Here is a 112,989-nt window from a genome sequence, read left to right on the forward strand (position 1 = left end):
GTACGACGGCGGCGCCCGCCCGCGCGGTGACCTCGCCTATGCGCCCGTGGACCTGCGGTAATCAGGCGATCCGTTTCCGCCCTGCGGCGCGCGAGGCCGTAGGCTTTTGCCCATGGAGCAGAATCGCTTGGGCAACTGCGGGCTGAAGGTGCCGCATCTTTCGCTGGGCACCATGACCTGGGGCGAGACCACGGATGAAGAGCACGCCGCCATCATGCTGCGGGCGTACTTGGAGGCCGGCGGGACCCTGCTGGATACTGCTGCCGCCTACGCCGACGGCGCGAGCGAAGCGATTATCGGCGCTTTCCTGGGCGAACTGGTCCCGCGACAGGAAGTGACAATTGTCTCGAAGGCGGGCATCGTCCGCCGCGATGGCGCCCGGCAACTTGACGCCTCGCGCGGGGCGATGCTGCGTAGCCTCGACGCGAGCCTCGCGCGGCTGGGCACCGAGTACCTGGATCTGTGGCTGGTGGACTGCTGGGACGACGGTGCCCCGCTGGAGGAAACGCTATCCGCGCTGGAGTTCGCGGTGGGATCCGGGCGTGCCCGCTACGTGGGCGTGTCGAATTACTCCGGCTGGCAGCTGGCGCGGGCCATCTCGATCAGCGCCGTGCCGCTGGTGGCCGTCCAGGCCGAGTATTCGCTGCTCAAGCGCACCGCAGAACGCGAGGTCATTCCCGCGGCCTGCGCGCTGGGGGCGGGCGTGATGGCGTGGTCCCCGCTGGGCCGCGGCGTGCTCACCGGGAAATACCGCGGCGGCATCCCGGCGGATTCGCGCGGCGGCTCCGAGGCCGGGGCCGCCTACGTCGAGCCCTACCTGTCCGGGCGTTCGGCGCGGATCACGGAGGCGCTGGCAACGGCCGCGCGCGGGCTGGATATTCCTGCTTTGGAGCTGGCCCTGGGCTGGGCGCTGGACCAGCCGGGCATCGCCACTGCGGTGGTCGGGCCGCGGACGCCGGCACAGCTGCACCAGATCCTTGCGGCGGCGCCGAAGAGGATTCCCGCCGAAATTGCCTCCGCCCTGGACGACATTTCGGCGACGCCGGCCTAGTTCCCTGCCGGCCGCCGGCTACTTCTCCTCGATCTCCAGGTCATCGTCGAACGGGTCCGCGACGTCGTCGTAATCGTCTTCCTGCTCGTCGCGTTCCTCGTCATCGTCCTCGGTCTCGTCGTAAATCACCAGGGGTGTAACTTCGCCGTAGGAGTCGTAGAGTGCATCCTCATAGGCTTCGAAGGTTTCCATAATGGAGGAAAAGGCCGCTTCCACGGCCGGATCGTTATCTCCGCGCCGGCTGGACGCGGCGGCAAGGTGTTCTTCGAGGGCGGCGGTGAATGACTGGAGCGCGACACGCGGATCAATGGCCATGTAGTAGACGTTAGCCGTTGGGGGAAGAATAAGTGAAGAGATCGGAGGGCAATGAGGGAACAATTCGGAACCGGAACGAGCCAGCGCGAGCGTGACCATGCCCGCGACTACGAGTACCTCGTGCTGACCCTGGCCAAGGGCGAATCGGTGAAGGAAGCGCGCCGTGCTTTGGCCGAGCACGCCGAGTACGGCAAGTGGGACCTGGTCCGCACCCGGCTGTACATCGGCGGCGGCCGCAAGTACTGGCTGCGCCGCAGGGTCCTGCGCGTGGAAGCCACCGTCTAGGCGCCGGCAGTCCGGCACCCCGGGCGGATTCAGTCTTCGAGCGGGCCGAGCCAGGCGTTGGCCACGGTACTGTGCGCCGACTCATCGTCCGAGGGGTGGTAGAGGCCTGCCAGGACGTCGCGGTAGAGCCGCTCGAGTTCGCCGCCGCGGAAATAGCCTGCGCCGCCGGAGACACGTACCGCCTGCTCGACGACCTGCTTTGCCGTTTCCGTGGTGCGGACCTTCAGCCCTGCGAGTTTGGCGAACCACTGGCCCCCGTGGTCGATCCGGCTGTCCACGTCCGCGGCCAGCGCATCAACCTGCGGGTAGACCCCGTCCATGGCCATCGCGGCCTCGGCCACGCGGCGGCGGATATCCGGATCCTGCGCGTAGCTGCGCCCGCTCTTGAGTGATTGCCGCCGCTGGCTGTTCTCCACGGCGAGGTCCACCGCACGCCGCCCGATGCCGGCGTAGACGGAGGAGAGCAGGATTTCGAAACAGGCGAAGATGCCGAAGACGAGCAGGTCAGGGTTGGGGCCGACCGGCAGCTTGCGGAACACCCGCTCCGGCCGCGCCACGACTCCTTCCAGGAGCGTCGTATTGGACTGGCTGGCACGCATGCCCAGCGTGTTCCAGTCTTCCTTGATGCTGTACCCGGGAGCCTGGCGGTCCACGAAGGCCCAGACCAGCTGCGGTTCCGTGCCGGTGTCGTCGCGCCCGAACACGCCCAGCCGGGTCCAGGCAGGCGAGAGGCTCGTGAAGACTTTCGCCCCCGTGAAGGAGTAGCTGCCGTCGGCCAGCGGCTGGGCCACGGTCCGGGAATCGAAGAGGACGTGGTCGTTCCCGGCCTCCGAGACGCCGAACCCGAAGACCTCGCCCCGGCCCGCCTCCTGGAGCACGAAGGCCATGCTCTCGTCGCCGCGCTCCGCGAGTACGCGGGCCACCCCGGTCCAGACCAGATGCATGTTGACGGCCAGCGCCGTCGCAGGGGCCGCCGACGCCAGCCGGGTTTGTGCCCGGGTTGCCTGGAGCAAGCTCCAGCCCAGGCCGCCCTCCGCCTCCGGCACCAGCATCTTCAGGTAGCCGGCGCCGGCGAGTTCTGCCAGGTCGTCGTCGAAGAAACTGTTGGCCTCGTCGTAGCCGGCGGCACGGCCGCGGATCCGCTCCAGCAGTTCGTCGGGCAGCAGTTCTTCCGCTGTCTTCGGCACAGATGCTCCTCCCCTAGTACGACCTGAGCAGGCGCCCTAGCACCCGTGTCCCGAACTTCAGCGATTCGACCGGCACGCGCTCGTCGACGCCGTGGAACATCCCGGTGAAGTCCAGTTCGTCGGGCAGGCGCAGCGGCGCGAAGCCGTAGCCGGTAATACCCAGCCGGGCCAGGGACTTGTTGTCGGTTCCCCCGGAAAGCGTGTAAGGCAGCACGACGGCGTCGGGGTCTTCCGCGGTCAGCGAGTCAACCATGGCATCCACCAGGCTGCCCGAGAAGGGGACCTCGAGTGCGCGATCCTGGTGGACGTAGCTGATGTCGACGCCCTCGCCCGCCAGCTCCCGGATCTTCGCGAGCACGAGTTCGTCCTGTCCCGGTAGCGTCCGTGCGTCGATCCGTGCCTCGGCCAGGCCCGGAATCACATTCTCCTTGTAGCCGGCCTTCAGCACGGTCGGGTTGGAGGTGTTCTGCAGCGTCGCGCCGACGAACCGGGCTACCGTGCCCAGTTCCTTGAGCAGGATGTCCGGGTTGTCCGGGTCGAACTCGACGCCGGTCAGCTCGGTCACGCCGTCCAGGAAACGGCGCGTGGTATCGGTCAGCTCGATCGGCCACTGGTGGGCGCCGATCCGGCTGACGGCCTGGGCCAGCGTCGTCACTGCGTTGTCCGTGTTCAGCTGCGACCCGTGCCCGGCCCGTCCCATGACGGCCAGCCGCAACCAGGCGATGCCCTTTTCCGCGGTCTGCAGCATGTAGGCGCGTTTGCCGCCGATCGTGGCGGAGAAGCCGCCGACCTCGGAGATGGCTTCCGTGGCGCCGTCGAAAAGTTCGGGCCGGTTGTCCACCGCCCAGCGCGCCCCGTACTTGCCGCCGGCCTCCTCATCCGCGAAGAAGGCGAACACCAGATCGCGCTTGGGCCGGACGCCGGTCCTGGCCATGTCCCGGGCGACCGCCAGGATCATCGCGTCCATGTCCTTCATGTCCACCGCGCCGCGGCCCCAGATCAGGCCATCGCGCTCCTCGCCGCTGAACGGGTCGACCTGCCAGTCCTCCTTCTGGGCGGGCACCACGTCCAGGTGGCCGTGGACGACGAGGGCGCCCGCGGATGGGTCCTCCCCGGTCATCCGGGCGACCAGTGAAGCGCGTCCGGGGGCCGACTCGAAAATCTCCGCCTGCAGGCCGGCTTCCTCCAGCAGCCCGGCGGTGTATTCGGCGGCGGCCCGCTCCCCCGGGCCTTCATTGCCCCCGTAGTTGGACGTGTCGAAGCGGATGAGTTCGCTGCAGATCCGGGCGACCTCATCCTCGGGCGAAATTGCGGGCATGGCAGGCTCCTAGCAGTCGTCTGGTGCCTCCAGCCTACCGATGACCTGCGCGGACGGGGAGGCAATCGGCTCCGGCAGGCGGGCCCGGCCGGCGCCGATTAAGTACTTCCGGAAAAACGTGTTAGAGTTTTTCTCGCTGCTTCGAAGGAACCGGTTCGGTCCGGGCCTGAGAACACCACCTGCGCGGGTGGCGGAATGGCAGACGCGCTAGCTTGAGGTGCTAGTCCTCTTATTGAGGGTGGGGGTTCAAGTCCCCCTCCGCGCACAAGGAAGAGACCCCGGAGAACCAGTTGGTTCTCCGGGGTCTTTTGCATTCCAGGTTTTCCCGGACGCAGCAGCCCCCGGAATTGGTGATTGTGGATACACGGCCCCGGGCCTACCCTGAGCGGCATCCGAATCGTCCAGGTAAGGAACCGTCATGGCCGGCTTTATCCAGATCATTGAATTCCAGACCTCGCGGATAGAGGAGATCGAACAGCTCGGGAGGCCTTCCCGGACCGGCGGCACTCCTGCGACCTTCCGCCGGATCCTTGCGACGGCGGATCGCGACCGTCCCGGGACGTACCTGCACATTGTCGAATTCGACTCCTACGAGTCCGCGATGGAGAATTCGCGCCGCCCGGAGACCACCGAGTTCGCAGCCCGGTTTGCCGAACTCTGCGACGGGACCCCGGTCTTCCGCAATCTCGACCTGAAGTGGGAAGAGAAAGACTGACACTGGGGAAGGCTAGACTTCGAACCGGCGCAGTGCCACTCCCCAAGTCGAGAGGAAGCCGGTTCCGATGCTCGGTGCCCACCATGCCGCCAGCGGAGCCGCCGCCTGGATTGCCCTGACCACACAGTTCGAAGTCTCGCTGGGGTCCGTCATCAGCGCGGACTGGGCGCAGCAGCCCGTCCTGCTGGGCGCCGGACTGCTGGACGTCGGCCCAGCCGGAGTGATCAGCGGTGCCCTCGTGACGGCCGGCGCGGCCCTGGTCCCCGACGCCGACCATCACCGCGCCACCATCGCCCATTCGCTGCCTCCGGTCTCCAACTTTGTGTGCTCCGCCGTCGGCGACCTGGCCGGAGGCCACCGGCGCGGCACCCACTCCATCCTCGGGGTGGCCGTGTTCGTCGCTTTGGCCTGGCTGGCCGGGCTCCCGAGCATCGAGACGCAGCGCTTCGGAACGGTCTATCCCGCGGCGGGGCTGCTCTGCATTCTGCTGGTCGCCTTCGCCGCCAAAGCCCTCAAGTTCATTCCGGACCGGTTGCGGAAGACACCCTGGGCGGTAGGCATCGCCGTCGCGGCCTTCATCACTGCCTTCGCGCCCGAACACCAGAACTGGTTCCCGCTCGCGATGGCGATCGGCGTCGTCGTCCACCTCCTCGGTGACATGGTCACCACGGACGGCATCAACCTCTGGTGGCCGCTGCGGATCCGTCCGCCGAAGGCCCTGCGCAAGGTTCCCGGCCTGCGGCGGATCTGGCGGCCCAACGGTAGCTTCGCGCTGCCCCTGCTCGGCAACGCAGGGTCCTGGCGGGAGTGGCTCCTCCTGGTACCGGTCAGCGCCTACGTCGTGCTTGTACTCATCGGGGCGGCCACGGAACTGAGCCACGCCGGCATGTCGACGTTCGTTGCGGCGCGCTGAGGCCTGGCCCGGAGCGCGCAGGCGGCCGCCCGCTGCCGCGGGAGGGCGCGGGAGGCCGCCTACTCCTTTGGCGCAGGCTGCGGATGAATGATCAACACCGGGCAGCGGGCGTGGGCTGAAACCGAGGCACTGACGGAACCGAGCAGCATCCCCGCAAAACCGCCGTGTCCGCGGCTGCCGACGATCAGCATTTCGGCGCCGGCGCCCGCCTTCGCCAGGACGCTGGCCGCATGCCCTTGCCGCACCGTGCGGCGCAGGCCTGCGGGCGGGTCGCTGCCGAAGGCCTCGCGCACGGCCTGGTCCAGGAGTTCGCTGGTGTCTTCCTCAGGCGTCCAATCCAGCGGCGTGAAGGTGCCAAGCGCCATATGGTATTGCCACACGGACAACGCCTCGATGGTGCAGCCGAGCGATTCCGCCAGCCGCCCGGCGTAGCGAAGGGCGGCGATCGACAGCGGCGAGCCGTCAACTCCGACGACGATCAGTCCGCGCGCCGGTCCGTTCGCGGATTCCCCCGCGGTCGAGGCCTCGCCCGTCTCTGCCATGGCACTAGTCTCGCCGCACCCGCGGCATGCCGACAAGAGTGATTGGCGGCATGGCGGCCGGAATGACGTTTCGGTGGCGAGCGGGCAGGGCGGCTGTGAAGATGAAAATATGGCCCTAGCACTCAAAGCCCCCACGGCGTTGCGCCGCGTGGTGTCCTGGATGGAAATCAACTGGAGCAAGGCGCGCATCCTGTTGGCGGTCAAGGCGGCAATCGCCGTCGCCATCGCCTGGTTTGTTGCCCCCCACATGCCGGGCGTGGCCGACGAATACCCCTACTACGCGCCGTTGGGCGCGCTGGTCAGCATGTATCCGACCCTCATGGGCTCGGTCAAGGCGGGCCTGCAGACCCTGGCGGGGCTGCTGGTCGGCGTGCTGCTGGCGGGCGCCGTGGTCGTTTTCGTCCAGCCGAACCTGGTCACTATTCCGCTGGTGGTCGGGATCGCGGTGCTGCTCTCCGGGATCGGAGCCCTAGGGTACGGCAGGGACTACGTGCCGATGGCCGCACTTTTCGTACTGATCATCGGCGGACAGGATGCCGAGGACTACTCCATCGGCTACGCGGTGCAGATGGGCGTCGGCGTCGGTTGCGGCCTGCTGGTGAACGCCTTCATCTGGCCCCCGTTGAATTTCAGCGCCGCGGTACTGCAGCTATCGCGGTTCCGCACCATGCTCGCCGCGCACCTGGAGGGGCTCGCCGCGGCGCTCACCGAGGAATGGCCGCCGGAACCGGAAGCCTGGACCCGCTACAACTCCGACATCTCCACGACCGGCTATGAAGTGCGGCAGGCCGTCTACCATGCCGATGAAAGCCGGAAGGGCAACCCGCGCGCCCGCCGCCACAAGCGGGACCTGGGCACCGACTACCAGAACCTGCGCGCGCTGGAGACCGTGGCATTCCATGTCAAGGACATCACGGACGTGCTGGCCGGCGCCGGAGGGCTGAAGCCGCTGTCCGGCGAGCTGCCGGACGGCCTGTTCGAGCCCTTGTCCGAAACGCTATGCTCCGCGGCGGATATCCTCCATGCCTGGGAATCCGGCGAGGACGATTTGCCGCAGCGCCTGCAGGCGGCCGAAGACCAGCTTGGCGGACTGCTGCAGGCGGTCGATGCCCGGACCGATGCCGGTGCCGCGGCCCTGAGCCCCGCCGCCAGCGTCGCGACCTCCGTGCGGCGGATCATTGAAACCGTCAGGATGGCGACGCACACGGACAAGGACGAGGACGAGGACGAGGACGGCGGGGCCGCCTGACCGGCGCCGCGGGAGGCCGGACCCTATGCCTCCTCTTCCTGGCGGACGTACTGCTCCAGCAGGCGGCTCGCGTGCCGGCCCGAGCCGCCTTCCTCCCCAATCGCCTCCTGCATGGCGTCGGCCTTGTCCCTGCCCGCCGGGAACGGCGGCAGCAGCGGCACCTCCGGATCGGTCGCGAACTCCAGCAGGAAGGGACGCTCCGCGGCCAGCGCCTTCTCCCAGGCAAGGCCGACCTGCTCGGGATCATCGACGCGCATCCCCTCCAGGCCGAGCAGGCGGGCATAACCGGCATAGTCGAATTCCGGGATCGCCTGGCTGGCGTCGAATCGCGGCTCGCCCTCCATTTCGCGCTGTTCCCATGTCACTTCAGCCAGCTCGCGGTTGTTGAGGACGCAGATGACGAATCGGGGGTCGGCCCACTGCGGCCAGAGCCGGGCCACGGTGATCAGTTCGGCCAACCCGGCCATCTGCAATGCGCCGTCGCCGGACACGGCGATCACCGGGGCCTCGGGGCGGTCAAGCTTCGCGGCGATACCATACGGAATGGAACACCCCATGCTCGCCAGCGTGCCGGAGAGGTGGGCCTGGACTCCCCTCGGCAGCACGAGCTGCCGGGCGTACCAGTAGACGCAGCTGCCCACATCGACAGCCAGCCGCGCGTCTTCCGGGACCCGCCCGCTGAGCTCGTGCAGCACCCGCTCGGGATTGACCGGGCTGGCCGGCGTCATGGCCCGGCGTTCGGACAGCCCGCGCCAGTCCTCCACCCACCGCCGGACATCGTCCTGCCACGCCGCATCCGGAGTACCGGACAGCAGGGGCAGCAGGGCCTGAAGGGTAGGAGCCGCATCGCCGGCGAGGCCCGCCTCCACCGGATAGCGGATGCCGATGGCAGCCGGGTTGGCATCGATCTGCACCGCCCGCGCCGCCCCGGGAGGCGGATAGAACTCCGTCCAGGGGTCCTTGGATCCGATAATGAGGAGCGTGTCGCAGTTGCCCAGGAGGTTGCCGCTCGCGCCGGTTCCCAGATGTCCCATCGTGCCGGCGGCATAGGGCAGCCGCTCGTCGACGAAAGGCTTGCCCAGCAGGCTCGTAGTGATGCCCGCGCCGAGCCGTTCCGCCACCGCTTCGACCTGCTGCATGGCGCCGCGCGCGCCCTGGCCAACGAGCAGCGCCACCCTGCGCCCTGCGTTGAGCACGTCTGCGGCCGCCTGCAGGTCGGCGGCCTGGGGAAGGGCTGTCGATGGCCGCCATTCGGGCGACGTGACCAGGATCCCGTGTTCGTGCTCCAGCTCGGGGGCGGGCAGTTTCTGCACGTCGTGGGGAACAATAACGACGGCGGGGCCACGGTGCGTCAGCGCGGCCTTGAAGGCGCGGTCCATGGCCATGGGAAGGGCCTCGGCGGAGTCCACCTGCTGCCGGTAGCAGGCGACGTCGCGCATCAGCAGAGCCAGGTCGATCTCCTGCATGTAGCCGGAACCGAGGACACTGCGGGACTGCTGGCCCACGAGCGCGACCACGGGCGCACTGTCCAGCTTGGCATCGTAGAGTCCGTTGAGCAGATGGATGGCGCCCGGCCCCTGGGTCGAGGTCACGACGCCCACGGTGCCCGTGTATTTCGCATGTCCGGCGGCCATGAAGGCGGCGTTCTCCTCGTGCCGGGCCTGGACGAAGTCCACCGTGCCGGCGCGGCGCAGCGCGCCCATGAACGTGTTGATGCCGTCGCCGCTGTACCCGAAGACGCGGGGCACGCCCCAGGCCTCGAGCCGTTCGACCATGACGTCGGCTGCGGTGCGCTGGGGCATGCCGGCCGTTCCTCTCGATTAGTAGGAAATGAACTCGACCAGGTCGCCTACCCGGTCCTCAGGGTAGTTGCGGGCGATGTCGGCCTGGCTGAGGATTCCGACCAGCTCGTGTCCGTCGATCACCGGAAGCCGCCGCACCTGGTGGGACTGCATGGTCTTGATGGCTTCCTCAATGCTGTCGTCCGCACCGATAGTGACCGGCTTGCCCTCCGCCAGCTCGCCCGCTTTCGCCGTCCGGGGATCGCCGCCGCGGGCCAGGCATTTCGTGACGATGTCGCGGTCCGTCACCATTCCCTTGAGCCGGTTGTCCTCGCCGCAGACGGGCAGCGAGCCGACATCCAGCTCGAGCATCTTGCGCGCCGCCGCCTCCAGGGTCTCGTTTTCACCAATGCATTCGGCATTGCCGGTCATGATTTCCCGTGCTGTCAGCATCCTTCTCGCTCCTGCAGATGGAATTTATAAGGGTACTTACTTGTTTAGCACTGTCCGTTCCGCTGTTGAAGAGCCCCGGCCGATCAGAATGACCGCCGTGCGGGAGCGGGCAGCCGCGGCGGCGCCAGGCCGCCGGTCACCGGGTGAGCCAGGCCGTGGTGTCGGGCGGCAGTTCTCCTGCCCGGAGAGGACCGCTGCTGATGCGGCAGGTGCCGGCCGGCAGTGGGACGTGGCTGCTGCCGAAGTTGCTGATGCAGTGCCAGCCTCCCGGCCGGACGAAGTGCAGGACGTCGTCCGCGGAACCGTCGGCCCAGGTCAGCTCCTCGAAGCCCTGCAGCTCGCGGCGGAGCCGAAGGGCGGCCCGATAGAACTCGAGGGTCGAGTCGGCCTGGCCGTCCTGGACTTCCACGGCGGCATCGGCAAACCAGGCGGGCTGCGGCAGATGCGCCCCGTTCGATCCGAAACCGAAGGACGGCCCGCCGGACGTCCACGGCAGCGGTACCCGGCAGCCGTCCCGTCCTTTGAGCTTCCGCCCGGTCCGTTGCCAGATCGGATCCTGCAGGGCTCCGGCGGGCAGGTCGGCGACCTCGAACAGGCCCAGCTCCTCGCCCTGGTAGAGGTAGGTCGATCCGGGCAGGGCCAGGATCAAAAGGGTGGCCGCGCGCGCCCTCCGGAGTCCCGCCTCGTAGTCCACCTCGGGACCGGCGCCGCCGCCCATCAGCCAGTGTCCGAGGTCGTGCCCCGGGGGCAGGCCGTAGCGGCTGGGGTGGCGGACTACGTCGTGGTTCGAAAGCACCCAGGTGGACGATGCCCCCGATGCGGCGGCCTGGTCGAGGTTGTTGGTGATGATCTCGCGGAAGGCACGCGGGTCGAAGTCGGCGCGGAGCAGGTCGAAGTTGAAGGCCTGGCCCAGGCCTTCGGGGCTGGCGTAGGCCGGCCGCCGCTCGGCGGGCACCCAGGCCTCCGCGACCGCGCTCCTCGGCGGGTCGTATTCGTCGAAGACCTTGCGCCACTGTGCGTAGATTTCATGGACCTCGTCGCGGTCGAAGAGCGGATCCTTGCCGTCAACGGGCGTCAGTTCGTCGGCGACGGTCGGCTTGCTGCGCAGCGGCTCCGACATGTCCTTGGCGAGGGCATGGGCCACGTCCACGCGGAAGCCGTCCACTCCCCTGTCCGACCAGAACCTCAGCGTCGTTTCAAAGTCCTTGCGGACTTCGGGGTGCTCCCAGTTCCAGTCCGGCTGTTCCTTAGCGAACAGGTGCAGGTACCACTGCCCCGGTTCCCCGGACCGCTCGGTGATCCTGGTCCAGGCGCTGCCCCCGAAATGGGAGACCCAGTCGGAGGGTGGCCTGGAGCCGTCCGGGCCCAGGCCGTCGCGGAAGATGTAGCGGTCCCGGGCAGGCGATCCGGGGCCTGCGGCGAGGGCCTCGCGGAACCATGGATGCTCGTCGGACGAATGGTTCGGCACGATGTCGACAATGATCTTGATGTCCGCAGCGTGGAGGGCTTGGGTCATGCGGTCGAAGTCGTCGAGCGTTCCAAGCCTCGGGTCCACATCCCGGTAGTCGGCTACGTCGTAGCCGCCGTCCGCGAGCGGCGAAGGGTAGAAGGGACTGAGCCACACCGCATCGATTCCGAGTGCGGCAAGGTAGGGAACCTTCGCCGTGACCCCGCGCAGGTCGCCGAGGCCGTCTCCGTTGGCGTCCGCGAAGCTGCGCGGGTAGATCTGGTAGACGCTCGCCTGCCGCCACCAGTTGGGATCGCCGGAGCGCAGTGCCATGCCTGTGCTGTTTCGTGCCGTGCCTGTGCTGTCCGTCATTTTGTGGTTAGTCCTTTCCTGCCGAAGCCACGGTGGTCATGACTTGCGGAAGCTTATGGGTTTCCTCGCCGCGGGACAGTAGCCGCATCCAGCGGAAACCGTAGCCCGGCAGCTCAAGCTGCACCGCGCCGTCGTCGTTAAGTTCGAGATGGTCCTGGCCCAGAAGGTCCACCAGGCGGGCATCCGGTCCGGCGTCCTTGAGCAGCAGCGGAACCTTGGCTTTGGCCGGGCCGAAGTTGTGCACCGCGATCACGCTGGAGCCCTCCCAAGTGCAGCGATGGGCGAGAACCTCCCTGCGGGGCTGGTCCAGGACCGAGAAGCTGCCCCAAGCGAGTTCGGGGCACTCGCGGTAGCGGCGGGCGAGCTTCGTGGTGAAGTTCAGCAGCGAACCTGGGTCCTGCTTGGCATCTGCGACGTTGACATGCCGGGGACCGAAATTACCTCGGACGACGGCGCTGGCCAGGTCCTCCGGAGGGGCGGAGGAGAATCCGCCGTTCGGGCCCGAGGTCCACTGCATGGGGGTCCGCACGGACATCCGGCCGTCGGCCGACAGATCCTCCCCCATGCCGACCTCCTCGCCGTAGTAGAGCGCCGGGGTTCCGGGAAGCGAGAACAACAGGGAATACACCATCCGGATCCGGTCCGGGTCGCCCTGCAGCATCGGGGGCAGGCGGCGCTTGAGGCCGCGGCCGTAGACCTGCATGCTCTTCTTCGGACCGAAGGCCGCGAAGACCTCCTCGCGCTCGGACTCCGAAAGCTGGTCCAGCGTCAGCTCGTCGTGGTTGCGGACGAAGGTAGCCCACTGGGCCTCCGGCGGGATGGCCGGCCGGTTCTTCAAGGCGGTCGCCAGCGGCCCGGCGTCCGCGCGGGCCAGCGATAGATACATCTGCTGCATCGCCACGAAGTCGAAGATCAGGGTTAGTTCCGCGCTGTCCCCGTCCCCGAACAGGCTGACCTGGTCCTTGTAGGGCAGGTTGACCTCGCCGAGCAGTACGGACTGGCCGTTCCGGCGGTTCATGAAGCGGCGCAGCGAACGCAGGAAGCCGTGCGGATCGGTGAAGGCTGCAGAGCTCTCGAGGTCGTCCTTCATCCCGACGGTGACCAGTTGCGGCACGGCGTCCACCCGGAACCCGTCGAGGCCGAGCTGGAGCCAGAATCCGATGATCTTGGCGATCTCGTCGCGGACTCTCGGGTTCGCGATGTTCAGGTCCGGCTGGTGCTTGTAGAAGCGGTGCAGGTACCAGTGCCCGGTCTGCTCGTCCTTGGTCCAGACGCCCTTCTCCTCCTGGGTGAAGACGACCAGGTCCGAGGTGTCCGGCGGCTCGTCCTCGCGCCAGACGTAGTAGTCGCGGAAATCATTGTCCGTGCTGGCCCGGGCGGCCTGGAACCACGGGTGCTGGTCCGAGGTATGGTTCACCACCAGATCGGCGATGACACGCAACCCGCGGCTCTTGGCGGTGCGGATCAGCTCCACCAGGTCTCCGGCGCTGCCCAGCCGGTGGTCGACGCCGTAGAAGTCCATGATGTCGTAGCCATCGTCACGGTCCGGCGTCGGGTAGAACGGCATCAGCCACAGGCAGGTCACGCCCAGCTCGACCAGGTAGTCCACGCGCTCGGCGAGGCCCGCGATGTCACCGGTGCCGTCGCCGTCGGAGTCGAAGAACGTCTCGATGTCCACGCAGTAGATCAGCGCGTTCTTCCACCAGAGATCGGACGTGTCGGCAATACGCATGGACCGTTGCTCCTTGGACTCCGGCTGCCGCGCAACCGGTTCGGGGATCGGACTCGTGCTCGTGCCGGGCGGCCCCACGCAGCCGCGGCCGCCCGTGCCCTCTGTCTAGCATCGCCGCTCGACCACTGTCGAGGGAGGTTGAAGAATCCGTGCGGAAATCAGTGCACAGTGAACGCCCGCTTACTAAAATGGGTATCTTCACCTCAGGAGGTGCCTCATGAAAGACCCACTGCCCACGGGCGAACTTCGGCACGTACTGCTGCCACAGACGCTGGGCCGCCACCATACGCCGAACACCGAGTTCATTGTGCTCTCGGTCGAGGTCTGGAGCAGCGGGCTCGTGGTCAACCTCCAGCTGACGTCGCCCGGGGATGGCCCGGTCGCGGACCCCGAGATCTTCGTCGAAGACCATCTGGGCACCAACTACGCGCCCGGGGGAACGGTGACCATGGGATCGAGGCAGCTGCACGTCTTCACGCCTGCCGTTCCGGTGGGAGCGCGCAGCCTGACGATCAAGTCCAAAGAGGCAGACGGCGCCCGCCAGGTGGTGGTGTTCGCCGTCCCGGCCCAAGGTGTGCGCGGCCGGCGGCTCAACGCCGCCCCGCACCGGGTCGCCGTGCCTCCATCGATCCCGTTCCATCGGGAGGCCGGCTGACCCGGTGCCGCCGGGCGTCCTAGGAATGGCCGAGTTCCTCCTCCGGGTCGCCCACCGTCTCGACGCTTCCGGCCGCGCGGCCGCCGCTCCATTCGGAGCCGGGGCGGTCGTCCATGGACGGGTCCGGGCCTACCCGCCGGTCGGTCGGGGCCTGCCCGGAACGGGCGGCTGCATCGGCGGCGCCGGACTGCACCCGCGCCGCGCCTGATTGCGCAGGTGCCGCGCGCACGGCGTCTGCGGGGGCGACGCTCCCGGCCGAGCGGCGGCCGCTCGGGCCGGCGGCCGGGCCGGTCCTGGCGCGCCAGATCCTCCCGACCGCGCCTGCCAGCTGGTCATACGAGCCGCGGCCGGCCCTGGACCCGAGAATGAAGCCGGTGGCGAGGCCGGCGCCGAACAGCAGTTTCTTCATCATGGCGCCGCTACTCCTCGTGGCCCTGGTCCGCGCTCATCTGGTCTTCGGCCGGCGGTGTCTCCCCCGGAGGAACGCCGCCGCCCGGTTCCAGTCCCGTCACGTTCCCCTCGGCCGGGTCGGGGTTGGCCGACGCCGCCCCTTCCTGCGGGGTCAGGGCCGCCTCCTGGGGAGGCTGGGCATTGGGCACGGTACCGCGTTCGTCGTCCTTGCTGTTCATGGTGTTCCTTCCTTGTTCGGTTAGACCAGGTCCCGGGGCACCGCACGCTGCCAGTTCTGCGAGTAGACCCGCGGATCGCCGCGGACGGCGTCGAGCTCGTAAGCGTCCAGCTGGGCGCTGATGTGGAAGTCCGACGGCGTGGAGGTCAGGACCGTGCGGGTGACGACTTCGACTTTCCAATCGTCGCGCTCGAACCTGCGCACCGTCCGCGTCTCGCCGCGGACCGAGTTGACCTCGTTCCAGCGGAAGCTGTACCACTCACTGGTCGCGCGCCGAATCACCGTGTCCGTTTCGTCGATGCGGAAGGAGCCCTGGTCGTTGACCACTTCCAGGGTCGAGACGTTGGTCGCCAGGTCCCGGGACACCCGCCAATGATGCTCGCCCGGCTCCAGCACCGTGGTCTCCAGTTCCGGGGCCGCGGCGGGCTCGTCGAATTCCCTAAGCCGTGCATCCGATTCGCGGGGTTCGCGCACGGGCAGGGCCAGCGAGCCGGCGCCCGCGCTGAACGTGACCATGGCAGCGTCCGGGGCCGGCCAGGCGAGCGGCCAGTACGAGGTCGATACCGAGAGCCGGAGCCGGTGGCCCGCCGGGATGCTCTGCGCAATGCCGTTCAGCGGGACCGTGACCCGGTATCGTTCCCCCGGAACCAGCGGCTGCGGATCTTCGCTGCCGTCCCGGTGCGTGAGGTTCAGCAATCCGTAGGTGAATCGGGTTGCCTCACCGTTAGGGGCGACGTCGGACAGGCGCACCGCGAGCTGGGCGACCGGCTTATCCGCGGAAACCTCGAACGAGGCCGACGGCAGCCCGAAGATTTCCATCGTCCGGGTCAGCGGTTCCGTCTCGTAGACCAATGCCCCGCCGTCTTCCTCGCGCTGGTCGAAAGGCAGGTCCGGGGTCGCCGCGTACGAGGCCCACTTGCCGGCGAACATGCCGACACTGAGCGGAGACTGCAGGGTAACGTCGCTCCCGTCCCCGTCCGGGGCGTCCCCCTCCTCGATGCCGTGGCGGCTCAAGGCGAAACGCCGCGGCTCGACGTTGGCCGACGGCCAGGAGTCCTCGGCAACCCACCGCCCGGGACGATCCTCATACGAGGGCTCGGGCGATACGCTGTCCTGCATCCAGGCACGGAGCATCGGCTCGTCCATCAGGCCGGTGTCCTTGCCCTTGAGCCAGTGGTCCCACCAGCGGACGACTTCCTGGAGGAAGCCGATCGCGGGGCCCGGGACGCCGAGGTGCGGGTATTTGTGCCCCCACGGGCCGATGAGCCCCTTCCGCGGCACCTCGAGATGTTCGAGGAGGCGGAAAATGGCGTTGGTGTAGCCGTCGGCCCAGCCGCCGACGGCCATGACCGGGCATTGGATCGAACTGTAGTCCTCGCACACGGATGCGGGCTTCCAGTAATCGTCCCGGCGCTGGTGCTCCAGCCAGGTCTCGAGCCACAGGCCGCTGCCTTCCAACCGCTCGTGCCAGAGTTCGCGCCAGCGCTCGCCGACGATCGCCGGATCCGGCGGCAGGCTGTTGAACGCGAACATGACGGTGGCCTCGGAGAGGTTGTCCGCGAGCAGGCAGCCGCCCATGTAGTGCATGTTGTCCACATACAGATCCTCGGTGGCGGAGGCGCTGATGATGGCCTTGAGCGCCGGTGGCCGGCGTGCCGCGACCTGGAGGCTGTTGAAGCCGCCCCACGAGATGCCCATCATGCCGACATTCCCGTCGCACCAAGGCTGTTCCGCCAGCCAGGCGATGACGTCCTCGGCGTCCTCGTGCTCCTGCGGCCGGTACTCGTCGACGATCACCCCGTCCGAGTCGCCGCTGCCGCGCATGTCGACGCGGATACAGCCGTAGCCGTGTCCGGCGAGGTAGGGATGGTTGAGCGCATCCCGCCCGCGGGTGCTGTCGCGCTTGCGGTACGGCAGGTACTCCAGGACCGCCGGTACCGGCAGCTGCTCGGCGTCCACCGGAAGCCATAGCCTGGCAGCCAGGCGGGCCCCGTCGCGCATGGGGATGTACAGGTTCTCAATTGTGCGGACTTCGTGTGGAAGCTCGGTTACTGTCTTCACGCGGCTCCTTTCTGCGGTTCCACCGGCGCGAACTCGAAGGGAAGTTCTTTGAGGATGCTGTTGTAGCGCTCCACCAGCTGGCGGCGGTCGTCGGCTCCGATATACAGCTTGCCCAGGATGTAGCGGTAGCTGTCCTGGTTCGGTAGTTCGGAGAGGCGTTCGCCGCCCTTGACCTGGAGGGTCACCGTCGTCTCCGGGTACTTGCGCCGGATGGCGTCGCGTTCGGCGTCGGTGGGGACGCGGGTGACGATCGCGTCTTCGTCGTGGAAGATCATGCATTGGGAAGCGACGTCGAAGTTCCCCTCGCGGTGCGGCATGCGCGGTTCCTGGCCGAGGGCGATCCGGATGGCGACTTCGTGGTTGGAGACGCCGTCGACCTTCGCAAAGAGGTCGCTGTGCGACTGCGAGATGCGGGTGTTGACCTCGATCAGCCAGAGCTTGTCCTCCGCCTCGTCCCACATGAACTCGGCGTTGAAGCAGCCGTTGTCGAAGCCGACGTGGCGGACGTAGCGCTCGGTGATGTCGATCATCCGCTGCTGCACGCTCTCCGGCACGCTGTTGGCCGGGTAGTCCAGGCGCTCGAAGCTGGTGCCGGCCTCATCCTTATGCATGTCGAAGACGCCGTGGGCGTTGAATGTGCCGCGGAACATGGTGCCTTCGGGAGCGGCCTGCGTCCCCGAGACGAACTGTTCGGCGAGGCAGGTGTTGCCGTCGGCATCGCCGATCTTCGCGGGAAGGTCAACGAGCGAGAGGACCTCGTTGAAGGCGTCTCCGACCTGGCCGATCTCGGCCCTGATCTTCGTGATCGCCTCGCGGAATCCGGCCTCGTCCTCGACGGCGAAGCCAAGATTGGAGGAATGCGCCTTCACGGGTTTCACCCAGAACGGGTACTGGATGCCGATCTTGTCCAGGGCCTCGTCGTCGAACGGATCGAAGGCCGCGAACTGCGGGACGCATTCCGGAACGGAAGCCTGCTGTTCCAGCCGGCTCCAGTACTTGTGTTCGCATTTGAGCAGGCTTTCCAGCGAAGGGGCGGGCAGTCCGAACTCGGCCGAAAGTACGGGGCCGATGATGCTCGCCGGGAAATCCCAGTGCGTGATGATCGCGTCCACCGAACCGTCGAACTCGCGCAGTTCCCTGCGTGCCTGTTCCAGCAGCCCGTGGAAGTCGATCTCGGCCGTGTCGACCAGGATCGAATAGTCCAGCAGGTTGTGGAACGCGTAGTGATCGGCACCGCGGACAGTCTCCAATTCACCTCGCTGGACCTCGGTCAGACCCAGGACAAATACGTTCTTGGCTGTCATAGTGCCGTCCTCTCTCCGGCAGGCGGGCTGCCGGGGATTTCATAGTTCTCCCCCAACGTGTGTGCCGCCCGATGCCGCGGGGATCTCCGGGCACCGGATCGGCCGGGCCTAATGGCGGTGCCCGGCCAGCAGCCGTATCACCTCCTCGTCGCTTGTCTGGTCGAAAATCTCGTAGGCCTGTCCCACGGCCACGAAGTCCTTCGGGACCCACGGGCAGACGACGTCGTCGGCCTGCCGCCGCAACAGCTCGCAGGTATGGCCGAGCCCCACGGGGACGGCGACGACGATGCGCTCCGGATCCAGTTCCCGCAGGACGGCCACGGCGGCCCGCATGGTCGCCCCGGTCGCGAGGCCGTCGTCGACCACGATGACCGTGCGTCCGGCGAGGGCGGGTGGCTCCCGCCCGGACCGGTACAGCCGCTCCCGGCGTTCGAGTTCCGCGCGCTCCCGCCCGGCAACGTCGTCGAACGCCGCCCTGCGGCCGAAGTCCGCGAGATAGCGGGACAGGACGTCCTCGTTGCGGACCGTCACCTGGTGGCCGGCGACGGACGCCATGGCGCCCATGGCCACCTCTGCATGCCCGGGGACGCCGATCTTGCGCACCAGGACCACATCCATTGGCAGGTCCAGGCCGTCGGCAACGGCCGCGGCCACCGGGACTCCGCCGCGCGGCAACCCGAGGACCAGCACGTCCTCCCTGCCGGCATAGGCCTGCAGGTGCGATACCAGCGTCCTGCCGGCCTCGCGGCGGTCCGGATACTGTGTGGCCCGTTCGGCTCTGATCCGCATCGTGCCTCCCGTCTGGATCCGGTTCGGCTGCACGGCTGCCGTGAGCAATGTTCAGCTGGCTTACTTTTCTCCACCGTATGACTCATTCCGGCAGCACACAAGGCGACTGACAAGGCGGGCGGATCCGGAGGCGGCCATTGTCTTCGGCCGTCGGCTCAACTAAGAATGGACCATGCCGGTCACCCTCAGAGCCCTCGAAACCGCCGTTCCCGAGACCGTCCTGGTCCAGTCGGAGGTCCGCGAAGTTTTCGCCGCGCAGCCGGGGCTGACCCGCCTCGGCCAGCGTCTAGTGGCAACCTCCTTCGACCACTCGGGCATCGAAACCCGGTACACCGCAGTCGAGGAGCTGACCCTGACCCGGCGCAGCGAGGAGCCCGTCTTCTTCGATGCCGGCAGCCGCTCCATCCTGAGCCCGAGCACCAAGGTCCGCAACGACATCTTCGCCGCCAAGGCCACGCCCCTCTTCATCGAGGCGGCGCGGAAGGCCCTTGCCGCGTGCCCGGAACTGGGTCCGGCCGACATCACCCACGTGGTCACGGTCTCCTGCACGGGCTTCTTCAACCCCGGGCCGGACTACAAGATCGTCAGGGCGCTCGGACTCGAACCGTCGGTCCAGCGCTACCATCTCGGTTTCATGGGCTGTTACGCCGCCTTTCCCGCCCTGCGCGCAGCGAAGTCCTTCTGCGAGGCGGACGCGGACGCCGTGGTCCTGGTCGTGACCGCCGAACTCTGCACGCTGCACGTGCGCTCGTCGAATGACCCGGACACGATCATGGGTTCCTCGCTGTTCGCGGACGGTGCCGCGGCCGCCGTCGTCACTGCCCGCGACCTGCCCGGAACCTCGCCCGCCCTCGTGCTGGACCACTTCGAAACCGTGCTGACTCCCGTCGGCGAGGAGTCGATGGCCTGGAACATCGGCGACGAGGGCTTCGAAATGGTGCTCGGCACCTACGTCCCGCACATCATCGATGACCACATCGTCGGGGCGCTCGATCCGCTGCTGGCACGCGACGCGTCGCTCTACGGGCAGCCCTACCGGGACATCACGCACTGGGCGATCCATCCCGGCGGCCGCAGCATCCTGGACAAGGTGGAGGCCAAGCTCGAGCTGACCGAGGAGCAGCTCGTGCCGGCACGCAGCGTGCTCCGTGACTACGGCAACATGTCCAGTGCCACCGTCATGTTCGTCCTGAAGCACATCCTGGAGTCCCCCTTCGGCGGCGCGGACGAGCGGATCTGCTCCATGGCCTTCGGGCCGGGCCTGACCGTTGAGACCGGGCTGTTCACGAAGACCGGTGCCGCCACCGCAGGCACCGTAGCCGCCCCGACCGACACCGCGGCCGCCGCGGCGCGCTGAAGCGTGCCACGCCAGATACGCTTCCTCGCGGAGCGGGCCGCCAACGCCGTCGAGGAAATGGACCGCCCGGACTGCGACCCGACGCTGCTGCGCCGCACGTACCAGCAGTTCCCGGTGGTCAATCGGGCGATCGCCGGCTGGCGCTGGCTGTACCGGCACCGGCTGCGGCCGCTGCTCAATGCCGGGGAGGAGAATACCCTGCTGGACATCGGGTCCGGCGGCGGAGACATCGTCCGCTTCCTGGCCCGCTGGGCGGCCGCGGACGGGATCAGGCTCGACATCACCGGTGTGGATCCGGACGAGCGGGCCCATGCCTTCGCGGTTTCCGCTCCGGCGCCGCCCGGGGTACGGTTCCGGCGCGCCTTCAGCTCGGACCTGGTCGCGGAAGGCCGGCGCTTCGACCTCGTGACCTCCAACCACCTGCTGCACCACCTCACGCCGGATGACTTCGCGGCCCTGCTGGCGGACTCCGAGCGGCTCAGCCGCCGCGCGGCGGTCCACAGCGACATCCGGCGCAGCCCCGCGGCCTACTGGCTCTTCGCCGCGGGGACGCTGCCCTTCTTCCATGGCTCCTACATCCGGCGCGACGGGCTGACCTCGATCCGCCGCAGCTACACGGGCGAAGAGCTCAGGCGGGCGGCCCCGCCCGGCTGGAGCGTGGAGAACCGGCCCCCGTTCAGGAACGTGCTGACCTATCGGGCGCCGGCCGATGCCTGAGGTGGCCATTGTCGGGGCCGGCCCGGTCGGGCTGCTGCTGGGACTGCTGCTGCGCCGCAGCGGCATCGACGTCCTGATCATCGAGCAGCGGACCCGGCGCAGCGGCCACACCCGCGCCATCGGAATCCATCCCCCGGCGCTGGCCGCCCTCGAGGACGTCGGGGTTGCGGAGGAACTGATCGGGGCCGGAACCAGGATCACGGCCGGCAGGGCCCTGAGCGGCGGCCGGGAGGTTGCGCGCCTTGCCTTCTCCACGGTGCCGGGCCGGCATCCGTTCGTCCTGGCGGTGCCCCAGCCGGTCACGGAACGCGTCCTCCGAGCGCATTACCTTGCCGTCGGGGGGCAGATCGTCGAGGGGCTGCGGATCGTTTCCGCGTACGACGCCGGTACGAGCGTTTCGCTGTGCGGCCAGCGGGCCGACGGGGAGAGGGTGCAGCGGGGGCCCGAGGTGAAATCCGGCGCTTCGGTGAGGATCGACGCAGCGCTCGCCGTCGGCGCGGACGGCGCACGGTCCACGATGGCCGCCGCGGTCGGGGCCGTCCCCAGGCCCCGCACGTATCCGGACACCTACCTGATGGGCGACTTCGCGGACGCGACGGGCGAGCCCGGGACCGCGCTGCTCTTCCTCGAGCGTGACGGCATCGTCGAGTCCTTCCCGCTGCCGGCCGGAATCCGCCGCTGGGTGGTGCGGACCCGGCAGCTGCAGCCTCCCGGAGCGGTGGAGCTGGCCGAGCTGGTCCGCCGCCGGACGGGGATCCGGATCGACGCGGGCTCCAACTCCATGCTCAGCGCCTTCGCCGTCCAGTCCCGGCTGGTGCGCCGCATGGTCACCGGCAGGATCGCGCTGATCGGCGACGCCGCCCACGAGATCAGCCCCATCGGCGGGCAGGGCATGAACCTGGGCTGGCTGGATGCGGCGGCCCTGGCACCGATCATCTCGGGCGCCCTGGCCGGCGAGCCCGCGGCCGGCGCCCTCCGCCGCTTCGAACAGGTCCGCCGCAGGGCTGCCGTCGTCGCCGCCGCGCAGGCCCACCTGAACATGGCGCTGGGCCGGCCGCTGCCGCCGCCGCTGCTGGCCGCCCGCAACCGGGCGCTGTCGGCCGCGCTGGGCCACCCGCGGGCAGGGCAGCTGCTGGCCCGCCGCTTCACCATGCACTGACGCCGGCGGTCAAGGCTCCTGCTGGAAGGACCCCTCCCAGACCGCGCGGCTGCCGGACTCCCCGGCCCGGATGACCGTCGTCGTCGCACCCGCGCATGCGGCGAGCACCGCCAGCGCGGCCACGGCGGCCAGCGCCCTGGACGGGAAACTGCCGTGCGTGCCGCTCGACCGGGAGCGGGCCCGCGACCTGAACCACAACCATTGTCCGGTGGCCCCCGCGAAGAGCGCCGCGGCCCACGGCAGCATCAGCTCTGCCATCGCATGGTGTTCGTCTAGCAGCCTGGTCTGGTCGACACGCGCAGCCAGCCACTGGCCGGCCTGCTGGGTCACCGGCACCAGCAGCAGGGCCGCCAACGCCAGCAGCGGAGCGACGATGCCCAGCCTGCGGCGGGCCGCCGGCCACAGCAGCGAGAGCACGGTGCACACGGAAGCCAGCGGCACGAGGACCACGGTGGCGTGAACCAGCAGGACGTGCAGCGGCAGGCCGTTGACCTGGTAGTCCATACCGGTCCCCCTTAGGCCGCCGGCGGCGCGCGGCGCGTCATGCCGGGCGGCACCTACAGGTGCAGACGCCGTTCGGGCCGGAAAGGTTCAGCGGCGGTAGAGTATTTCCCTGAGTCCTCGCTTCCATGGGAAAGGAAACCATGCGTGTGCTGCGCCGTATTGCGGTCCTGTCCCTGCACACCTCGCCGCTGGCGGTGCCGGGTGGCGGCGACGCGGGCGGCATGAATGTCTACGTCCGGGCGGTATCGCGCGAGCTGGTGGCGATGGGCACCGAGGTGGACGTCTTTACCCGCTCGACCTTCGAGGGGCAGGAGCCGGTCGAGCGTCCGCGCCCCGGCGTGCGCGTCGTGCACCTGCCCGGCGCATCGGCCGACACCGTGCCGAAGGAGCAGCTGCCGCTGCACCTGGACCGGTTGTCCGCCGAGCTGCGGCGGTTCGCGGACGCGGACGGCGGGGACAGGTACGACGTCATCCACTCGCACTACTGGCTCTCCGGAAAAGTCGGGCTGGAACTGCAGGCCGACTGGCGGGTTCCGCTGGTCCACTCCATGCACACGATGGCCAAGGTCAAGAACCTCCACCTGCTGCCGGGGGAACCGCGGGAACCGGACGTGCGCATCTTCGGCGAACAGGACATTGCGGAGGGCGCTGCGCGGCTCGTGGCCAACACCCTGACCGAGGCCACCGAGCTCAGGGAGCTTTACGGCACCCCGTCCGAGCGGATCGACGTTGTCCCGCCCGGGGTGGACCTCGGCGTCTTCCATCCCGCCGGCCGCGCGCTGGACCGCCGCGCGCTGGGCATCGGGGACGGCACCTTCCACATCTGCTTCGCCGGCAGGATCCAGGCGCTGAAGGGCCCGCAGGTCCTGCTCGCCGCCGCGGCCCGCCTGCTGGACCGGTGTCCGGACATGCGGCTGCAGGTCACCGTCATCGGCGAAGCGAGCGGCGCCAGCCCGCTGGACCTGAAGGCCCTCGTGGCCGAGCTTGGCCTGGCCGGGCGGGTGCGGCTGCTGCCGCCGGTCTCCGCCAAGGAGCTGGCGCGGCATTTCCGCAGCGCCGACGTCGTGGCCGTGCCCTCCTACAGTGAGTCCTTCGGGCTGGTCGCTCTGGAAGCCCAGGCCTGCGGCACGCCCGTGGTGGCGACCAACGTCGGCGGCCTGCCCTCCGCCGTCAGCCACGGGGCGACCGGTCTGCTGGTGGACGGCCACTCCCCGGATGACTGGGCCTCGGCCCTCGGCGAGCTGTTCGAGTACCCGGCCTTCCGGGCCCGGCTGGGCAGCAGTGCCGCCATCCATGCCGCGGCCTTCGGCTGGGAGCAGACGGCGGCCCTCACCGCCCACAGCTACCAGCACGCCCTGGACCACTTCAGCCCCGTCTGAGCCGGGCGCCCTCGGCGCTTCGGGGCGCCCATACCTCTGTCGCCTCGGGCTGGGCGGATTCAGTCCCCGGCCAGCTCTTCGGCGATCGCGGACACGCCGCGGTAGACCTCCTCGAAACCGGTCGACAGCGGCGACAGGCCCAGCCGCAGGCCATTCGGGTTCCGGTAGTCCGGAATGACGCCGCGCTCCCACAGCCGCGCCGTCATCTTCCGGAAGGCGGGATGGTCGATCGTCAGGTGGCTGCCGCGTTCCTCCGGGTTCCGCGGCGAGGCAAGAACGACGCCGTGCGGTGCCAGCAGCGCGTCCGTCGCCTCCAGCGCAAATTGCGTCAGGGCCTTTGACTTCTCCCGGATGGCGCCGATGCCGGCTTCGCCGATGAGCGCAATCATGTCCGCAATGGCCGTCATCCCGATGATCGGCGGCGTGCCGCTGGCGAAGCGCCGGATCCCGGCGGCGGGCGTGTAGCCCTGGCCCATCCCGAAGGGGTCCTCGCTGCCCAGCCACCCCTGGATCGGCTGGGTCAGCTGCTGGTGCCCGTGGCGCACGTAGAGCCAGGCCGGCGCCCCGGGCCCGCCGTTGAGGTACTTGTAGCTGCAGCCCACGGCCAGGTCCACGCCCCAGGCGTCGAGCTCCACCGGGACCACCCCGGCCGAATGGCACAGGTCCCAGAGCACCAGGGCGCCGGCATCATGCACGGCCTCGGTGATGGCGCGCATGTCGGCCAGGTGGCCGGACCGGTAGGCCACGTGGCTGAGCACCACGAGCGCCGTCTGGTCCCCCGTCACGGAACGGACCAACTCTACGTCCGCACCGCCGTCGTACGGGACCTCGAGCCAGTCGAGCTCCAGGCCCCGCTCCGCGGCAATGCCTTCCAGCACGTAACGGTCCGTGGGAAAGTTGTCCCGGTCGATGACCACCCGGTTCCGGCCCGGACGTGCCGGGAGCGCCGCGTGGATGAGCTTGTAGAGCAGGACGGTCGTGGAGTCGGCGATGAGGCACTGGCCCGGTCCCGCGCCGAGGGCGGTCCGGCCCAGCTCGTCGCCTAGCTGCGCGGGCAGTTCCAGCCAGCCTTCGCCCCAGCCGCGGATCAGTCGCCCGCCCCACTGCCCCACCATCAGCTCCTGCACCCGTCCGACGGAGGCGGCAAGCGGCCGGCCCAGCGAGTTGCCGTCCAGGTACGCGGGGACGGCGGGATCGTCGTGGCCGATGAAGCGGGCACGGTAGGGGGCGAGCGGGTCCTCCGCATCAAGCCGGCGGGCGCGGCTGAGCAGGCTGGGGGCGTCGGTCATGGCCCCAGCATACGCACCGCCGCCCCGCCTAGAGGGCCCGGGCAGTGCCCTGGAAGTGCTTGCGGTGGCTGCGTTCGCCCCAGCCGGCGAAACAGGACGCGCCCCACCGGCCGCCGGCTTCCTCGTCCTCGATCCTGACGGCGACGGTCGCCGGCAGGAAGACCGGCGCCGCGAAGCGGATATCCCATTCGAACTTTTCCGCGGCCACCGACTCGATGCTGGTCAGCACCCGGGAGGCGAGGTACATGCCGTGCGCGATGGAGCGCTTGAGGCCGAGGACCCGCGCGGAGAGGGAACTGAGGTGGATCGGGTTGAAATCCCCCGAGACCCCGGCGTATTCCCGGCCGGCTTCCGGACCAAGCCGCCAGGTGGCCGTGGGTCTCGGCGGTACGAAATCCTCGCGCGGCGGACGGGTTTGCTTATCGAGACCGGGAAGGAAGACGCCCTTGGCCAGGTAGGTCGAGACGCCTTCCCAGACCGGCTCCCCCGCCGAGCTCACGGTCACGTGCAGGTCTACCTGGGTTCCCGCGTAGTGTCCCGCGAGATTGTCCGCCCAGGCGGTGATCTCGAGGGGCTCGCTGAAATGGATGCTGCGCAGGTGCCTGACCCTGTTGCCCAGGTGGACCATGCCCAGCAGCGGCAGCGGGAAGTCGGTGCGGGCCAGGATGCTCATCCCCACCGGGAACGCGGCCGAATGCACGAAGACCGACGGCAGACTGTCGCGGACCGTGCCGTGCAGGAGATGCTGGAAGCGGGTGATGTGTTCCAGGCTGACCCGTACGTCCTCCACCGTGTGCCGTGCCGGCGGCAGCACCAGGGGCCGTTCCAGGGCGCCGAGCTTGGTCCGCGCCGCGGTCGACGCGGCGCTGACATAGAGCCGCGAGAGGGACGGCAGCTCCTCGAGCAGGACATTGTTGGGGCTCATGCGCCCACCAGGCTCTGTCCGCAGACCCGCAGGGTCTGGCCGTTCACGCCGCCCGCCGCGTCCCCGGCCAGGAACGCGACGGCTTCGGCGACATCCACCGGAAGCCCGCCCTGCTGCAGCGACGGGAGGAGGCGTCGTGCCACCTCCCGGGTTCCCCACGGGATCCGCGCCGTCATCTCTGTTTCGATGAAGCCGGGTGCGACGGCATTGATCGCCCCGCCCCGTTCGGCGAAGGCCGCCGCGGACGCCGCGGCCATGCCGATCACGCCGGCCTTGGACGCGGCGTAATTGGTCTGCCCGCGGTTGCCCGCAATGCCGCTGGTCGAGGCCAGGCACACTACGCGCGGTGCCTGGCCCGCGCCGGAGGCAAGCAGGGCCTCATTGATCCGCAGCTGCGCGGCCAGGTTGACGTTGATGACGGAGTCCCACCGCGCCTGGTCCATGTTGGCCAGCAGCTTGTCCCGGGTGATGCCTGCGTTGTGGACCATGATGTCCAGTCCGCCGTAGCGGCTGCGGGCATGCTCGAGGATCCGGGCGCCGGCGTCGTCGCTGGTGATGTCCAGCTGGAGCGCGGTGCCGCCGGCGGCGTTGGATACCTTGGCCAGTTCCTCCCCGGCTGCGGGCAGGTCGATGCAGATGACGCGCGCGCCGTCCCGGTGCAGGACCTTCGCGATGGCGGCGCCGATCCCCCGCGCGGCACCCGTAACCACGGCGGTCCGTCCCGCCAGCGGCCGGTCGGCATCCTCCGGCAGCCGGTCCGCCCCGGTGCCGACCAGCAGGAACTGGCCGTCAACGTAGGCACTGCGACCCGAGAGCAGGAACTGCAGGGCACCCAGCGCGCTCGGATCGACGGGGCCGGCGCCATCGTCCAGCAGAAGTCCATTGGCGGTGGCCCCGGCCCGGAGCTCGCGGGCCAGCGATCGGACCGCGCCCTGGACGCCCTGCCGGGCTGCGGCCGCAGCGGGCGTCGGCGCCGAGTCAACCGGCCGGGAGATGCTGACGACCCGCGCACCCGGGGCCAGGTCCCGGAGGGAGGCTCCGGCGGCGAGCATGGGTTCCGAGAGCTCCCCCGGCTCCGACACCGTGGTCAGGTCCAGGACGATCGCGCCGAGCTGTTCTCCGGACGCGGCGTGGTGCCGGACCTCCAGACCCCATCCCGACAGCTGCCCGATGAGGCCTTCCGTGGAGCCGGACGCGACCACCAGCACCGGTCCCGGCACCAGCGGCTGGCCGCGGCGGTAGCGGCGCAGTTCCGCGGGCCGTGGCAGCCCGAGCTTCTTGGCGATGCCGCTGGCGGGCGGGCTGTTGACAAGCTTCAGGTATGCGTCCGCCATGCTCAGCAGGCCTCCAGGATGGCGACGACGCCCATGCCGCCGGCGGCACAGACCGAGATCAGTCCGCGGCCGCGACGGCCCTCGGATACGGCCTGCTCGTGCAGCAGCTTGGCGAGCGTCGCGACGATGCGGCCTCCGGTCGCGGCGAAGGGGTGGCCGGCGGCGAGGGATGATCCGGTGACGTTGATCTTGCTGCGGTCGATTTTGCCCAAGGACGCGTCGAGGCCGAGCTTGTTGCGGCAGAACTCTTCGCTTTCCCACGCGGACAGGTGGCAGAGCACCGTGCCGGCGAACGCTTCGTGGATCTCGATGAAGTCGAAATCCTCGAAGGTCAGCTGGTGCCGGGCCAGCAGCCTCGGGACGGCGTAGGCCGGGGCCATCAGCAGGCCCTCCTTGCCGTGGACGAAGTCGACGGCGGCGGCTTCCGCGTCCACAATGCTGGCCAGCATCGGCAGGTCCCGGCTACGGGCGTAGTCCTCGGAACCGATCAGCACGGCGGAGGCACCGTCGGTCAGCGGTGTCGAGTTGCCCGCGGTCATCGTTGCCTTGTCGCCGAGATTCCTGCCGAAGACCGGCTGCAATGCGGCCAGCTTCTCGATCGAGGTGTCCGCCCGGAGATTGCCGTCCCTGGTCAGCCCCTGGTACGGCGTGACCAGGTCGTCGAAGAAGCCGCGTTCGTAGGCAGCGGCCAGGTTCCGGTGGCTGGCCAACGCCAGCTCGTCCTGTGCGGCCCGGCTGATGTCCCAGGCGGCCGTGGTGAGGGCCTGGTGCTCCCCCATCGAGAGGCCGGTGCGAGGTTCAGCGGTTCCCGGGGCGACCGGAGCCAGATCCTTCGGGCGCAGCTTGGCCACTGCCGCCGCCTTCTGCTTGAGCGTCTTGGCCCGGTTGAGTTCCAGGAGCACCGTGCGCAGTCCCTCGCTGACGGCGATCGGGGCGTCCGACGCGGAATCGACGCCGCCGGCGATGGCGGAATCGATCTGCCCCAGCTTGATCTTGTTGGCCAGTCCCATCACGGTCTCCAGTCCGGAGGCGCAGGCCTGCTGGAGGTCGTAGGCAGGAGTCGTCGGGGCCAGCGCGGAACCCAGGACGGCTTCGCGCGTCAGGTTGAAGTCGCGCGAGTGCTTGAGCACCGCGCCCGCTGCCACCTCCCCGATCCGTTCGTCGGCGAGGCCGAACCGCGCGACGAGCCCGTCGAGTGCGGCGGTCAGCATGTCCTGGTTGCTGGCCTGCGCATATGCGCCGTTGGCGCGTGCGAAGGGCGTCCGGTTTCCTCCGATCACTACCGCTTTGCGGATGCCCTCAGCGGCGGGCGAGGCGGGTGTTGAAGCCATCAGGATGTCTCCTTACTCGGTGCAGGATTTAGCGCAGGCCGGTTACTAATACCCAGCGTACCTGATACTCTGGGTAACGTGAATACGGCAGCCACTGTACCGCCCCAGGCCTCCGGCGACGGCCGCGCCGAGCGCTGGAGCGCCCACCGCACCAGCCGGCGCAAGGAGCTGGTCCGTGCCGCGCGGCATGCCGTCCATCGGCTGGGCCCGGATGCCTCGATGGAGGACATCGCCGCCGCCGCGGGTACCTCCAAGCCTGTCTTCTACCGCTACTTCGGGGACAAAACCGGCCTGCAGCGCGCTGTCGGCGAAGCGGTGGCCGAACGCATGCAGGCGAAGCTCCAGGAGGCGGCCGCAGTCGCCTCCACGGAACACGACGGCTTGCGGGCGATGGTGGATGTCTATCTGCAGATGGCCGAGTCCTCGCCCAATGTGTACGCCTTCGTGACCCGCAGCGCGGGCCCGGACACCGCCGGGCAGGACGCCATGCCGGTCCACTTCTTTTCCGCCGTAACCGCGATGATCGAAGCTCCGCTCCGCCACCACTTGGAATCGCGCGGCGGCGCCGGCATCGATCTGACGGCCGCCTCATTCTGGCCCCCGGCAGCCATCGGCATGGTGCGTGCGGCCGGAGAGCTCTGGCTGCGGACGCCGCCCGGCGCCGAGAGGCCGGGCCGGGAAGACATGACGGAGCAGATCACCGGATGGCTCTGGGCCGGCATTGCCGGACCGGCCAGCCGGAGGGGTCCGGGCCCCGACACACGAAGTAATCGCTAACGACCCTTCCGGAGGACCAAAGATGACCCAAGTAACCGGACCCGCCGCCGTCGACGTCGAACGGCCCGAGGACGGCATCACTCCGCCGACGCGCCTCGATACCGAAGCACTCGGCGAACGGCTGCTCGGCCGGTGGGCCGACAAGCGCCGGCTCGCCCGCCGGCTCGCGGGCCAGCCGGAACTGGCGCGGATCGACGGCCAGACAATGGCTGAGCACCGCGAACGCGTCTCCGCCCAGCTGAAATACCTGGTGGACACCGGCTCCGTGCATTACGCCTTCCCCGAGCGCCTCGGCGGCGAGGACAACCACGGCGGCAACATCGCCGGCTTCGAGGAACTGGTCATCGCCGACCCGTCCCTGCAGATCAAGGCCGGCGTCCAGTGGGGCCTCTTCGGCGCGGCCGTACTGCATCTGGGCACCAAGGAACACCATGACAAGTGGCTGCCCGCCATCATGAGCCTCGAGGTACCCGGGGCCTTCGCCATGACCGAAACGGGCCACGGGTCGGACGTGGCCAGCATCGCCACGACCGCAACCTATGACCCGGCCACCGAAGAGTTTGTCATCAGCACGCCGCACCGGGCCGCCTGGAAGGACTATCTGGGCAACGCGGCCAAGGACGGCCTGGCGGCCGTCGTGTTCGCGAAGCTCATCACCCGCGGCGTAGACCACGGTGTCCACGCCTTCTACGTGCCCATCCGCGACGCGGAGCGCAACTTCCTCCCCGGCGTCGGCGGCGAAGATGACGGCCTCAAGGGGGGCCTGAACGGCATCGACAACGGCCGGCTGCACTTCGACGGCGTGCGGATCCCGCGGAGCAACCTCCTGGACCGCTACGGGCAGGTGCACGCGGACGGCCGCTACACCTCCCCCATCGCCAGCCCCGGCCGGCGCTTCTTCACCATGCTCGGCACCTTGGTGCAGGGCCGCGTCTCGCTGGACGGCGCCGCCGTGGCGGCGAGCAAGGCCGCCCTGGCCATCGCGGTCAAGTACGCCACCGAACGCCGGCAGTTCCATGCCGGCTCGGCACAGGAGGAAGAGGTCCTGCTGGACTACCAGCGCCATCAGCGGCGCCTGCTGACCCGGCTGGCCACCACCTACGCGGCGGCCTTCGCGCACGAGGAACTGCTGGAGAAGTTCGACGGCGTGTTCTCCGGCGCCCACGATACCGACGGCGACCGGCAGGACCTGGAAACCCTGGCCGCGGCCCTGAAGCCGTTGAGCACCTGGCATGCCCTCGACACGCTGCAGGAGTGCCGCGAGGCATGCGGCGGCGCGGGCTTCCTGGCCGAGAACCGGTTCACCTCCCTGCGGGCGGACCTGGATGTCTATGCGACCTTCGAGGGCGACAACAACGTGCTGCTGCAGCTGGTGGCCAAGCGGCTGCTGGCTGATTATGCCAAGGAGTTCCGCAGCGCCGACTTCGGCGCATTGGCCCGCTGGGTCGCGTCCCAGGCGGCGGATGCCACCCTGCACCGCACCGGGCTGCGCCAGGTGGCCCAGACCTTCGCGGACACCGGTTCCGTGCGGAAGTCCGCCACGTACCTGAAGGACGAGGACACGCAGCGCCAGCTGCTTACCGACCGGGTTTCCTCGATGGTCCGGGAGATCGCCGCGGACCTGAAGCGCGCGGGCAGGCTGCCGCAGTCCGAGGCCGCCGCGCTGTTCAACTCGCGCCAGCACGAACTGATCGAGGCGGCCACGGCCCATGCCGAGCTGCTGCAGTGGGAAGCATTCACGCGCGCCCTGCCGTTAATTGACGACGGCGACACGCGCCAGATCCTGACGTGGGTCCGGGACCTCTTCGGCCTGGGGCTGGTGGAGAAAAACCTGGCCTGGTACCTGATGAACGGGCGGCTGTCGGCGCAGCGCGCCAAGACACTGGGCGACTACATCCACCGCCTGCTGCTACGGCTGCGCCCGTTCGCGCAGGACCTGGTGGACGCCTTTGGCTACGGTCCGGAGCACCTGCGCGCGCCGATCGCCAGCGGTGCGGAACGTAGGCGGCAGGAGGAAGCGGCCGCCTACGCCGGCGGCCTGCGCGCCGCCGGGACTGCCCCCGTGCCGGAAAAGCACGCGCGTTCCGGCACCGCCGGCTAGCAGCACGGAAGCAGCGGCTGGCAGCCCGGGTTGGCCCGGGGCTGTCGGCCGCTGCTTCCGTGTGCTAGGCCTGCTTCAGCACGCCGCGGTAGACCTCGAGCGTGCTCTCGGCGATGGACGTCCAGGAGAAGTGCTCTTCGGCCCGCCGCCGGCCGGCTTCACCCTGGCGCTTGGCCAGGGCCGGGTCCGTGACGGTGGCCGTCAGGGCGGCGGCGAAGTCATTCACGAACTTCTCCGGATCCAGCGGCGTTCCGGTGCCGTCCTGGACCTGCTCGAGCGGCACCAGCGTTCCGGTGACCCCGTCCTCCACGACCTCCGGAATGCCTCCCGTGGCGCTGGCGACGACGGCGGCACCGCAGGCCATGGCCTCGAGGTTGACGATGCCCAGCGGTTCATATACGGACGGGCAGGCGAATGCCGTCGCGTGGCTGAGCACCTGGATCAGCTCGTTGCGCGGGAGCATCCGCTCGATCAGCACCACGCCGTCCCGCCGGGACTTCAGGCCGTCGATCAGCCGGCTGGTTTCGGCCGCCAGTTCCGGAGTATCGGCGGCCCCCAGGCAGAGCACGAGCTGGACCTCCGGGGGCAGCTGGTCGGCGGCGCGGAGCAGGTACGGCACACCCTTCTGGCGGGTGTTGCGTCCCACGAACACCACGGACGGGCGTCCGGGGTCGATGCCCAGGGCGCGGACCGCGTCGTCGTTGTCGTCGCGCTGCCACAGGGCGACGTCGATTCCGTTGTGCACGACCTTCACCTTGTCCGGATCCACCTGCGGGTAGCAGCGAAGGATGTCGGCGCGCATGCCGTGGGACACAGCGATAATGGCGGCAGCGGCTTCGTAGGCCGTCCGCTCGACCCAGGAGGACAGAGCGTACCCGCCGCCAAGCTGCTCGGCCTTCCACGGCCGCAGCGGTTCCAGGGAGTGCGCGCTCAGGACGTGGGGAATGCCGTGCAGCAGGCCCGCCAGGTGCCCGGCCATGTTCGCGTACCAGGTATGGGAGTGCACCAGATCGGCGCCTTCGACGCCGGACAGGATCTCCAAGTCCACGCCGAGGGTCTGCACGGCGGGATTCGCATCGTCCAGTCCGGGCGGGACGGCGTAGCTGCGCACCGACGCGCCATGGAAGTCCGCGGGCCTTTCCTTTCCGAAGGCATGGATGTTCAGGTCCACCTTGCCGGCCAGGACCCGGCTGAGCTCAGCCACGTGCACCCCAGCCCCGCCGTAGATCTCCGGGGGAAATTCCTTCGTCACAATGTCAATCCGCACGCAACCAAACGTAGTCCACGCCGCCCATCTCCTCTAGTCTGATCAGCGGGGGGACTTCATAGTTCGTTCACAGACGGGTACCACCGGATGGGGGAAAGAGAATGCCACAGAAGAAAGTTCTTGCCGTAGTCTTGGCGGGCGGCGAGGGCAAGCGGCTGATGCCGCTGACGGCGGACCGGGCGAAACCGGCGGTTCCTTTCGCCGGCAGCTACCGGCTGATCGACTTCGCACTCTCGAACCTGGTCAATTCGCACTACCTGAAGATCGTCGTGCTGACGCAGTACAAGTCGCACAGCCTTGACCGGCATATCTCCGAGACGTGGCGCCTGTCCGCCCAATTGGGAAACTACGTTGCCTCCGTGCCGGCACAGCAGCGCCGCGGCAAGAGCTGGTTCCTAGGCAGCGCCAATGCCATCTACCAGTCGCTGAACCTGATCCACGACGAAAAGCCGGACATCGTCGTCGTTATCGGCGCGGACCACGTGTACCGCATGGACTTCTCGCAGATGGTCGCGGACCATGTCGCCTCCGGCGCGGCCGCCTCCGTGGCCGCCGTCCGCCAGCCGCTGAAACTGGCGGACCAGTTCGGCGTGATCGAGACGGATCCCCAGAGCCCCTCCCGGATCCAGGCCTTCGTCGAAAAGCCCGAGACCACGGCAGGGCTGCCAGACGATCCGGAGAGCTTCCTGGCATCGATGGGCAACTACGTCTTCACGACCGACGCCCTGCTCCAGGCGCTGGAAGCCGATGCCGATCGACTGGACACGCAACACGACATGGGCGGCGACATCATCCCCTATTTCGTCAACCGCGGAGAGGCCGCAGTCTACGACTTCACCGCCAACGACGTCCCGGGATCGACCGGGGCCGACAAGCAGTACTGGCGCGACGTCGGCACGCTGGACTCCTACTACGACGCGCACATGGACCTGATCCGGCCGATGCCGGCGTTCAACCTCTACAACCTGGAGTGGCCGATCTACACGCGCCAGTCCGTTTCCCCGCCCGCCAAGCTGGTGCGGGGCATGAGCGGCCGCGACGGCACCGCCCTGGACTCCATCCTTTCCCAGGGCGTGGTCGTGTCCGGCGGCAGCGTCAGCGGCTCGGTGCTGGCGACGAACGTCTTCGTCTCCGAAGGAGCGGATGTGGCGGACAGCGTCCTGATGGACAAGGTGTCGATCGGCGAGGGCGCCAAGGTCCGCCGGGCCATCCTGGACAAGAACGTGCGCGTTCCCGCCGGCGCCACGATCGGCCTGGACCCGGATCTGGACCGCGCCCGCGGCTTCACGGTCACGGACTCGGGGCTCACCGTGCTGAGCAAGGGGCAGGAAGTCCTGCTCCCTTAGCCGGCGTAGCGATCAACAAATTCGGGGCCTTGTAGCTTGAGCTACAAGGCCCCGAATTTGTTGGACTCCAGGTCAGGCGAGGCGGGTGACTTCGACCCGTACCTTCAGCCGCGATTTGCCGCCGCCGGACAGCACGCCCCGCAGCGGCGAGACGTCGCGGTAGTCCCGGCCCTTGGCCACAGAGACGTGGAAATCGGTGACCGGGCCCGTATTCGTGGGGTCCCAGCCTCGCCACTCGCCGTCCCACCATTGCAGCCAGGCATGCGACTCGCCCGCGACCTTCTCGCCGATGGCAGCCTGCGGCTTCGGATGCAGGTAGCCGGAGACGTAGCGGGCGGGGATCCCGATGCTCCGCAGGGCGCCGATGCCCAGATGGGCCAGGTCCTGGCAGACCCCCTTGCGGTGCGACCAGACTTCCTCGGCGTTCGACTGCACGCCGGTCACTCCGGGAACGTACTGGACCTCGGCCTTGAGCCAGCCCATGATGGCGTGGGCGGCCTCATGCGGGGCCAGCCCCTCGGTCATCGCCTTCACCAGTTGCCGCACGTCGGGGCCGGGATCGCTGAGCCGGGTCTGCGGCAGCCAGTCCGAGAAGTCATTGACGACGGCGGCGGAACGCAGCACCTCCCAGCCGGCGAGTTCCTCGGCGGACGGAACCTTCTCCGCGCGGTGGACTTCGACCGTGCTCTCGGAGACGACTTCGAGGTAGTCGTGCGGGACCTGCATGTCGAAGGCCGTCACGCGGGTGCCCCAGTAGTCCCGGTAGTGCATGATGAACGCCTGCGCGGGGCTGACGGTCAGGGCGGACTCGAGCACCACCTGGTACGGGTCCGTCAGCGGCGTCATGCGCGCCTCGTTGTAGGACAGCATGACATTGCTGTCGTAGGTGTAGCCGGTTCGGTGCTCAATGCGCAGCCGGGTCATGAAACCTCTCCTACCCAGGACAAGTCGATCGGTTGGGCAAAGTACGTCCGGGTCACGGCGTCCGAGGCCTGGGCACACGACCTCTGCACCCGGTCCATGTGCGCGGGCAGCTCCGCCAGCAGGTCGGCGGGCTGGTGGAACTCTAGGAAGCTGCGGGCCTGCCCGACAATCCGCCGGGCGTCGGTGATGAAGCCGATGCGGCGGTAGGACGGGTCCAGGCGTTCCAGTGCGCGCTCGGCATCGCTCAACGCGTAGACGATGGACCGCGGGAACAGCCGGTCCAGCAGCAGGAACTCGGCGGCCTGCTCCTCGCCGGCGGCCCCGCGGCGGGTGCGCAGGAAGGCTTCGTAGGCACCGGCGCAGCGCAGCATGTTGACCCAGGAAAGCCCGGCGGACAGGACGCCTTGGGTCGACAGCATCCGGGCCGTCATGTCCGCCCGCTCCAGGCTGCGGCCCAGCGCCAGGAACTGCCAGCTCTCGTCGTGGCTCATGGTGGTGTCCGACAGGCCCTTGATCATGGCAGTGCGCTCGAGCACCCAGTGGCAGAACCGGTACGTCCCCACCACGTCCTTCCGGTGCTGGTTCAGCCCGTACCAGGTGGTGTTCAGGCCCTCCCAGAGGCTGGAGGAGACGGTCTCGCGGGCGCGGCGGGCGTTCTCGCGGGCCGCGCCCAGGGCACCGGCGATCGACGTGGTCGTGCCGCGGTCGAAGGCGAGCTTGTTCAGCAGGTCCCCCATCCCGAAGTCCGGCCCGTCCGGCACCGCACCCATGACTCCCAGCAGCTGCCGGGAGACTTGCGCCTGCTCGGCGGTGGGCAGCTGGTTCAGCCGCTCCAGGTTGACGTCGAGGATGCGGGCGGTGCCGTCGGCCCGCTCCACATAGCGGCCGATCCAGAACAGGGACTCGGCGATGCGGCTCAGCATCGGTTCGGACCTCCTTCAAAGGGCATGGAGCATTCTCTCACTGTTCCGGCTCGTGCCGCGGCTCGGGGTCCACCGGCCAGGCGGTGGACTGGGCGGGCGCAACGGCCACCTGTGCCTCGGCGGATTGCCGGGCCAGCTGGGCTGAGTCTTCCGCCAGCACCCAGGTGTCCTTGGATCCGCCGCCCTGGCTGGAATTGACGATCAGCGAGCCTTCTTTCAGCGCCACGCGGGTCAGGCCGCCGGGCAGCACCCAGACGTCGTCGCCGTCGTTGATGGCGAATGGACGCAGGTCCACGTGCCGCGGGCTGAACTGGCCGCCGGACATGGTGGGGACCGTGGAGAGCTGCAGCACGGGCTGGGCGATCCAGCCGCGCGGGTCCTGGAGGACCTTGGCGCGCAGCTCCTCCAGCTCGGCCTTCGAGGCGGCCGGACCGATGACCAGGCCCTTGCCGCCCGAGCCGGCCACCGGCTTGACCACCAGTTCCTCCAGCCGGTCCATTACCTCCTCGCGCGCCTGCGGATCCTCCAGGCGGAAGGTGTCCACGTTGGGCACGATGGGTTCCTCGCCCAGGTAGTAGCGGATGAGGTCCGGCACGTAGCTGTAGACCAGTTTGTCGTCGGCCACGCCGTTGCCGATCGCGTTGGCGATCGTGACGTTGCCGGCCCGGGCGGCGTTGACGATGCCCGGGCAGCCGAGCACCGAGTCGGAGCGGAACTGCTGCGGGTCCAGGAACTCGTCGTCGATCCGCTTGTAGATCACGTCCACGCGCTGCTCCCCCGCCGTCGTCCGCATGTAGACGCGGTTCGCGCGGCAGATGAGGTCCCGTCCCTCCACCAGCTCCACGCCCATCAGGCCGGCCAGCAGCGTGTGTTCGAAGTACGCGCTGTTGTACACGCCGGGGGTGAGTACGACGACGGTCGGGTCCTCCGCGCCGGAGGGCGCGGTCTTGCGCAGGGCCGTCAGCAGCCGCCGGGGGTAGTCGTCGACCGGGCGTACCGGCTGCTGGCCGAAGGCCTCGGGCAGGCCCTTGGCCATGGCCCGGCGGTTCTCGATCACGTAGCTGACGCCGCTCGGCACGCGGACGTTGTCCTCGAGCACCCGGAACGTGCCGGCCTCGTCCCGGACCAGGTCGATGCCGGAGACGTGGATCCGGACCCCGCCGGCAGGATCGAAACCGGACACCTGCCGGTGGAAATGGTCGCTGGAGGTGATCAGGCTGCGCGGCACCACGCCGTCGGACACCGCCGACATCCGGTCGTAGACGTCGTCCAGGAAGGCTTCCAGGGCGCGCACGCGCTGCGATACGCCGCGTTCGAGCACCTGCCAGGTGTCGGCGGAGATAACCCGCGGCACCAGGTCGATGGGGAACGGCCGCTCCTCGCCGGCAAAGTCGAAAGTCACGCCGCGGTCGAGGAAGGTGCGCGCCATCGAGTCGGCCCGGGCCGTGACGTCCGCCAGAGTCAGCTCGCCCAGCGTGGAGGCCACCTGCGCATACTCCGCACGCGGCACCTGGCCGGCGCCGAACATTTCGTCGTAGGCAGTGCTGCGTGTGGCGGCATGGGCGTAGTCCGCAAACAGATCCGACATAGCCCAAAGCGTTTCACGTCCGGACCTCGCGTGCCCACTTTTACGCGCCAATAGCGTGTTGCGCGTGCCGTACGGCACAGTAGCTTCTGTGCCTGAGACGAGTTCCGTGCCTTCCGACCCTGCGCCCCGGGCTGCCGAGCGCGGCGCCGGTCGGTGGCTGCCGTTGCTTCCGGGCCTGCTGCTGGCCGTAGCCGCGGCGGCTGCCGCCTATGCCGCGCACCTGCTCCTGCCGGCCGTTCCGGCCATGAGCTTCGCCGTGGTGCTGGGCGTCCTGGTGGCCAACCTGCCCGGCCTTCGGACGGCGGCGGGCGGGACGGCGCGGCCTGGCCTGGCGTTTTCCGCCCGTGCGCTGCTCCGGGCCGGGATCGTCCTGCTGGGCCTGAAGCTGTCGCTGGGCGCTCTGGCGCAGCTGGGCGTCGGCGGCCTGCTGCTGATCACGGGCGTGGTCGCGGCGGCCTTCGCCGGGACCTACCTGCTCGCCCGCGCCTTCAGGCTGGGCGGCGACCAGCCCCTGCTGCTGGCGGCTGGCTTCTCGATCTGCGGCGTCTCCGCCATCGGTGCGGTCGCGGCGGCCCGCGGGAGCCGGGGTCAGGATGTCGCCGTACCCGTGGCCCTGGTGACGCTGTGCGGTTCGCTGGCCATCGTTGTCCTGCCGGCCATCATGGTGGCGGCGGACCTGCCGGCGGAGCTCTTCGGCGTCTGGGTGGGCAGCTCCGTCCACGACGTGGGCCAGGTCGTGGCCACGGCCCAGACCGCCGGGACCGCGGCACTGGGGGCCGCCGTCGTCGTTAAGCTGGCGCGCGTGCTGCTGCTGGCACCGATTGTGGCCGGGGTGGCCTGGCACCGCCGCAGCACCGCACCGGATGCCGGACGGCCGCCGCTGGTGCCGCCGTTCATTGCCGGTTTCGCGGCGATGGTCCTGCTGGGCAGCTCCGGCTGGCTGCCGCCGGACATGCTGGACGCGGCCGCGACGCTGCAGGACTGGCTGCTGGCGATGGCGTTGTTCGGCCTCGGGACGGGCATTCGGGTGCGGGAGCTGGCGCGCGGTTCCGTCGCCTCGCTGGCCGTCGCCCTGCTGGCCTGGCTGCTGATCGCCGCCCTGGGGCTGGGCGCCGCGCGGCTCATCGTCGGCTGAGCGTCCGCGGCGGCGCAGCGGGGCGTGATTGAATGGGCCGGATGACTCATGGGAACCTTAGCCGCGCGGAGGCACGAACGCGCTCGGAACTGATCGAAGTGGACAGCTACGAGGTCAGCCTCGACCTCCGCTCCGCGGAAGACCCGGAGGTTCCGGGGTACGCCTCGGAGACCGTCATCGACTTCAGCTGCAGCTCCCCCGGTGCCGAAACATTCCTGGACTTCATCCACGGCGGCGTGGAAGCCGTGGTCCTCAACGGCGAGCGGCTGGATCCCGCGGCTGTGGTGGACGGGTCCCGGATCCGGCTGCCGGGACTGCAGCGGCGCAACCGGGCCACCGTGGTGGGCACCGCGCTGTACAGCCGCAGCGGCGAGGGCCTGCACCGGTTCACCGATCCCGCGGACGGCAAGACCTACCTGTACACCCAGTACGAACCGGCGGACGCACGCCGGGTGTTCGCGAACTTCGAGCAGCCGGACCTCAAAGGCGTCTTCAGCTTCACCATCACGGCGCCCTCGGGCTGGCAGGTCGCCTCCAACGCCCCGCTCGCCTCGGTGGAGGAACTTCCCGGTTCTCCCGGTTCGCCCGATTCCGCGGTCTGCCGCTTCGAGCCGACGGCCCGGATCTCCACCTACATCACCACCGTGCTGGCCGGGCCGTACCACCGGGCCCAGGACAGCTGGGAGCGAAGGCTGGCGGACGGGAGCCTGCTGCAGGTCCCGCTGGGCGCCTATTGCCGCGCCGCGCTGGCGGACTCCTTCGACGCGGAGCGCATCTTTGCCACCACCAAGCAGGGGCTGGACTTCTTCCACGACCTGTTCGACTACCCCTACCCTTTCGGCAAGTACGAGCAGGCGTTCGTGCCGGAATACAATCTCGGCGCCATGGAGAATCCGGGCCTGGTCACCTTCACCGAGAAGTACGTGTTCACCTCCCGCGCCACGGTTGCCCAGTACCAGGCCCGGGCCAACACGATCATGCACGAGATGGCGCACATGTGGTTCGGGGACCTGGTCACGATGTCCTGGTGGGACGACCTGTGGCTCAAGGAGTCTTTCGCCGACTATATGGGCTCGCTGGCCCTGGTCGAGGCCACCGAGTTCGAAAACGCCTGGGTCACCTTTGCCAACCGCCGCAAGGCCTGGGCCTACGTGCAGGACCAGCTCCCCACCACGCATCCGATCGTCGCCGACATCGTGGACCTGGAGGCGGCTAAACAGAACTTCGACGGCATCACCTACGCCAAGGGCGCCGCGGTGCTCAAGCAACTCGTGGCCTACGTCGGCGCGGACGCCTTCGCCGCGGCGGCGCGCCGCTACTTCCGGCAGCACGAGTACGGCAACACCTCCCTGGCCGACTTCCTGGCGGTGATCAGCGGCGCCTCCGGCCGCGACATGGGCGGGTGGGCGGGGGCCTGGCTGCAGACCTCCGGAATTTCCGCCATCACCCCGGAACTGGAGTACGACGGCGGGAGCCTGGCTGCCGTACGCCTGGTCCAGGAAGCCACGGATCCGGTCACGGGACTACCCGCGGAGCGGCCGCACCGGCTGCGGGTAGGGCTCTACGACTTCGATGCCGACGGCGCACTTGCACGGTCCGGCTCCGTGGAGCTGGACGTCGCCGGACGCGTGACCGAGGTGACCGGGCTCGCGGGCCGCCATGAGCCCGCGCTGCTGCTGGTGAATGACGAGGACCTCAGCTACGTCAAGGTCCGGTTCGATCCGCGCTCCCTGCAGACCGTGCTTGCCTCGCTGGACCGGGTGGCGGATCCGCTGGCCCGGGCGCTGTGCTGGTCCACGCTGTGGGATATGGCGCGCGACGGCCTGCTGGACGCGGAATCGTACCTGGCGGCCGTGGAACGCTTCGCCCGGGCCGAGACGGACAACGGCGTCCTGCAGATGCTCTTGGACTGTGCGCGGACGGCCTTGGAACGCTATGCGCCCGCCGCGGAGCGTGACAGCCTCCGGCGCCGCGTCGCCACGTTCCTGCGCACGGAGCTGGAGGCTGCGGAGCCGGGAAGCGACCACCAACTGGCGTGGGCCCGCTGCCTGGCGGCCGTCGGCCGGGCGGATCCGGCCGGTGCGGACTACCTCGCCGCATTGCTGGACGGCTCCTCGGCACCGGAGGGTCTCGCCATGGATGCGGACCTCCGGTGGCGGCTGTGGCAGGCGCTGGCGGCGACCGGCCGCGCCGACGCCTCCCGGCTGGAGGCGGAGCTGGAGCGGGACCTGACGGCGTCGGGCCGCGCCGGCTTCACGGCCGCCATGTGTGCCCGCCCCGAACCGGCCGTCAAGGCCAAGGCCTGGGAGGACGCCGTCGCCGGTTCGCAACTGTCCAATGAGCTGCTGGACGCCACGATCGACGGCTTCGGGGCCGCCGGGCACGGGTTGCTGGCTCCCTTCATCGATCAGTACTTCCGGAGTATCGAGGGCGTGTGGCAGCGGCAGAGCATCGAACTGGCCAGCCGGGTCGTCCGCGGCCTGTATCCCCTGCAGCAGGACCTGGCCGAGGGCCAGGCACCCGAACTGCATCCCGTCGTCGTCCGCACCGATGAGTGGCTCGGGCGGCATCCCGGTGCCCCGGCGGCGCTCCGGCGCATCGTCGTCGAGCAGCGGGACCATCTGCTGCGCGCCCTGAGGGCGCAGCAGGCCGCAGCAAAATAAGGACCCCGCGCCTTCGGCGGGCCGTGCGGGCCGGACCTGCGCCTGGGGTCCGGAAGAGCCGCGGGATCGGGTCATACCCGGCGCAGGGTTCGGGCACAGAAACGGCACAGCTCTAGGCACGAAGCTGGGAGACATCCATTCGGCGAGCCTAGAAGGACCCATGCGACGTTTCCCCACCACGATTCTTTCGGCATCCGCCCTTGCCCTAACGCTGGCCTTGTCCGGGTGCGGCGTCGGGGCGGCGACAGACTCCCCGGCGGCTGGGACATCGGCTGCGCCATCGTCCACCGGCTCCGGTTCGGATGCGGCGGAGGGCGCTTCTGCGGCTACCAGGGACTCCTTCTTTGCCGACGGCGTGTCCCACCGGATCAGCGTTGCCTGGGAGGAATCCGACTATGCCGACATGGTCGCGGCCTACGAAGCGGATGGGTCCAAGGAATGGATGCCGGCCGACATCACCATCGATGGGACCGTGGTGTCCAACGTGGGCGTGCGGCTCAAGGGCAATTCGACCTTGCGCAGCCTCAGCGGCGGAGGCGGCCCAATGGCCGGCAACGCAAACACCTCAAACACCATGGACATCTCCTCCGACGTTCCCGAGTCGCTCCCGCTGCTCATCGACTTCGACAAGTACACGGATGGCCAGACGTACCACGGCCTCACGCAGCTCGCCCTGCGCCCCGGTTCGCCAGCCCTCAACGAGGCCCTTGCCCTGGCCCTGACAGCGGCCAGCGGCCAGGCGACGCAGCGGTACGCCTACACCACCTATTCCGTGAACGGCAGCCCGACCCAGACCCGGCTGCTGGTGGAGAATCCCGACGAAACCTACGCCGATTCCCTCTTCGACACAGCCGGCGTGCTCTACAAGTCGGATGCGGAATCCAGCTTCACGTACCAGGGCGACGACCTCGCAACGTACGAAGAGCAGTTCAAACAGCTCAACGCCGAGGGCAGCGAAGACGTGCAGCCCATCGTCGACTTCCTCAAATGGCTCTCGGAAGCCAGCGACGAGGAGTTCGATGCCGAATTGTCCGACTGGGTGGATATTGAATCCTTTGCCCGCTACACCGCCACCATGAACCTCCTGGTCAACGGCGACGACATGGCAGGACCGGGCCAGAACTATTACCTCTGGTACGACCTGCAGTCGAAGAAGATTTCCGTCGTTTCGTGGGACCTCAACCTCGCCATGACGGGGGACGCCGCGGCGTCCCCCGATGAGCAGCTCACCATCGGAGGGGGCGGCGGAGCGATGCCGCCTGGGCAGGATGATGCTGCCGGGACACCTCCGGGAGGCTTCGATCCCGGCAACGATCCGGGCATCGCGCCCGGCGCCAACGAAAGCGGCGGCGGGATGGCAGGAGGCGGCGGCCGGGGAGGCAACGAGCTGAAGGAGCGGTTCCTGGCATCGGAGGCGTTCCGGCCCGCCTATGAGGCCGCCTACGCAGACCTCTACCACCGGATGTACGGGGACGGAACCGCCACCGAACTCCTGGACGAGATCGCGTCCGCTGTGCCGTCCAGCGACGGCCTCACCGCGGAGGAGCTGGCGGACCAGTCCGCGACGCTGCAGACCTTCATCGACGAACGGACGGCAGCGCTCGCAGACGAGGTGTAAGCGGGCGCGCTACGGCACGCGGTGCAGCCACTCCCCGGTGGCGAACTTGGCCTCTACGAGGTCCTTGGCGGCCGCCAGTTCCTCGTCGGTGATGGCAGAATCCGAGGCGCCGTAGCGGTCCCGGAACGTGTCCATCATGGTGCCGATGATGGATTCCCGGTCCAGTCCGGTCTGGCGCCGGAGCGGATCCACCCGCTTCTTCGCGCTGGCAATGCCCTTGTCCGAGATCTTTTCCTTGCCGATCCGCAGGACGTCGGTCATCTTGTCGGCATCGATGTCGTAGGACATCGTCACATGGTGCAGCATGGCGCCGTTGCCCAGGCGTTTCTGGGCGGCGCCGCCGATCTTGCCCTCCGGCGTCGCAATATCGTTCAACGGCTGGTAGAAGGCCTCCACGCCGACCTTCTCCAGCGCCGCCATGGTCCACGCGTCCAGGAACGCGTACGATGCCTCGAACGACAGGCCGTCCACGAGGGTCTGCGGAAGGTAGAGCGAATACGTGATGGCGTTGCCGTGTTCCATGAACATCGCCCCGCCGCCGGTGATCCTGCGGACCACGGTCACGCCATGGCGTTCGGCCCCGTCGGCGTCTACTTCATTCCTGACCGACTGGAAGCTGCCGATCACCACGGAGGGCTCGTCCCAGTCCCAGATCCGCATGGTCGGCTGGCGTTTGCCCTCCCCCACCCGGCGGGTCAGCACCTCGTCAAGGGCCACGTTGAGGTGGATCGGCAGCACCTGCGGACCGATGAGCTGCCAGTCGTGGTCCCGCCAGCCGGTGGCCTTCGCCAGGGCCCGGCGCACCGCTGTGGCCACCGCTGGCGCGGAAAATCCGAAGAGCACCACGTCGGGAGACAGGGCCGCCTCGACGGCCGCCGCATAGTCGGCATGGGAACCATCGGCGGCCATGCCGTTCAGCGCGGCGTTGATATCGTCCAGCGCCTCGTCCGGTTCGAGGAAGAAATCGCCGCTGACGGAGACATTGGCCAGCCGGCCTGCTTCCTCGTCGAGGTCGACCACGACGAGCTTGCCGCCGTGGACCTTGTATTCACCGTGCCGGTGACCGGACATTCCGAGCTCCTTGCCAGTCTGCTTCGCGCCGCGGACGAACGCCGCCGGCTCTTTAGTCATACCACCGCGCGGGGTGCGGGTTAAAAGCGGCGGTCCGCACCAGAGTGGACTGGTGCGGACCGCCGTCGCTCAAATCTGCGGGCGAAGAAGTTACTTCTTGCCGAAGCCCTTGAAGCGGGCGTTGAAGCGCTCGACACGGCCGGCGGTGTCCATGATGCGCTGCTTGCCGGTGTAGAACGGGTGCGACTCGGAGGAGATTTCAACCTCGATCAGCGGGTAGGTGTTGCCGTCTTCCCACTCAACAGTCTTGCTGGAACCAACAGTGGACTTGGTCAGGAAGGAAACGCCGGAGGCAAGGTCGCGGAAGACAACCGGGGCGTATGCCGGGTGGATATCAGACTTCATGTGGAATCCTTTGAACACGCCCCTGGATTTTGCCAGCGGCTTTAAGGGATGGAAAACGGTTGGCCCATGGCAGGCCAGCAACCCATCCTACCGCATCAGCCGCCGATGCCGGAAACCTCGGGGCGGCATGCCCAGAAGGCCACGGCGCTGGCGGCCGCCACGTTCAGCGAATCCACTCCGGCGCGCATCGGGATCATCACCTTCAGGTCGGCTTGCTCCAGGGTCTCCGGCAGCATGCCGGCGCCCTCCGTTCCGAGGATGAGGGCCAGCCGGTCGAACGTACGGGACTCAAGTTCATCCAGGGTGATGGCATCCTCGGTCAGCTCAAGCGCCGCCGTCGTAAATCCCTGCTCCTTGAGGACACGCAGTCCGGCCGGCCATTCCGGCAGGCGCGCCCACGGGACCTGGAAGACCGTGCCCATGCTGACCCGGATGCTGCGGCGGTAGAGCGGGTCGGCGCAGCGCGGGCTGATCAGGACGGCATCCATGCCCATCGCGGCGGCCGAGCGGAAGATCGCGCCGACATTCGTATGGTCCACGATGTCCTCCAGCACCGCGACGCGGCGCGCGCCGGCCACTACCGCCGCGGGATCGCGGGGCGCCGGGCGGTGCATGGCGGCCATGGCTCCGCGATGCAGATGGAAGCCGGTGATGGCTTCAAGCACATCCGGAGTGCCAACGAAGACGGGCACCTCCGGGAAGAGGCCGATGACATCGCGCAGGTCCTCGAGCCACTTTTCGGCGAGGAAGAACGATCTCGGCCGGTGGCCCGCAGCGATGGCCCGGCGCAGCACCTTGGAGCTCTCCGCGATGTACATCCCCTCGGCCGGCTCGCGGCGGCGTCGCAGGGCGGTGTCCGTCAGCTGGGTGTAGTCGGCGACCAGCGGATCATCCGCGCTCTCCAGGTAGTGCAGGTTCATGCCACGAGTTCCGAGACCATGACGAAGAGGGCAACGAGGCCGAGGGCGACGATGACGCCGCGCAGGACCACCGGCTTCAGGCGCCGGCCCACGGCCGTGCCGATCAGCGCGCCGACCAGCGAGCTCACCGCGATCACCAGCACGATCTGCCAGTTGATGCGGTCGAACGCGAAGATCATGTAGGAGATGCCGGCGATAATGTTCACGCCGAGCACCAGCACGTTCTTGACGGCATTGGCCTGCTGCAGCGTGCCGTGCAGGAAGATGCCGAGGATCCCGACGAGCAGGATGCCCTGGGCCGCGACGAAGTAGCCGCCGTAGACGCCGGCGAAGTAGATCAGGAACAGCAGCACCAGCGGCTGGCTCCGGGTCCGTGCCTGCGCGGCCTGCCGCTCCCGCACCCAGGCCTGCAGCTTGGGCTGGAAGATGACGAACAGCAGCGCCAGCACAATCAGGAACGGCGCGGCGATGCCGAAGACTTCCTCCGGCAGGTTCAGCAGCAGCGCCGCGCCCGTGATGCCGCCGAGCAGAGATGCCGGCAGCAGCATCTTCAGCGTCCCGCTGAGCCCGCGCAGCTCCCGACGGTACCCGTAGACTCCGCCGAAGTTGCCGGCGATGAGGCCCATCGCGTTGGAAATGGTCGCGGTCACCGGGGGGAAGCCGAGCGCCACCAGGACGGGGAACGTAACGAGCGTGCCGGAGCCGACGATGCTGTTGATGGTGCCGGCCCAGAGCCCGGCCAGGGCAATAACAAGCGCCTGGACTAAGTCCATAAAGTCAGTACCGGCTCAGGCGCGGCGCGCAACGGCCGTGTACCGGCCGCCGTCGTTCTTGACCTCGAGCGGCATGTCGAAGGCAGTGCTGAGGTTCTCTTCGGTGAGCACCTCATCGATGGGCCCCTGCGCCACCACGCCACCTTCGCGCAGCAGCATGGCGTGGGTGAAGCCCGGGGGCACCTCCTCCAGGTGGTGCGTCACGAGCACCAGCGCCGGAGCATCCTCGTCAGCTGCGAGCTGGCTGAGCCTGTGGACGAGGTCCTCGCGGCCGGCAAGGTCCAGCCCCGCGCCGGGTTCATCGAGCAGCAGCAGCTCCGGGTCCGCCATCAGCGCGCGGGCGATCTGCACCCGCTTGCGTTCGCCCTCGCTCAGCGTGGCGAAGCGGCGGTTGAGGAAGGTGGACATCCCCCACTGGCCCAGCAGGCGGAACGCCCGGCGCTCGTCCTGCTTCTCGTAGGCCTCGCGCCAGCGGCCGGTCACGCCGTAGGAGGCGGTAACGACGACGTTCAGCACGGTTTCCTGCTCCGGAATCTGGTTGGCCAGCGCCGCGGAGGCCAGGCCGATCCGCGGGCGGAGCTCGAACACGTCGACGGATCCCATGACCTCTTCGAGGATCCCGGCCACGCCGCGGGTTGGATGCAGCCGGGCGCCGGCGATCTGCAGCAGCGTGGTCTTCCCGGCGCCGTTCGGGCCCAGGATGACCCACCGCTCGCCTTCCTTGACTTGCCAGTCCACGTTGTCCAACAGGGTTTTCCGCCCGCGGACAACGCTGACCCCGGCAAATTCAAGAACATCACTCATGCTTCTAGACACTAGGCTAAGAAAGGCAGCATTCGCCAAACGCTACGCCGGTGGCCCGGCGATTGGCCCCCCGCTGATTTCCACGGCGCCCCGCGCGCCCGACAGACAAGGACTTCCCCCGCATGCTTTCGCTCTTCCGCGTTGTCTCCTACGGGCTCAAGCTCACCGACGAGTACCTGGTGGCGGTCCAGCAGGCCCTTTCCGCGGCCGGCGGCATCATTGTGGAGCTCGAAAACTTCGACAATGGGCGTTTCCAGGCCACGGTGCACGCCGTGGGGTACGACGGCGACCTGGAGTCCGGTCTCCTGGCGTTGCGGGCGGCGGTCCAGCCGGTCATCACAAGCTCCATCGGCACGGCGGTCCTGCCCGCGGAGCTGGCCGGCCCGAAACGCAAGCTGCTGATCATGGATGTCGATTCCACCCTGATCAAGCAGGAGGTCATCGAGCTGCTCGCCGAGCACGCCGGGAAGCGGGACGAGGTCGCCGCGCTGACCGATGCCGCGATGCGCGGCGAACTGGACTTTGCCGAGAGCCTGCATGCCCGCGTCGGGACCCTGCGCGACCTGCCGCTGGAGGTCATCGATCGGGTCCATGGTGCGGTTGAGCTCACCGACGGAGCCGCCGAACTGGTCGAGGCGTTCCTCAACGCCGGCCACGTCGTCGGGGTGGTCTCCGGCGGATTCAGCCAGATCCTCGACCCGCTGGCCGCGGAGCTGAGGCTGGACTACTGGCACGCGAACCTGCTGGGCACCACGGACGGCGCCCTGACCGGCGTCGTCGAGGGGGACGTCGTGGACCGCGCCGCGAAAGAGGCTTCGCTGCGTGCCTGGGCCAAGGCCGAGCACATCGACATGGCACAGACCATCGCGGTCGGCGACGGCGCCAACGACCTGGATATGCTCGCCGCCGCCGGTCTCGGCGTGGCCTTCAACGCGAAACCGGCCGTCCGGGAAGCCGCGGACGCCGCCGTCAACATCCCCTACCTGGACGTCGTCCGGTACTTCGCCGGGGTCTGATCCGGCGACAGTATCCGAAAAGCGCCGCAGTTCAGCCGCCGTTCAGCCGCGGCGGGCCGCCAGTGCCGCCCGGAGCGCGTCCGCCGAGCTTTGGCTGCTGTCGATCCGCCAGTCGGTTTCCTTGTTGAAGTGGAACCACACCACGGCAGTGATGTCCGGCTGCTGCGCCAGGTAATAGACCAGGTCCGCATTCCAGGTGGCTTTCGAGCCGCCCTGTTCGGCCGATGACGTCTCCGCGATCAGGATGGGTTTGCCCGGAGCCAGCGAACGCACCTGGCCGAGGCCGTCGGCGAAGAGCTCCCACGGCTGGGTCCACTTGCTCCAGTCCGCCGAGGTGCCCCAGTTGTAGCCGTCCAGGGCCACCGCGTCGACGTAGCCCGGTCCGGGATAGAGCCCGTCGAGCGGCGTCGACCCCCAGTAGGGCACGTTGGGATTCCACACCCACTGCACGTTGGCGGCTCCCGTCGAGCTGACGACGTCGTGGACGTGCCGCCAGGCCGCCGCGTAGTCGCCGGCGCCGTTGCCGTTGACGCCTTCCGACCAGGGGTACCAGTTGCCGTTCATCTCGTGGCCGAACCGCAGGTAGACGGGGTGGCCCCATTGGGCGAGGGCGGTGCCCCATTGCCGGAGGTAGGCGTCGAAGTCCCCGGCTGCGATCCGGTCCAGCGAGTAGGCGGGCTGTTCCGTTCCGCCGCCCCAGGCCCATGGTTCCCAGGTCAGCAGCGTCACCGCGCCGCGGGCCCGCACCGCGTCCAGCTCGGCCACCGGCGGCGCCTGCCGGAAGTCCTTGTAGGACAGGATCACGGACGGGGCCTCCCCCGACATCGCGGCGACGGCATCCAGCTCGCCTTGCGCCAGCGGGCCTCCCGGTGTGCCGACCCCGAAGCGCAGTCGTGCGGTGCTGACCCCCGGCAGGGCGGCTGCCGTGTCGAGCGCCGCCACCTGCTGTTCCTCTTCGGTCACGGAGGGGCTGCTGTAGGTGACCGTGAACATCGCAGAGGCGGCGGCAACGCCCGCGCGCGCCTCAATCCGCAGCGAAGCATCGGCGGCGTCGGGGATCACGATGGACGTCTTGAAATACCCCGAAGCGGACGTCGTGAAGGCCTGTTGGCCGGTACCGGCGGACACGGTTCCCGCGGTCTTCTTCGGGAAACTTGTCCCGGTGACGGTGACCGTGGTCCCGGCGGGCCCGGAGTAGTCGCTGAGCGTGATGGCCGCTGCCGCCGCCTGCGACGGGAGCGCGCCGCAGAGCATGGATAGTGCCAGCGCCAGCACGGCGCATAGAGCTGCGCAGGTACGCCGCATTGTTCCCCCAAAGATAGCTCCGCACGACTTCCCTTCCGGTGCGGCTAAACATTTGATCATAGTGCACTCCGCGGGGTAAGGGAATGGCCGGGTGGCAGGGTCGTGCAGACGACGGTGGCCGCCGCCTGTGCTCATGCACGGGCGGCGGCCACCGGGAAGGGTCCGCCAGAGCGGAAATCAGGCCTGGGCCCGCTGGAACCATTCGGCTCCGCCCACCAGTTCGGTGTGGCCGGAGGGAACGTCCGCGGTGGCCATCTTCGCGATCTCCGCTGCGAATTCCTCGACCGAGTAGAGCTTGCCTGCCGCCTCGCGCCGGGCTTCGATGGCGCCGGGGGCAGCACGGTCCAGCAGCGTCGCCGTCACCGTTCCCTCGATCATGTCTCCCGAGACCACTACCAGGCTGATGCCCTTCTCTTCGAGCGCCGGCAGCTGGGCCCGCAGTGCATCCTCGCCGGCACGCTTGCTCCGGGCGACCGGTTCGTACTCGGGCATGGTGGGCACCGTGTTAATGAAATGGGCCTGGTGGCTGGTGACGAACACGACGCGGGACCCGGCGGGGAGGACAGCCGCCGCGGCCTTGAGCATGTTGACCTGGGCATCGCGGTTGAGCCGCATGGCGTAGTCCTCGCCGAGGCCGGATTCCATGCCGCCGGAGGCATTCAGGACCAGCAGGTCCAGCCCGCCGAAGTTCCCGGTGGCCGCGTCGACCAGGGCCTGTGCCCCTTCGGGCGAGGTCAGGTCGGCGCCCACTGCGACGGCCCTGCCGCCGGCGGCTTCGATCCCGGCCACAACCTTATTGGCGCGGGGTGCCTTCTGCCTGTAGTTGACGACGACGCCGGCCCCCTCAGCCGCCAGCAGTCCGGCCACGGCGGCCCCAACCCCGCGCGAGGATCCTGTCACAATTGCTGCTTTGCCGTCCAAGGCACCCATTCTTGCTCCTAGTCGTCAGGACGTTTGTAGAAATCACCTAATGAAAATGGCTCGCAGACCATACTGCCAGCCTGCGGAGCCTCAAGCTTTGTCCGAATGCGACAAATACCGGTTATGCGGTCAGTGGCCCATTCCCAGTCCGCCGTCGACCGGAATGACCGCGCCGGAGATGTAGCCGGCCTCGTCGCTGGCGATCCAGCGCACGACGTTGGCCACTTCCTCGGGCTCGGCGAAGCGCCCCGCCGGGATGCTGGAGAGGTAGCTCTTCTGGGTGTCCTCGGGGAGCGCCGCCGTCATGTCGGTATTGATGAAACCAGGGGCGACGACGTTGGCGGTGATTCCGCGGGAACCGAGTTCGCGGGTCAGCGAGCGGGCGATCCCGACAAGGCCCGACTTGGAAGCGGCGTAGTTGATCTGCCCCGGTGATCCGTAGAGTCCCACGACGGAGGAAATCAGCACAACACGGCCTTTGCGCAGCCGGATCATGCCCTTGGACGCGCGCTTGACCACCCGGAAAGCGCCGCTCAGATTGGTGTCGATGACGTCGGTGAAATCGTCTTCGCTCATCCGCAGCAGGAGAGTGTCGCGGGTGATGCCGGCGTTGGCAACCAGCACCTCGACCGGGCCGTGGGCCGCCTCGACTTCGGTGAAGGCGGCGTCGATCGAGGAGGCATCAGTCACGTCCGCCTTGACGCCCAGCAGCCCCTCGGGCACGTCGCCGCTGCGGTAGGTGATGGCCACCTTGTCGCCGTTCGCCTGGAATGCGCGCGCGATAGCGAGCCCGATGCCGCGGTTTCCGCCGGTCACCAGGACGCTGCGCCCCGCCTGCTCTTCGTTGCTCACACTAACCTCCGTTGAAAACGCTGATTTGTCCTAGAGCATCCTAGCCCGGCCGCAGGATCCGCAGGCTCGGAGAAGTTCGTTCCTCGGCGGGTGCCGTGGGAGAATTGAAGGAGGTTCTTTGGAGCGTGATGAGTAAGCAGTCAAACGATGATCAGGCCGTCCAGAGCATTACGGACGCGCAGGAGGGCCATACCGACGAGATGCGGCGCCGGATGGTCAAGTACACCATCGCCATGAGCATCCGCCTCGCCTGCCTCCTGCTCTTCTTTTTCGTGGACGGCTGGCTGCGCTGGACGTTCATCGCGGGCGCCGTCTTCCTGCCATGGATCGCCGTGGTCATCGCGAACAGCGGCAGTGACCAGAGCAATCTGCAGCACAGCGACTCGCTCCTCGACCGGGCCCCGGTCGCCGAACTTGAGGCCGGCACGGGCCCGCAGGAGGAAGAGACCGAGGTGCTCGCAGGCGAGGTGATCGACGACGACTCGGGCAGCGGCGGCGGCGCTGCAGGCAGCAGGGGCGCGCCGGGCCGGCCCGGGTTTGATGACGCGTCGGGCAATGAGGGACTGATGGATCAACACAGGAAAGACGGAGACGCAGCGTGAACTTATTCGACCAACTGTCCGGGAACGGACAGCCTATCGCTGTTGCCCCGGTCTGCTCGCGCAAGGGCTGCCGTGCGTCGGCAACCTGGGAGTTGCTCTGGAACAACCCGAAGATCCACACGCCGGAGCGCCGGAAGGCCTGGCTGGCCTGCGATGAGCACCGGGAATGGCTCCAGGAGTACCTGGAACAGCGCGGGCTCTGGCGCGAGACGAAGGCATTCGAGACCCCTGCCGGGGGCAACCCGGGAACGGCGGAGGTGCTGTGAGTTCCTACCGCTTCCTGTTCACCGGCAAGTGGGTCGGCTGGTTCCTCCTCGTGGTCCTGCTCGCGGCCGTCTGCGTGCTGCTGGGCAACTGGCAGATGGACCGCCGCGAACAGGCCCGCGACGTCATTTCCGCCATTGAATCCAACTACGACCGCGCGCCCGTCGAGTTCTCCGCGGCGCCGCAGATCTTCGCAACGGCGGCAGAGGCCGATGAGTGGACGCCGGTCACGCTGCGCGGCGAGTACGACATTGCCGGGCAGCGGATCGTCCGCAACCGCCCTTTGAACGGACGGCCGGGCTACGAAGTCCTCGTGCCGTTCAAGCCGGAATCGGGACCAGCCGTGATCGTCGACCGCGGCTGGCTGCCCATTGGCAACAACCAGGCCGGCCGTCCGGACGACGTGCCGGCGGCCCCCGAAGGGGACGTGACCGTCGTCGTGCGCATGAAGCCAGGCGAGGCGGCTGTCAACCGCGGAGCGCCGGAGGGCCAGCTGGCTTCCATCCGGCTGGAGGACTACGCGGCGGAACTGGACTACCCGGTCTACACCGGCGCCTACGGCATGATGGCCACCGAGGATCCGGCGCCGGCAACGCAGCCCGTCGCGATCCCGAAGCCGGCGATCGACGAGGGGCCGCACCTCTCCTATTCGATGCAGTGGTACGCCTTCGGGCTGCTGTTCTTCGTGGGCTACGGCTACGCGGCGCGGCAGCAGGCGCGGATGGACGAACTGCAGGCCGAGGACGAAGCCCTGGGCTTCCACGAGGCCAATCCCGCGCGGCGGACGGCGGCCCCCAAACGGCGGCGGAACCGCCCCACCGCGGAGGAGGAAGAGGACGCGCTGCTCGATGCCCAGGGCTTCCGCACGGACGGCTCGCTGCTCAGCCGAGACGACTAGCTACTGCACGGCCTGAAACGGAATTGCTCAGGCGCGCATCGCCGACCGAGGAACGAGGGCAAGGGAGCAGCGAGGGACCCGGCCTGAGCTTGCGAAGGCTGGGGAAGCTGCGACCGCTAAGTGCCGTGCAATTGCGGTTCGAGGCCGCTCCCGGAATCAGGCCAGGGTGACCAGGTCCAGGTAGTCCTCGTTCCAAAGGTCTTCGACGCCGTCGGGCAGCAGGACCACGCGCTCCGGATTCAGCGCCTCGACGGCGCCCTCGTCGTGGCTGACCATAACGACGGCGCCGGTATAGTTCCGCAGCGCGCCGAGGATTTCGGCGCGGCTGGCCGGGTCCAGGTTGTTCGTGGGCTCATCGAGCAGCAGCACGTTGGCCGACGAGGCAACGATGGTGGCCAGCGCCAGCCGGGTCTTCTCGCCGCCGGAGAGCACGCCGGCCGGCTTGCTCACGTCGTCCCCGGAGAACAGGAAGGAACCAAGGATGTTCCGGACCTGCGTGTCCTGCAGGTCCGGCGCCGCGGTCCGCATGTTCTCCAGCACGGTGCGTTCGGTGTCCAGCGTGTCGTGCTCCTGGGCGTAGTAGCCGATCTTAAGCCCGTGGCCCGGGACGACTTCGCCGGTGTCCGGTGTGTCGACGCCGGCCAGCATCCGCAGCAAGGTGGTCTTGCCGGCGCCGTTGAGTCCGAGGATCACTACCTTGGAACCGCGGTCGATCGCGAGGTCCACGTCGGTGAAGATCTCCAGCGAACCGTAGGACTTGCTGAGCCCTTCGGCCGTCATCGGGGTCTTGCCGCAAGGGGCGGGGTCCGGGAAGCGCAGGGCCGCGACCTTGTCCTGGGCCCGCACGGCATCCAGCCCGTCGAGCAGCCGTTCGGCGCGCTTGGCCATGTTCTGGGCCGCGACGGCCTTGGTGGCCTTGGCACGCATTTTGTTGGCCTGGTCCAGCAGGACCTGCGCCTTCTTCTCGGCGTTGGCACGTTCGCGTTTGCGGGCGCGCTCGTCGGTTTCGCGCTGCTGCAGGTAGCGCTTCCAGTTCATGTTGTAGATGTCGACGGCGGCGCGGTTCGCGTCCAGGTGGAAGACCTTGTTGACGGTCGCCTCCAGCAGGCCGGTGTCGTGGCTGATCACGATCAGCCCACCCTGGTGGTTCTTCAGGAACTCGCGCAGCCAGCTGATCGAATCGGCGTCCAGGTGGTTCGTCGGCTCGTCCAGCAGCATGGTGTCGGCTCCGGAGTAGAGGATCCGGGCCAGTTCGACGCGCCGCCGCTGGCCGCCGGAGAGGGTCTTGAGCGGCTGGTTGAGGATGCGCTCGGGCAACTGGAGATTGGAGGAGATCGCGGCGGCCTCGGCCTCGGCGGCATAACCGCCGCCGGCCAGGAACTCCGCCTCCAGCCGGTCGTACCGGCGCATGGCCTTGGCGTGCACTGCCGGATCCTCGCTGGCCATTTCCTGCTGCGCCTTCCGCAGCTTCCCGACGATGACGTCGAGTCCGCGGGCGGACAGGATCCGGTCCCTGGCCAGCTGGTCCATGTTGGGCGTGCGCGGATCCTGCGGCAGGTAGCCGACCTCACCGTTGCGGATCACCTGGCCGGCGGCCGGAATGCCCTCACCCGCCAGCACCCTGGTCAGGGTGGTCTTGCCGGCACCATTGCGGCCGACCAGCCCGATCTTGTCCCCCTTGTCCACACGGAAGGACACCGCCTCCATGAGCAAACGCGCTCCGGCTCGCAGCTCAAGTTCGCTGACGGTAATCACAGATGGGACCTCTCGATGGGGATGGGGGCCGGAATGGGCCCCATCCATTCTACGGGCCACCTGGTCTTAGTCGGAAACCTACAAGACCACGCAGGCCCGCAGGGGCTATTGTCTGTGTGAATCACCGGCCGTTTGTGCCGGATCGACAGAAGGAATCCCACCATGCCCGCTTCGGAAGACATCCGGCACTCCCCTTCGGCAGAGTCAGGACCGGCACGGCCCGGAACGGCGGAGCCGGATCCGGTGTCCATCCCCGCACCGCCCGCCGTCGGTAAGGGGCGCCGCTCCTGGAACGGCACCGACCTCGCGCTGATCGCCGTTTTCGCCGCCCTCACGGCCGCCTCCGTGGCCGTCCCGCCGATCCCGGCCGGCAACGTCGTCGGCGTGCCGATCACCCTGCAGACCATGATTGTGGCCATGGCCGGCCTGGTCCTGGGCGGCTCCCGCGCCGCGGCAGCCGTCGGCTTGTACGTCCTGCTCGGCCTGGTCGGGCTGCCCATCTTCGCCGGCTTCCAGGGCGGACTCGGCGTGCTGGCCGCGGGCTCGGCCGGCTATCTGCTGTCCTTCCCCTTCACCGCGGCCCTGATCGGTTTCCTCGCCGGCAGCATCCTCCGCCGCAGCTCCAAGGTTGGCACCGTGACCACGGTGCTGCTCTTCCTGGCCGCAACCGCCGGCACGCTGTTGACCCATGCCATGGGCGTGGCCGGCATGATGCTCAACGGCCAACTGGCGCTGCCCGCGGCGCTGGTAGCCGACCTTCCCTTCATCCCCGGCGACCTCGCCAAGAACGCCGTGGCGGCCGCGATCGCCCTCAGCCTGCACAAGGCCTTCCCCGACCTGCTGCGCCGGAAGCGTTGAGCATGATCCGGTTCCGGAACGTGCGGGTGCTGGGCGACGGGGCGGGCGAGACGCCGGCCGCGCCCATCCTGAGCGTGCCCGAACTGGAGCTGCCGGAGGACCGGATCAGCGTGATCGGGGCCAACGGCTCCGGGAAGTCGACCCTGCTGAAGCTCATCAACGGCCTCGTGGTCCCGGACGAGGGTGCCGTTGACGTCGACGGCCTCGGCACCGCCTCGGCCGCGGCCGCCGTCCGGCGCCGGGTTGCCTTCGTTTTCACGGACCCGCTGTCCCAGCTGGTCATGCCGACCCCGCTGGAGGACGCCGAGCTGTCCCTGCGCCGGAAGTACCGCAAGCGGACGGAGCGCCGCGCTGCCGCGCTGTCGCTGCTGCAGGACTTCGGGCTCGCGCACCTGGCGGACCAGAGCATCTACCAGCTCTCCGGCGGAGAACGCCAGCTTGCGGCGCTGGCCAGCGTGCTGGCGGTCGATCCCGCCGTACTCGTGCTGGACGAGCCTTCCACCCTGCTGGACCTGCGCAACACGATGCTGCTGCGCCGCCGGCTCGCCGCGCTGCCGCAGCAGCTGGTCACTGCAACGCACGACCTGGAACTGGCGCAGGACAGTGTCCGGACCCTGGTGGTGGACGGAGGACGGATCGTGTACGACGGCGAGCCCGCGGCCGCCGTCTCCTTCTACCGTGAGCTGAGTGCCCACGTCGCGGGGAGCGGCTGAGTGCGCGGCCACGCCCATTTGATCAGCGCTTACGTACCCGGCAGCAGCTGGCTGCACCGGGCACCGCTCGCGCTGAAGTTCGGGCTCCTCGTGGCCACGGGGGTGGCCGTGCTGGCCCTCCGCGAACCGGCGCCGCGCGCCGTCGTGCTTGCCGCCGTCGTTATTGTCCACCTGGCCGCCGGCCTGCCTGCCCGCCGGCTGGTGGCGCCGCTGCGCAGCATGTGGCTGTTCCTGCTGGTGGTGCTCGGCTACCGCTGGTGGGTGGACTCGCTCCCCGCGGCGCTGGGCGTCGCCGCCGGTCTGGTCGCGTGCATCTACGCCGCCAACCTGCTGACGTCCACCACGGAGGTCCAGCGGCTGCTGGACGGCCTCGTCGCGGCGGTCACGCCCCTGCGGCGGTTCGGCGCGGACCCGGAGCGCTTCGCGCTGACCATCGGTTTGATGCTGCGCAGCATCCCGTTCCTGCTCGGCTCCCTGCATGATGTCCGGGACGCCGCCCGCGCCCGGGGCCTCGGGACGTCGCCGCGGGCCATCGTGCAGCCGGTCCTGATCGGCGCCGTGGCCTACGCCCGCCAGACCGGGGACGCCCTGGCCGCGCGCGGGCTCGGCGAAAAGACCACGGACTGACCCGCCCCGCGGGACCGGGCGCTATTGTTAGCGCATGAGTTTCAATCAGGGCTCGCGGCTTGACACGTCGCAGGTTTCGGACCGGCGCGGCGGGATGGGCGGGAAGATCGCCATCGGCGGCGGCGGGCTCATCCTGCTGATCGCCAGCCTGCTCGGTGTTCCGCCCGAGCTGCTGCAGAGCCTCACCGGCGCCGCGCCGACGTCGGAGCAGGTGGCCGCCGACGGCCAGGAGCTCCGGCAGGAATGCGAGACCGGGGCGGACGCGAATGCGCGGCGCGATTGCCGGGTTGTCGCCACGGTCAACAGCCTCAACCGCTACTGGGGCGAGGCGCTCCCCCGCTACAACCTGCAGTACCCGGTTCCCGCTGCCGTGCTGTTCGACGGCCAGGTCAGCACCGGCTGCGGCAGCGCCACCAGCGCCGTCGGACCGTTCTACTGCCCGCGGGATTCCACGGCGTACTTCGATGTGGGCTTCTTCGACCAGCTCACCGACCAGCTCGGCGCCGCCGAGGGCCCGCTGGCCGAGGAATACGTCGTGGCCCACGAATTCGGGCACCACATCCAGAACCTGACCGGGGTCCTGGACTACTCCCAGCAGGACCCGCAGGGCCAGGGCTCCGGGGCAGTCCGCGTGGAGCTGCAGGCCGACTGCTATGCCGGAGTCTGGGCGGGCAACGCCACCGAGCAGGTGGATCCGGCCACGGGCAAGCCGTTCATGCAGCCGCTGACCAGCCAGGACCTAAGCGACGCGCTCTCCGCGGCCTCCGCCGTCGGCGATGACCGGATCCAGGCGGCCAGCAGCGGCCAGGTCAACCCGCACACGTGGACCCACGGCTCAAGCGAGCAGCGCCAGGCATGGTTCACGCAGGGCTACGAGAGCCGGGATCCGGGCGCCTGCGACACCTTCAACGCCGCCAACCTGGACCGGCCCTAGAGGTTCCGGTCCTCCACCTCGGCCCGCGCCTCATCGCCGAAACCCGGCAGGTAGCCGTCCGGCTCGCGGCCCATGGCCAGGTCGAGCGCCAGGAAGACGAAGCCCGCCCCAAGCCAGAGCAGCAGGACCAGCACGCTGTTGACCAGGACCGGACCGATGCCTGACAGGCCGACGTCGAGCAGTGGATAGGGGTACCAGGCCGTGGCTGCGCCGCGGATCAGCACGCCGAGGAGCCAAGCGGCGGGATAGACCAGGGACCAGAGGACCCGCAGCGGCGTGATCCGGGGCCGCGGCCCGAAGATCAGCCAGCCGACAATGACCATGATGGGGACCGCGTAGTGCAGGAGCCGGTCCGCGAACACCGCCGTAGGGCTCAGGGCGGCAAAGGCCGGGACGCCGCGGAAGGGCGTGAACTGGAGCAGGAGAAGCAGCAGTGTCCCGGCCAGCGTGATCACGCGGACGGCGCGCCAGACCCGTCCCCCGACGCGTGCAGGCTCCATGAGGAGGCTGAGCGACACGATGAAGACGAGCGCGTTGAGGTGGAGGCTGGCCGAGCCGAGGAAGTTCCACCAGGTGTGGGCGGGGGCCACCACCTCCGCCGGCGATTCTCCGGTGGCCATGATCTGCAGGACCAGCCCGAGGACCGCCATCAGGGCCGTCGCACCGTGGAACAGCCGCGCCGCGGTTTCCTCGTTGTAGCGTCCGGCGGCCGGGCCGGCAAGGGTTGGTTCTGCCATGCCTCGATGCTAGCGCCAATTACGACGGCGTCGGGCGGCAGGGCGGTTAAAGCAGCGGTTGCCGGTCCCTGGCCGGGACCGGCAACCGCACAGCTGCGCAGGGCAGCTAGATGTTGAAACCGAGGGCACGCATCTGGTCGCGGCCGTCGTCCGTGATTTTCTCCGGACCCCACGGCGGCATCCAGACCCAGTTCAGGCGCCATTCGTCGACGACGCCGTCCAAGGCCTTGCCGGTCTGCTCTTCGATGACGTCCGTCAGCGGGCACGCCGCGGTGGTGAGCGTCATGTCGATCAGCAGCGCGCCGTCCTCGGCGTACTTGAGGCCGTACAGGAGCCCGAGGTCAACGACATTGACGCCGAGTTCCGGGTCGATGACGTCCTTCAGGGCCTCTTCGACGTCCTCCAGCGAGGTGCGGGAAGCGTTGGTTTCGGTCATGATCAGGCCTTTGCAGCGGTGGGCAGGAAGCGGTCGTAGCCTTCCTCTTCCAGCCGGTCCGCGAGCTCGGGGCCGCCCTCTTCGGCGATCTTGCCGTCGACGAAGACGTGCACGAAATCCGGCTTGATGTAGCGCAGGATCCGGGTGTAGTGGGTGATGAGCAGGGTGCCCAGGCCGCCGGCCTCGTGGACCCGGTTGTGCCCTTCGGAGACGACCTTGAGCGCGTCGACGTCCAGGCCGGAGTCGGTTTCGTCCATGATGGCGAACTTCGGCTTGAAGAGCTCGAGCTGCAGGATCTCGACGCGCTTCTTCTCGCCGCCGGAGAAGCCTTCGTTGACATTGCGCTGGGCGAAGTCCGCGTCGATGCGCAGCTGGCTCATCGCTTCCTTGACGTCCTTGGTCCAGGTACGCAGCTTCGGAGCCTCGCCGTCCAGGGCGGTCTTGGCGGTGCGCAGGAAGTTGGTCATGGTCACGCCGGGGACCTCGACCGGGTACTGCATGGCGAGGAAGAGGCCGGCACGGGCGCGCTCGTCAACGCTCATCTGAAGGACGTCCTCGCCGTCCAGGGTGATGGAGCCGGAGTCCACGGTGTAGCGCGGGTGGCCCGCAATGGTGGAAGCCAGCGTGGACTTGCCGGAGCCGTTCGGGCCCATGATCGCGTGGATCTCGCCGGTGTTGATGGTGAGGGAAACGCCCTTGAGGATTTCCTTCTTGCCCTGCTCCGTCTCGATGCTGACGTGGAGGTCCTTGATGTCCAGAGTCGACATATTCTCTGCTTTCTCCTGTGCGGCAGCCCGTGTCGGGCGGCCGCCTCTTCGTGAAGTTGTTGAAATTCTTAGTTCAGGTCCGGAGCGCTGGCTCCGTTGATGACGGTCGCGACGTCGACGTACACGTCGTCGCCGTCGACGGTCAGCGCGAACACCGGAACGGGGTCGTAGGCCGGCAGGCTCAGGGGCTGGCCGCTGCGCAGGTCGAATTGGGAACCGTGGCCCCAGCATTCGATCGTGCAGTCCTCGACGTCGCCTTCCGAGAGCGAGTAGTCCTCGTGCGAGCACGTGTCCCCCAGCGCATGGAGTTCGCCGTCGGAATCACGCACGACCGCCACCGGATACTCGTCGATCAGAATGCGCAGCGCCTGCTTGACCTGCACGTCGGAGGCCTTGCAGACGAGCTTTCCCCGCGGTGTTTCCGCCATCAGAGGTTCCCTGCCGCCAGTTCCCGCTCGAGGGCCTCGGTCAGCCGCTCCTCCAGCTCCGGAACCCGGATCTGCTGGATGATCTCGTTGAGGAAGCCGCGGACCACCAGGCGGCGGGCTTCATTCTCGGGGATACCTCGGGCCATCAGGTAGAACAGGTGCTCGTCGTCGAACCGTCCGGTGGTGCTGGCGTGGCCGGCACCCTCGATCAGGCCGGTCTCGATCTCCAGGTTCGGCACGGAGTCGGCGCGTGCGCCGTCCGTCAGGACCAGGTTGCGGTTGGCCTCGTAGCTGTCGGTGCCCTCGGCCTCCTTGCGGATCAGGACGTCGCCCACCCAGACGGTGTGCGCGGCCTCGCCCTGCAGGGCGCCCTTGTACAGCACGCGGGACTTGCAGTTCGGCACCGCGTGGTCGACGAACAGCCGCTGTTCCAGGTGCTGTCCGGCGTCCGCGAAGTAAAGGCCGAAGAGCTCGACGTCGCCGCCCGGCTGGCTGAACCGCGCCGACGGGGTCACGCGGACCAGGTCGCCGCCGAGGCTGACGGTCACGTGCTTGAACTTCGCGTCGCGGCCGATCCTGGCCTGCTGCGACGAGGCGTGCACCGCGTCGTCGTTCCATTCCTGGACGGAGACCACGGTGAGCTCGGCGCCGTCGCGGACGTCGATCTCGACGTTCTGCGACACCGTCGTGGTGCCCTTGTGGTCGAGGACGACGACGGCCTTGGAGAAGGGCTCGGCGACGATCACCAGGTGCTGGGCCGAAGCCTCGGTCGCGGTGCCGTCAATCGCGACGACGACGCCGGTCTCCAGTTCCGTTTCGGCCGGAATCGTCAGCACGGTGGCCTCGGTGAAGGCCTCCCAGGCAGCCGCGGACACCCGGTCCTCGGGAATGCCGGCGCTGCCGATGCGGGCATCGCTGCGGTCCACGGTCTCCACCTTCACGGCGGACGGGGCTGCGCCGCCTTCCGGACCGGTGACGGTCACGGTCGGGGCGGCTCCGGTGAGCGCCTCGGTGTGCAGGCCGCGCAGGCGCTTCAGCGGGGTGAACCGCCAATCCTCCTCGCGCCCGGTCAGCTGCGGGAAATCGGCCAGCTTGTAGGAGGTGCGGCGTCCGGCGCGGGAGCTGTCCGGAACACCGACGCCGCCGCCGTGGCTGTGGCCCTTGGTGCTGGCACCGGCGAGCGGCCCCTGGCCGGCGTTGACCGGCGAGAGGTCCTCGCCTTCCTCGGAGAACCCGTCGATGGCCGGAGCACCGATGCGTGCTTTCTCAGTGGTCTCAGTCATTAACCTACGGATCCTTCCATCTGCAATTCGATCAGGCGGTTGAGCTCGAGGGCGTATTCCATCGGCAGCTCGCGGGCGATGGGTTCGACGAACCCGCGCACGATCATGGCCATGGCCTCGTCCTCGGGCATGCCTCGGGACATCAGGTAGAACAGCTGCTCTTCGCTGACGCGGGAGACCGTCGCCTCGTGCCCCATGGTCACGTCGTCCTGGCGGACGTCGATGTAGGGGTAGGTGTCCGAGCGCGAAATCGTGTCCACCAGCAGGGCGTCGCAGACCACGCTGTTCTTGGAGTTCTTCGCGCTCTCCCGGACCTGGACGAGGCCGCGGTAAGCAGCCCGCCCGCCGCCGCGCGCCACCGACTTGGAGACGATGGAGCTGGAGGTGTTCGGGGCGATGTGGACCATCTTGGACCCGGTGTCCTGGTGCTGGCCTGCGCCGGCGAACGCGATGGAGAGCGTCTCGCCCTTCGCGTGCTCGCCGGTCAGGTACACGGCCGGGTACTTCATGGTGACCTTCGAGCCGATGTTGCCGTCGACCCACTCCATGGTCGCGCCCTCATGGGCGACGGCGCGCTTGGTCACCAGGTTGTAGACGTTGTTCGACCAGTTCTGGATCGTCGTGTAGCGGACGCGGGCGCCCTTCTTCACGACGATTTCGACGACGGCGGAGTGCAGCGAGTCCGACGTGTAGATCGGCGCGGTGCAGCCTTCGATGTAGTGGACGTAGGAATCCTCGTCCGCGATGATGAGCGTGCGCTCGAACTGGCCCATGTTCTCCGTGTTGATGCGGAAGTAGGCCTGCAGCGGGATCTCGACGTGGACGCCCTTCGGGACGTACACGAAGGAACCGCCGGACCACACGGCGGTATTCAGGGAGGCGAACTTGTTATCGCCCACCGGAATCACGGAGCCGAAGTACTCTTCGAAGATCTCCGGGTGTTCCTTCAGCGCGGTGTCGGTGTCCAGGAAGATGACGCCCTGGGCTTCCAGGTCCTCGCGGATCTGGTGGTAGACGACCTCCGACTCGTACTGGGCGGCGACGCCGGAAACGAGGCGGCTCCGTTCAGCTTCGGGGATGCCGAGCTTCTCGTAGGTGTTCCGGATGTCCTCCGGCAGGTCCTCCCACGTTGCGGCCTGCTTCTCCGTCGAGCGGACGAAGTACTTGATGTTGTCGAAGTCGATCCCGGAGAGGTCCGCGCCCCACGTCGGCATGGGCTTGCGGTCGAAGTACTTCAGCCCCTTGAGGCGAAGATCCAGCATCCATTCCGGCTCGTTCTTCTTAGCCGAAATATCGCGGACGACTTCCTCGTTCAGGCCGCGGCGGGCATTGGCGCCCGCATCGTTCTTATCCGCCCAACCGAACGCGTAGTTCCCGATGCCATGCAGCTCGGGGTTCTTCTCAAGGATCTCGGAAATGGTGGTGTCGGAGACATCGGTGTTGCCGACGGCATCCTTCACGCCCTGATCCACTTGGTCCGTCATTACGGCCTCTCCTGCAGATTGATGGATACTCTTCTGGTGCCTGGCGCCGGCTCGGAATCCCGAACCGCAGACCTTGTTCGGCCCACGGGAATGTGGGTCGTACAGACGTGGCCCCCGCTCGAGAGCGTGGACAGGCGGCGCACATCCACTCCGAGCAGTCGGGCAAAAACTTCGGTTTCGCTGTCGCAGAACGCGGGGAATTCCGCCGCGAGCTGCTGGATCGGGCAGTGTCCCTGGCATAGCTGCACCGCCAGCATCGTGCTGTGCGGGGACTTCTGGCCAACCACGGTGGTCGAGCCAACGAAGCCGTCTTCGCTCAGGGCCTTGGCCAGTGCCTCGGCCTTCGCCTCGATCTCCGGCCCTGCCGCCTCGACGACGGGTCGGTAGCGCTGTTCCATGTCAGCGTAGCGCCGCCGGGCGAAGGCCGCTACGGCTTCCTCGCCGGCCGCCTCGGACAGCGCGTTGAGGGCGTCGCGGGCGATCACCAGATAGTCGTCACCGAGCTTCGACTGGCCCTGCCGGCTGAGCACGTAGCGCCGGGCGGGACGCCCGGCCCCGGTGGCCGAGTTGGTCACCAGCTTGATCTCGATCAGGCCGGCGCGTGAGAGCGCGTCCAGGTGCCGGCGGACCGCCGCGGGCGTAAAGCCCAGGATCTCACCCAGCTCAGCGGCGCTGACCGGGCCGTGCTCCAGAACGGCGTGCAGGACCTTGTCCCGCGTGCGCTCCTCGGTTTCCGCCGCCTGGGCGCGCGCAGAAGGAGGGTTTGTCATGGAATACACAACACAATCATGACTTATTCTCTTCCCGCCCTCCAGTAAGGCGCCCCTTAGCGTGGCCGGGCACGGCCGCGGCGGGCGGCTCTACGTCGCGTAGAATGTTCTGGTGCCTCATTCCGATCCCTGCCTCGACATCCAGGGGCTCGTCAAAGATCTTGGGCCGGTCGCAGCTCTGGACGGCAAGATGGTCCGCGTGATCGACGGCGTGCACCTGCGCGCCTTCCCGGGCCAGGTTACCGCGCTGCTCGGCGCCAACGGGGCCGGCAAGACGACCACGCTCGAGTGTGCCCAGGGCCTGACCCGACCCAACGGCGGCAGCGTCCGGCTCCTCGGCCAGGATCCTTTCGAAGCCGGAGCCGGGCTGCGCAGCCGTGTCGGCGTCATGCTGCAGGAGGGCGGCCTGCCGCAGGCGGTGCGGCCCGTCCCGTTGCTGCGCCACGTGGCCGGCATGTATGCCAAGCCCCGGAGCGTCGACGACCTCGTCGAGCGGTTGGGCATCCACCACTTCTCCAACACCCCGATCCGGCGCCTCTCCGGCGGCCAGAAACAGCGGGTCGCCCTCGCCGCGGCCCTGGTCGGGGACCCCGAAGTCCTGTTCCTGGACGAACCCAGTGCCGGCCTTGATCCGCAGTCCCGCGCCGTGGTCTTCGACCTGATCCAGGAGCTGCGGGCCGAGGGCCTGGGCATCATCCTCACCACCCACCTCATGGACGACGCACAGCGCCTGGCGGACTACGTCTTCATCATCGACGCCGGCAAGACGGTCGCCCACGGAACCGTCGCGGAACTGACCAAGGCCACGGACGAAAGCGCCGGCGTCGAACGCCTCCTGACGTTCGATGCCCGGGCCGGGCTGGACCTGGCCGAGCTGCGGGCGCTGCCGCTCGAAGTGCACGAGGCCGTGCCCGGACGCTACACCGTGACCGGGGCGCTGGCACCGGAGCACCTGGTGCGGCTGGCGCAGTTCTGGGCCGCGCAGGGCGTGATGCCGGCGGCGATCCACATGGCGCCGCGGTCACTGGAAGACGTCTTCCTCGACATTTCCGGAAAGGAGCTGCGGTGAACGCCCCCGCCCCGCTGCTGCGCCGTGTCCTGCTGCAGGGCCGCTACGAGACGATGGCCATGCTGCGCAACGGCGAACAGCTGCTGATCGCGGTGATCCTGCCGCTGATGGCGCTGATCGGCCTGTCCATCACTCCCCTGCTCGATGAGTTCACCGACAGCCGGATCGACATGGCCACGCCCGGCGTGCTGGCCCTGTGCGCCGTGTCCACCGGGCTCACGGGCCAGGGCATCGCCACCGGCTTCGACCGCCGCTACGGCGTCCTGCGCTTCCTGTCGACCACTCCCCTCGGCCAAAGCGGGCTGATCCTCGGCAAGGTCATCGCCGTCCTCACCGTGCTGGCCATCCAGACCGTCGTGATCAGCACCGTGGCACTGCTGCTCGGCTGGCACCCGGCGCCGGGTGGCATCCTGCCCGCGCTCGTGCAGCTGGTGCTCGGCGCCGGCGCATTCACCTCCCTCGGGCTGCTGATCGCGGGCACGGTACGGCCCGAGGCGACGCTGGCCATCACCAACCTGCTGTGGGTGCTGCTGGCGGCCGCCGGCGGCATCCTGTTCCCCGTCGCCAGCTGGCCCGATGTGTACGAGCCGGTGGCCCACCTGCTGCCGTCCACCGCGCTGGGCGACGCCCTGCGCAGCGCGCTCATGCAGGCCGAATTCAACCTCACCGCCTCAATTGTTCTGCTGGTTTGGACCGTCGTGGCCAGCCTGGCAGCCATCCGCTGGTTCAAATGGAGCTGAAACTATGACCGGAACACCACACGCCCAGCGACGGGAGACCAACGGACTGCCGCAGCGGCTGCCGCTGGAGCCCAACAAGGCCGTCCGGTCCCTGGCCGTGGCCTCGCTGGTCTCGGAAATCCTCATCGTGGTCACAGGCGGCGCCGTCCGGCTGACCTCCTCCGGCCTCGGCTGCCCGACCTGGCCCAAATGCACCCCTGAGTCCTTGCACGCGACCGCCGAAATGGGCATCCACGGCGCGATCGAGTTCGGCAACCGGCTGCTGACCTTCGTGCTGGTGGCCATCGCCTTCGCGATGCTGGTGTCCGTCTGGCGCATGGCCAAGCAGCGCAAGGACCTCTTCCGGCTGTCCATCGCGCTGCTGGCTGGCATTCCCGCGCAGGCCGTGATCGGCGGCATCACCGTCTGGACGCACCTGAACCCGTGGGTCGTCGGGTGCCACTTCGTCGTCTCGATGTCCATGGTCACCCTGGCCACCCTGCTGGTCCATCGCGCTTGGCTTGACAACGCGCGCGCCTCCACCGTGGTGCAGAGATTCACGACGTCGACTGTGCGGCAATTGCTGTGGGCCCTCGCCGTCCTGAGCGGGCTGGCGATCCTCCTCGGCGTGATGGTGACCGGATCCGGCCCCCACGCCGGCGACGCGATGGCCCCGCGCAACAACCTCCATCCGGACCTGATCACCCGCGTCCACGTCCTGCCCGTGTACCTGCTCGTCGCCACCACCGTGGTGCTGCTGGTGATGGCCTACCGGAACTCCCGCTTCGTCCCGCTCCGCCGCCCGCTGCTGCTCTTCGCCGCCGTCGTCGCGCTGCAGGCCGTCATCGGCTACTGGCAGCACTTCACCGGCCTCCCCATCCTGCTGGTGGGTCTGCATATGCTCGGCGCGTCGCTGCTCGCCGCCGCGTGCGCCCACGTGGTCTACGTGGGCGTCACACGGCAGCCTGCCGCCCTCCGGCACTGACCGGAACGGCCCGAGGCTACGGCATCACGTCGCCGCTGTTGGGGCCCAGCGTCTGCCCGGTGTAGAGATCTCCACCGGGCGAGGACGCCAGCAGCAGGGCCGTGGGCGCCACCTCACGGGCCTGTCCGAAGCGGCCGATGGGCAGCTCCGCCTGCTTGGACGCCTTCCATTCCTCAGAGAGTCCGTCGATCAGCGGAGTAAAGATCGGCCCCGGCGCTATGGCATTGACCAGGATCTTGTGTTCGGCCAGCTCCAGGGCCAGGGCCTTGGTCATGCCGATGACCCCGGCCTTGGCGGCCACGTAGTGCGTCAAACCGACCCCGCCCTTGAGGCCCAACTGGGACGCGATGTTGATGATCCTTCCGCCGCCGCGATTCACCATGTGCGGCGCCGCCCAACGTGCGGCAAGGAACACGCCCTTCAGGTCCACGGCGATGGTCCTGTCGAACGTCGCTTCGCTCATTTCCAGCAGCGGCGTTTCGTCGAGAATTCCGGCGGCGCTGACCAGGATGTCGATGCCGCCGAACCGGTCGGCAATGTCGTCCATCGCATTCCTCACGGCCTCGCCGTCGGTGACGTCCACGGCGAGGGCCGCGGTGCGGCCGGCGAAGCCGCCGGCCTCCTCCGCAACTGCCGAGGCGTGCTGCTCGTCCCGGTCAAGCAGTGCGACGTCGGCGCCCTCCTGGGCAAAAAGCAGCGCGATGGCTGCACCGATTCCACTGCCTCCGCCGGTAATAGCGGCGACCCTGCCTTCGAGCTGTCGTCCCATCGCAACTCCTTTCCGAAGTTCAGCTTGGCCAGCGGACGGTCAGGCCGCCGTCGACCGTCAGCTGCTGTCCGGTGACGTAGGCCGAGTCGTCGCTAGTTAGGAAGCGGATGGCGCGGGCGGCTTCGTCGACGTTGCCCACGCGGCCCCAGGGGATGATGTTCCCGGCGGCGTCGAGGCCGGCCCGGCCCAGCGAATTGACCGGGTCCAGGGACTGGGGGCTCTCGATGAGGCCGGGGATGATGGCGTTGACCCGGATTCGCCGCGGTGCCAGCTCCACCGCGAGGGAACGGCACAGGCCGAGCAGCCCGGCCTTCGCCGCGGCGTAGTGGCTGTGCTCTTCCCAACCGTAGACGCCGCCGGCGATCGAAGAGGTGGCCACCATCGCCCCGCCGCGGTCCATCCGCGCGCTGCAGGATCGGAAGACCCGCAGTACGCCCGAGAGGTCGACGGACATCATGTCGTCCCACGCCTGGTCGGTCATGTCGGCCAGGGCCGCGCGGCGCAGGATACCGGCGGCAGCTACCGAGATGTCCAGCCGCTCGAACTCATCCAGCGCGGCCTGGGCGAGTTGCTCGGTGTCCTCGAAACGGCGCACGTCCATGGGGACGGCCAGGCACTGGCCGCCCGCATCCTCCACGGCGCGAACAGTATCCCTCGCGTCGTGGGGATCCGAAGGCAGATAGCCGATCACGCTGTGGGCACCGGCACGGGCGTAGGCGACGGCCAGCGCCCGGCCGATTCCGCTGCCGCCGCCGGAGATGACAGCGACCTTGCCCTCGAGTCCGTCGTCGCGGTTCAAGCCGCCGGCCGGCCCTCTGCTGTGGTCCCGGTTTGCGTCGAAGGAGGTCATGCGATCACCGTCGTCTTCTGATGGGCGTCACGGATGGTGTGTGTCCCGGCCATGCACAGAGCCGAGATGAACAGCCCGCCCGTGCCGGTGATGATCGCCGCCCAACCCGTCTCGACGCCTGCGGCGAGCAGGATAGTGAGCAGGCCTGACCCGGCGATCCCGCCGACGGGTGCCATCACGTGGGCCACGTTCGTGCCCATGCCGCGCACATGGGCCGGGAACGACTCGCCCATGTAGAACAGCAGCGCCGCATAGGGCCCCGTGAGGAAGAAGAGCGTCAGCGCGTAGAGGGGGATGATGATGGCCGGGATGCCCGGGCCCAGCAGCATGATCAGACTGACGATGCCGCCGGCAAGCCAGCCGAGGACGACCGTGCGCTTGCGTGTGATTTTGTCCCCGAGCCAGCCATGGAATACGTAGCCTACGAAGCCCACCGCATTGGCCAGAACCAGGATAACCAGGGCGTTGTCGAAGGAGACTCCCTTGGCATCGACCAGGATGGTGGTGCCGAGGACCGAGAAGATCATGATGGAGATCCAGTTGAAGAACCAGGATAGGGCCAGCAGGATGGTGTGCCAGCGCAGCTCCGGGGTGAAGACATCCTTTACCCCGGTGGCATGGTGGGCTGCCTCCTCGAGGTCGTGTTCGGCGGCGAGGCTGTGGGCGCCTTCCACGTCGCCGCCGGCGCGCCGGCGTTTCACCTCCTGCATGGCAGCGAAGGTGGGCGATTCCGGCAGCCGGAGGGCCATGGCCACCACGACCAGGGACAGGACGGCAGCCACCACGAAGGTCCAGCGCCAGCCGATGATCGGGAGCAGCAGGGCCGAAAGGCCTGCGGAAATCAGGGCGCCGACGGGCCAACCGCCCTGTACCAGTGAGTACATCAGACCCCGGCTCTTGGCCTCCTTGTATATTTCGTTCAAGTAGACCGCGTTGACGACTTCCTCGGACATAGAGAACCCGGTGAAGGAACGAATGATGACGAGGCTTACAGCCCCGACCGCGAGTCCGGTCAAGCCGGAAGCCAGTGCCCCGCCGAGCATGAGGACTATGAGGGCCTTCTTGCGGCCCATCTTGTCGAGAATGGTGCCCACGAGCAGGGAGACGATGAACACGCCGATGGTGGCGAAGGTGTTGATGGCCGTGGATTGGGCCGTTGTCCAGCCGAAATCCTCGGCGATGACGGGCAGCAGGGTGCCGAAGAGCGTGTAGTCATAGACCGAGGCCACCCAGGCAATGAAGCAGACAACTGAGACCTGGGTGATCGTCTTCTTGGTGATCTTGACGTTCCATGGCTCAACGGAGCGTCCGTGGGGGGAATTTAGCGTTGACATTGCTGTTGCTTTCCTTGGTGCCAGGACCTTCACATGTCCTGGCGGGGGTGCCGGGCGGAGAAGTCCCGGGCGAGGTCTTCCATGACGGCGAACTCGACGCCGTCGTGCTGCTGGATGTGGTCGAACAGCCGTTCAAGCATGAGCAGGTTCTGGGGCTTGCCGGACACGTCCGGGTGGATGGTGATGGGAAAGACGGCGTAGTCCATCTCGCGGTGTACCCAGTCGAACTGGTCTTTCCAAAGCTGCTCGATGTCCCAGGGGCTCACGAAGCCGTGGCTGTTGGGGCTGGACTTAATGAACATCATCGGCGGCAGGTCGTCGAGGTACCACGAGGCCGGAATCTCGATCAGGTCGGTCTCCTGGCCGCGGACCAGCGGCTTCATCCACTCCCGGGCGGACTCGGCTTCGTAGTCGATCTTGGTCCAGCTGTCGCCGACCCGCACGTAGTAGGGGGAGAAGTCGTTGTGCATGAGGGAGTGGTCGTAGAGGAATCCGCGCTCAAGCAGGATCTCGTTGGTCACGGGAGAAAACTCCCACCAGGGAGCCACGTAGCCTACCGGCTTGCGCCCGGACCGCTGCTCGATGAGGCCGGTGCAGTAGTCCAGAACTTCAGTCTCCTGCTTTCTTGTCATTGCGATGGGGTTTTCGTGGCTGTACCCGTGCACTCCGATTTCGTGACCGGCAGCAACGACGGCGTCGAACTGCTCCGGGAAGGTTTCGACCGAATGGCCCGGCCAGAACCAGGTCACCGACATCTCGCGGCGCTGGGCGAGCTGAAGCAGCCGGGGCACACCGACTTCACCGGCGAACAGGCCGCGGGAGATGTCCCCCGGGGAGTTCTCTCCGCCGTATGAGCCGAGCCAGCCGCCCACGGCGTCGACGTCGATGCCGACCGAGACGTAGATCTTCTTGGACATTAGTGTCTCCTCTGCTGGCGGTGGATGTTCTTAGAGGTAGGCGTCGAAGACTCCGGCGAATTCTTCCCGCGGCGTGCCCTGCGAGAGAAGGACGGCGGCGAGGATGCGCGCCTGGAACGGGTTGAGGTCCAGTGAAGGGATGGCGCCTGCTGCCACCAAGTCGATGCCACCGCCGTTGCCGTAGGTGGGGACCACCGGCCCCCATGGCGCACGGGTGCTGAGCACGACTATGCAGCCACCGTCTGTCGCGTGTTTGACGGCTTCGGCGAACCCCGGTCCCGCGTTGCCGACCCCGGTACCGGCCAGCACGACCGCGTGGCTCCCGAGCCGCACGGCATGATCCAGGAGGGCCGGGGTCGCCCCCGGGTACGCGGTGACGATTTCCACCCGGGTTTCATCAAACGCGGCAGGGAGCGGCGGCAGGGCCGGGTACCGGCGGGGCGTGGCCGTGACCACGAACCGGCCGCCCGCCATGTGGGCGACCTCGGTGCCGCCGCCGAACGGGTTGTCCGCGGTGGTATGGACCTTGCGGGCCCCGCGGGCGGAACGGACCGTGCCGTTGAAACTGATGAGCGCTCCGGCCCCACGCAAGTGTTCGTCGGCCGCTGCCCTCACCGCTTCCGCGACGTTGCGCGGGCCGTCCGCGTCGGGGCTGTCTGCAGTGCGCTGCGCGCCCGTGACGACGACGGGCTTCGCCGAAGCGTGCAGGAGGTCGAGCAGGAACGTCGTTTCCTCGAGAGTGTCCGTACCGTGGGTGACCACCACGCCATCGGTGCCCGGATCGGAAACGGCCTGCCCGACGGCCTCGGCTATTCGCCGCAGGTCCGCTAGGTCCAGCCTGTAGCTGCCGGTGGTCAGGACATCGCGTGCGCTGACCGTGACATCGCGGTGCGGGATCGGAACCAAGGCCGACGACGTATCGGTAGCGACAGCTCCCCCGGAGCCGTGGCTGCGAGAGGCAATAGTGCCGCCGGTGCCCAACAGCTGGATGTGGGCCACCGTACGCCTCCTTTACGAGAGGGGCAGGTTCGTGGGGGCAAGCCGCCTCTGCGAAGAAGGCGGCACCGGTTCCCAGATATGACGCATATCATACCAAGAAAAGCAAGTGGGCTTCGCATTGCACAATGAAAACCGGCTCCGTCCCCGGCGTCAGGGGGCCCGGCCGAGGGCCCTTCGCCTAGAAACCGGCGAAGACGGGGCCGCCCACGAAGGGGTCGACGGCCAGTGCGAGGAAGAGTACCGTCAGATAGCTGATGGAGCCGTGGAAGACGCGCATGGCGCTCTTGTTGGTCTCCGCGGGCGTCTCGGTGCCGCGCTTGGCAAGGTTGTACAGCCGGTGGGACTCGTACACGAAATAGCCGCCGCTGAGCAGGGCGGCGATGGTGTAGATCCAGCCCGCCCCGCCGACGGGCGCGAGCAGGAGGGAACAGGCCAGCGTTGCCCAGGCGTACAGGACCACCTGCACCGAGACCTGGCGCGCGCTTGCAATGGCGCCGAGCATCGGCACGTTGGCGGCGTTGTAGTCGTCGCTGTACTTCATCGACAGCGGCCAGTAATGCGGCGGCGTCCAGAGGAAGATCACCATGAACAGGATGATCGCCGGCCACGCGACGGTTTCCGTGACGGCCGCCCAGGCGATCAGCACCGGGAAGCAGCCCGCGGCGCCGCCCCACACGATGTTCTGCGCGGTGCGGCGCTTGAGGATCAGCGTGTAGATGACGACGTAGAAGAAGATGGCCCCCACGCCCAGCATGCCGGCGAGCGGGTTCGCCCCGAACCAGAGGATCAGGATGGAAAGGATCCCCAGCGCCCAGGAGAAGACCAGCGCTTCGCGGGGCGTGACCTCCCCCGTGACCAGGGGCCGGTTCTCGGTCCGGTGCATGAGCTTGTCCATGTCCCGGTCGATGTAGCAGTTGAAGGACCCCGCCGAGCCGGCGGCGAGGGCGCCGCCGATCATGGTGGCGGCGATGAGGCCGAGGCTCGGGAACCCGCCGGCGGCGAAGATCATCGTGGGGAGCGTGGTGACCAGAAGGAGTTCCATGACGCGCGGCTTGGTGAGCGCTACGTAGGCCTTGACTTTACGTCCGAAGCCGGTCTTGACGGGTACGTCAGCTACCTGTTCCGGAGCGCTCAGGATCTTCAAGGAAAAACCACACAGTTCTGCTGGGATAAACGGGACTCAGTGCGGCCCTCGTCGGGCCTAGCACCGGCCCGGGCCCGTGAGGGCGCAACCGGAGCCAAGGTGCCCCTCCATCATATCCTCTATGACCTGTAGAAATCTCCCCGGGAGTGTGTGTCCCACTATTACCGGTCGCAGGCCATCGCATCCTGCTTGCAGCAGGCCCCAAGGCGCTAAGGTGGACTTGTGCCTGCCGAGAGGCAGTTTCGGGGCCATTTAGCGCCTGTCAGACTCACGACGAGAGAGGGACCCCCCAGTGCCACATTCGGAAGAACTGTCCTGGACCGATCTGGACCAGCGCGCGGTGGACACGGTGCGTGTCCTGGCCGCCGACGCCGTCGAAAAGGTCGGGAACGGACATCCCGGCACGGCCATGAGCCTGGCGCCTGCCGCCTATCTCCTCTTCCAGAAGCTGATGCGCCATGACCCGTCTGATCCCCAGTGGGTTGGCCGCGACCGCTTCATCCTCTCCCCCGGCCATACGTCGCTGACCCTGTACATCCAGCTGTTCCTGTCGGGCTACGGGCTGGAGATCGAGGACCTGCGCCGGCTGCGCACGTGGGATTCGCTGACTCCCGGGCACCCGGAATACCGCCACACACCCGGCGTCGAAATCACCACGGGCCCGCTGGGGCAGGGTCTCGCGTCCGCCGTCGGCTTTGCCTACGCGCAGCGCCGCACCCGCGGCCTGTACGACCCGCAGGCCGAAGCGGGCAAGAGCCCGTTCGACCACACCATCTGGGTCATCGCGTCCGATGGCGACCTGCAGGAGGGCGTCACCTCCGAAGCCTCCTCGCTGGCCGGGCACCAGGAGCTGGGCAACCTGGTGGTGCTCTACGACGAGAACCACATCTCGATCGAGGACGATACGGACATCTCCTTCACCGAGGACGTCCTGCAGCGCTACGAGGCCTACGGCTGGCACACGCAGCGCGTGGACTGGACCCGCACGGGCGAGTACAAAGAGGATGTCGAGGAGCTGTTCAACGCCCTCAAGGCTGCCAAGGCGGAAACAACACGGCCGTCCATCATCTCCCTGCGCACCATCATCGGCTGGCCCGCGCCGAAGAAGCAGAACACCGGCAAGATCCACGGTTCCGCGCTCGGCGCCGAAGAGGTTGCCGGCGTGAAGGAAGTCCTGGGGTTCGATCCGGAGCAGCGCTTCCACGTGGACGCGGACGTCCTGGAACACGCCCGGCAGGTGGCCGCGCGCGGCAAGGAAGCCCGGGCCGAATGGGAGAGCTCCTACGCCCAGTGGCGGGAGTCCAACCAGGACGCCGCAGCCCTGCTGGACCGGGTCGAAAAGTTCGAACTGCCGCAGGACTGGGCGGAGTCGCTCCCGGTGTTCGGCACGGAAAAGGATGTCTCGACCCGTGCCGCGTCCGGTAAGGTCCTCAACGCCATCGGACCGGTGCTTCCCGAGCTGTGGGGCGGATCGGCGGACCTGGCCGAGTCCAACAACACCACGATCGAAAGCGCCCCCTCGTTCATTCCGGAGTCCCGGCAGACTGACGCATGGTCCGGCAACCCCTACGGCCGCGTCCTGCACTTCGGCATCCGTGAGCACGCCGCCGCGGCGATCGTCAATGGCATCGTGCTCAGCTCGAAGACCCGCGCCTTCTCCGGCACGTTCCTGATCTTCAGCGACTACCAGCGGCCGGCCATCCGCCTCGGCGCCCTGATGGGCGTTCCGTCGATCTACGTCTGGACGCACGATTCGATCGGCCTCGGCGAGGACGGTCCGACCCACCAGCCGGTCGAGCAGCTGGCGAGCCTGCGCGCGATCCCGGGCCTCGACGTCGTCCGCCCCGCAGACGCCAACGAGGTGGCCCAGGCCTGGAAGGTGATCCTGGAGAACCACGAGAATCCCGCCGGCATCGTCCTAACACGCCAGAACCTGCCGGTGTTCGACCGCGGCGACGGCGGATTCGCCTCCGCGGACAATGTGGCGCGGGGCGCCTACGTCCTGGCCGAGGCCGAGAAGGACGGCCAGGCCGTCCAGCCGGACGTCATCCTCCTCGCAACCGGCTCCGAGGTGCAGCTCGCGGTTGAGGCCCGGGAAACCCTGCAGGGCGAGGGTGTCGCCGCCCGCGTCGTCTCGGTGCCGTGCCTCGAGTGGTTCGACCGGCAGGACGCCCAGTACCGCGAATCCGTCCTACCCGCGGCCGTCCGCGCCCGTGTCTCGGTCGAGGCCGGGGTGGCCCAGAGCTGGCACCGCCTCGTCGGCGACGCCGGCCGCTGCGTCAGCCTCGAGCATTTCGGTGCCTCGGCCGACTACAAGACGCTGTTCCGTGAGTTCGGGATCACCTCGGAGGCCGTTACCGCGGCCGCCCGTGATTCCATCGCCCAGGCAACTTCCTAAGGAGCCCCGCATGTCCAACAAGAACACCCAGGCCCTGTCCGACGCCGGAGTCTCGATCTGGCTTGACGACCTCTCCCGCGAGCTGATCACCACCGGCGAGCTGCGGAACCTGATCGCCGAGAAGAACGTCGTCGGCGTGACGACGAACCCGTCCATCTTCGCCGCCGCGCTCAAGAACGGCGAGTCCTACGCCGCCCAGATCGCCGAGCTCGCCGAGGAACAGGCCGACGTCGACGCCGCGGTTTTCGCGATCACCACCGATGATGTCTCCGAGGCGTGCGACATCTTCTCGGGCCTCGCCAAGCAGACCGGCGGGGTCGACGGACGCGTGTCCATCGAGGTCGATCCCCGGCTGGCGAGGGACACCGCCGGAACCATCGACGAGGCGCGCAAGCTGCACGCGAAGGTCAACCGGAGCAACGTGTTCATCAAGATTCCGGCGACGGTGGAGGGGCTGGAAGCCATCACCACCACCCTGGCCGCGGGGATCAGCGTCAACGTCACCCTGATCTTCTCGCTCGAACGCTACCGCGAGGTGATCAACGCCTTTATGCTCGGGCTCGAGCAGGCCAAGGAGAACGGCCACAAACTGGCCCACATCCACTCGGTCGCCTCCTTCTTCGTTTCCCGCGTGGACACGGAGATCGACAAGCGGCTCGAAGCCAACGGCAGCGACGAGGCCAAGGCCCTGATGGGCAAGTCCGGCATCGCCAACGCGCGGCTGGCCTACCAGGTCTACGAAGAGCTCTTCTCCAGCGAACGCTGGCAGCTGCTGGCTGAGGCCGGCGCCCGCCCGCAGCGGCCGCTCTGGGCCTCCACCGGCGTCAAGAACCCGGACTACCCGGACACCATGTACGTGACTGACCTGGTGGCCGAGGGAATCGTGAACACCATGCCGGACAAGACGCTCGAGGCGGTCGTCGACCACGGCGAGGTCAAGGGCAACACCGTCGCGGGCACCTATGAGGAAGCGAACCGCGTGCTGGACGCCGTGGATGCGCAGGGCATCTCGTACAAGGAGGTCGTGGACCTCCTCGAAGAGGAAGGACTCGAGAAGTTCGTGGCCAGCTGGTCCGAACTCCTCCAGACCGTCCGGACCGCGCTGGACGAGGCGGGGCAGGAGTAACCATGGGGGCATTGTCGATCCAGGCCTCCGGCGCTGCCCGCGCGGCCATTGAGCAGCACGTCCCCGTCCTGGTGGAAGACAAAGTCGCCTCGCGGCTGGCCGCCAAGGACCATACCCTCTGGGGCCAGGAAGCCGAGCAGGAAGCGGAAATCCGTTTGGGCTGGGTCGACGCCGCAGGGGTTTCGCGGCCGCTGGTCGGCGAGATCCTGCAGCTGCGGGACGAACTGCGCGCCGAAGGCGTCACCCGGATTGTGCTCGCCGGCATGGGCGGCTCGTCGCTCGCGCCTGAGGTGATCAGCAACACCGCCGGCGTGGAACTGACCGTGCTGGACAGCACGGATCCGCAGCAGGTGCGCGCTGCGCTGGCCGAGCGGCTGGCCGAGACGGCCCTGGTCGTCTCCTCCAAGTCCGGCTCGACCGTCGAGACGGACTCGCAGCGGCGTATTTTCGAGCAGGCCTTCACCGAGGCGGGACTCAATGCCGCCTCGCGGATCATCGTCGTCACGGACCCGGGCTCCCCCATGGACGCCAGCGCCCGCGAGGCCGGGTACCGGGCGGTCTTCAACGCGGACCCGAACGTCGGCGGCCGGTACTCCGCGCTCACGGCCTTCGGCCTGGTGCCTACCGGCCTGGCCGGGGTGGACATCGAGACGCTGCTGGACGACGCCGAGGAAGCGGCCGAGATCCTGGCCGATGACGATCCGGACAACATCGCCCTGGCGCTGGGCGCCGTCCTCGGCGGAACCGATCCCCTGCGCGACAAGATCGTCCTGCTGGACGAGGCATCCGGTATCGTCGGGTTCGCGGACTGGGCGGAGCAACTGATCGCCGAATCCACCGGCAAGCTGGGCACGGGCGTGCTGCCTGTGGTCGTCGGCGAGTCCGCCCCGGAGGCCTCCTTCGACGCCCCGGACGTGCTGGTCATCCGCCTGGTTTCCGCCGAGGCCGAGGTGGACCTTGGCGGAAATGAGGCAGCCGTGTCGGGCACGCTCGGCAGCCAGCTGCTGCTGTGGGAAGCGGCGACGGCGGTGGCCGGGCGCCTGCTCGGCATCAATCCCTTCGACCAGCCGGACGTCGAGGCGGCCAAGAAGGCGGCCCGCGGGCTGCTGGACGCGCAGCCGGAGACTCCGGCGCCGCTGGCCGTCGACCACGCGGTCGAGATCCGCGCGAACGGCGACTGGCTGGGCGGGGCGGAGACGGTGGACGGCGCCATCCGCGCCCTGCTCGGCAGCCTGGACGCCAACGGCTACCTGAGCGTGCAGGCGTACCTGGATCGCTTCGGCCAGGCCGAACTGGAGAACCTGCGCGCCGAACTCGCAACTGCGGCCCGGCGGCCGGTCACCTTCGGCTGGGGACCGCGTTTCCTGCATTCGACCGGGCAGTTCCATAAGGGCGGGCCCGCCGTCGGCGTCTACCTGCAGATCACCGCCGACACCGCGGAGGACCTCGCGATCCCCGAACGGCCGTTTACCTTCGGCGAGCTGATCGCGGCCCAGGCGGCCGGCGATGCGCAGGTCCTGGCGGACCACGGCCGGCCTGTGCTGCGCCTGCACCTGCGGGACCGCGAGGCAGGCACGGCACAGCTGCTGCAGGCGGTTTCGGCGCTCTCCGGCGGAAAGCGCTGATGGTCAATTCCGCAAACAACCGGCGCAACCCCCTGCGCGACCCCCGCGACCGGCGGCTGAACCGGATCGCGGGGCCGTCGTCGCTGGTGCTCTTCGGCGTCACCGGCGACCTCGCGCGCAAGAAGCTCATGCCGGCTGTGTACGACCTGGCCAACCGCGGCCTGCTCCCGCCGAGCTTCGCGTTGGTCGGATTCGGCCGCCGCGCCTGGAGCGACGAGGAGCTCGCCGACCAGGTCCGGGCCGCCGTCGAACAGTATGCCCGGACACCGTTCCAGGCCGACGTCTGGGAACAGCTGAGCGCCGGCATGCGGTTCGTCCAGGGCGAATTCGGCGACGACGAGGCGTTCGCACGGCTGAAGGAGGTCGTGGGCGAGCTCGACCAGACCCGCGGCACGCGCGGAAACCACGCGTTCTACCTCTCGATCCCGCCGAAGGACTTCGAGCAGGTCTGCGAGAAGCTCTCCGCCCACGGCCTGGCCCAGGGCGAGGCCGGCACCTGGCGGCGCGTCGTGATCGAAAAGCCCTTCGGCCACGACCTGCAGTCCGCACGGGAACTCAACAGCATCGTCGAGTCGGTGTTTCCGGCGGACTCGGTGTTCCGGATCGACCACTACCTGGGCAAGGAGACGGTCCAGAACATCCTGGCACTGCGCTTCGCCAACCAGATGTTCGAGCCGCTCTGGAACGCCAACTACGTCGACCATGTGCAGATCACCATGGCCGAGGACATCGGCATCGGCGGCCGAGCGGGGTATTACGACGGCGTGGGGGCCGCCCGCGACGTCATCCAGAACCATTTGCTCCAGCTGCTCGCGCTGACCGCCATGGAGGAGCCGATCTCGTTCAACGCAGAGGATCTGCGCGCGGAGAAGGAGAAGGTCCTGGCCGCGGTCCGGCTGCCCGACGACCTCTCGACGCACTCGGCCCGCGGCCAGTACACCGGCGGCTGGCAGGGCGGCGAGAAGGTCAAGGGCTATCTGGAGGAGGAAGGCTTCAACCCTGAGTCCACCACCGAGACCTTCGCCGCGCTGCGCCTGGACATCCACACGCGGCGCTGGGCCGGCGTCCCCTTCTACCTGCGGGCCGGCAAGCGCCTCGGCCGGCGGGTGACCGAAATCGCCGTCGTGCTTAAACGCGCTCCAAACCTGCTCTTCCGCGACCATAAGGACGAGGACTTCGGCCAGAATGCGGTCGTTATCCGCGTCCAGCCGGACGAGGGTGCGACCATCCGCTTCGGCTCCAAGGTCCCGGGCACCCAGATGGAGGTCCGCGACGTATCCATGGACTTCGGCTACGGCCACGCCTTCACCGAATCCAGCCCCGAGGCCTACGAGCGGCTGATCCTCGATGTCCTGCTGGGCGAGCCCCCGCTGTTCCCCCGCCATGAGGAAGTCGAGCTGTCCTGGAAGATCCTCGATCCGTTCGAGGATTACTGGACGCGCAGCGGCGACAAGCCCGAACCCTACGCCCCGGGCAGCTGGGGCCCGGCGTCGGCAGATGCCCTGCTGGCCCGCGACGGACGTTCCTGGAGAAGGCCTTGATAGTCGATTTGCTGGACACCACCACTTCCAAGGTCTCGAAGGAGATCGTCTCGATGCGCGAGCAGGGCGGCGTGGTCACCCTGGGCCGGGTGCTGACGCTCGTCGTCCTCACCACGGCCGGCAACGAGGAAGTGGCGATTCACGCCGCCAACACCGCCAGCCGCGAGCACCCCTGCCGCATCCTCGTGCTCGTGGACGCGGGCGCGGACGAACCGACGAAGCTGGACGCGCAGATCCGGGTCGGCGGGGACGCGGGCGCCTCCGAGGTCGTGGTGCTCTACGGCTACGGCGAACTCGCGGGCGAAAGCGACTCCCTCGTCTCCGCGCTGCTGCTGCCGGACGCCCCGATCGTGGCCTGGTGGCCGCACGGCATGCCGGAGAACGCCTCGGCCACGTCGATCGGCCGCATCGCCCACCGGCGGATCACCGACTCCGCCCACGAGCCCATGCCAAAGGTCGCGCTCGAACAGCTGCGCCGGACGTACGCCGCGGGCGACACGGACCTGGCCTGGACGCGGCTGACCAACTGGCGCATCCAGCTGGCCGCGGTGCTCGACCAGGTCGAATACTCCCCCGTGACCTCCGTCGCCGTCGAGGGTGCCTCCGACTCCCCCAGCACCGTCCTGCTGGCGGCCTGGCTCACGCTGGCGCTCGATGCTCCCGTCACCATCGTCGAGGGGTCCGCGGGCACCGGGATCCGCGGCGTCCGGATTTCCCGGGTCGACGGCGACATCCGGATCCTGCGGCCGGGCTTGAGCGTGGCCGAACTGATCCAGCCGAACCAGCCGGTCCAGCGCATCACCCTTCCCCGGCGCTCCATCGAGGAGTGCCTGGCCGAAGAACTGCGCCGCCTGGACCCGGACGAGGTTTTCGGCGAAGTACTGACCGAAGGATTGCCCCGCACCAACCTAAGGAGCGTACGCCGCAGTGAACGCTGAACCGGTCCTGCACATCCATCCCGACGCCGAGATCCTGGCCGCGGCCGTGGCCCGGCGGCTGATTGCGCGCCTGGCCCTGGCCCAGAAGCAGCACGGGGACGCCTCGGTCGTCCTGACCGGCGGGTCGCTGGGCATCAACACCTTGCGCGCGGTCGCCGCCGATGCTTCCCGCACCGAGGTGGACTGGCAACGGGTGGACTTCTGGTGGGGCGACGAACGCTTCGTGGCCAAGGACAGCCCGGACCGCAACGAACTGCAGGCCCGGCAGGCGCTCCTCGACGCGCTGGACATCGACGAGGACCGGGTGCACGCGTTCGGCTCCACCGATGACTTCGGAAGTCCGCACGAAGCGGCGGAGGCTTACGCCGAAGAACTGCGCCGGGTCTCGGGGCGGGACGCTAACGACGGCGGCGACGGTCTTCCGCTGCCGCGTTTCGACGTGCTGTTGCTGGGCATGGGTCCGGACGGCCACATCGCTTCGCTCTTCCCCGACATGGCCGGAATCCGGCAGTTGGACCGTGCCGCCATCGGCGTCGAGGACTCCCCGAAGCCTCCGCCGCAGCGGGTAAGCCTCACCCTGCCCGTGATCAACTCCGCCGAGGAGGTCTGGCTCGTCGTGGCCGGCGAGGACAAGGCCTGCGCGGCAGGCCTCGCGCTGGCGGGCGCCAACGACGTACAGGTCCCCGCGGCGGGAGCCCGCGGCCGGCAGGCAACGATCTGGCTGGTCGACCAGGCCGCGGCGGCCCGGCTGCCGGACGCCCTGCGCGCAGCGGGCGAAACCTACTAGGACCGCCGGCGCCGCGGCCATCGGCCGGACACCGAGGAGGCCCGGCCCCGAGGGCCGGGCCTCCTCCAAATCAGGCCTTCACCAGAGCCGGTGAGCGGAGGTAGTCCTCGATGCTGACCGGGCAGTTGCCAAGTCCGCTGCCCTGCCCCCTACGGCGGAAGTTAATGACCTGGCCGGTCCTCCCGCATCCGCAGGTACCGGTCTCGACCTCGCCCACGTCGTCGGTGAGGAGGAAGCCCGGGTAGCTGGTGCTGAGCGCGTCCAGTACTGCGATGGCGCCGGTGTCCCCCGGAGGGAGCTCCGTGCCGATCTGTCCAGGATCCCGGATGGAGATGTAGCACCACGGCGGGACGTGCTTGCGATGCAGGTGGCATTCGACCGCGAGCATGTTCGACTCGATCATGCCGTACATGTCGCGCACGTTCCCCGGCCGCACTCCCAGCAGGTCGTGGCACCGCTCCCGGAAACCTTCGGCCGGGATGGCCTCGGCATTGTGCCGCTTCCAGCCGCCGAGGGTGATGATCATGCTGTACGGGTCCAGGCGCACATTGATCTTCTCCTGTTCGAGGAACCGGAGGAGCCGGTGGATGAGGAACGGCGGACCGATGATGTGCCGCGTCATGTGGCCCTTCCACCGGCGCAGGTGCTCGAGGGCCTCCCGGGCGTCGAACGCCTGGTCGGCAACGAGGTATGCGTGGTGGTCGAAGACGCTGTTCAGGATGTTGAGGTCCTTGAGCAGGCCCATCTCCGAGGCTTCGGCGTCCGTCGGGTTCAAGAAGAGACCCGCGCCCCCGGACAGGTTGAAGAACTCCCGGTAGGTCCCGATCAACCCCACCAGCGCCCGGGTCACCGTCTCGCTGTTCCGGCGGGCGACGGACGGGACACCGCGGGTTCCGCTGGAGCGGGTCTCGGTCTCGACGTCGGCCAGGGAACAGGTGAGCAGCACCTGGGCGTCGGGACGCTTGAACATCCCGACCGGCAGCAGTGGCAGGTCTTTCAGGTCGTTGATGTCGTTTATCGCGGCCGGATCGACTCCCAACGCGTCGCACTGGGCACGGTAGAACCCGTTTCCGGTCTGGTGGTAGATCGCGGCGTCCCGCAGGACGTCGGTGACCGACGTTGCCCAGTCATCAAGGGACTGGACATTTGCCATGGACACATTCCCCAGCATCTGCGCTAACGAGAGCATTGTGCCCCTCCTCAATAGGTGTGAATCATTGAACGTGGTTGGACCCGGGTCAGCCGTACCGTCGCAACTCGGAGAAGAAGTCCTCGACCACCCGGAGCTGTCCGCTGTCTGCAAGTTCGTCGTAGACGTACTTGCCGACCGCCAGGTCGAGCACGCCCAGGCCGAACGGGGAGAACACCACAGGGCGGTCATCCGATAGCGGGACCCTGCCGGCCATGACGTCGGCCAGGGTGCCGTCCACGAAGTTCCGGTTGCCGACCATCTGCTCAACGAGATGGGCAGACGTTCCGGCCTTCAGGCAGTGGTCGACATCGTCCAGGATGTTGATCGAGCCCATCAGGATCTCCGGCGCCAAGTCGCGCAGGGACACGTGAAGCACCAGCGGGTTGTGCGCGAACCACGTCGTGTCATGCACGTGCGGTTGGCCCGCTACCGTGGCGAACACGACGAGGTCGCTGCTCTTGATCAGCTGCTCGGCGTTGTCGTACACGGTCACCCGGGCCGGCGTGCCGCTGCGCTCGAGGTAGCCCTTGAATCCCTGCGAGCTATCGCCCGAGAGGTCGTGCACCCCGATCTCGTCGAAGGACCAGCCGGTCGCGTCGAGGAAGGTGTGGATGTACCGCGCGATGAGGCCCGTCCCGAAGAACCCGATGCGCTGGGGGCGTCCTCGTCCACGTCCCCGGCTGAGCCAGTCCGCGGCCGCGGCGGCCGACGCCGCCGTCCTGGAGGCGCTGATGATGGAGCTCTCCATGCAGGCGAAGGGGTACCCCGTCGCCCGGTCGTTGAGGATCAGCACGGCGGAGGCGCGGGGTATCCCCGACGCCACGTTGTCCGGGAAGCTGGAGACCCACTTGATGCCGTCGACCCCCACGTCCCCTCCGACGGAGGCGGGCAGCGCAATGATGCGCGACGAGGGCCGGTCCGGGAAGCGCAGGAAGTACGACGGGGGATTTACCGAGTCGCCGGCCGCGTGGGTCCGGTAAGTCTGCTCGACCAGCTCGACGACCTGCTTCTCCCGGCCCCTGAGCACCTCCTGCACCTGGGCTCCGGGAATGACCGCGAACGGGGGAACAATCTTCGGCTCCGACGCGGAAACGGCCGGGGAAATAGCGTAGTCAGTCATCGGGCACCGTCCTTGGTAACGAGATCAAATACATTGCGCGGCTCGGCCATGCCGACCAGTACTTCCCGAGGCCCTTCGTAGGCCTCCCGGCTATGGGCCATGCGCACGTTGTCGACGAGCATGAGGTCCCCGGTTTCCCACGGGGTCCGAAGGGTGTGTTCCTCGTAGACCTCGTTCAAGAGGGCCACGACGTCCTCACCGATCGGCTCGCCGTTGCCGAAGCGTGTGTTGAACGGCAGTCCGTCGGGACCGTAGACGTCAACCAGGTACTCGCGCACCTCGGGAGCGATCGTCCACTCGTTCAGGAACGCGACCTGGTTGAACCAGCAGCGCTCGCCCGTCACGGGGTGGCGAACCACAGCCGGGCGCCGTTGCCGCGTCCTGAGCTCTCCGTCCGGCTGCCACTCGAATTCGATCGCGTGGGCGCGGCAGTATTCTTCGACGGCGGCGCGGTCGGCGACCCCGAACGCCTCCTCATAGGTCGCACCGATGTCCTCGTTGTAGCTGCGTGCGAGCAGCCACCCCTCGTTCTCGAAACGCTGGACGAGGTCCGCGGGCAGGGCGTCCAGCACCGCGCGGGCATCCGCCACACCGGTCACCCCGCCGACGCTGGGCGCCTGCAGGCAGGCGAAGAGCATCAGACCGGGGAACTCAAGCGCATAGCTGAGCTCGTGGTGCATGCACATGGGCTGGTTCGCGGGCCATTTCAGGGACGAGTAGACGCCATCCAGATAGGGCTGCCTGGCGGCGAAGGCCTCCCGGTCCGGCATGAGGCCGCCCGGGACCAGCAGGCGGTAGACGTCCGCCACTTCCGCGGGATCGCGGAGGCCGAGTCCGCGGACCAGGACCGCGCCATGCTCAGCTACCGCCATCCGCAGGGCCTCGCTGTGCTGTTCTGCCCATCGGGCGGGATCATGGCCGTTCTCGACGGTGAGCATCGGCGGCCGGCCGGCTTGGTGTTCCACGTCCAGGGTCCTGGTTGAAGGCGACGTCATGAGAGGTCCTCTCGATTCAAAGGTTGCGGGTTTGAGTGGTCAAGGGGTTGTCCCACCGCCGCGCGGGGGTAGGAAGCGGGATCTGCGGCGGTTCCTGCCGGCACCGGCCCGGGCGGGTCGCCCACGGCCGCGACGGAAGCGGCGTCGAGCAATTGAGCCAGGTCGGCCAGGACCGGCGTCTGCATGACGTCCTTGATCGACACGGCGCGCTTCAGCCGGACGGCAAGCTTCACGGCGGACAGGGAGGTTCCGCCGAGCGCGAAGAACGAGTCCTGCCTGCCGATCCGGCCCTGCGGTAGACCGAGGACCGATGCCCACGCCTCGGCAAGCCGCTGCTCGGTGGCCGAGAGCTCTTCCATTCGTGCGGCGGTTTCTGGAACGGCTTCCTGCGCGATTCGGCCCAAGGCCTTTCGGTCGATCTTTCCGTTGCCGGTCAGGGGCAGACTCTCCTGCCATCTGTACGACGACGGGACCATGTAGGCCGGAACGCGCGAGGCCACCTGCTGGCGGATCTCGTCGACCTCGAGCGGCCGGTTGCCGGAATAGAACGCCACGAGGAACTTGGACTGCTCGGCACCCTCGCCGACGACGACGGCACCGTCACGGACACCGGAAACCTGCAGGAGGGCGTTTTCGATATCGCCGATCTCGATGCGGAACCCGGAGATCTTGACCTGGCTGTCCCTGCGGCCCAGGTACTCCAGTTTGCCCTCCGCCGACCAGCGCCCGTAGTCGCCCGCCCGGTAAAGCCGAGCGCCTTCCACGAAGGGGTCGCTGGAGTAAGCCTGGGCAGTCCGCTCCGGATCGTTGATGTAGCCACGGCCGACGCAGACCCCCGAGAAGGCGATCTCGCCCGGTGCTCCAAGTGGCACGAGCCGCTGCCGTTCGTCGAGGATGTAGATCCGGACGTTCGGGACCGGCGGTCCCAGCGGCACGTAGTCACCAGCCGGCGCAGAGCTCATCACTTCGTGATTCGTGTCGTCCGAGGTCTCCGTCAGCCCATAGGCGTTGACCAGCTTGACGTCGGGCATCGCGGCGAACCAGCGGCGGATTAGCTCCGGCTTCAGGGCCTCCCCGGTTGCCGAGACGCACCTGAGGCTGGGCAGGGCCCGGGGTTTGCCGTCCAGGTAGGCCACCACCGCATCCAGGTACGACGGGACGACCTGGAAGACCGCGACTTCGCCCCGTTCGATCGTGTCAACGAAGCGCTCGACGTCGAGGATCCGGTCCTGCCCGACGATGTGGGTGCTGCCGCCGACCAGCAGGGCCGAGACCAGTTGCCATAGGGAGATGTCGAAACACTGGGGGGCGGTCTGGGCGACGACGTCGCCGGGGCCGATCCCGAGGTCCTCGATCTTGGCGTACAGGTGGTTGACCATCCCGTCGTGTTCGCACATCGCACCCTTCGGTTCGCCCGTGGAGCCTGAGGTGAAGTAGACGTAGGCGAGTTGGTCCGGACGCACCGCCATGCCGAGGTCGTCGGCGCTGTGCCCCTCGGTCTCGATGTCTTCGAAGAGGAGCTTCGTAGCCGTCGGCAACCCCGCCAGCGCCCCGTCCAGCGACTTGGTGCTGCCTCCCTCGCTGAGCACCGTGCGGCATCCGGCCCGGGTAAGCGTTCTGGCGATCCGCTCGGAGGGGAAATTCGGTTCGAGCGGCAGGTACGCGCCTCCGGCCTTGAGGATTCCGATGACGGCGGACATCCACTCGAGGTCCCGCTCGGCCACAACCGCCACGATGTCCTCCGCCTGTAGTCCGCGGCCGACCAGGGCGCGGGCGATGCGGTTGGCGCGGGCGTTCAGCTGCGCATAGGTCCACTGTCGGGTGTCCTGGACGGCAGCAATGCGCTCGGGGTGCTGCCGTACTCGCTCCTCGAACAGCTCGTGGAACCGTCGTTGGGGGCGGGCCCGCACGGGCCCGGCCAGCTGCTCGAGCTGGAGGTGCCGTTCCTCGGGACCGACAAGGTCGGCATCGGCGGGATCCGCCTCAGGGTCGGAGACCAGGTGACGGAGCGCTGCCAGGTGGTATCCGGCGATCCTGCGGGCCGCGCCATCGTCGAGCACCTCCCGCCGGTATCGCAGGCGGAGCACCTCGCCCCGGTCGCCGGGCCGGAGGAAGATGCCGAGGACAATGTTCTCCGGCAGCTCGATGTCATCATCCTGAAGGGCGTCGAATACGACCTCGTACCCTGGCGGATCCATCCGGGAGGCCTGCCCGGCTCCGAAGGACGGGGAGCGGTCCTGGAGGGCGTGCGCCGCCCCTACCAGGTCCCGCCACGTCCGGTGACCCAGATCCAGGCTGCACTCCCACGTCCCGGTCGCATCCCGGCAACCGGTGGCGACCTCGCTCTCGCCCGACAACGCCTGGAGAACCCTCGCGTGGGCGGCCAGCCAGATCGAGCCGGGCGTTGCCTCCAGGACCTGGGCCAACGGCCGGACGGCAGTCAGCAGGTCCGCGGGGACCGCCACCTCGACCTGCCCCTGGCCCGCCTGGGGGTCCCGCGTCCACCTGGGAACCATCATCGGCGCCGCCGCAGCGCGGTCGTTACGATCGGTGGCCTGTTGGGACGAGGTGTCGCCGGCGGTTCGGCAGGTGAGCGCTGAGGTGATGGTCATGAGCGGGCCCCTTCCAGAGCGGTGGTCGGTGTGGTGGCGGTGCGGGCTTCGACGGCCGGGTTGCCGCCCCAGAGGGTTCCTTGGGTGAGGGTCTCGCCCTTCATCACGAAGGAATCGGCGGCGACGACGGCACCGTCTTCGATCGTCACGCCGTAGTGCACCAGTGCGCCGACACCGAGCGTGACATCGTCCCCAATGACGTCGTAGTCGGACTTGAACATGCCGTCCTCCTGGGAATGGGACTGGACCAGGGTGCCGCTGTTGAGTGTGCAGCGGGAGCCGATCGTCACCAGGGTCCGTTCGGGGATGAAGCAGCCGTCGTCGAAGACCCGGGATCCCATCCGCACGCCGAGCAGACGCCACATCAGCGGCTTGAACGGGGTCCCGTTCAGGAGCGACATGTAGCGGCTCTGGGCCTGCAGCTTCCAGTACCGCTCGTGCCACCAGAAGTCGGGGTGGTAGATGGAGCAGAGTTTGGGCTTCAGCCGCACGGAGCCCAGCGTGAGGAATTGGATGCCGATGGGGGCCAGGATGCCGACGAAGAGCATGACGACGAACGCTGCGCTGAGGGCCAGGAATCCGAACTGGTCGGACAGCTCGAGGCCGGCAAACGAGACCAGCACCGCAAGCGACGCGACGAGCCAGTGCGCAAGCATCAAGAGGGCCATCGAGCGCAGGTTGTGCCGGTTCTTGGCCGCGAGGTCGCGGCGGAAGTCGGCGCGGGTCGTCTGCTCCTTGGGCGCGGCGTCGCGCAGGACCGTGCGCGGGATCTCGAACGGCGGCGACCCGAGCAGGCCCACGTCCTGTCGGACCGGTCCGTCGAGGGGAACCATCACCTTGGTGGCGAGCAGGCAGTTGTCTCCGGTCTTTGCGCCGGCCGGGTAGAGCACGAAGTTGCCCAGGAAGCTGTGCGCGCCGACCGCCGCCCGGCTCATCTTGAACGACGTCGGCGAATGCTCGGTGTTCATGAATGAGACCCCGTCGGCGATCATGCTTCCGGTGCCGATCTCAGTCAGGTACGGGTTGTCGTGCTTGAACATCGTGCCCAGGTTCGATCCGGTCTGCTGGACGTTGGGCTGCTTGTACCCGAGGGCCGCGGCGAAATCCACGACGTACGAGCTGTCGCCGAATATAGACGGCAGGAAGCGGCTGTTCGTCATCCTGGCCACCGCCCGCTCTGCCGCGTAGCGCAGCCCGAACATCGGATACACCGTGTCCGGCTTCAGGACGAGCTGGACCACCCGCGGCACGGTCGCGACCAGGATCAATGCCACGACCGTACCGCCGAAAACACCCAGGCCGGCGTAGAAAAGAGCGTCGCCGTAGAAGATCCAGCTGGTGAACGCCCACGCCTGCCGCTCCAGGAGCGCGGCCACGTTCGGGTCCGCGAGAAGGAACAGGATGACGGCCTGCCCCACCAGAATCCGGCCCAGTCCAAGCGTCGTAATGAGCTGGGTCATGGCGAACACAGCCCGCCGGAACGGACGGTAGGGGGTCCGTTCGACCCTGCTGTAGTCCACGTCCGTCTGCCTGCCCGGGGAGCCGTGCCAATGTTCGCCCGCAGGCACGGCCTGGCCGGTATACAGGGTGGACCGGTGGCCCAGCTGCGAGCCGTCCCCCATCGCCGTGTCGATGTCCAGCACGCTGCCCTCGCTGACGGTCACGTCACGGCCCAGCGTCACCGCACCGATCTGGATGACGCCGCCGTGGGCGCGGTAGCCGTTGGCGAACACGTCCTTGCGGATCACCGTCCCCTCCCCGATCGTGAGCAGGTCGGTGCAGATCGGCAGCCGGGTGGTCAGGATCGTCACGTTGCGGCCCACCTTGGCGCCCATCGCCCGCAGATAGAAAGTCATCACCGGCGAACCGGCCATCAGCGCGAGCGGCGAGAGGCGCATCAGGCTCTTCACCAGCCAGAAGCGGAAGTAAGCCAGGCTCCAGATACGGATCTCCTGGGGACGGAAGCGCCCGACGATGATCCACTTCGCCGCCACCGGCAGGATGCACAGGGCCACGAACGCCGCCCCCGCGTAGGCCGTCGAACGCAGGTAGATCTCCAGGAAGCTCAGGCCGTGCTCCTGCCACTGATGGTTGCCCGGCCCCGACTCCGGGAACACCCACTGGTACCACACGACCGTCAGCAGGCCGGCGACCACGCAGTAGCCGAGGTAGACCAGCGTCTGCAACACGCCGCACAGAATGTACTCCCAGGTCCGCGCGTCCATCGGCGCCGGCCTCTCCGGCACGGACGCCACGGCCGGTGAAGGCTCCTGCGGCTTCTCCTGCTCCGCCGGTGCCAAAGCAGCAGCCAGGGCAGAGACACTCGGGCTGGCATACACGTCCTTCATCGACACCGAGGGCAGGTCCGGCTCCTTGCGCACCCGGGCACAGAACCGCGCCATCACCAGAGAATCGGCGCCCAGGTCCTGGAAGAAGTCGGCATCCGCCGGGACCTGCTCCACGCCGAGCACACCTGCCAGCACCTCGGCCAGCCGGACCTGCACCTGTGCAGCCGCCGGGGCCGCTTCCGCTGGTGCCAGGGCCGCGGCCAGCGCCGAAATCGAAGGGCTCTGGTAAATGTCCCTCATCGACACCGACGGCAGATCCGGCTCCTTGCGCACCCGCGCACAGAACCGCGCCATCACCAGCGAATCCGCACCCAGGTCCTGGAAGAAGTCGGCATCCGCCGGCACCTGGTCGACACCGAGCACGCCGGCCAACACCTCGGCCAGCCGGACCTGCACCTGTGCAGCCGCCGGGGCCGCTTCCGCTGGTGCCAGGGCCGCGGCCAGCGCCGAGATCGAAGGGTTCTGGTAGATGTCCTTGATCGACACGGCAGGCAGGTCCGGCTGCTTGCGTACCCGGGCGCAGAACTGCGCCATCACCAGCGAGTCGGCGCCCAATTCGTAGAAGAAGTTGGCGTCCACGGGGACGTCGTCCTTCTTGACCACCGATGCGAGCAGAGCCGCCAGCCGGCGCTCCAGTGACGTCGCCGCAGTGCCAACGCCTGTGGCGGGTGTGGCTGGAGGAGCATCCCCCTGGGGAATCGCCGGAGTTGTCTGATTCGTGGTAACCGGTGACGTCGATAGCGTGTCGACGGACTTATTCACTGCGAAATGCTCCTTAGTGCCACGGATTCAGTCAGCGCGGCTGCTGACGGAAGTTGTGCCCCCGCCGCAGGCGCAGGCTGTAGGCCGGATTCTGCCGTCGAGGCGGTATCGGCGGCGGCATCGGCCCCGAAGTGGTCCAGCACCCAGTCGGGCTGGTAGATCGTGTCCAGGTAGGGGCGGCCCATATCGGGAGAGATGGTCACCGCGGTGACGTCGCGGGCCCTGTGGGCCTCAAGCCATGTCATGGCGCCGTGCACCACGGTTCCGGTGGAACCCCCGAGCAGGTACCCGCCCGCGGCAAGCCGGTGGCAGGCTCGCACCGTGTCCACCTCCTCGACGAATACCACGTCGTCGATGAGGGACTCGTCGAGTTGTGGCGGCCGCACGCTCATGCCAAGCCCCGGGATCAAGCGGGTAGCCGGCGGGCGGCCGAAGGACACCGATCCGACCGCGTCGACCGCGACGATCCGTACGTCAGGGCGGTGCTCCCGGAAATACCGGGCACAACCCATCAATGTGCCCGTTGTCCCGGCTCCGACGAACAATACGTCCAAGTCCGGGAACTCGTCGGCGATCTCGGGGGCGGTCCAGCGGTAGTGCGCCCCCCAGTTGCCGGGGTTGGAGTACTGGTTAAGCCACACGTACCGGTCGTCGGAGCCGCACAGTTCCCGCACGTGGTTGAGCCGTGCCCCCAGGAAACCGTCGACCGGGTCCGGCTCGGTAACCAGGTCCACCTGTGCACCGAGCGCCTCCATAAGCTGTGCGGTGGCGGGGTTGCAGCGCGGATCGATCACGCATATGAAGTGGTACCCCTTGCTGGCGGCGATCATGCTGAGCGCGACGCCGAGGTTTCCCGAGGAGGACTCGACCAGCACGGATCCGGGACCGATAAGGCCTTCCCGCTCAGCTCGCTCGACCATCTCCCTGGCCGGCTTGAGCTTGACTGACCCGGCGAAGTTGAACCCCTCGATCTTCAGATAGAGGCGTCGGCCCAGCACCCCTTCCAAGTCGACGAATAGGCTCTGCTCGTTGAACAGGTGCGGATCCGTAATAATCGGCATGATCTCCCTCGTTCTCCTGCCATGAGCTTGGTCACAAGGGTCGCCAGGGAATGGCGGGTCAGATCAGTGAGCATCGCTTCTTCTCCCCAAGAACCCCAATGAAGCTGCAAGTTTGTAATGCCTTTACAGTGCAACTCCGGCCCCGTTATCGCGCCGTTATTGCGCCGTTATTGGCTGGCTAGGCCGAAAACCGCTCCCCCGCTGGCCGGTTGGGCCAACGAGCGGGGCTGCGCAGGGGGCGGGGCGGTGTCGGGGAGGTAGAACTCGGCACGAACCGACGCGGGGCGGTTGGTAGGGCCGCTCCGGGCATGGGCCGGCAGCGGGACCAGGCCGGGTGGTTGTGCAAACGAAGATCGGTAGAAGCGGCGTGCTGGCGCTGGGTTTAAAGCCGAAAAGGGAGACGAAACGGTCGGCGCGGAACCGGGCTGACCGGGCCGGGGTGCCGCCTTCTGCGGCCCGTACGTTGACGCGCCGAAGCATGCGCGCCTGCTGGGCATGAACGAGTTTCCGCCAGTCTGGCTGCGCGGGCCACGCTGCTGACTTGGATCGCGGCGGCCGGATGCATCCTCGAACAGCCGCCCGCTACTGCGCGGGTCCGCAGCCATCCAACGAGACGTTGGGTAATTACGCTAGGACCGCCGCCGATGCAGCCGGTCAAGGGCATCCTGCAGGACGCGCTCGGCTTCCTCCGGGGTGCGCCGCTCCTTCGCGTATTCCAAGTGGCTCTTGAACGGCTCATCCCCCGGCCGCTCCGCGGTCACGCCGCGCTCACGGCAGGCGGTGCGCCCGCAGCGCGGACAGTCCCATGTCTTGGGGATTTCCAGTTCGGCCAGCTCCGCGAAAACCGGCGTTGTCTCATGACCCTGCGGACACCAGTAGGTCACCGGGACCTTGCGGACGATTTCGACGGTACGGCCGGTGTCGGCCTGCCAACCTGCCAGGCCGGCCCCTGTGGACGAACCGGCGCGCACGGCTCTGAGCCCGTAGGAAGATTCCATGATGTTCATCTCCGGGTAGCACGGTGTCGTACTGCGATCTGTGGCACAAGTCTACGACCGGCCCGGAGCGAACGGGGCTAAGAATTCCTTATGCTTCGGCGCTGAAGCGCATGATCAGCCCGAGGGCGACGATGACCGTGCCCCATACCAAGCCAAGCACCACGGTGAACCTGTTCAGGTTCCGCTCGGCCACACCGGAAGATCCCAGTGACGTCGTCATTCCGCCGCCGAACATGTCCGACATACCCCCGCCGCGACCCTTGTGCAGCAGAATCAGCAGCGTCAGGAGGAGGCTGGTGATTCCCAGCACGATTTGCAGCGTGATCTTCAGAGCGTCCACAGTGGCCTTTCCCGATTAGTCCGTCACCAGATGGTGCTCGAACCTGACAATGTTAGCAAATTCGGCAACATCGAGGCTGGCGCCGCCGACCAGCACGCCGTCGACGTCGCGCTCCTTGAGGATCGCCGCCGCGTTCGCTGCCTTGACCGATCCCCCGTAGAGCAGCCGCACCCCAGCGGCCACAGCGTCGTCGTACAGATCCGAGATTTCGGCACGGATGGCCGCGCACATTTCCTGTGCGTCCGCGGGGCCAGCGACCTCACCGGTGCCGATCGCCCAGACCGGCTCGTAGGCGACCACGAGCCTGGCAGCGTCCTCGGCCGGCAGCCCCGCGAGGTCGGCCCGCAGCTGCCCGAGAGTGTGTGCCACGTGGTTGCCGGACTGCCGCACAGCCAGCCCCTCCCCGACGCAGAGGACCGGGACCAGGGAATGCCGGAAGGCGGCCTTGACCTTGGCGTTGAGCGTCTCGTCGGACTCGCCGTGGATGGTCCGGCGTTCGGAGTGGCCCACCAGCACGTAGCTGCAGCCGAGCCGGGAGAGGAACTGCCCGGAGATGTCGCCGGTGTAGGCACCCGAATCGAACTCGGAGAGATCCTGGCCGCCATACGCCACCTCGAGGTCGTCGCCGCGGACCAGGGTCTGGACGCTCCGCAGGTCTGTGAAGGGCGGGAACACCGCCACCTCGACCCGCTTGAAGTCGTGCCGGGCGTCGCTCAGGGTCCAGGCCAGCTTCTGGAGCAAAGTGATGGACTGGACATGGTCCATGTTCATCTTCCAGTTGCCGGCAATCAGCGGCGTGCGGTCGAACTTGCCGTTGGTCGAGGTAGTCACTGACTCTCCAGTCGTCTAAGGTCCGCCCCGCACGTTGCCGGGCGGGGCGGACTTTGCTTCAGATCCGTACGGTGCTGCGCGTTTGCGTTTAGCGGCCCAGTGCAGTCAGGCCGGGCAGGGACTTGCCTTCGAGGTACTCGAGGCTCGCCCCGCCGCCGGTCGAGATGTGCCCGAAGGCATCGTCGTCGAAACCGAGGCTGCGGACCGCGGCCGCCGAGTCCCCGCCGCCCACCACGGTGAAGCCATCGGTGCCGGTCAGGGCCTTGGCCACGGTACGGGTGCCGTTGGCGAAGGCCGGGAACTCGAACACGCCCATCGGGCCGTTCCAGAAGACGGTGTTGGCGGAATGGATCCGCTGCGCAAAGGCTTCGGCCGACTCCGGGCCGATGTCCAGCCCGATGCCCGTCGGGCCGAAGCTGGAGGACTCGATGTCGCCGGCCGGCACGGTCTCGTGTGCGGCGTCGGCGGCAAACTTCTCGGCCACGACGATATCCGTCGGCAGCACGAAGTCGCACCCGTTTTCCTTGGCCTTGGCCAGGTAGCCGCGGACGGTGTCGAGCTGGTCTTCCTCGAGCAAGCTGGAGGCCACTTTGTGGCCCTGGGCCGCCAGGAAAGTGAAGACCATGCCGCCGCCGACGAGGATGGCGTCCGCACGGCGCAGCAGGTTCTCGATCACGGCGAGCTTGTCCGACACCTTGGACCCGCCGAGCACCACGACATAGGGGCGCTGCGGGGCCTCGGTCAGCCGGTCCAGCACCTCCACCTCGGTGCGGACCAGGTCGCCCTGGTACGACGGCAGCAGGCTCGCGATGTCGACGACGCTGGCATGCTTGCGGTGCACCGCTCCGAAGGCGTCATCCACGTAGGCGCCCTCGCCGCCCGTCAGTGCGGCCAGCTCGGAAGCGAACTCCTGACGCTCGGCGTCGACCTTGCTGGTCTCCCGCGGGTCGAAACGCAGGTTCTGCAGCACCAGCACTTCGCCGTCCTGCAGCTCCGAGGCACGCAGGCGCGCGCTCTCGCCCACGGTGTCCTCGGCGAACCGCACGGTGAACGGCGCCAGTTCCTTCAAGCGTTCGACGGCGGGGTGCAGGGAGTACTTCTCCTGCGGTTCGCCCTTGGGCCGGCCCAGGTGAGCCATGACGATGACCCGCGCACCGGCGGAGGCCAGCTTCCCGAGGACCGGAAGCGAGGCCCGGATCCGTCCGTCATCGGAAACCCGCAGCGAGGATTCCTCCCCTTCCAGCGGGACGTTCAGGTCCGAGCGGACCAGAACGGTGCGTCCGCGGACGCCTTCGGCCAGCAGTTCATCAAGAGCGCGTGCAGTCATACCTACCCTTAGCAGTGCGTCGGTCAGCTCATCTTGGAGGCGACCAGTTCGGCCAGATCCACCAGGCGGTTGGAATAGCCCCACTCGTTGTCGTACCACGCAACGACTTTCACCTGGTCACCAATAACCTTAGTCAGTCCGGAGTCGAAGATCGAAGATGCCGGATCTGTGACGATATCCGACGACACAAGCGGATCTTCCGAGTAGGTCAGGATCCCCGCGAGGCGTTCGTCGGCGGCGGCCATCTTGTAGGCGGCGTTGACTTCATCGACCGTGACCTCGCGCGACAGCTGCGCCGTGAGGTCCGTGGCGGAGCCCGTCGGCACCGGAACGCGGATGGCGTAACCGTCCAGCTTGCCCTTCAGGTCCGGCAGCACCAGTCCGATCGCCTTGGCCGCGCCGGTGGAGGTTGGAACCACGTTGATCGCGGCGGCCCGGGCGCGGCGGAGGTCCCGGTGCGGGCCGTCCTGCAGGTTCTGGTCCGCGGTGTAGGCGTGGATGGTGGTCATGAGGGCGCGCTCGATGCCGAAGTTCTCATGCAGCACCATGGCCAGCGGGGCCAGGCAGTTCGTGGTGCAGGAGGCATTGGAGATGATGTTATGGGCCTGCGGATCGTAGTCCCGGTCGTTCACGCCCATGACCACGGTCAGGTCGACGTCGGTACCCGGCGCGGAAATCAGGACCTTTGCGGCGCCCGCGTCGAGGTGTTTGCGGGCGTCCCCCGCCTTGGTGAAGAACCCGGTGCTCTCGATGACGATGCCGACGTCGAGATCCTTCCAGGGAAGCTGCGCCGGATCCCGCTCGGCCAGCACCATGACGGTCCTGCCCCCGACCAGGAGCCCGTCGTCTTTGACCTCCACGCTTTCGGAAATACGGCCTATGACACTGTCGTACTTCAGGAGGTGGGCGAGTGTCTTGGCGTCCGTCAGGTCGTTGATCGCGACGATCTCGAGGTCGGCCCCCTGGGCCAGGGCCGCGCGGAAGAAGTTGCGTCCGATACGTCCGAATCCGTTGATTGCTACACGAGTTGTCACAGTTCCATCCCCTTCAAGTTGGGCGCCGGTTCCTGTTTACTGCTGGTCAATCATCGCCGGACTGTGGCCGGTCCGGCGTTCTACGGTAATGCTGCTTTTACCTCATTGTGTCCGTGTTGCCCGGGATGCGGAAGGCATGCCGTCGTGCCGGGCACGGGCATGCCTTCCGCATCCGCAAAAATCCGCTACTTGCCGGGAATGACCAGGGCCGCAGCACCGGAACGGGCGGCGTCGAAGCGCTTGGCCACGTCGGCCCAGTTCACGATGTTCCAGAAGGCCTTCACGTAGTCGGCCTTGACGTTCTGGTAGTCGAGATAGAACGCGTGCTCCCACATGTCCAGCTGAAGCAGCGGGGTGGTTGCGACCGGGACGCCGTTCTGCTGGTCGTACATCTGCTCGATGACCAGGTTGCCGCCGAGCGGCTCGTAGGCCAGGATGGCCCAGCCGGAGCCCTGGATGGTGGTCGCGGCACCGGTGAAGTGGCCGCGGAAGTTGTCGAACGAGCCGAAGAACTCATCGATCGCCGCAGCGAGTTCGCCCTCGGGCTTGTCGCCGCCTTCCGGGGAAAGGTTGTTCCAGAAGATGGAGTGGTTGATGTGGCCGCCCAGGTTGAACTGCAGGTCCTTGGACAGCTTCGCGGCCGCGGCGGCGTCGCCCTTGTCCCGGGCTTCGGCCATCTTCTCGAGGGCGGTGTTGGCTCCGGCTACGTAAGCGGCGTGGTGCTTGCTGTGGTGCAGCTCCATGATGCGGGCGGAGATGTGCGGCTCCAGCGCTGCGTAGTCGTAGTTGAGCTCGGGCAGTTCGTACTTGCTCACGAATATCCTCCGTAACTTTGGGCCGCCGTTAGGCGGCCATGATCGGATTGATCATCCGGCCGGCAGCACCGGCCGGAAACTTATCCTTGGCCCACGGGGCACGAACCGGGCATCGGCCCGGACATCCCCATCCTATGCATAGGCCCTACTCGTCCAACATCTCCGCGGTCACATTCGCCTCCGTGCCGGGAATACCGAGTTCGACGGCCCGCTTGTCCGCCATGGCCAGCAGGCGCCGGATGCGGCCGGCGATCGCGTCCTTGGTCATCGGCGGATCCGCCAGGCGGCCCAGTTCGTCCAGGCTCGCCTGCTTATGTGCCACCCGCAGGCCGCCGGCGTAGCGCAGGTGCTCGGGTACGTCCTCGCCGAGGATCTCCAGCGCGCGCTCGACCCGCGCCCCGGCTGCCACGGCCGCCTGGGCGGAGCGGCGCAGGTTCGCATCGTCGAAGTTGGCCAGGCGGTTGGCGGTGGCGCGCACTTCCTTGCGCATCCGGCGTTCCTCCCACACCATCAAGGCATCGTGGGCGCCCATGCGGGTGAGCAGGGCGGCGATCGTGTCGCCGTCGCGAATGACCACCCGATCCACGCCGCGCACTTCGCGGGCCTTCGCCGAGATACCGAGCCGGCGGGCGGCCCCGACGAGCGCCAGCGCCGCCTCCGGACCCGGGCAGGTGACTTCCAGCGCGGACGACCTTCCGGGCTCGGTCAGCGAACCGTGTGCGAGGAAGGCGCCGCGCCAGACCGCTTCCGCGTCCGCCGTGGAACCATTAACCACCACAGACGGAAGCCCCCGGACGGGCCGGCCGCGGGCGTCGAGCAGCCCGGTCTGCCGCGCCAGCGACTCGCCGTCCTTGACCACCCGCACCACGTAGCGGTTGCCGCGGCGCAGTCCCCCGCCGGAGACCACGATGATGTCGCTGCTGTGCCCATAGACTTCCGCGATCGCTGTGCGAAGGCGCCGTGCGGTCGCGGCCAGGTCCACCTCGGCCTCAATCACGATCCGCCCGGAAATTATGTGCAGTCCCCCGGCGAAGCGAAGGGTCGCCGAAACCTCTGCCTTGCGCACTTGGGACTTCTTGATGTCCAGGCGGGAAAGTTCATCTTTGACCGCTGCAGTCAGCGCCATGCATCTTGTCCTTACTCATTCATGCTCCCCGGCAAAAATGTCGTGATAGGCCGTCGCAAGCCTCAGCGGATCATGCACCGCGCGCCGGCCGGGGGTTCCCACTCTACCGAACACCACGGAGGCGCCGAGACGGCCGGCGGCGGATTCGAACTCCGCGCGGTCGCCGACTGCGAACGGATCGGCGAGCACCGCGTCGAACTTCATTCCGGGGGCATAGCGGTGCAGCGCGGCCAGGTGGTCCGCGGCAGTCATGCCGGACGTCTCCTTGGTGTCGGTGGCCAGGTTCATGGTCAGGATCCGGCGCGCCGGCGACGCGCACAGGGCGTCGCGAAGCTGCGGCAGCATCAGATGCGGCAGGACGGAGGTGTACCAGGACCCCGGGCCCAGGATGATCCAGTCCGCCAGCTCAATGGCGTTCAGGGCCTCTGCGCAGGCCGGCGCGTCGTCAGGAATCAGCCGCACGTCGTTGACCCGGGCATTCCGGCCGGCGGCCGCCAGTTTGGACTGGCCGGAGATCGTGACGCTGCGCAGCCGGCCCTCCGCGTCTTCGGTCAGCACGTCGCCCTCGATGGTCAGCGGAACGGTCGCCATCGGCAGGACCTGGCCGCGGGCACCGAGCAGCGCACCGGCCCACTGCAGCCCGGCCACCGGATCACCGAGGAGTTCCCAGAGGGTGACGATGAGCAGGTTGCCCAGGGCATGGTTGTCCAGGCTGCCGTCCACGGTGTCGAGCGACTTGAAGCGGTGCTGCATCACGTCGCGCCATGTCTGGCCCCACTCGGTGTCGTCGCACAGCGACGCCAATGCCATCCGCAGGTCTCCCGGCGGGAGGACGCCCAGCTCGCGGCGCAGGCGGCCGGAGGACCCGCCGTCGTCCGCCACCGTCACGATGGCGGTGAGTTCCGTGGTGAGCAGGCGCAGGGCGGCCAGCGAGGCGGAAAGACCGTGGCCTCCGCCCAAGGCGACGACGGACGGCGGATTCGGGCCCCGCGAACCGCCGGACCGGTCCGGCTGGGCCACCGGAATGCGCGGCAGCGGCCCTGTCAGCAAAGCCACTATTCGCGCCCCAGGTCCCGGTGCTGGACCGCAACCTTGACGCGCGGAAGCTGGGCGAGCCGCTTGGCGAGCTCCTCGGCCACGGCCACGGAGCGGTGCTTGCCGCCGGTGCAGCCGACGGCAATGGTGGCGTAATGCTTGTTCTCCTGCCGGTAGCCCTCGAGCACCGGTTCCAGGGCGAAGACGAAGCGCTTGATGAACTCCTCCGCCCCGGACTCGACCAGCACGTAGTCGCTAACCTGCTTCTCCAGGCCGGTGTGCGGCCGGAGCGCGGGAACCCAGTGCGGGTTGGGGATGAAGCGCGCGTCCGCGACAAAGTTGGCGTCCACGGGCAGGCCGTACTTGAAGCCGAAGCTCATCACGTTCAGCCGGAGCACGATGGGGCCGGAGTCCGAAAACAGCTCGGTGACGTTGGTGGCGAGCGTGTGGACGTTCATGTCCGTCGTATCGATGACGAGGTCCGCGGCGTCCTTGAGCCCGGCCAGGAGCTCCCGTTCGGCGGTGATGCCGTCCGAGATCCGGCCGTCGCCCTGCAGCGGGTGGGGCCGCCGGCCCTGTTCGAAGCGGCGCACCAGCACATTGTCGCCGGCGTCGAGGAAGAGCACCCGGAAGTTGATCGCGCTGGCCCGCAGGCCGTTGAGGGCTTCCCTGATGTCGCGGTGCAGGTTCTTGCTCCGCACGTCGACGACGACGGCGAGCCGGGGCAGCGAGTCCGGCATCCGCGAGACCAGCTCGGCGAGCGTCCCCAGCATCTGCGGCGGCAGGTTGTCCACCACGTACCAGCCGTGGTCCTCCAGCGCGTGCGCCGCGGTGGTGCGGCCGGCCCCGGACATGCCCGTGACCACCAGCAGTTCGGATTCTTCCGGTTTCACCGGCGTGAGATCCTCTTCCTCCGACATTAAGCCCGTCCTGTTCCTTGTTTCCCGCCGTGCGGTAAGCCGCCAAGGAGACGGCCCTTCATCGCGGCGGACGTTCCTAAGCCTAACTAAGAATCGACGATCTCGCCGGTCGCCATGTTGAGGACCGGGGCCTGCGGTTCCGCGGCGGCGTCCGGGGCCAGCTGGCGCCTGATGGACGCCGCCAGCGCGGGTCCTACGCCGGGAACCAGCAGCAGTTCCTCAACGCTGGCCGCCTTGAGCTTGCGGGCGGAGCCGAAGTGCTTCAGCAGCGCCTTGCGCTTGGCCGGGCCGAGGCCTGGCACCCCGTCCAGGACGGACTCCGTCATCGACTTGCCGCGCTTCTGGCGGTGGTAGCTGATGGCAAAACGGTGGGCTTCGTCGCGGATGCGCTGCAGGAGGTAGAGGCCGTGGGAGGCGCGCGGCAGGATCACCGGGAAGTCGTCGTCGGGCAGCCACACCTCTTCGAGCCGCTTGGCGAGGCCGACGACGAAGACATCGGTGATGCCAAGGTCGGCCAGGGCACGGGACGCCGCGGCGACCTGGGGCGGCCCGCCGTCGACCACGACCAGGTTGGGCGGGTAGGCGAACTTGGTCCGGGGTGCCTCGGTCGTGGTGTCGGCCAGCGGCTCCACGGGCGCGGCTTCCGCGTTTTCGCCCGCACCGGCCGATTGCGGCGTCCCGGCAGGAGCCGCAGGCTTCTCTGCCTCGGGTTCGGACCCGCCGGCCGGCTGCGCGGTCTTGTCCGCCAGGTAGTGCCGGAAGCGGCGGCTGATCACGTCGTACATGGCGGACGTGTCGTCGCGGGCGGCCTCGCCGTTAATGGAGAAGCGGCGGTAGTCCGCCTTCTTGGGCAGCCCGTCCTCGACCACCACCATGGACGCGACCACGTTGGTGCCCTGGACGTGCGAGATGTCGTAGCACTCGATCCGCAGCAGCGCGACGGGGAGGTCGAGCGCCTCCTGCAGCTCCTGCAGGGCGGCGGACCGGGTGGTGATATCGCCGGCGCGGCGGCTCTTGTGCAGCGCGAGGGCCTGCTCGGCGTTCTGCCGCACGGTGTCGAGGAGGGCCGCCTTGTCGCCGCGTTTCGGGACGCGCAGTTCGACCTTGCGGCCGCGGAGGCCGCGCAGCCACTGTTCCAGCTCCTCCCGGTTCTCGGGTTCCACCGGGACCAGCACCTGGGGCGGAATGCGGTCCGGGTCCTCGCCGTCGCCGTAGACCTGCTGGAGGAGGTGCTCGGCCAGGTCCGCGCGCGTGGCATCCTCGACCTTCTCGACGACCCAGCCGCGCTGGCCGCGGATGCGCCCGCCGCGGACGTGGAAGACCTGGACCGCCGCCTCGAGCTCGTCTTCGGCCAGCGCGAAGATGTCCGCGTCGGTGTCCTCGCTCAACACCACGGCGTTGCGCTCGAAGACCCGCTTGAGGGCGGCGATGTCGTCCCTGTACCGGGCGGCCGCCTCATAGTCGAGTTCCGCGACGGCCGCCGCCATCTTCTTGTCCAGTGCCCTGATGAAGCGGTCGGCCTCCCCGCCCATGAACGCGCAGAACTCACCCGCCAGCGCCTTGTGGTCCTCCGGCGAGATCCGGCCGACGCACGGTGCCGAGCACTTGTCGATGTAGCCCAGCAGGCACGGCCGCCCCGTCCGCTGGGCGCGGTTGAAGACGCCGACGCTGCAGGTCCGGACGGGGAAGACCCGGAGCAGCGTGTCCACCGTTTCGCGGATGGCCTTCGCCGGATAGAACGGGCCGAAGTACTTGGTGCCCTTGCGCTTGTCGCCGCGCATGACCTGGACCCGCGGGAACTTCTCGGACATCGTGACGGCCAGGTAGGGGTAGGACTTGTCGTCCCGGAACATGATGTTGAAGCGCGGCGCGTACTCCTTGATCCAGGTGTACTCCAGCTGGATGGCCTCGAGCTCGCTGCCGACCACCGTCCACTCGACGGAAGCCGCCGTGTGCACCATCGCCCGCGTGCGCGGCATCAGCGAGTCCGGGTTGGCGAAATAGCTGTTGAGCCGGGAACGCAGGTTCTTGGCCTTGCCCACGTAGATGACGCGCTTGTGCTCATCCCGGAACCGGTAGACCCCGGGGTTGGTGGGGATTTCCCCCGGCCGCGGCCGGTAGGAGGAGGGCAGCGCCATCTAGCCGGCCTGCCTCGACTGGTTATAGGTGCCGGCCCTCTGCTGTCCTGTCAGGTCCGCGATGGCGTCCATGATTTTGTCCGTGGCTGCCCGGCGGGCCGGCAGCGAGTGGTCGGGCCCGGTCTTGTCGAAGTACAGCGGTGCTCCGACCTTCAAGGTGAAATGCTGGGGCTTGATCATGTTCCTGTCTGCCGGCTGGAGCCGCTCCGTGCCGATCAGTCCGACAGGCACGACAGGCGCACCGGTGGTCAGTGCGAGCCAGCCCACTCCCGTCCTTCCACGGTACAACAATCCGTCGCGGGAACGCGTGCCCTCCGGGTAGATTCCGAAGGCCTGGCCGCGCTCGAGGATCTCCAGCGCCGTCTGCAGCGCGGCAACACCGGCGGCCTGTTCTCCCCGCTCCACCGGGATCGATCCCACGCTGTTGAAGAACCACCTCATGACCGCGCCTTTCGGACCGCGGGCGGTGAAGTACTCGGACTTCGCGAAGAAGGCGACCTTGCGCGGCATCAGCGCCTGCACGATGACGCTGTCCAGGAAAGACAAGTGGTTCGGTGCGACGATGACGGGTCCGCTGCGCGGAAAGTTTCCGAGGCCTTCGACGGTTGGCCGGCAGGAGGCGCGGATGCCTGTCCTAAAGGCAAAGCGCGTGCCTTCAAAGAGTTCCATGTCCGGCGTTTTCCTCCGCTGTGTCCATGCTTGTGTCCATGCTGCCGTTGTCCTTGCCGTCTTCCCCGCCGGGCGCCCGCAGACGCGCGTGCAGCTCGTCCGCCGACGCCGCCACCGTCGTTGCCCCGGCCGCGGCGAGTTCGCCGTTGGCGGCGAATCCCCAGCCGACTCCCACGGCCTCGATGCCGTGGTGCGTTGCCGCCTCGATATCGTAGTGCCGGTCGCCGATCATCACCGCGCGGCCGAACCGGCCCGCGTAATGTTCCAGTGCCTCAGCCAGGATCGGGATCTTCCCGGAGTCCGGTCCTCCCGCACCCTCCACATCGTCGAGCGCGGCACCGTGGATGCTGCCGAAGTATCCGGCCAGCCCCTGCACCTTGAGGAGTTCGACGGCGATCGGCGTCGGCTTCTGCGTCACCACGGCGAGCAGGGTCCCCCGGCCCTTGAGGTCTTCCAGCAGCGGCACGATGCCCGGATACACGTGGCTGGCCGCCATGCCCGCCGCCCGGTAGTCCGCCCGGTAGAGCCGGATGACTTCGGGAACCTCGGCTTCGGGCACCCTGGCCAGGAACCGCAGCGACTCCCCCAAGGGAGGACCGACCATGGCGTCCAGCACGCGCTGGTTCGGAACGGGCAGCCCGCGGGCCTGCAGCGCCCGGCCGATGCCGCCGGTGATGGCTCCGGCCGGGTCCACGAGGGTCCCGTCCAGATCAAACAGAACCAAGTCCGGCAAAGAAGTCACCTAGGCATTTTTCCATACCCCGGAGGGGCTTCGTTACTGCAGGATCTCGGCCAGGAACCTCCCCGTGTGGCTGCCCTCCGCCCCGGCGATCTGCTCGGGCGTGCCGGTGGCGATGATCTGGCCGCCGCCGGAGCCTCCATCCGGGCCGAGGTCCAGGACCCAGTCGGCGCTCTTGATCACGTCCAGGTTGTGCTCGATCGTGATCACGGTGTTGCCCTTCTCAACCAGGGACTGCAGGACGCCCAGCAGCTTGCGGATGTCCTCGAAGTGCAGGCCGGTCGTCGGCTCGTCCAGCACGTAGATGCTGCGCCCGTTGCTGCGCTTCTGCAGTTCGCTGGCGAGCTTCACGCGCTGCGCCTCGCCGCCCGAGAGCGTCGTCGCCGGCTGGCCGAGGCGCACGTAGCCGAGGCCGACGTCCACCAGGGTGTTCAGGTGCCGGGCGATCGGCGTGAAGGCGGCGAAGAACCCGGCGGCCTCCTCGATCGGCATGTCCAGCACGTCCGCGATGGACTTGCCTTTGTAATGGACCTCGAGGGTCTCCCGGTTGTAGCGGGCGCCGTGGCAGACCTCGCAGGGCACGTAGACGTCCGGCAGGAAGTTCATTTCGATCTTCAGCGTTCCGTCGCCGGCGCACGCCTCGCAGCGGCCGCCCTTCGTGTTGAACGAGAACCTGCCCGGCTGGTAGCCGCGGACCTTGGATTCGTTGGTCTCGGCAAACAGCTTGCGGATGTGGTCGAAGACGCCCGTATAGGTCGCCGGGTTGGACCTCGGGGTACGGCCGATCGGGCTCTGGTCCACGTGGATGACCTTGTCCAGGTGCTCCAGGCCTTCGACCCTGGTGTGGCGTCCCGCCACCTGCTTGGCATTGTTGAGCTTGTTCGCCAGCACCTTGTACAGGATGTCGTTGACCAGCGTCGACTTGCCGGAACCGCTGACCCCGGTGACCGCGGTCAGCACGCCCAGCGGGAACTGCGCGTCGATGCCGCGCAGGTTGTTCTCCCGCGCTCCGACAACCTTCAGCTGGCGCTTCCGGTCGATCTTCCGGCGCTTGGCCGGAACCTCGATGCGCCTGCGGCCGGCCAGGTAGTCGCCGGTGATGGACTTCTCGTTGTCCAGCAGCTCCTTCAGTGAACCCGAATGCACTACCTCGCCGCCGTGCTCGCCCGCACCGGGGCCGACGTCGACAATCCAGTCCGCCTCGTGGATGGTATCTTCGTCGTGCTCGACGACAATCAGGGTGTTGCCCAGGTCCCGCAGCCGGGTCAGGGTTTCGATCAGCCGGCGGTTGTCGCGCTGGTGCAGGCCGATGGACGGCTCGTCCAGGACATAGAGCACGCCGACCAGGCCCGAGCCGATCTGAGTCGCCAGCCGGATGCGCTGGGCCTCGCCGCCGGACAGCGTGGCGGCCGGGCGCTCGAGGTTCAGGTACTCCAGGCCGACGTCCAGCAGGAACTGCAGGCGGGCACGGATCTCGATCAGCACCTGGTGGCCGATCTGCGCCTCCCGGTCCGTCAGGACCAGCGCATCCAGGAAGGACAGGCATTCGCGCAGCGGGAGCGCCGAGATCTCGGCGATCGACTTGCCGCCGATCAGTACCGACAGCGACGCCGGGTTCAGCCGCGCGCCCTTGCACTCCGGGCAGGGGATGTCCCGCATGTACTGCTCGTAGCGGTCCCGTGCGTTGTCCGACTCGGTTTCCAGGTGCTTGCGGTGGATGTACTGCACGGCGCCTTCGAAGCCGGTGCTGTACTTGCGTTCGCGGCCGAAGCGGTTCCGGTACTGGACCACGACCTTGTAGTCCTTGCCATGCAGCACCGCCTTGCGGACATCCCTGGACAGCTTCCGGAACGGGTCGTCCATGCTGAAGCCGAGCTCGTGCGAGAGCCCCTCGAGGAGGCGGTTCCAGTACTCGCTGGTCGCCTTGCCCAGCGACCATGGCGCGATGGCGCCTTCGGCCAGGCTGAGGTCGGGATCCGGGACCACCAGTTCCTCATCCACCTCGAGCCGGCTGCCGATGCCGGTGCAGACCGGGCAGGCGCCGAACGGGTTGTTGAACGAGAACGACCGCGGTTCGATTTCGTCGATGGCCAGCGGGTGTTCGTTGGGGCAGGCCAGTTTCTCGGAGAAGGACCGCGTCCGCTGGGGATCCTCGGCATCCAGGTCGACGAAATCCACCAGCACGCGGCCTTCCGCCAGGCCCAGCGCCGTTTCGATGGAGTCCGTGAGGCGCTGGTGGATTCCTTCCTTCACGACCAGGCGGTCCACCACCACCTCGATGGTGTGCTTGAACTGCTTACCCAGCTTGGGCGGGTCCGACAACTGGATGAGGTCGCCGTCGACCCTGGCCCGCGAGTAGCCCTTGGCGGAGAGCTCCTTGAACAGGTCGACGAACTCCCCCTTGCGTCCCCGGACCACCGGGGCGAGGACCTGGAACCGCGTGCCGTCCTCGAGCTCCTGCAGCTGGTCCACGATCTGCTGCGGCGTCTGCCGCGCGACCGGCTCGTGGCACACCGGGCAGTACGGTCGGCCTACGCGGGCCCAGAGCAGGCGGAGGTAGTCGTAGATCTCGGTGATGGTGCCGACGGTGGATCGGGGGTTCCGGCTGGTGGACTTCTGGTCGATGGACACCGCGGGCGAGAGGCCCTCGATGAAGTCCACGTCCGGCTTGTCCACCTGGCCCAGGAACATGCGCGCGTATGAGGAGAGCGACTCGACGTAGCGGCGCTGGCCCTCGGCGAAGATAGTGTCGAAGGCCAGCGAGGACTTGCCGGAGCCCGAGAGGCCGGTGAAGACAATCATCGCGTCGCGGGGCAGGTCAAGGTCCACATTGCGCAGGTTGTGCTCGCGCGCTCCCTTGACGATCAGTCTGGAAAGGTCCCCGCCCGCGGGTCGCGCGAGGCCGGATTCAGTTGATTCAGTCGCTTTTAGCACAGCTTCCACTCTAATCGAAAATGCGTTCGAAAACGTAACCATGGGCTCCGGACGCCCGGAGCTGCGGACAGGACCCGTCCGCTATGACCAGGAGGGTCAGCCCTCCAGGGCGGCCTTCACCGCGGCCAGTGCGGTTCGGGTTTCCACGCCCTGGGACCTGGCGACGGCGGCGAAGCGGGCCGCGGCCTCCGCCAGCAGCTGGGCGGTCTTGTCGCCGCCGGCGCTGACCACGGTCCCCGCCCGCCCGGCGGTCTTGACCCGCCCGGCGGTCTCGAGTTCCCGGTAGGCCCGCGCCACCGTGTGCGGCACGATCCCCAGATGGTCCGCCAGCCGGCGCACCGGCGGCAACTTGGTGCCCACCGCAAGTTCGCCGTCGTCCGCCGCTTCGATGATGCGCAGACGCAGTTGTTCGTAGAGCGCAACGGAGCTTTCCTTGTCGAGCCGCCAGTCGAATTGGTCGGCCTCCATCCGCTGTCCACCCTTCCGCGCGCCCGATACAGAACCCATCGAATCTACGCCGGGGCCGCGCCGCCGGGCAAGGCGTTTCACTCTCGGCGCACCCTGTGATTCCGGACGCACCCTGCCCTTCCCGGCGCACCGCGGAGGCGGTGATGGGGCGGCGCACAGGCCACATCCGGCGGCCCGCCCTTCCCCGGCACCCGGGACACGTGCTTAGACTGGCCCCATGTGGGATCTTCGGGACATCACCATCCGTTCAGCGTCCGTCAGCGAGATGGACAACAACGTCTACCTGCTCACGTCGAAGCAGACCGGCGCCCAGGTGCTCATCGACGCCGCCGACGACCTGCCCGCCATCCGCCGGCTGCTCGCCGACGGCGCGGCGGACTCCGCGGTGGGGGCCAAGGTCGGGCTCGTCGTCACGACGCACAGCCACTGGGACCATGTCCGCGCCCTCGCGGAAACCGTTGAGGCCACGGGCGCCCGCAGCGCCGCCGGAGCCGAGGACGTACCGGACATCGAAGTACCCACCGATCTGGCCCTCGGCCACGGCGACCCCGTCGAGGTCGACGGCATCACCCTCGAGGCCATCAAGCTGCGCGGCCACACGCCCGGCTCGGTTGCCCTGCTGTACCGCGACCCGGACGGCCCCGCGCACCTCTTCAGCGGCGATTCCCTGTTCCCCGGCGGCGTCGGGAACACGCAGAAGGATCCCGCCCGGTTCACGTCGCTGATGAACGACGTCGAGGAGCGCGTTTTCGGGTATCTCCCGGACGACACGGTGGTGCACCCCGGGCACGGCAAGGGCACCACGCTCGGCGCGGAGCGCCCGCACCTGCCCGAGTGGCGCGAGCGCGGCTGGTAGCCCGGCCCGGCGGCAGCCGCTCAGAAGCGGCCCGCTCAGCGCTTCCGCGCCACGCAGAAGATGCGCCGGAAGGGATAGACCGTCCCGTGCGCTCCCGGCGGATAGGCGGCCCGCAGTTCCGCCGCATACTCGGCCTCGAACTCGGCCGCCTCCTGCGGTGCAAGGGCCGCGAGGACGGGGCGCAGGCCCGTGCCACGGACCCAGTCCAGTACCGGGTCCTCCCCCTGCAATAGGTGCAGGTACGTCGTTTCCCAGGCATCGGCGTCGTACCCGGCATCCTGCAGGAGCCCCAGGTAGTCCGCCGGCTCCCCCACCGCATCCTCGTGGCGCAGCACCCCGTCCAGCTGCTTCCTCCATCGGCCGGAGGCAGCGAGTTCCCGCATGAGCACATGCGACGGCGCGCCGAAGTTCCCCGGAACCTGGAAGCCGATCCACGCACCCGGGTCCAGCCGCTGCGCCCATTGCCGCAGCAGGGCCCGGTGCTGCGGCACCCACTGGAAGGCCGCGTTGGACACGAGCACGTCCAGGCCGCCCGGCGGCGTCCAGTCGCCGATGTCTCCGACGCGGAAGCCGAGGTTGGGCAGGACGCTCCCGGCCCGGGCGGTGCGGACCATCTCCGCGGAGGAATCCACGCCGGCCACCTCGGCGGCGGGCCAGCGCCGGGCCAGCGAGGCGGTCAGCTCGCCGTTGCCGCAGCCGAGGTCCACGACCAGCCGCGGGTCAGGATGGAGGATCCTGGCCGTCAGGTCGAAGAACGGGCGGCTCCGTTCGTCCGTATACTCGGCGTACTTGGCGGGATCCCACGTGAACATGGACGAGCTCCTCGGTCTGATGGGGGCCTAATGGGGTGCCGGGGCATGCAGGGCCAGCGTAGTACGGCAGAAGGCCGATAGGCTGGTAAGGCGATGAACCTACTTGACCAGCTGAGTGCAGCCGAAACTTCCACCCCGGACGACATCTATACCGCCTTCGTGGAGTGGACGGAGCACCGCGGGATGTCGCTCTACCCCGCGCAGGACGAGGCCGTCATGGAGCTGGTGACGGGCAACAACGTTATCCTGGCCACGCCCACCGGCTCGGGCAAGTCAATGGTGGCGGTGGCGGCGCATTTCCATGCGATGGCCGGAGGTGCGCGCAGCTACTACACGGCTCCCATCAAGGCGCTGGTCTCGGAGAAGTTCTTCGCGCTGTGCGACATCTTCGGGCCGGACAATGTCGGCATGGTTACGGGCGACTCATCGGTCAACCCGGATGCCCCGGTCATCTGCTGCACGGCCGAGATCCTGGCCAACATCGCCCTGCGCGAGGGCGCCGCGGCGGACCTGGGCACCGTGATCATGGACGAGTTCCACTTCTATTCGGACCCGCAGCGCGGCTGGGCCTGGCAGGTGCCGCTGCTCGAGCTTCCGCAGGCGCAGTTCCTGCTGATGTCCGCCACACTGGGCGACGTGACGCGCTTCGAACGGGGGCTGACGGAGCTCACCGGCCGGCCCACCACCACGGTCAGCTCGGCGGAGCGTCCGATCCCGCTGCACTACTACTACGTGCAGACTCCGGTGCAGGAGTCGCTCGAGGAACTGCTCAGCACCCGCCAGGTGCCGGTCTACGTGGTCCACTTCAGCCAGCTGGAGGCCATCGAGCGGGCGCAGAACCTGATGAGCATCAACGTCTGCACACGCGAAGAGAAGGACCGGATCGCGGAGCTGATCGGCGGCTTCCGCTTCGCGCCGGGCTTCGGCAAAACGCTCAACCGGCTGATCCGGCACGGCATCGGGGTGCACCACGCGGGCATGCTGCCCAAGTACCGGCGCCTCGTGGAGCAGCTGGCGCAGGCCGGCCTGCTGAAGGTCATCTGCGGCACCGACACCCTGGGCGTGGGCATCAACGTCCCGATCCGCACGGTCCTCCTGACGGCCCTGAGCAAGTACGACGGCGTCCGCACCAGGCTGCTCAACGCCCGGGAATTCCACCAGATTGCCGGCCGCGCGGGCCGCGCCGGCTACGATACGGCGGGCACCGTCGTCGTCCAGGCCCCGGAACACGTCGTGGAAAACGCCAAGGCGATGGCGAAGGCGGTGGCCAAGTTCGGCGACGACCAGAAGAAGCTGCGCCAGGTGGTGAAGAAGAAGCCGCCGACAGGGTTCGTCACGTGGGGCGAGGCCACCTACAACAAGCTGGTGGAGAGCGATCCGGAACCGCTGTCCTCGAGTTTCACGGTCACGCATGCCATGCTGCTGAACCTGCTGGAGCGGCCGGGTGACCCGTTTGCCGCCGCCAAGCGGCTGCTGACCGAGAACCATGAGACCCGCGCCACCCAGCTCAAGCTGATCAAGCGGGCGCTCGGCATCTACCGGGAACTCGTCGCCTCCGGCCTGGTGGAACGGCTGGACGAGCCCGATGCCTCGGGCCGCCGGGTCCGGCTGAAGGTCCACCTGCAGCCGAACTTCGCCCTCAACCAGCCGCTCTCACCCTTCGCGGTGGCAAGCCTGGAGCTGCTCGACCCCGAAAGCGGCTCCTACGCACTGGACGTCGTGTCCGCCATCGAGGCCATCCTCGAGCAGCCGCGGCAGGTCCTCTCCGCCCAGGAGAAGAAGGCCCGCGGCGAGGCCGTGGCGGCGATGAAGGCCGACGGCATCGAGTACGAGCAGCGGATGGCGCTGCTGGACGAGGTCACCTATCCCCAGCCGCTGGGCGAGCTGCTCCAGCAGTCCTTCGACGTCTACCGCAAGGGCGCGCCCTGGCTGGGCGACTTCGAGCTGGCGCCCAAGTCGGTGATCCGGGACATGTACGAGCGCGCGATGAACTTCAGCGAGTATGTCCAGTTCTACGGCCTGGCACGCTCCGAGGGCATCCTGCTGCGCTACCTCACCGACGGCTACAAGGCGCTCCGGCAGACCGTGCCGACGGAAGCGCTGCGCGAAGACCTCGAGGACATCATCGCCTGGCTCGGCGAACTGGTCCGGCAGGTGGACTCCAGCCTCCTGGACGAGTGGGAGGAACTCGCCGCCGGCGTTTCCGCGGCCGACCTCGCGGCGGAGCACGCCCACGAGTCGGTCCTCACGGAGGCCCCGCCGAAGCTCACCGACAACGTGCGGGCCTTCCGCGTCATGGTCCGCAACGAACTGTTCCGCCGCGTCGAGCTATTCGAGGCAGAAAACGAAGAAGCTCTCGGGGAACTGGACGCCGACGCGGGTTGGGACGCGGACCGCTGGGCGGACGCCATGGACGCGTACTTCGATGCCCACGATGACCTGGGCGTAGGGCCGGACGCGCGCGGCCCGCAGTACCTGTCCATCGAAACGGGATCGACCGAGTGGAAAGTCCGCCAGATCTTCGACGACCCGGCCGGAGACCACGACTGGGGCATCAGCGCCGTCGTCGACCTCGCCGCCTCGGACGAGCTAGGGTCCGCCGCGGTGCGGATTACCGCCGTCGGCCAGCTGTGAATAGGATGCCAATCATGAGCCAGATCCGCCCCGCCGCAGAAGCAGATGTCCCCGTCATCCTGGACCTGATCCGGGAGCTTGCCGTGTATGAGAAAGAGCCGGACGCCGTCAAGACCACGGAAGCCCAGCTCCGCGACGCCTTGTTCGGCGCCAGCCCCGCCGTCTTCGCCCACGTGGCCGAGGACGGCGGCGGTATCCAGGGTTTCGCCCTGTGGTTCCGCAACTTCTCCACCTGGGAAGGCGTGCACGGCCTGTACCTGGAGGACCTCTACGTGCGGCCGGAGGCACGCGGGACGGGCTACGGCAAGGCGCTGCTGCAGACGCTGGCCCGCCACGCCGTCGACAACGGCTATGCCCGGGTGGAATGGTCCGTGCTGAACTGGAACGAACCCTCCATCGGGTTCTACCGCAGCCTCGGTGCCCGCCCGCAGGACGAGTGGTCGACCTTCCGCCTCACCGGCCAGGCGCTGCAGGACTTCGGCGCGGCCAGCCCGGCCGGAGCGCGCGCCTAATGCACGACGGCGCCGCGCACCGGATCGGTGCGGAGCACCGGATGCGCGGGGTGCGGTCCGTGGAGCACTTCTTCACCGTGCCGCTCGTCCACGCGGACCCGTCCCGCGGAACGATCGAGGTGTTCGCACGCGAATACACCTCTCCGGAGCACGACTCCGTCCGGGACCTGCCGTGGCTGCTGTTCCTGCAGGGCGGGCCCGGGGGCCGCGGCAACCGCGTGACCTCGCTGAGCGGCTGGATGAAGGAGGCGGCCCGGCACTTCCGCATCCTGATGCTGGACCAGCGCGGGACGGGACTCTCCTCTCCCGTGAACCGCCAGACCCTGCCGGCCCGCGGCGACGCCACGGCGCAGGCAGAGTACCTGATGCACTTCCGGGCCGATTCCATCGTGGCGGACGCCGAACTGATCCGCCGGGCCCTGGGCAGCGGCCCGTGGACGGTGTTCGGCCAGAGCTACGGCGGCTTCTGCACGCTCAGCTACCTGTCCTTCGCGCCCGAGGGACTCCGCGAGGCGCTGCTCACGGGCGGCCTCGCCCCGCTGGCCGGGCACTCGGACCGGGTCTACAAGGCCACGTTCCAGCGGGTCGAGGCGCGCAATGCGGAGTACTTCGAACGCTATCCGCAGGACCGCGCCGTCGTGAACCGCATTGCCCGGCACCTGGCGGACGTACCGGAACACCTGCCCACCGGCGAACGCCTCAGCGTCCGGCGCTTCCAGATGGCCGGCTCGTTCCTCGGCGGCAACACCCGCTTCGACGCGCTCCACTACCTCCTCGAGGACGCCTTCACCGCCACGCCCGAAGGTCCCAGGCTGTCCGACGGCTTCCTGGAGCAACTGGGCCAGCTGGCCGGCCGGGCCTCGAACCCGCTCTACGCGCTCATGCACGAATCGATCTACGCGCAGCACGAGGCCAGCGACTGGTCGGCCTGGCGGGTACTCGAGAGCCACCCGCAGTTCCTGCCGGAGGCCGGCGACCTGTTGCTGACCGGCGAGATGGTCTACCCGTGGTACTTCGAGGAGGACCCGGCCCTGGTACCGCTCCGCGCCACCGCCGGCCTGCTGGCCGCCAAGCAGGATTGGCCGGCCCTCTACGACCTGGACCGGCTCGCCGCCAACCGTGTTCCGGCCGCGGCCGCGGTGTACCGCGACGACATCTACGTGGACCGGGACCTCTCGCTGGAGACCGCGGCCCGGGTGGCCAACCTGCAGGTCTGGGAGACCGCGGACTTCCACCATGACGGGATTTCCGACGACGGCGAGGCCATCTTCCGCCGGCTCCTCGCCATGGTGCGCAACGGCTCGGGGACCTCCAGGCAGCCTGCGTAGCCAGGCCGGAGCCACGGTTAAAACGCTACGGCGCTGAAGGGGCGGCAGGTTTTCCTGCCGCCCCTTCAGCGCCGTTTTGCCGTCCGGGGAATCCGGGTCGGGCTTAGCCCGCCGCGGATTCCCCGGCCGAACGAAGGCCGGGCTGGCTACCGCTCCTCGATCCCTGCCTTCTCCTCCGGGTGCCGGCTGGCCTCGATGTCGGCAGCGAGCTCTGCGTCGATCTTGGCCTGCTTGGCCGCCGGGCTGAGCAGGCTGGCCACCGTGGCGACCACCAGGGTGCCGATGATGACGCCCAGCGAAAGGCCGGTGGAGATCTCCGGGATCCACTCGATGTGCTGGCCGCCGTTGATGAACGGCAGCTCGTTCTCGTGCAGGGCGTGGAAGATCAGCTTCACGCCGATGAAGGCGAGGATCACCGAGAGGCC

103 protein-coding genes and 1 tRNA gene (1 of these 104 only partly in view) are annotated in these 112,989 nt (G+C 68.3%); 38 read left to right on the top strand and 66 right to left on the bottom strand.

The window, feature by feature from the left end:
- The first annotated feature begins 112 nt into the window (after nt 1–112).
- Nucleotides 113–1,051, top strand: a complete 939-nt coding sequence (locus tag WFH44_RS08345; protein ID WP_336713245.1) for an aldo/keto reductase — start codon at nt 113–115, stop codon at nt 1,049–1,051.
- An 18-nt stretch (nt 1,052–1,069) separates the two neighbouring features.
- On the opposite strand, the gene WFH44_RS08350 is transcribed toward WFH44_RS08345, so the two are convergent.
- A complete protein-coding gene (locus tag WFH44_RS08350; protein ID WP_336713247.1) occupies nt 1,070–1,366 on the bottom strand; it encodes a hypothetical protein in 297 nt (98 codons plus the stop codon).
- A 51-nt stretch (nt 1,367–1,417) separates the two neighbouring features.
- Here WFH44_RS08350 and WFH44_RS08355 point away from each other — a divergent pair, with 51 nt between their 5' ends.
- Nucleotides 1,418–1,651, top strand: coding sequence for a DUF5703 family protein (locus WFH44_RS08355; RefSeq protein ID WP_336713249.1), 234 nt, complete (start codon nt 1,418–1,420; stop codon nt 1,649–1,651).
- A gap of 29 nt (nt 1,652–1,680) precedes the next feature.
- On the opposite strand, the gene WFH44_RS08360 is transcribed toward WFH44_RS08355, so the two are convergent.
- Together WFH44_RS08360 and WFH44_RS08365 are read right to left on the bottom strand one after the other, a co-directional pair.
- A complete protein-coding gene (locus WFH44_RS08360; protein ID WP_336713251.1) occupies nt 1,681–2,838 on the bottom strand; it encodes an acyl-CoA dehydrogenase family protein in 1,158 nt (385 codons plus the stop codon).
- Between the two features lie 13 nt (nt 2,839–2,851).
- Complete coding sequence (locus WFH44_RS08365; RefSeq protein WP_336713253.1) at nt 2,852–4,156, bottom strand: M20/M25/M40 family metallo-hydrolase; 1,305 nt, start codon at nt 4,154–4,156, stop codon at nt 2,852–2,854.
- Nucleotides 4,157–4,337: 181 nt separating this feature from the next.
- On the opposite strand from WFH44_RS08365, the gene WFH44_RS08370 reads away from it, so the two are divergent.
- The 3 genes from WFH44_RS08370 to WFH44_RS08380 all read left to right on the top strand — a co-directional run bounded on the left by WFH44_RS08370 (nt 4,338) and on the right by WFH44_RS08380 (nt 5,784).
- A tRNA-Leu gene (locus WFH44_RS08370) sits at nt 4,338–4,421 on the top strand.
- A 153-nt stretch (nt 4,422–4,574) separates the two neighbouring features.
- Nucleotides 4,575–4,871, top strand: coding sequence for a hypothetical protein (locus WFH44_RS08375; RefSeq protein ID WP_336713255.1), 297 nt, complete (start codon nt 4,575–4,577; stop codon nt 4,869–4,871).
- 67 nt (nt 4,872–4,938) lie between these two features.
- Entirely contained in the window at nt 4,939–5,784 is an 846-nt protein-coding gene (locus WFH44_RS08380; protein WP_336713257.1) for a metal-dependent hydrolase, read from the top strand.
- 59 nt (nt 5,785–5,843) lie between these two features.
- Here the strand turns inward: WFH44_RS08380 and WFH44_RS08385 are convergent, their stop codons facing one another.
- Entirely contained in the window at nt 5,844–6,326 is a 483-nt protein-coding gene (locus WFH44_RS08385) for a universal stress protein (protein WP_336713259.1), read from the bottom strand.
- 109 nt (nt 6,327–6,435) lie between these two features.
- Here WFH44_RS08385 and WFH44_RS08390 point away from each other — a divergent pair, with 109 nt between their 5' ends.
- Nucleotides 6,436–7,575, top strand: coding sequence for an FUSC family protein (locus WFH44_RS08390; RefSeq protein WP_336713261.1), 1,140 nt, complete (start codon nt 6,436–6,438; stop codon nt 7,573–7,575).
- A gap of 23 nt (nt 7,576–7,598) precedes the next feature.
- Here WFH44_RS08390 and WFH44_RS08395 read toward each other — a convergent pair whose 3' ends face one another.
- From WFH44_RS08395 to WFH44_RS08410, 4 genes are all read right to left on the bottom strand, one after another.
- Entirely contained in the window at nt 7,599–9,377 is a 1,779-nt protein-coding gene (locus tag WFH44_RS08395) for a thiamine pyrophosphate-requiring protein (RefSeq protein WP_336713263.1), read from the bottom strand.
- Between the two features lie 18 nt (nt 9,378–9,395).
- A complete protein-coding gene (locus WFH44_RS08400; RefSeq protein WP_336713265.1) occupies nt 9,396–9,809 on the bottom strand; it encodes a CBS domain-containing protein in 414 nt (137 codons plus the stop codon).
- A 136-nt stretch (nt 9,810–9,945) separates the two neighbouring features.
- Complete coding sequence (locus WFH44_RS08405; protein ID WP_336713267.1) at nt 9,946–11,628, bottom strand: glycoside hydrolase family 13 protein; 1,683 nt, start codon at nt 11,626–11,628, stop codon at nt 9,946–9,948.
- A 7-nt stretch (nt 11,629–11,635) separates the two neighbouring features.
- A complete protein-coding gene (locus WFH44_RS08410; RefSeq protein WP_336713269.1) occupies nt 11,636–13,360 on the bottom strand; it encodes an alpha-amylase family protein in 1,725 nt (574 codons plus the stop codon).
- 217 nt (nt 13,361–13,577) lie between these two features.
- Between WFH44_RS08410 and WFH44_RS08415 the strand changes: the two genes are divergently transcribed.
- Complete coding sequence (locus tag WFH44_RS08415; protein ID WP_336713271.1) at nt 13,578–14,015, top strand: hypothetical protein; 438 nt, start codon at nt 13,578–13,580, stop codon at nt 14,013–14,015.
- A 19-nt stretch (nt 14,016–14,034) separates the two neighbouring features.
- Here the strand turns inward: WFH44_RS08415 and WFH44_RS08420 are convergent, their stop codons facing one another.
- The 5 genes from WFH44_RS08420 to WFH44_RS08440 form a co-directional block, all read right to left on the bottom strand.
- On the bottom strand, nt 14,035–14,427 hold the full coding sequence (locus WFH44_RS08420) for a hypothetical protein (RefSeq protein WP_336713273.1): 393 nt from the start codon (nt 14,425–14,427) through the stop codon (nt 14,035–14,037).
- A 7-nt stretch (nt 14,428–14,434) separates the two neighbouring features.
- A complete protein-coding gene (locus tag WFH44_RS08425) occupies nt 14,435–14,644 on the bottom strand; it encodes a DUF6480 family protein (protein WP_336713275.1) in 210 nt (69 codons plus the stop codon).
- Nucleotides 14,645–14,664: 20 nt separating this feature from the next.
- On the bottom strand, nt 14,665–16,704 hold the full coding sequence (locus WFH44_RS08430; RefSeq protein ID WP_336713276.1) for a CocE/NonD family hydrolase: 2,040 nt from the start codon (nt 16,702–16,704) through the stop codon (nt 14,665–14,667).
- Nucleotides 16,701–18,008, bottom strand: a complete 1,308-nt coding sequence (locus WFH44_RS08435) for an ATP-binding protein (RefSeq protein WP_336713277.1) — start codon at nt 18,006–18,008, stop codon at nt 16,701–16,703. The genes WFH44_RS08430 and WFH44_RS08435 overlap by 4 nt, the downstream gene beginning before the upstream one ends.
- Before the next feature lie 108 nt (nt 18,009–18,116).
- Nucleotides 18,117–18,797: a phosphoribosyltransferase gene (locus WFH44_RS08440; protein WP_336713278.1), complete on the bottom strand. Its 681-nt coding sequence runs from the start codon at nt 18,795–18,797 to the stop codon at nt 18,117–18,119.
- Between the two features lie 172 nt (nt 18,798–18,969).
- On the opposite strand from WFH44_RS08440, the gene WFH44_RS08445 reads away from it, so the two are divergent.
- From WFH44_RS08445 to WFH44_RS08455, 3 genes are read left to right on the top strand one after another with little or no spacing between them, the layout of a single operon-like run.
- A complete protein-coding gene (locus WFH44_RS08445; RefSeq protein ID WP_336713280.1) occupies nt 18,970–20,154 on the top strand; it encodes a type III polyketide synthase in 1,185 nt (394 codons plus the stop codon).
- 57 nt (nt 20,155–20,211) lie between these two features.
- Complete coding sequence (locus tag WFH44_RS08450; protein ID WP_442892895.1) at nt 20,212–20,871, top strand: class I SAM-dependent methyltransferase; 660 nt, start codon at nt 20,212–20,214, stop codon at nt 20,869–20,871.
- Nucleotides 20,864–22,030, top strand: coding sequence for an FAD-dependent oxidoreductase (locus tag WFH44_RS08455; RefSeq protein WP_336713284.1), 1,167 nt, complete (start codon nt 20,864–20,866; stop codon nt 22,028–22,030). Before WFH44_RS08450 ends, WFH44_RS08455 begins: the two co-directional genes overlap by 8 nt.
- Before the next feature lie 9 nt (nt 22,031–22,039).
- Here WFH44_RS08455 and WFH44_RS08460 read toward each other — a convergent pair whose 3' ends face one another.
- Complete coding sequence (locus tag WFH44_RS08460; RefSeq protein WP_336713286.1) at nt 22,040–22,534, bottom strand: DUF2231 domain-containing protein; 495 nt, start codon at nt 22,532–22,534, stop codon at nt 22,040–22,042.
- Between the two features lie 140 nt (nt 22,535–22,674).
- On the opposite strand from WFH44_RS08460, the gene mshA reads away from it, so the two are divergent.
- Nucleotides 22,675–23,913 carry a D-inositol-3-phosphate glycosyltransferase gene (gene mshA / locus WFH44_RS08465; protein WP_336713647.1) on the top strand — a complete coding sequence of 413 codons (1,239 nt, stop codon included), beginning with the start codon at nt 22,675–22,677 and terminating at the stop codon, nt 23,911–23,913.
- 59 nt (nt 23,914–23,972) lie between these two features.
- On the opposite strand, the gene WFH44_RS08470 is transcribed toward mshA, so the two are convergent.
- Genes WFH44_RS08470 through WFH44_RS08485 form a run of 4 tightly spaced genes read right to left on the bottom strand, consistent with a single transcriptional unit; the run spans nt 23,973 to nt 28,792 of the window.
- Nucleotides 23,973–25,202 carry a kynureninase gene (locus tag WFH44_RS08470; RefSeq protein ID WP_336713287.1) on the bottom strand — a complete coding sequence of 410 codons (1,230 nt, stop codon included), beginning with the start codon at nt 25,200–25,202 and terminating at the stop codon, nt 23,973–23,975.
- Nucleotides 25,203–25,230: 28 nt separating this feature from the next.
- Nucleotides 25,231–26,127, bottom strand: a complete 897-nt coding sequence (locus tag WFH44_RS08475) for a MaoC family dehydratase (RefSeq protein ID WP_336713288.1) — start codon at nt 26,125–26,127, stop codon at nt 25,231–25,233.
- Nucleotides 26,124–27,461 carry a 3-oxoacyl-ACP reductase gene (locus WFH44_RS08480; RefSeq protein WP_336713289.1) on the bottom strand — a complete coding sequence of 446 codons (1,338 nt, stop codon included), beginning with the start codon at nt 27,459–27,461 and terminating at the stop codon, nt 26,124–26,126. The genes WFH44_RS08475 and WFH44_RS08480 overlap by 4 nt, the downstream gene beginning before the upstream one ends.
- Nucleotides 27,462–27,463: 2 nt before the next feature.
- Entirely contained in the window at nt 27,464–28,792 is a 1,329-nt protein-coding gene (locus tag WFH44_RS08485; protein ID WP_336713290.1) for an acetyl-CoA C-acetyltransferase, read from the bottom strand.
- Nucleotides 28,793–28,870: 78 nt separating this feature from the next.
- Here WFH44_RS08485 and WFH44_RS08490 point away from each other — a divergent pair, with 78 nt between their 5' ends.
- Nucleotides 28,871–29,569, top strand: a complete 699-nt coding sequence (locus WFH44_RS08490) for a TetR/AcrR family transcriptional regulator (RefSeq protein WP_336713291.1) — start codon at nt 28,871–28,873, stop codon at nt 29,567–29,569.
- Between the two features lie 22 nt (nt 29,570–29,591).
- Nucleotides 29,592–31,670: an acyl-CoA dehydrogenase family protein gene (locus WFH44_RS08495; RefSeq protein WP_336713292.1), complete on the top strand. Its 2,079-nt coding sequence runs from the start codon at nt 29,592–29,594 to the stop codon at nt 31,668–31,670.
- Between the two features lie 64 nt (nt 31,671–31,734).
- Here the strand turns inward: WFH44_RS08495 and glgA are convergent, their stop codons facing one another.
- Nucleotides 31,735–32,937, bottom strand: coding sequence for a glycogen synthase (gene glgA / locus WFH44_RS08500; protein ID WP_336713293.1), 1,203 nt, complete (start codon nt 32,935–32,937; stop codon nt 31,735–31,737).
- A gap of 101 nt (nt 32,938–33,038) precedes the next feature.
- Between glgA and glgC the strand changes: the two genes are divergently transcribed.
- Complete coding sequence (gene glgC / locus WFH44_RS08505) at nt 33,039–34,283, top strand: glucose-1-phosphate adenylyltransferase (protein ID WP_336713294.1); 1,245 nt, start codon at nt 33,039–33,041, stop codon at nt 34,281–34,283.
- A 72-nt stretch (nt 34,284–34,355) separates the two neighbouring features.
- Here glgC and WFH44_RS08510 read toward each other — a convergent pair whose 3' ends face one another.
- The 3 genes from WFH44_RS08510 to WFH44_RS08520 are packed head-to-tail and all read right to left on the bottom strand — an operon-like array spanning nt 34,356 to nt 37,718.
- Nucleotides 34,356–35,207, bottom strand: a complete 852-nt coding sequence (locus tag WFH44_RS08510; protein ID WP_336713296.1) for a transglutaminase family protein — start codon at nt 35,205–35,207, stop codon at nt 34,356–34,358.
- Nucleotides 35,204–36,130 carry an alpha-E domain-containing protein gene (locus WFH44_RS08515; protein ID WP_336713297.1) on the bottom strand — a complete coding sequence of 309 codons (927 nt, stop codon included), beginning with the start codon at nt 36,128–36,130 and terminating at the stop codon, nt 35,204–35,206. The genes WFH44_RS08510 and WFH44_RS08515 overlap by 4 nt, the downstream gene beginning before the upstream one ends.
- A 37-nt stretch (nt 36,131–36,167) precedes the next feature.
- Entirely contained in the window at nt 36,168–37,718 is a 1,551-nt protein-coding gene (locus WFH44_RS08520) for a circularly permuted type 2 ATP-grasp protein (RefSeq protein ID WP_336713298.1), read from the bottom strand.
- An 88-nt stretch (nt 37,719–37,806) separates the two neighbouring features.
- Between WFH44_RS08520 and WFH44_RS08525 the strand changes: the two genes are divergently transcribed.
- The 3 genes from WFH44_RS08525 to WFH44_RS08535 all read left to right on the top strand — a co-directional run bounded on the left by WFH44_RS08525 (nt 37,807) and on the right by WFH44_RS08535 (nt 43,134).
- Complete coding sequence (locus WFH44_RS08525; RefSeq protein WP_442892889.1) at nt 37,807–38,853, top strand: YeiH family protein; 1,047 nt, start codon at nt 37,807–37,809, stop codon at nt 38,851–38,853.
- 41 nt (nt 38,854–38,894) lie between these two features.
- On the top strand, nt 38,895–41,516 hold the full coding sequence (pepN, locus tag WFH44_RS08530) for an aminopeptidase N (RefSeq protein ID WP_336713300.1): 2,622 nt from the start codon (nt 38,895–38,897) through the stop codon (nt 41,514–41,516).
- Between the two features lie 160 nt (nt 41,517–41,676).
- The gene (locus WFH44_RS08535) at nt 41,677–43,134 is read left to right on the top strand and encodes a CotH kinase family protein (RefSeq protein ID WP_336713301.1); all 1,458 of its coding nucleotides are present in this window, start codon (nt 41,677–41,679) and stop codon (nt 43,132–43,134) included.
- 9 nt (nt 43,135–43,143) lie between these two features.
- On the opposite strand, the gene WFH44_RS08540 is transcribed toward WFH44_RS08535, so the two are convergent.
- From WFH44_RS08540 to WFH44_RS08560, 5 genes are all read right to left on the bottom strand, one after another.
- Nucleotides 43,144–44,205 (bottom strand): lipoate--protein ligase family protein, encoded by a 1,062-nt coding sequence (locus WFH44_RS08540; RefSeq protein ID WP_336713302.1) that lies wholly within the window; start codon nt 44,203–44,205, stop codon nt 43,144–43,146.
- Between the two features lie 150 nt (nt 44,206–44,355).
- Nucleotides 44,356–44,610 (bottom strand): type B 50S ribosomal protein L31, encoded by a 255-nt coding sequence (locus WFH44_RS08545; protein ID WP_262104449.1) that lies wholly within the window; start codon nt 44,608–44,610, stop codon nt 44,356–44,358.
- Between the two features lie 95 nt (nt 44,611–44,705).
- A complete protein-coding gene (locus WFH44_RS08550; protein ID WP_336713303.1) occupies nt 44,706–45,530 on the bottom strand; it encodes a TrmH family RNA methyltransferase in 825 nt (274 codons plus the stop codon).
- Entirely contained in the window at nt 45,527–46,303 is a 777-nt protein-coding gene (locus tag WFH44_RS08555; RefSeq protein ID WP_336713304.1) for a sulfite exporter TauE/SafE family protein, read from the bottom strand. The genes WFH44_RS08550 and WFH44_RS08555 overlap by 4 nt, the downstream gene beginning before the upstream one ends.
- 15 nt (nt 46,304–46,318) lie before the next feature.
- Nucleotides 46,319–47,107: an ABC transporter ATP-binding protein gene (locus WFH44_RS08560; RefSeq protein ID WP_336713305.1), complete on the bottom strand. Its 789-nt coding sequence runs from the start codon at nt 47,105–47,107 to the stop codon at nt 46,319–46,321.
- A gap of 122 nt (nt 47,108–47,229) precedes the next feature.
- On the opposite strand from WFH44_RS08560, the gene serB reads away from it, so the two are divergent.
- Nucleotides 47,230–48,123, top strand: coding sequence for a phosphoserine phosphatase SerB (serB, locus tag WFH44_RS08565; protein ID WP_336713306.1), 894 nt, complete (start codon nt 47,230–47,232; stop codon nt 48,121–48,123).
- Between the two features lie 42 nt (nt 48,124–48,165).
- Here the strand turns inward: serB and WFH44_RS08570 are convergent, their stop codons facing one another.
- The 3 genes from WFH44_RS08570 to WFH44_RS08580 form a co-directional block, all read right to left on the bottom strand.
- Nucleotides 48,166–49,428: a glycoside hydrolase family 26 protein gene (locus WFH44_RS08570; RefSeq protein WP_336713308.1), complete on the bottom strand. Its 1,263-nt coding sequence runs from the start codon at nt 49,426–49,428 to the stop codon at nt 48,166–48,168.
- A gap of 177 nt (nt 49,429–49,605) precedes the next feature.
- On the bottom strand, nt 49,606–50,358 hold the full coding sequence (locus WFH44_RS08575) for an SDR family oxidoreductase (protein WP_336713310.1): 753 nt from the start codon (nt 50,356–50,358) through the stop codon (nt 49,606–49,608).
- 120 nt (nt 50,359–50,478) lie between these two features.
- Entirely contained in the window at nt 50,479–51,201 is a 723-nt protein-coding gene (locus WFH44_RS08580; protein WP_336713311.1) for a beta-ketoacyl-ACP reductase, read from the bottom strand.
- Nucleotides 51,202–51,329: 128 nt separating this feature from the next.
- Here WFH44_RS08580 and WFH44_RS08585 point away from each other — a divergent pair, with 128 nt between their 5' ends.
- Genes WFH44_RS08585 through WFH44_RS08595 form a run of 3 tightly spaced genes read left to right on the top strand, consistent with a single transcriptional unit; the run spans nt 51,330 to nt 52,965 of the window.
- Nucleotides 51,330–51,803, top strand: a complete 474-nt coding sequence (locus WFH44_RS08585; protein ID WP_336713312.1) for a DUF3099 domain-containing protein — start codon at nt 51,330–51,332, stop codon at nt 51,801–51,803.
- Complete coding sequence (locus WFH44_RS08590) at nt 51,800–52,069, top strand: hypothetical protein (RefSeq protein ID WP_336713313.1); 270 nt, start codon at nt 51,800–51,802, stop codon at nt 52,067–52,069. The genes WFH44_RS08585 and WFH44_RS08590 overlap by 4 nt, the downstream gene beginning before the upstream one ends.
- Nucleotides 52,066–52,965 (top strand): SURF1 family cytochrome oxidase biogenesis protein, encoded by a 900-nt coding sequence (locus WFH44_RS08595; protein WP_336713315.1) that lies wholly within the window; start codon nt 52,066–52,068, stop codon nt 52,963–52,965. The genes WFH44_RS08590 and WFH44_RS08595 overlap by 4 nt, the downstream gene beginning before the upstream one ends.
- 156 nt (nt 52,966–53,121) lie before the next feature.
- Here the strand turns inward: WFH44_RS08595 and WFH44_RS08600 are convergent, their stop codons facing one another.
- Nucleotides 53,122–54,720, bottom strand: coding sequence for an ABC-F family ATP-binding cassette domain-containing protein (locus WFH44_RS08600; protein WP_336713316.1), 1,599 nt, complete (start codon nt 54,718–54,720; stop codon nt 53,122–53,124).
- 162 nt (nt 54,721–54,882) lie between these two features.
- On the opposite strand from WFH44_RS08600, the gene WFH44_RS08605 reads away from it, so the two are divergent.
- From WFH44_RS08605 to ypfJ, 4 genes are read left to right on the top strand one after another with little or no spacing between them, the layout of a single operon-like run.
- A complete protein-coding gene (locus WFH44_RS08605) occupies nt 54,883–55,578 on the top strand; it encodes a biotin transporter BioY (RefSeq protein ID WP_336713318.1) in 696 nt (231 codons plus the stop codon).
- A 2-nt stretch (nt 55,579–55,580) separates the two neighbouring features.
- Nucleotides 55,581–56,291 (top strand): energy-coupling factor ABC transporter ATP-binding protein, encoded by a 711-nt coding sequence (locus tag WFH44_RS08610; protein WP_336713320.1) that lies wholly within the window; start codon nt 55,581–55,583, stop codon nt 56,289–56,291.
- Nucleotides 56,292–56,918 (top strand): energy-coupling factor transporter transmembrane component T family protein, encoded by a 627-nt coding sequence (locus tag WFH44_RS08615; RefSeq protein ID WP_336713322.1) that lies wholly within the window; start codon nt 56,292–56,294, stop codon nt 56,916–56,918.
- A 34-nt stretch (nt 56,919–56,952) separates the two neighbouring features.
- Nucleotides 56,953–57,852, top strand: coding sequence for a KPN_02809 family neutral zinc metallopeptidase (ypfJ, locus tag WFH44_RS08620; protein WP_336713324.1), 900 nt, complete (start codon nt 56,953–56,955; stop codon nt 57,850–57,852).
- Here ypfJ and WFH44_RS08625 read toward each other — a convergent pair.
- From WFH44_RS08625 to WFH44_RS08655, 7 genes are all read right to left on the bottom strand, one after another.
- On the bottom strand, nt 57,849–58,589 hold the full coding sequence (locus WFH44_RS08625; RefSeq protein ID WP_336713326.1) for a Pr6Pr family membrane protein: 741 nt from the start codon (nt 58,587–58,589) through the stop codon (nt 57,849–57,851). The two genes, ypfJ and WFH44_RS08625, sit on opposite strands and share 4 nt — an antisense overlap.
- A 106-nt stretch (nt 58,590–58,695) precedes the next feature.
- Nucleotides 58,696–59,025 (bottom strand): metal-sulfur cluster assembly factor, encoded by a 330-nt coding sequence (locus WFH44_RS08630; RefSeq protein WP_262104433.1) that lies wholly within the window; start codon nt 59,023–59,025, stop codon nt 58,696–58,698.
- A 2-nt stretch (nt 59,026–59,027) separates the two neighbouring features.
- Nucleotides 59,028–59,792 (bottom strand): Fe-S cluster assembly ATPase SufC, encoded by a 765-nt coding sequence (gene sufC, locus WFH44_RS08635; RefSeq protein ID WP_336713327.1) that lies wholly within the window; start codon nt 59,790–59,792, stop codon nt 59,028–59,030.
- A gap of 68 nt (nt 59,793–59,860) precedes the next feature.
- Nucleotides 59,861–60,220 (bottom strand): non-heme iron oxygenase ferredoxin subunit, encoded by a 360-nt coding sequence (locus tag WFH44_RS08640; protein WP_336713329.1) that lies wholly within the window; start codon nt 60,218–60,220, stop codon nt 59,861–59,863.
- Nucleotides 60,220–61,503: a Fe-S cluster assembly protein SufD gene (gene sufD / locus WFH44_RS08645; protein WP_336713331.1), complete on the bottom strand. Its 1,284-nt coding sequence runs from the start codon at nt 61,501–61,503 to the stop codon at nt 60,220–60,222. The genes WFH44_RS08640 and sufD overlap by 1 nt, the downstream gene beginning before the upstream one ends.
- Nucleotides 61,503–62,987, bottom strand: a complete 1,485-nt coding sequence (sufB, locus tag WFH44_RS08650) for a Fe-S cluster assembly protein SufB (RefSeq protein WP_336713333.1) — start codon at nt 62,985–62,987, stop codon at nt 61,503–61,505. The genes sufD and sufB overlap by 1 nt, the downstream gene beginning before the upstream one ends.
- Nucleotides 62,987–63,766: a helix-turn-helix transcriptional regulator gene (locus tag WFH44_RS08655; protein ID WP_336713335.1), complete on the bottom strand. Its 780-nt coding sequence runs from the start codon at nt 63,764–63,766 to the stop codon at nt 62,987–62,989. Before WFH44_RS08655 ends, sufB begins: the two co-directional genes overlap by 1 nt.
- Before the next feature lie 103 nt (nt 63,767–63,869).
- Here WFH44_RS08655 and WFH44_RS08660 point away from each other — a divergent pair, with 103 nt between their 5' ends.
- From WFH44_RS08660 to WFH44_RS08670, 3 genes are read left to right on the top strand one after another with little or no spacing between them, the layout of a single operon-like run.
- Nucleotides 63,870–64,826 carry an ABC transporter ATP-binding protein gene (locus WFH44_RS08660; RefSeq protein WP_336713337.1) on the top strand — a complete coding sequence of 319 codons (957 nt, stop codon included), beginning with the start codon at nt 63,870–63,872 and terminating at the stop codon, nt 64,824–64,826.
- The gene (locus WFH44_RS08665) at nt 64,823–65,566 is read left to right on the top strand and encodes an ABC transporter permease (protein WP_336713338.1); all 744 of its coding nucleotides are present in this window, start codon (nt 64,823–64,825) and stop codon (nt 65,564–65,566) included. Before WFH44_RS08660 ends, WFH44_RS08665 begins: the two co-directional genes overlap by 4 nt.
- A gap of 4 nt (nt 65,567–65,570) precedes the next feature.
- Entirely contained in the window at nt 65,571–66,530 is a 960-nt protein-coding gene (locus tag WFH44_RS08670) for a COX15/CtaA family protein (protein ID WP_336713339.1), read from the top strand.
- A gap of 16 nt (nt 66,531–66,546) precedes the next feature.
- Here the strand turns inward: WFH44_RS08670 and WFH44_RS08675 are convergent, their stop codons facing one another.
- The 6 genes from WFH44_RS08675 to WFH44_RS08700 form a co-directional block, all read right to left on the bottom strand.
- Nucleotides 66,547–67,299, bottom strand: coding sequence for an SDR family oxidoreductase (locus WFH44_RS08675; RefSeq protein ID WP_336713341.1), 753 nt, complete (start codon nt 67,297–67,299; stop codon nt 66,547–66,549).
- 19 nt (nt 67,300–67,318) lie between these two features.
- Nucleotides 67,319–68,098 (bottom strand): SDR family NAD(P)-dependent oxidoreductase, encoded by a 780-nt coding sequence (locus WFH44_RS08680; RefSeq protein WP_336713649.1) that lies wholly within the window; start codon nt 68,096–68,098, stop codon nt 67,319–67,321.
- A gap of 47 nt (nt 68,099–68,145) precedes the next feature.
- Nucleotides 68,146–69,483: an MFS transporter gene (locus WFH44_RS08685; RefSeq protein WP_336713343.1), complete on the bottom strand. Its 1,338-nt coding sequence runs from the start codon at nt 69,481–69,483 to the stop codon at nt 68,146–68,148.
- 29 nt (nt 69,484–69,512) lie between these two features.
- Entirely contained in the window at nt 69,513–70,400 is an 888-nt protein-coding gene (locus WFH44_RS08690) for a polysaccharide deacetylase family protein (RefSeq protein ID WP_336713344.1), read from the bottom strand.
- 30 nt (nt 70,401–70,430) lie between these two features.
- Nucleotides 70,431–71,399 (bottom strand): asparaginase, encoded by a 969-nt coding sequence (locus tag WFH44_RS08695; RefSeq protein WP_336713346.1) that lies wholly within the window; start codon nt 71,397–71,399, stop codon nt 70,431–70,433.
- A gap of 178 nt (nt 71,400–71,577) precedes the next feature.
- Nucleotides 71,578–72,543 carry a heme o synthase gene (locus WFH44_RS08700; protein ID WP_336713348.1) on the bottom strand — a complete coding sequence of 322 codons (966 nt, stop codon included), beginning with the start codon at nt 72,541–72,543 and terminating at the stop codon, nt 71,578–71,580.
- A 292-nt stretch (nt 72,544–72,835) separates the two neighbouring features.
- Here WFH44_RS08700 and tkt point away from each other — a divergent pair, with 292 nt between their 5' ends.
- Genes tkt through pgl form a run of 6 tightly spaced genes read left to right on the top strand, consistent with a single transcriptional unit; the run spans nt 72,836 to nt 80,958 of the window.
- Nucleotides 72,836–74,941 (top strand): transketolase, encoded by a 2,106-nt coding sequence (gene tkt / locus WFH44_RS08705; protein WP_336713350.1) that lies wholly within the window; start codon nt 72,836–72,838, stop codon nt 74,939–74,941.
- A gap of 10 nt (nt 74,942–74,951) precedes the next feature.
- Nucleotides 74,952–76,067 (top strand): transaldolase, encoded by a 1,116-nt coding sequence (tal, locus tag WFH44_RS08710; protein ID WP_336713352.1) that lies wholly within the window; start codon nt 74,952–74,954, stop codon nt 76,065–76,067.
- Between the two features lie 2 nt (nt 76,068–76,069).
- A complete protein-coding gene (locus WFH44_RS08715; protein ID WP_336713354.1) occupies nt 76,070–77,692 on the top strand; it encodes a glucose-6-phosphate isomerase in 1,623 nt (540 codons plus the stop codon).
- Nucleotides 77,692–79,233, top strand: coding sequence for a glucose-6-phosphate dehydrogenase (gene zwf, locus WFH44_RS08720; protein WP_336713356.1), 1,542 nt, complete (start codon nt 77,692–77,694; stop codon nt 79,231–79,233). Before WFH44_RS08715 ends, zwf begins: the two co-directional genes overlap by 1 nt.
- Entirely contained in the window at nt 79,230–80,171 is a 942-nt protein-coding gene (locus tag WFH44_RS08725; RefSeq protein WP_336713358.1) for a glucose-6-phosphate dehydrogenase assembly protein OpcA, read from the top strand. The genes zwf and WFH44_RS08725 overlap by 4 nt, the downstream gene beginning before the upstream one ends.
- Nucleotides 80,161–80,958 (top strand): 6-phosphogluconolactonase, encoded by a 798-nt coding sequence (gene pgl, locus WFH44_RS08730; protein WP_336713360.1) that lies wholly within the window; start codon nt 80,161–80,163, stop codon nt 80,956–80,958. Before WFH44_RS08725 ends, pgl begins: the two co-directional genes overlap by 11 nt.
- A 70-nt stretch (nt 80,959–81,028) precedes the next feature.
- On the opposite strand, the gene WFH44_RS08735 is transcribed toward pgl, so the two are convergent.
- From WFH44_RS08735 to WFH44_RS08830, 20 genes are all read right to left on the bottom strand, one after another.
- Nucleotides 81,029–82,111: a LuxE/PaaK family acyltransferase gene (locus tag WFH44_RS08735; RefSeq protein WP_336713362.1), complete on the bottom strand. Its 1,083-nt coding sequence runs from the start codon at nt 82,109–82,111 to the stop codon at nt 81,029–81,031.
- Nucleotides 82,112–82,196: 85 nt separating this feature from the next.
- Nucleotides 82,197–83,270: a 2,3-diaminopropionate biosynthesis protein SbnB gene (sbnB, locus tag WFH44_RS08740; protein WP_336713364.1), complete on the bottom strand. Its 1,074-nt coding sequence runs from the start codon at nt 83,268–83,270 to the stop codon at nt 82,197–82,199.
- Entirely contained in the window at nt 83,267–84,265 is a 999-nt protein-coding gene (locus tag WFH44_RS08745; protein ID WP_336713366.1) for a TauD/TfdA family dioxygenase, read from the bottom strand. Before WFH44_RS08745 ends, sbnB begins: the two co-directional genes overlap by 4 nt.
- Nucleotides 84,262–86,877: a non-ribosomal peptide synthetase gene (locus WFH44_RS08750; RefSeq protein WP_336713368.1), complete on the bottom strand. Its 2,616-nt coding sequence runs from the start codon at nt 86,875–86,877 to the stop codon at nt 84,262–84,264. Before WFH44_RS08750 ends, WFH44_RS08745 begins: the two co-directional genes overlap by 4 nt.
- Entirely contained in the window at nt 86,874–89,987 is a 3,114-nt protein-coding gene (locus tag WFH44_RS08755; protein WP_336713369.1) for a Pls/PosA family non-ribosomal peptide synthetase, read from the bottom strand. Before WFH44_RS08755 ends, WFH44_RS08750 begins: the two co-directional genes overlap by 4 nt.
- On the bottom strand, nt 89,984–91,048 hold the full coding sequence (gene sbnA, locus WFH44_RS08760) for a 2,3-diaminopropionate biosynthesis protein SbnA (protein ID WP_336713371.1): 1,065 nt from the start codon (nt 91,046–91,048) through the stop codon (nt 89,984–89,986). Before sbnA ends, WFH44_RS08755 begins: the two co-directional genes overlap by 4 nt.
- A 629-nt stretch (nt 91,049–91,677) precedes the next feature.
- Nucleotides 91,678–92,046, bottom strand: coding sequence for an RNA polymerase-binding protein RbpA (locus tag WFH44_RS08765; RefSeq protein WP_336713373.1), 369 nt, complete (start codon nt 92,044–92,046; stop codon nt 91,678–91,680).
- A gap of 88 nt (nt 92,047–92,134) precedes the next feature.
- Nucleotides 92,135–92,386, bottom strand: coding sequence for a preprotein translocase subunit SecG (secG, locus tag WFH44_RS08770; RefSeq protein ID WP_262104404.1), 252 nt, complete (start codon nt 92,384–92,386; stop codon nt 92,135–92,137).
- A 15-nt stretch (nt 92,387–92,401) separates the two neighbouring features.
- Complete coding sequence (gene tpiA, locus WFH44_RS08775) at nt 92,402–93,217, bottom strand: triose-phosphate isomerase (protein ID WP_336713375.1); 816 nt, start codon at nt 93,215–93,217, stop codon at nt 92,402–92,404.
- A gap of 88 nt (nt 93,218–93,305) precedes the next feature.
- A complete protein-coding gene (locus tag WFH44_RS08780; RefSeq protein WP_336713377.1) occupies nt 93,306–94,544 on the bottom strand; it encodes a phosphoglycerate kinase in 1,239 nt (412 codons plus the stop codon).
- Between the two features lie 23 nt (nt 94,545–94,567).
- A complete protein-coding gene (gene gap / locus WFH44_RS08785) occupies nt 94,568–95,578 on the bottom strand; it encodes a type I glyceraldehyde-3-phosphate dehydrogenase (RefSeq protein ID WP_336713379.1) in 1,011 nt (336 codons plus the stop codon).
- 185 nt (nt 95,579–95,763) lie between these two features.
- The gene (locus WFH44_RS08790) at nt 95,764–96,393 is read right to left on the bottom strand and encodes a superoxide dismutase (RefSeq protein ID WP_336713381.1); all 630 of its coding nucleotides are present in this window, start codon (nt 96,391–96,393) and stop codon (nt 95,764–95,766) included.
- Nucleotides 96,394–96,538: 145 nt separating this feature from the next.
- Entirely contained in the window at nt 96,539–97,519 is a 981-nt protein-coding gene (gene whiA / locus WFH44_RS08795) for a DNA-binding protein WhiA (protein WP_262104399.1), read from the bottom strand.
- Between the two features lie 15 nt (nt 97,520–97,534).
- Nucleotides 97,535–98,575 (bottom strand): gluconeogenesis factor YvcK family protein, encoded by a 1,041-nt coding sequence (locus tag WFH44_RS08800; RefSeq protein WP_336713384.1) that lies wholly within the window; start codon nt 98,573–98,575, stop codon nt 97,535–97,537.
- Nucleotides 98,575–99,474, bottom strand: a complete 900-nt coding sequence (rapZ, locus tag WFH44_RS08805) for an RNase adapter RapZ (protein WP_336713386.1) — start codon at nt 99,472–99,474, stop codon at nt 98,575–98,577. The genes WFH44_RS08800 and rapZ overlap by 1 nt, the downstream gene beginning before the upstream one ends.
- Before the next feature lie 86 nt (nt 99,475–99,560).
- On the bottom strand, nt 99,561–101,612 hold the full coding sequence (uvrC, locus tag WFH44_RS08810; RefSeq protein WP_336713388.1) for an excinuclease ABC subunit UvrC: 2,052 nt from the start codon (nt 101,610–101,612) through the stop codon (nt 99,561–99,563).
- Nucleotides 101,613–102,281: a lysophospholipid acyltransferase family protein gene (locus WFH44_RS08815; protein WP_336713390.1), complete on the bottom strand. Its 669-nt coding sequence runs from the start codon at nt 102,279–102,281 to the stop codon at nt 101,613–101,615.
- A complete protein-coding gene (locus tag WFH44_RS08820; RefSeq protein WP_336713392.1) occupies nt 102,268–103,023 on the bottom strand; it encodes an HAD hydrolase-like protein in 756 nt (251 codons plus the stop codon). Before WFH44_RS08820 ends, WFH44_RS08815 begins: the two co-directional genes overlap by 14 nt.
- Before the next feature lie 33 nt (nt 103,024–103,056).
- Nucleotides 103,057–105,954, bottom strand: coding sequence for an excinuclease ABC subunit UvrA (uvrA, locus tag WFH44_RS08825; protein WP_442892890.1), 2,898 nt, complete (start codon nt 105,952–105,954; stop codon nt 103,057–103,059).
- Between the two features lie 96 nt (nt 105,955–106,050).
- Nucleotides 106,051–106,422 (bottom strand): GntR family transcriptional regulator, encoded by a 372-nt coding sequence (locus WFH44_RS08830; RefSeq protein WP_336713396.1) that lies wholly within the window; start codon nt 106,420–106,422, stop codon nt 106,051–106,053.
- 217 nt (nt 106,423–106,639) lie between these two features.
- Between WFH44_RS08830 and WFH44_RS08835 the strand changes: the two genes are divergently transcribed.
- Nucleotides 106,640–107,278, top strand: coding sequence for an MBL fold metallo-hydrolase (locus WFH44_RS08835; RefSeq protein WP_336713398.1), 639 nt, complete (start codon nt 106,640–106,642; stop codon nt 107,276–107,278).
- Nucleotides 107,279–107,313: 35 nt separating this feature from the next.
- Here the strand turns inward: WFH44_RS08835 and WFH44_RS08840 are convergent, their stop codons facing one another.
- Nucleotides 107,314–108,090: a trans-aconitate 2-methyltransferase gene (locus WFH44_RS08840; protein WP_336713401.1), complete on the bottom strand. Its 777-nt coding sequence runs from the start codon at nt 108,088–108,090 to the stop codon at nt 107,314–107,316.
- A 93-nt stretch (nt 108,091–108,183) separates the two neighbouring features.
- On the opposite strand from WFH44_RS08840, the gene WFH44_RS08845 reads away from it, so the two are divergent.
- Genes WFH44_RS08845 through WFH44_RS08855 form a run of 3 tightly spaced genes read left to right on the top strand, consistent with a single transcriptional unit; the run spans nt 108,184 to nt 112,564 of the window.
- Nucleotides 108,184–110,724 (top strand): DEAD/DEAH box helicase, encoded by a 2,541-nt coding sequence (locus WFH44_RS08845; protein WP_336713403.1) that lies wholly within the window; start codon nt 108,184–108,186, stop codon nt 110,722–110,724.
- Between the two features lie 14 nt (nt 110,725–110,738).
- On the top strand, nt 110,739–111,236 hold the full coding sequence (locus tag WFH44_RS08850) for a GNAT family N-acetyltransferase (RefSeq protein WP_336713405.1): 498 nt from the start codon (nt 110,739–110,741) through the stop codon (nt 111,234–111,236).
- Nucleotides 111,236–112,564, top strand: coding sequence for an alpha/beta fold hydrolase (locus WFH44_RS08855; protein WP_336713407.1), 1,329 nt, complete (start codon nt 111,236–111,238; stop codon nt 112,562–112,564). The genes WFH44_RS08850 and WFH44_RS08855 overlap by 1 nt, the downstream gene beginning before the upstream one ends.
- Nucleotides 112,565–112,710: 146 nt before the next feature.
- On the opposite strand, the gene WFH44_RS08860 is transcribed toward WFH44_RS08855, so the two are convergent.
- Nucleotides 112,711–112,989, bottom strand: the end of a protein-coding gene (locus tag WFH44_RS08860; protein WP_336713409.1) for a TerC family protein. It continues 771 nt past the right edge of the window; 279 of the gene's 1,050 nt are visible here — the last part of the coding sequence; its start codon lies beyond the right edge, outside the window; its stop codon occupies nt 112,711–112,713.

The sequence above is a fragment of the Arthrobacter sp. USHLN218 genome, assembly GCF_037144715.1.
In the GTDB taxonomy this organism is placed as follows: Bacteria; Actinomycetota; Actinomycetes; order Actinomycetales; family Micrococcaceae; genus Crystallibacter.

Excerpts from the sequence above, each read along its gene's own strand:
- WFH44_RS08345 (WP_336713245.1), top strand. The coding sequence starts at position 113 with ATGGAGCAGAATCGCTTGGGCAACTGCGGGCTGAAGGTGCCGCATCTT.
- WFH44_RS08350 (WP_336713247.1), bottom strand. The coding sequence starts at position 1,366 with ATGGCCATTGATCCGCGTGTCGCGCTCCAGTCATTCACCGCCGCCCTC.
- WFH44_RS08355 (WP_336713249.1), top strand. The coding sequence starts at position 1,418 with ATGAGGGAACAATTCGGAACCGGAACGAGCCAGCGCGAGCGTGACCAT.
- WFH44_RS08365 (WP_336713253.1), bottom strand. The coding sequence starts at position 4,156 with ATGCCCGCAATTTCGCCCGAGGATGAGGTCGCCCGGATCTGCAGCGAA.
- WFH44_RS08375 (WP_336713255.1), top strand. The coding sequence starts at position 4,575 with ATGGCCGGCTTTATCCAGATCATTGAATTCCAGACCTCGCGGATAGAG.
- WFH44_RS08380 (WP_336713257.1), top strand. The coding sequence starts at position 4,939 with ATGCTCGGTGCCCACCATGCCGCCAGCGGAGCCGCCGCCTGGATTGCC.
- WFH44_RS08385 (WP_336713259.1), bottom strand. The coding sequence starts at position 6,326 with ATGGCAGAGACGGGCGAGGCCTCGACCGCGGGGGAATCCGCGAACGGA.
- WFH44_RS08390 (WP_336713261.1), top strand. The coding sequence starts at position 6,436 with ATGGCCCTAGCACTCAAAGCCCCCACGGCGTTGCGCCGCGTGGTGTCC.
- WFH44_RS08395 (WP_336713263.1), bottom strand. The coding sequence starts at position 9,377 with ATGCCCCAGCGCACCGCAGCCGACGTCATGGTCGAACGGCTCGAGGCC.
- WFH44_RS08400 (WP_336713265.1), bottom strand. The coding sequence starts at position 9,809 with ATGCTGACAGCACGGGAAATCATGACCGGCAATGCCGAATGCATTGGT.
- WFH44_RS08405 (WP_336713267.1), bottom strand. The coding sequence starts at position 11,628 with ATGACGGACAGCACAGGCACGGCACGAAACAGCACAGGCATGGCACTG.
- WFH44_RS08410 (WP_336713269.1), bottom strand. The coding sequence starts at position 13,360 with ATGCGTATTGCCGACACGTCCGATCTCTGGTGGAAGAACGCGCTGATC.
- WFH44_RS08415 (WP_336713271.1), top strand. The coding sequence starts at position 13,578 with ATGAAAGACCCACTGCCCACGGGCGAACTTCGGCACGTACTGCTGCCA.
- WFH44_RS08420 (WP_336713273.1), bottom strand. The coding sequence starts at position 14,427 with ATGATGAAGAAACTGCTGTTCGGCGCCGGCCTCGCCACCGGCTTCATT.
- WFH44_RS08425 (WP_336713275.1), bottom strand. The coding sequence starts at position 14,644 with ATGAACAGCAAGGACGACGAACGCGGTACCGTGCCCAATGCCCAGCCT.
- WFH44_RS08435 (WP_336713277.1), bottom strand. The coding sequence starts at position 18,008 with ATGACAGCCAAGAACGTATTTGTCCTGGGTCTGACCGAGGTCCAGCGA.
- WFH44_RS08440 (WP_336713278.1), bottom strand. The coding sequence starts at position 18,797 with ATGCGGATCAGAGCCGAACGGGCCACACAGTATCCGGACCGCCGCGAG.
- WFH44_RS08445 (WP_336713280.1), top strand. The coding sequence starts at position 18,970 with ATGCCGGTCACCCTCAGAGCCCTCGAAACCGCCGTTCCCGAGACCGTC.
- WFH44_RS08450 (WP_442892895.1), top strand. The coding sequence starts at position 20,212 with ATGGACCGCCCGGACTGCGACCCGACGCTGCTGCGCCGCACGTACCAG.
- WFH44_RS08455 (WP_336713284.1), top strand. The coding sequence starts at position 20,864 with ATGCCTGAGGTGGCCATTGTCGGGGCCGGCCCGGTCGGGCTGCTGCTG.
- WFH44_RS08460 (WP_336713286.1), bottom strand. The coding sequence starts at position 22,534 with ATGGACTACCAGGTCAACGGCCTGCCGCTGCACGTCCTGCTGGTTCAC.
- mshA (WP_336713647.1), top strand. The coding sequence starts at position 22,675 with ATGCGTGTGCTGCGCCGTATTGCGGTCCTGTCCCTGCACACCTCGCCG.
- WFH44_RS08470 (WP_336713287.1), bottom strand. The coding sequence starts at position 25,202 with ATGACCGACGCCCCCAGCCTGCTCAGCCGCGCCCGCCGGCTTGATGCG.
- WFH44_RS08475 (WP_336713288.1), bottom strand. The coding sequence starts at position 26,127 with ATGAGCCCCAACAATGTCCTGCTCGAGGAGCTGCCGTCCCTCTCGCGG.
- WFH44_RS08480 (WP_336713289.1), bottom strand. The coding sequence starts at position 27,461 with ATGGCGGACGCATACCTGAAGCTTGTCAACAGCCCGCCCGCCAGCGGC.
- WFH44_RS08485 (WP_336713290.1), bottom strand. The coding sequence starts at position 28,792 with ATGGCTTCAACACCCGCCTCGCCCGCCGCTGAGGGCATCCGCAAAGCG.
- WFH44_RS08495 (WP_336713292.1), top strand. The coding sequence starts at position 29,592 with ATGACCCAAGTAACCGGACCCGCCGCCGTCGACGTCGAACGGCCCGAG.
- glgC (WP_336713294.1), top strand. The coding sequence starts at position 33,039 with ATGCCACAGAAGAAAGTTCTTGCCGTAGTCTTGGCGGGCGGCGAGGGC.
- WFH44_RS08510 (WP_336713296.1), bottom strand. The coding sequence starts at position 35,207 with ATGACCCGGCTGCGCATTGAGCACCGAACCGGCTACACCTACGACAGC.
- WFH44_RS08515 (WP_336713297.1), bottom strand. The coding sequence starts at position 36,130 with ATGCTGAGCCGCATCGCCGAGTCCCTGTTCTGGATCGGCCGCTATGTG.
- WFH44_RS08520 (WP_336713298.1), bottom strand. The coding sequence starts at position 37,718 with ATGTCGGATCTGTTTGCGGACTACGCCCATGCCGCCACACGCAGCACT.
- pepN (WP_336713300.1), top strand. The coding sequence starts at position 38,895 with ATGACTCATGGGAACCTTAGCCGCGCGGAGGCACGAACGCGCTCGGAA.
- WFH44_RS08535 (WP_336713301.1), top strand. The coding sequence starts at position 41,677 with ATGCGACGTTTCCCCACCACGATTCTTTCGGCATCCGCCCTTGCCCTA.
- WFH44_RS08540 (WP_336713302.1), bottom strand. The coding sequence starts at position 44,205 with ATGTCCGGTCACCGGCACGGTGAATACAAGGTCCACGGCGGCAAGCTC.
- WFH44_RS08545 (WP_262104449.1), bottom strand. The coding sequence starts at position 44,610 with ATGAAGTCTGATATCCACCCGGCATACGCCCCGGTTGTCTTCCGCGAC.
- WFH44_RS08550 (WP_336713303.1), bottom strand. The coding sequence starts at position 45,530 with ATGAACCTGCACTACCTGGAGAGCGCGGATGATCCGCTGGTCGCCGAC.
- WFH44_RS08555 (WP_336713304.1), bottom strand. The coding sequence starts at position 46,303 with ATGGACTTAGTCCAGGCGCTTGTTATTGCCCTGGCCGGGCTCTGGGCC.
- WFH44_RS08560 (WP_336713305.1), bottom strand. The coding sequence starts at position 47,107 with ATGAGTGATGTTCTTGAATTTGCCGGGGTCAGCGTTGTCCGCGGGCGG.
- serB (WP_336713306.1), top strand. The coding sequence starts at position 47,230 with ATGCTTTCGCTCTTCCGCGTTGTCTCCTACGGGCTCAAGCTCACCGAC.
- WFH44_RS08570 (WP_336713308.1), bottom strand. The coding sequence starts at position 49,428 with ATGCGGCGTACCTGCGCAGCTCTATGCGCCGTGCTGGCGCTGGCACTA.
- WFH44_RS08575 (WP_336713310.1), bottom strand. The coding sequence starts at position 50,358 with ATGGGTGCCTTGGACGGCAAAGCAGCAATTGTGACAGGATCCTCGCGC.
- WFH44_RS08585 (WP_336713312.1), top strand. The coding sequence starts at position 51,330 with ATGAGTAAGCAGTCAAACGATGATCAGGCCGTCCAGAGCATTACGGAC.
- WFH44_RS08605 (WP_336713318.1), top strand. The coding sequence starts at position 54,883 with ATGCCCGCTTCGGAAGACATCCGGCACTCCCCTTCGGCAGAGTCAGGA.
- WFH44_RS08610 (WP_336713320.1), top strand. The coding sequence starts at position 55,581 with ATGATCCGGTTCCGGAACGTGCGGGTGCTGGGCGACGGGGCGGGCGAG.
- ypfJ (WP_336713324.1), top strand. The coding sequence starts at position 56,953 with ATGAGTTTCAATCAGGGCTCGCGGCTTGACACGTCGCAGGTTTCGGAC.
- WFH44_RS08625 (WP_336713326.1), bottom strand. The coding sequence starts at position 58,589 with ATGGCAGAACCAACCCTTGCCGGCCCGGCCGCCGGACGCTACAACGAG.
- WFH44_RS08630 (WP_262104433.1), bottom strand. The coding sequence starts at position 59,025 with ATGACCGAAACCAACGCTTCCCGCACCTCGCTGGAGGACGTCGAAGAG.
- sufC (WP_336713327.1), bottom strand. The coding sequence starts at position 59,792 with ATGTCGACTCTGGACATCAAGGACCTCCACGTCAGCATCGAGACGGAG.
- WFH44_RS08640 (WP_336713329.1), bottom strand. The coding sequence starts at position 60,220 with ATGGCGGAAACACCGCGGGGAAAGCTCGTCTGCAAGGCCTCCGACGTG.
- sufD (WP_336713331.1), bottom strand. The coding sequence starts at position 61,503 with ATGACTGAGACCACTGAGAAAGCACGCATCGGTGCTCCGGCCATCGAC.
- sufB (WP_336713333.1), bottom strand. The coding sequence starts at position 62,987 with ATGACGGACCAAGTGGATCAGGGCGTGAAGGATGCCGTCGGCAACACC.
- WFH44_RS08670 (WP_336713339.1), top strand. The coding sequence starts at position 65,571 with ATGACCGGAACACCACACGCCCAGCGACGGGAGACCAACGGACTGCCG.
- WFH44_RS08675 (WP_336713341.1), bottom strand. The coding sequence starts at position 67,299 with ATGGGACGACAGCTCGAAGGCAGGGTCGCCGCTATTACCGGCGGAGGC.
- WFH44_RS08685 (WP_336713343.1), bottom strand. The coding sequence starts at position 69,483 with ATGTCAACGCTAAATTCCCCCCACGGACGCTCCGTTGAGCCATGGAAC.
- WFH44_RS08690 (WP_336713344.1), bottom strand. The coding sequence starts at position 70,400 with ATGTCCAAGAAGATCTACGTCTCGGTCGGCATCGACGTCGACGCCGTG.
- tal (WP_336713352.1), top strand. The coding sequence starts at position 74,952 with ATGTCCAACAAGAACACCCAGGCCCTGTCCGACGCCGGAGTCTCGATC.
- WFH44_RS08715 (WP_336713354.1), top strand. The coding sequence starts at position 76,070 with ATGGGGGCATTGTCGATCCAGGCCTCCGGCGCTGCCCGCGCGGCCATT.
- zwf (WP_336713356.1), top strand. The coding sequence starts at position 77,692 with ATGGTCAATTCCGCAAACAACCGGCGCAACCCCCTGCGCGACCCCCGC.
- WFH44_RS08735 (WP_336713362.1), bottom strand. The coding sequence starts at position 82,111 with ATGGCAAATGTCCAGTCCCTTGATGACTGGGCAACGTCGGTCACCGAC.
- sbnB (WP_336713364.1), bottom strand. The coding sequence starts at position 83,270 with ATGACTGACTACGCTATTTCCCCGGCCGTTTCCGCGTCGGAGCCGAAG.
- WFH44_RS08745 (WP_336713366.1), bottom strand. The coding sequence starts at position 84,265 with ATGACGTCGCCTTCAACCAGGACCCTGGACGTGGAACACCAAGCCGGC.
- WFH44_RS08750 (WP_336713368.1), bottom strand. The coding sequence starts at position 86,877 with ATGACCATCACCTCAGCGCTCACCTGCCGAACCGCCGGCGACACCTCG.
- sbnA (WP_336713371.1), bottom strand. The coding sequence starts at position 91,048 with ATGCCGATTATTACGGATCCGCACCTGTTCAACGAGCAGAGCCTATTC.
- WFH44_RS08765 (WP_336713373.1), bottom strand. The coding sequence starts at position 92,046 with ATGGAATCTTCCTACGGGCTCAGAGCCGTGCGCGCCGGTTCGTCCACA.
- WFH44_RS08780 (WP_336713377.1), bottom strand. The coding sequence starts at position 94,544 with ATGACTGCACGCGCTCTTGATGAACTGCTGGCCGAAGGCGTCCGCGGA.
- whiA (WP_262104399.1), bottom strand. The coding sequence starts at position 97,519 with ATGGCGCTGACTGCAGCGGTCAAAGATGAACTTTCCCGCCTGGACATC.
- rapZ (WP_336713386.1), bottom strand. The coding sequence starts at position 99,474 with ATGTCGGAGGAAGAGGATCTCACGCCGGTGAAACCGGAAGAATCCGAA.
- uvrC (WP_336713388.1), bottom strand. The coding sequence starts at position 101,612 with ATGGCGCTGCCCTCCTCCTACCGGCCGCGGCCGGGGGAAATCCCCACC.
- WFH44_RS08815 (WP_336713390.1), bottom strand. The coding sequence starts at position 102,281 with ATGGAACTCTTTGAAGGCACGCGCTTTGCCTTTAGGACAGGCATCCGC.
- WFH44_RS08830 (WP_336713396.1), bottom strand. The coding sequence starts at position 106,422 with ATGGAGGCCGACCAATTCGACTGGCGGCTCGACAAGGAAAGCTCCGTT.
- WFH44_RS08835 (WP_336713398.1), top strand. The coding sequence starts at position 106,640 with ATGTGGGATCTTCGGGACATCACCATCCGTTCAGCGTCCGTCAGCGAG.
- WFH44_RS08840 (WP_336713401.1), bottom strand. The coding sequence starts at position 108,090 with ATGTTCACGTGGGATCCCGCCAAGTACGCCGAGTATACGGACGAACGG.
- WFH44_RS08845 (WP_336713403.1), top strand. The coding sequence starts at position 108,184 with ATGAACCTACTTGACCAGCTGAGTGCAGCCGAAACTTCCACCCCGGAC.
- WFH44_RS08850 (WP_336713405.1), top strand. The coding sequence starts at position 110,739 with ATGAGCCAGATCCGCCCCGCCGCAGAAGCAGATGTCCCCGTCATCCTG.
- WFH44_RS08855 (WP_336713407.1), top strand. The coding sequence starts at position 111,236 with ATGCACGACGGCGCCGCGCACCGGATCGGTGCGGAGCACCGGATGCGC.